We start from the raw sequence: 112675 nt of genomic DNA on the forward strand, positions 1-112675 counted from the left end.
GGGGGGGGCCCGGGGGGGGGGCCCCGGGGGGGGGGGGGCCCGGCCCCGCGGCGGCGCCGGGGTCTTCGTCAGCTCGCGGCGAAGCGGGGGGCGTAGAGGTCCAGGAGCCTGGTGCGGGTCTGGTGGAGCCGGATCGCGAGGACCCGGCCCACCCAGTGGCCCACGGCGGACCCGAAGGCCGGGTCGGCGTCCATGAGCACCCGTACGGTCGTGGCGTCGAACTCGTAGGCGCGGACCGGCGTCATCGCCTCGGCGCTCAGCTGCCAGACGTAGGGCGGGAACAGCCACGACCAGCCCACCAGCTCACCCGGGCCCAGGCTCTCGATGGGAGTCGGCCGACGGCCGGAACCCGGGATCTGGAGGGTCACCGTGCCGGAGCGCACGATCCAGAAGGAGTCCGCCCGGGTGCCTTCGTCGAAGATCCGCGCACCCTCGCGGATGTTGACCTCGCGGGCATGGGACATCAGGAGTCCACGATGTTCGGTGGACAGGACGGCAGCGATCCGGATGGGGGAAGGTGTGCTCACGACGGCCTCCGATCGGGACCCCCCGATCCCAGTGTCGCCGACGACGGCCCGAATCCGGGGTTTCGGTGGGGGGAGGATGAACCGATTTTCCGCGGAACAAACCCGTCCGGCCGGTGAGGGACTCCATAACCCGAGGTCGGAGGGGCGCGGGCGGCAGTCGCGAGCCCTGCGCCCTGCGTATCCCCGGGGGCTCCCCGCCGCCCCTCAGTCCTCCGCATCGGCCTCCAGGCAGGCCAGCTCCATCGTGTCGAGGACGGCCTCGTGACTGCGTCCGCTGAGCTCGGCGACGTTCTCGATCTGCGCCGTCGCCCAGGACGCCAGGGTCATCACGAGCACACGGAGCCCGTCGGTGCCGAACTCGGCGAGGATCTCGTCAGCGGTGATCATCGCCTCCTCGGGCACCTGCTCCGGAGGTTCGAGCCCGGTGAGGCCGCGCAGCAGGGCCAGGGTGCGGCGGGAGATCTCCGGCGTCATCCTCGCCAGCCGCAGATCTTCTTCGTCATCCATCCCGCTCCGCCCTCCGGTCGTCCCCACAGGGGAACGGTAGAGGGGCGCGGCCCCGAGCGGGGCGGCAATCGCCAGACCGGTCGCGCGGGGCGGACGCCGGCCGGCCGCCGCGGATGCCGCAGGCCGGCCGTGTGCCGCCGCCCGTGTGTCGCCGCCGGGAACGGAGCGATTTGGCATCCGATGCGTCAAGAGGGATGAACGGAACGAAGATTCCCCCTAAGGTGCGCCCGTGGTCGCGTCACGGACAGTCGTACGCCTGTTTTCGGCCACACCGCACTCGCGTACACGTACCGCACCATCGAACTGGGGGGTTCATGCGTAGATCCAGAGGGCTGGCGACCGCTCTCGCCCTGTCCCTGGCCGGCACCGGCACGGCCATGGGCCTCGGCCTCGTCCAAGAGGCGGCGGCCATCACCCCGCCGGTGGCCTTCACGGCCGACGCGCTGTCGACGTGGCAGCCCGACGGCATCGTCTGGGCCCTCGCCGAGGCGGGCGGCCAGGTCTTCGTCGGCGGCACCTTCTCCGCCGTGCGCCCGCCCGAGGGCGGCGCCGGGAGCGAACAGTCGGCGGTGAACTTCGCGACGCTCGACGCCGCGACCGGCGCCCCGACCTCCTGCAAACTGTCCTTCACCGTGGGCGCCGGCACCGCCACCGTCCGCGCCCTCACCCTCTCGCCGGACAAGCAGACCCTGTACGCGGGCGGCTACTTCGGCGCCGTCAACGGCACGCCGGTCTCCAGCCTCGCCGCCATCGACGTGGCGACCTGCACCGTGAAGACCGGCTTCCGCCCGGCCTTCGCGGCCACCGTCCGGGCCCTCGCGGTCACCGGCGACACGGTCTACGCGGGCGGGGACTTCCTCACCGTCGCGGGCCAGCAGCGGGAGCGCTTCGCCGCCGTGGACGCCGCCGACGGCACGCTGAAGCCCTTTACCGCCAACGCCGACGAGCCGGGCCGCGCCGTCGAGGTCACCCCGGACGGCGCCCACGTGGTCCTGGGCGGCGACTTCTTCACCGTGGGCGGCACCGCCAGCCACGCCCTCGCCGTCGTGGACGCGACGAGCGGCGCCCTCACCAAGGCCTACCCGGGGTTCATCGAGAGCAACTCGGTGGTCAAGGACGTGGCCGTCGACGCGACGGGCTTCTACACCGGCAACGAGGGGACGGGAGGCGGTGTCTTCGACGGCCGCATCGCCGTCAACCTCAGTGACTTCGGACAGCGTTGGCGCGACACCTGCCTCGGCGCCACCCAGGCCGTGCTCCCGTACCAGAACGTGCTCTACAGCGCCTCGCACGCGCACGCCTGCTCCAGCGTCGGCGAGTACCCGGACGGCCAGCGCCACCACCTGCTCGCCGAACCGACCAGCGGAACCAACAAGCTGGGCTGGGCGCCCGACACCAACGACGGCATCGGCGAGGGCATCGGCCCGCGCGTGATGACCGTCGGGTCCAAGGCCGGCGTCTCCTACCTCTGGGTCGGTGGAGAGTTCACCACCGTCAACGGATCGGCCCAGCAGAGCCTCACGCGTTTCGCGTCCACCGGGGACACCGGCGCGCCCACGGTCCCGGTGGCCAGCGCCGTGAGCTTCAAGGCGGGCGAGGCACAGGTGCGCTGGCGCACCAGCCTCGACCTGGACGACAGCAAGCTCACCTACAAGGTCTACCGCAACGGCGCCGCCGCGCCGATCGCGACGCTCGACGCCGACTCGCTGTTCTTCCGCCGCCCGCAGGCCTCGTGGACCGACACCACCGTCGTGGCGGGCCAGACGTACACCTACCGGGTGACGGCGACCGACGCGGCCGGCAACGCCAGCGCGCTGTCGGCGACGGCGAGCGTGACGGTGCCGACCTCGGTCGACGCCTACCCGAACGCGGTCCGCGCCGACGGCGCCCAGCTGTTCTGGCGCTACGACGAATCGGCCCTGCCCTTCGTCGCGGACTCCTCCGACGGCGGAAACCAGAGCGGCGTGCACCTGAACGCCCCCGCCCTGCGGCAGACGCCCGGCGCGGTCTCCGGCGCGAGCACGGCGATCGGCCTGAACGGCACGGACACCCAAGTGTACGGGGACGGCCGCCAGACGGTCGGCGCGGCGTACAGCATCGAGACCTGGTTCAAGACGGACACCACCCGGGGCGGCAAGCTGCTCGGGTTCGGCAACAACCAGTCGCGCACGAGCAACCAGTACGACAAACACCTCTACATGACCAATGACGGCCGGCTGGTCTACGGGGTCTACACGGGCGCGACCCGCACGGTCACGACGACCGGCGCCTACAACGACAACCAGTGGCACCACGTCGTCGGGACCCAGGGGGCCGGTGGCATGGTCCTGTACGTGGACGGCGTCCAGAAGGGCACGCTCAACGTCACCACGCACGAGAACTACGCCGGTTACTGGCACGTCGGCGGCGACAACCTCAACGGCTGGCCGGACCGCCCGGCCGGCGACTTCTGGGCCGGACGGCTCGACGAGACCGCCGTCTACCCGACCGTCCTGAGCGCGGCCCAGGTGCAGAACCACTACGCCCTGGCCACCGCCCCGGCCGACTCGGTGGTCCAGGTCACGGCCGCGGAGGACACCTACGCCAACGCGGGCGCCCCGGACGCCAATTACGGGGGCTCCAGCTCGCTCGCGGTGCGCGGGACCTCGTTCTACGCGAGCTACCTGCGCTTCAACTTGCCCGCGGCGCCGGCGGGCACGGTGCTCAAATCGGCCACGCTCAGCGTGAAGACCAGCACCATGAGCGGAGCCGGTACGACGGACTCGGTCTCGGTGGTTCCCGTCACCGGCGCGTGGACCGAGTCCGGGACCACGTACAACGGCCGCCCGGCGCTCGGCGGCCCCGCGCTCGGCGGTTTCGCGGGCGTGCCGGACGGTTCGGCGGTCCACACCACCGGGCTGGACACGGCCGCCGTGGCGGGGGCCCTGGGCACTGCGTACGGCCTGGCGCTGAGCAGCGCGGGCACGGACGCGCTGTGGCTGTGGTCCTCGGAGGCCCAGGCCAACGAGGGGACGCCACGGCTGACGCTGACCTTCGGCGCGCCGTAGGCGACGGCGGGGGGGGGTGAACGGGAGGGGCGCGGGCCGCGGTGCGGTCCGCGCCCCCTTCGTGTGCCGCGGCCCGCGCCGCTACGGGAGGTCGTACGCGAAGGTGTATTCCACCGAGGTGTCGCCGTGGCGGTAGACGAAGGAGCCGGAGCCGGCGAGACCGGTCAGGTCCGCCGTCGCCGATCCGGGGACGACCGAGAAGTCGCAGCGGGTGCCGGTGACGTCGAAACTGCCCTCCTCCTTCAGGACGAAGGTGCCCTTGCGGCCGTCGACGGTGCCGGAGACCAACTCCATGCCGGCGTAGGTGCCGACGTTGTCCCCCGTGTAGGCGATCGCGTAGTCGCAGGTCGTCTCGGGGGCGGTGACGGTCCCGGTGAAGGCGTTCGTGACCGTCGCGCGGGCCAGGCGGGGGAAGCCGTCCACCGGGCCGACCGGGTGCTCCTCCCAGTTCTTGAACGTGAACTGGCCGGCGGCGGGGGCGGGGTCGGGCGTGGGCATGGGAGCTCCAAAAGGGGTGCGGACCGTGCGGACCGTGCGGGTGGTGGGCGTGGTGCCCGTACGAGGTGCGGGCGGCCCCGAGGTCCGGACCGCTTCCACACGGCAACAGCCTGTCCGGCATACCTGACACCTCCTGTCAGGTATGCCGGACAATCGCTCCCATGCGCGCCGACCGGGTCCTCTCCCTCCTCCTGCTCCTCCAGAACCGCGGGCGGATGACCGCCCCGGAGCTCGCCGCCGAGCTGGAGGTCTCCGTCCGCACCGTCTACCGCGACGTCGAGGCGCTCGGCGCCTGCGGGGTACCCGTACACGCCGACCGGGGACCGGCCGGCGGCTTCCGGCTCATGGACGGCTACCGCACGCGGCTCACCGGACTGACCGACGCCCAGGCCGGTTCCCTCTTCCTCGCCGGGGTCCCCGGCCCCGCTCAGGACCTCGGCCTCGGAGCCGACCTCGCCGCGGCCCAGCTGAAGCTCCAGGCCGCCCTGCCCACCGGCCTCGCCGCCCGGGCCCGGCAGCTCCAGCAGTGCTTCCACCTCGACGCCACCGCCTGGTTCCGCGACGCCGACCCCGTCCCGTACCTCGCGCGGATCGCCCAGGCCGTGTGGGACCAGCGGATCCTGCGGGCCGACTACCGCCGCTGGGGCGGCCCGGTGCGGCGCGAGCTGTGGCCGCTCGGTCTCGTCCTCAAGGGGGGCATCTGGTACCTCGTGGCCCGGACCGCTCGATCCGCCGCGTCAGGGGAATCCGCCGGGTCCGCGGGGTCCGCGGGGTCCGTTCAGTCCGGCGGGTCCGCCGGGTCCGGCGGCTCCTCCGCGTCGGCCGGGTCCGCCGCCGGCGTGGTGCGCACCTACCGCGTCGGCCGGTTCCTCGGAGTCGACGCCCTCTCCGAGGGTTTCGAACGGCCCGAAGGGTTCGATCTCGCCGCCTACTGGCAGGAGTCCACCGGCCGGATGGACGCGGCCAGGTACCAGCATACCGCCGTCGTGCGGCTCTCCCCGCGCGCCCTGCGCCTCCTGCCGATGCAGTTCGGGGCGGCGGGCGCCCGCGCCCTGACCACCGCGGGGCCGCCCGACGCGGACGGCTGGGTACGGGCCGAACTCGCCGTCGAGTTCGCGTCCGTGGCCGTCGGCGACCTGCTCCGCCTCGGCACCGAATGCGAGGTGCTCGGGCCGCCCGAGCTGCGCCGGGCCCTCACGGCGACGGTGGCGGCGCTGGCCGATCGGTACTGCGGTACGGCTGAGCCGACGGGCCCGGCAGATCCCGAAGGGCCGGCTTAGCCGCCCGTCGGGTCCTCGCGGACCTTGGCGGACGCGCCGGGGCGGGGGACGTCGTCCACCGCCAGGCAGATGCCGAAGACCCGGTCGTGGCTCGTCCAGCCGTTGACGTGGCCACGGTTGTTCGAGATCTGGACCCGGCGGCGCGGGGGGTCCACCGCCGTCACCAGGTGCAGGTAGACCGTGCCCGAGACCCGGGCCAGGACGATGTCCCCGGCCTCCAGCAGGGCGGGGACGACCGGTGCGACACGGACCCGTTGGCGGCTGAGGACGAGCGGGACCATCGACGTGCCGGTGGGGCGGAACTCCACCGTCGCGCCCTCGCGGACGCGGTCCGCCTGTGCGTCGAGCATGCCCATCGGGCCAGTGTGCCCCGGCGTCACCGCCGGGGGGCAACGGGTTTTCCGGGGACCGTCACGAGGCCGCCGGGGCTTCGACCTCGAGGAAGCGCCGGCGGCGCGGGCCGCGGTACAGCAGACAGACCCAGCCGAGCGGTTCCAGCGCCGCCGCGCAGGCCGTCAGGCGTTCCTGCTCCTCCGCCGCCGCGCCGCCGCCCGGCGGCCCCAGCCAGGTCACCTCCACCCGCCCGTCCCCGGACGCGGCCAGCCGGTAGCCGGTCCGGGTGCGCAACCCCTCCGCGTCCTGCGCCGACGCGGGAAGACCCGACGCCTCCAGTACGAGGGCCACCGCGCGCGTCATCAGGCGCAGCTCCCAGGGTGCCGGAACCGCGGTCCCGGCCGGTCCGTTGACCAGGCGGCGGATCTGCAACAGACCCTCGTACGCGGTACGCAGCTGCGCCGCCCGTCCGGCCTCGGGCGGCGGCGGCCCGTCGCCGCTCGCCGGTTCGAACCCCTGTCCGGGCGTGGCCACCGCACCTGTCCCCTCGTCCACCGCACCTGTCCCCTCGTCCACCGCACCTGTCCCCTCGTCCACCGCGACGGTTCCTTCGTCCGGCGCGCCGGTCCGCCGGTCCGCCGGCGCACCCGTGCACCGGCCCCTCGTCCACCGGTCCACGTCTGAGTACGCCACAACCAACGGCCTGAGTATCCGCCCCGATTCCCCGCGGCGCTCCCGCTGATCAGATGGGGTCATGCCCTCCGACGCCGTCCTCGCCGACGCAGCCACCGCCGCCCAGCGGCCCGCGAACCGCCCGCGCGTGCAGCAGCACGTGACCACCGCGGGTGCGGCGCTGGCCGTGGCCCTGGTCCCGCTCGTGGTCGGCGTCCTGTTGGCCAAGGGGCTCGCCGCCGATCCGCACGCCCCCGTCAACGCCCTCATCGCGGGCGGCGGCCAGCGCGCCGGGCTTCCCTCGGCCGAGTGGCGCCGACGCGGCCACGACACGATGCGGCGGCTGCGTACGGCCCGCCGGGGCACGGTCCGCCGCACGGTACGGGGCTGCGCCTACGTCTGCGGCCGCCGCCCGGCCGGCCGCTGAGCCCGCAGCCAGGCCTCGGCGGCCAGCCCGAGCCGCCGTGCCGAGTGCGCTGCGGGCCGCAGGCCGGACGGTCAGACGCCGAGCGGTTCCTGGAGCTCGGTGACCCACTGGTCGCGGTCCTCCGGGCAGGCCAGGGTCAGCTCGCGGGCGTACCCGCTGGACCGCTCCCCGTTCGCGTCGATCCACTGGGCCAGGGCCTGAGCGGTCAGCAGTACGGAGTCCATCGAACCCCGGTGCACGACCGTCGCGGCCCGTTCGACGGCGGGCAGCAGGACAATCCGTACGCCGCCCCCGAGGTCCTCGGCCCGCACCGAGTCGGCCACCGGCAGTCCCGCGTGGACCAGGACGGCGCCCGGGCGCGCCGGATCCCCGGCGTCCTCGTAGTACGAGATGCCCGGAGCGGCCGGCGTCACACCGGCGGCCTCGATGCGGCGGCACAGGGCTTCGTACAGCGGTCCGATGACCGGAGTGATGTCCTGCGGCTCGTAACTGCCCGCGATCCCGCTCAGCTCGGCGAGCCGTACGGGGGGAAGGCTCTTGACGACGATGTCGATGGAAGACATGGTTCCCTCGCTCTCGATGATCCGGAGCCTCGTCTCGACCTGGGTCAGCCGGGCCGCCGCGGCGGCCATGGCAGACTCCAGTTCCGTCCGCCGCAGCCGCAGCATGCCGCGCAACTCCTCCGGGCCCACGAGCTCGTCGAGTATCGACCCCACCTGGTCCAGGCTGAAGCCGAGCTCCTTGAGCGCGATGACACGGTTGAGGCGGGCCAGCTGCCCGGCCTCGTAGAAACGGTAGCCGCTGGCGGGGTCGACACGGGCCGGGCGGAGCAGGCCGAGTGCGTCGTAGTGACGCAGCATGCGGACCGACACCCGGCCGTGCTTGGCGAAGTCTCCGATGGTGAACATGACGCCTTCCAGTGGATGCCCTGACACGGTGTGAGGGTCAAGCCCGACCAGAATATGCGGGTGTTCCGGCAGCTCAGCGGCCGTATTGGCGCAGGCAGAGGTCCACGATGGACGGCGGTACGGAACCGTCGGCCACCGCGCACAACTCGTCGAGGCGGGCCGGCGGAGCAGGCCGTCGGCCGGAGTGGGCGGAGGCGGCCTTGGGCGGGTGCGCGCGGCGCTGAGCGGCGGGCCTCGTGTGGCGCTCGGCGGCCGCCGCCCGGGGCGGCGAGGCGGAGCGGCGGGACTGGTCCTGCCCCGCCCCCGTTCCTGTTCCCGGTCGCGTTTCGACATCGGCCGGCGGCGGCGCCGGAGGCCCGGCGGGGAGCGCACCGAGGGGCAGTCCGTGGGCATCGGCGGTGTCGCCGGTGTCGGGCGCGCCGACAGGCGGTACGTACCCGCGCGGGGGTACGTCGGAGACCTGCGGGCCGACCGACACGCACGACACGCAGCCGGCGCTCGCGAGGAAGGCGAGGAGGGAGAGGGGCAGGACCCGGCGCAACTGCATCGGACCACCATGCCGCACGGGTTGCCCGGCCGTACCGCGCTGTCACGCGTGCGGGTGAGGGAGCGCGGTGCCGGGGGTGGGCCCGGCGCGGGCGGCGGACGCCCCGCGGGCGCTGCGGAATCGGTTCGGCAAGGTCACTCCGGTCGTTTCCGCCGGGACAGGAGGTTTCACCGGTCCGGGAGGGCGTGCGCGTGGACGGGGGTGGACCGGACGGGGAAGCCCGGACAGGGTGCGGGACGGGAACGGCGTCGCGGACCGGCGTTCCCCGCGACGGTTTCGCCCGAGACGTCGTGTGCGCACCGGACGGATGGGATGCATCGGACATCCGGCTTGACCCGGGGCATCCCCGGGGGAAAGAGTGCGCCCGTCGAGCACCACCGCCCGGACCGCGGACCGCGGACCGCGTCACGGTCCGCACCGCCGGGCGGCAAGCGCCACCGCATGGCCCGTACTTCGGAGACGTCCCACATGTTCATATCCGTCCGCCCGTCGCCCGCCTCGGCCGTCATCGGCGGTTCCCTCGCCGTGACGGCCCCCGGAGGCCGCCCCGCGGCGCCCGTGGGACCCGCGGCCTCCGCCGCCCCGTCCGGCGCCGGCCCGGCCGTGCCGCCGGCGATCGGTGGCGGGCTCGTGCCGGCCGCGGGCAGCGGTACGGTGCCGGTCGCCCGGCGGCGCAGGGCCTGACCGGCCGGGTGGGGGCCGCCGCGCCGGCCCCCGTACCCGCCGGGAGACAACCATGTCCCCTGACCTCGATGAGAGCGGCACCGTGCCCGACGACCGGCTGCTCGTACGCCCCTACGTCGCCCCCTCCGTCCAGCCGGAAGGGCCGACGGCGCTCGCCTGGCCGCAGACCGGCCCGGTCTCCGTGGCGGCCCAGCTCACGATCCCTTCCACCGGATCCGAGCCTCCGACCGCGACCGCGACCTCGACGCCGAGCCCGTCACCGCTCCAGCCGCCGCGGACCGCACCGCCGTTCGCGCCCGCCTCCGTCGCCCCGACCGGGTCACCGTCCCTGCCCCGGTCCGGTGCCGGCCGCCGCGCAGAGGGCGGCAGCCGGCTCCCGTTCGTGGCGCTCGCCCTGCTCGCGCTCACCGCCGCGGGAGTCCTGGCGTGGCTGCTCCACGAGCCGGACGGGGAGCCGCCGCGCGCCGTGGCTCCGCCCGGCCTGTCCGTACCCGTACTCCCGGCGCGCAGCCCGGGAGCGGGGGAGGAGCCCACGCCGGGCGCGGACCCGGCAGAGCCGACCCGGCCGACCGGGGCGGCATCGGCGCGGGCCACGACGGCCCCGACCCCTTCCGGTACGCCGGCGGACGCGAGCCGGGACGCCACGACGTCCGCCCCGTCCGGCGGCGCGCGGCCGTCCTCGGACGGCGCCGGAACCCTGCGCCCGGGGGACCGCGGGCCCGAGGTGCGCGCCCTCCAGGAACGGCTCTTCGGCCAGGGGTTCACGTACGTCGCCGTCACCGGGGTCTACGACGAGCAGACCCGGCGCGGTGTCACCCAGCTCCAGCAGAACCGCGGCATCAAGGGCGACCCGCCGGGCGTCTACGGTCCGGCGACCCGCGCCGCCTTCGGGAGCGGCTACTGAGGCGACGGGGCGGCCCGAGGGGTGACCGGGCCCGACGGGGCGGCCACGGACCGGCCGGGGCCGGATGGGCCGTCGGGCTCCGCTCAGCGCCCGCCCGAGACCCGCAGGACGGTCCCGGTCGTGTAGCCGGAGTCCGGGGACAGCAGCCAGGCGATGGCCGCGGCCACCTCCTCGGGCTGTCCGGCCCGCCCGAGCGGGATCTCGGCGGCAGCGAGCGCCGGGCGGTCCGGGTCTCCCATCGCGGCGTGCATACCGGTCTCGATGATGCCGGGCGCCACCGCGTTCACCCGGATCCCGTCAGGGCCGAGCTCCTTGGCCAGCCCCAGGGTCATGGTGTCGGTCGCGGCCTTGGTCGCCGCGTAGTGGACGTAGCGGCCGGGGCTCGCGAGAGTGGCGGCCGCGGAGGAGACGTTGACGATTGCTCCGCCGCCGGAAGCGGCCAGGCGCGCTCGGCGGTGGCCTCGGCGGCCGTGTCGTCGTGGAGGTAGCCGAGGACCACGTCGTGTCCGTCGGCGGCGAGCCGCACGCACGTGGCGGCGCCGATCCCGCGGCTTCCTCCGGTGACGACGGTGACCGGGCGACGTGACATATGAGCCTCCTGTGCAACGCAGTACCTCCGCCCCGCCTGCGCACCCTGCCCGACGGGGGGCCGCAGGCCAGTGCCGCGTCAGGCAACGTTCGCCCCGTCGCGACGCCCGGCACGCACTCCCGCCGCACCGGCCGAAAGCCTGAGTACGTCCCGTACGAAGGCTTCCGGCCGGCACGCCGAGAGCACGCACCGGACGCCGCTCCTCAACGGGCAAACGTTGCCTGACGCGGCACTAGCACCGGGAAATGTGATGGACCAGCGGAAATGGCAGGCCGCAGAGTGGCTGCTGCCGCAACCGGGAGCCGTCACCGTCGGCGGTGTTCCGCCCCCACCGCCACTCACCGACCGACCTCACCGACCGACACTCACCGACACCCCCGTGTCCCACACTCCGAGGAGCGCACCATGTCGACCTTGCGGGTCACCGCCGAAGAGCTCACCGTCCACCCGCACCCGAACGCCGACGCGTTGGAGCTGGCGCAGGTGGGGCTCTACCGAGCCGTAGTCGCCAAGGGCGCCTACCGCACGGGGGATCACGCGCTCTACATACCCGAACAGGCCGTGCTCCCCGCCGCCTTGATCGAGGAGCTCGGGCTGACCGGCCGCCTCGCGGGCGGAGAGGCGAACCGGGTCAAGGCCGTCCGGCTGCGCGGAGAGCTGTCCCAGGGCCTCGTCTGCCGGCCGAGTGCGCTGGCCGGCCTGGATCTCGCCCGGGCGGCCGAAGAGGGCGTGGACTTCGCGGAGTTGCTCGGCATCACCAAATGGGCCCCGCCCGTGCCGACGACCATGAACGGCGACGTCGAGGCCGCCGCCGAGCTGCTGCCATGGGTGGACATCGAGAACCTCCAGCGGTACCCGGGCATCCTGGAGCCCGGTGAGCCGGTCGTCCTGACCGAGAAACTGCACGGCACCGCCTGCCTGTTGACGTACCTCGCGCGGGACGGCCGGGTGCTGGTCTCCTCCAAGGGGTTCGGGTCCAAGGGGCTGGCGCTCAAGGAGGACGAGCGCAACGTCTACTGGCGGGCCGTACGCGGCCACGGCGTGCCCGAGGCCGCCGCCCGGCTCGCCGCGCGGCTCGGCGCGACCAGGGTCGGCCTCTTCGGCGAGGTCTACGGCAAGGGCGTCCAGGACCTGGCGTACGGAGTCGACGTGCGGACGGCCGACGAGGCACCCGGGTACGCCGTCTTCGACGTCTCCGCCGAGATCGACGGACACGTACGCTGGCTGGATCCGGCCGAAGTCCTCACGGACGGCGAACTCCCCTTGGTGCCAAGACTGTTCGAGGGCCCGTACGACCTCGACACGGTGCTGGACTGGGCGAGCGGCCGCGAAACCGTGTCCGGGCGCTCGCTGCACCTGCGCGAGGGCGTCGTCATCCGCCCGGTGGTGGAACGCTACAGCCCGGTCGTCGGCGGCCGCGCCATCGCGAAGGCGGTCAGCCCCGCCTACCTGACGCGCAAGGGCGGCACGGAGTACGAGTGAGCGCGCGAGCGGGCGTCCGGCCGGCCGGGCCGGACGCGCGAGACCACGGCCGGGCGTGACGCCGGGGTGTGGGCGGCGCGGTCGGTGAGCCGCTCACGGGTGAAGGGCGGCCGTCGCGATCTGGACGAAGGAGCGCAGGAGGGGGTTGGTGTCGCGCTGCCTCCAGGCCACGACCACACGGCTCGGCGGCATGTCGGTCAGCGCGACGACGGCGAGCCCCTCCCCGGGCTCGTGGTCCATGAGGGTCATGCCGACCGTGCCGTTCCAGAGGACGGCTTGCCGGCATTCCTGGACGGCGCGCACCACCGGGCCCTCGCGGGGTTCCCCGCCGTTCCAGTACGACTGCCAGGCCCGGTCCGTGCCCTCGGGGAAGAGGAACCAGCGGCGGTCGGCCAGGTCGGCGAGCTCCAAACCGTCGCGGCCGGCCAGCGGGTCGTCGGTCCGCAGCAGCGCTCCCACCGGGTCGGCGCGCAGCGCGTGCACGGTCAGGCCCGTCCCGTCGAACGGGCCGCGCGTCAGGGCGACATCGACCAGTCCGGCGCGCAACCCGCAGGTCGGGTCGGTCAGACCGGTCTCGCGGATGCGCACCTCGACGCGCGGGTGCCGGCTGCGGAAGGCGTCGGCCAGCCGCGTCACGCGCGCGTCGGAACTGTCGCCCAGGAGGCCGACGGTGAGGGTCGCGGCGCCGGCCGCGGCCGCCACGCGCACGCGTACCCGGTCGGCCCGGCCGAGCAGCACCGACCCCACCGCGGTGAGTGCGACACCCGTGGACGACCGGTCGAACAGGGTGGCGCCGAGCTCGGTCTCGAGCTGTTTGATCGCCCTGCTCAGCGGCGGCTGGCTCATGTGCAGCCGGGAGGCGGCCCGGCCGAAGTGGAGTTCCTCGGCGACCGCCACGAAGTAGCGCAGCGTCCGTAGATCCATGCGGCGACGATACCCGTACGGTATCGACTGCGCGCAACGGGTCTTGGACGGCCGCGGTGCTCCGGCGGTGGAATCGGGGCATGAACGTCGCGTACGGAATCCTCGCCGGCCTGCTCGCCCTCTTCTACCTCTACGGGGGCGGGGTGAAAGTGGTCCGGAGCCCTGAGCGGCTCAGGCCGATGATGGCCTGGGTGGACAGCACGCCCCTGCCCGCCGTCCGGGCCATCGGAGTGGCCGAGGTGCTCGGCGCCGTCGGGCTGGTCCTCCCACCGCTCACGGGCATCGCGCCCGGGTTGGCCCTGGCCGCGGCGATCGGCTTCGTGGTCCTGCAGATCGGCGCGACGAGGGTCCACCTGAGCCGGGGGGACCGCGAGCTCGGTCTCAACATCACGCTCCTGATCGCCGCGGCGGTGACCGCCTGGCTGGCGACGGTCTGGCTGTGACCTCGGGTGATCTCGGGTGACGTCGGTGTCGTCGGGTGTCGTCGGGTGACGTCGGGCAGGGCGGGCGCGATGACGCGCCGCCGGCCTACGTGCTCGCGGGGACGACCTCCACGCTGTAGATCAGGAACCGGTGGTCGGAGAGGTTCTTCGTCCCCTCCGCGGCCGCGGGTTCCACGATGCACCACCTGCCGGCCAGGTTGCTGAAGACGTAGTCGAGCTTGATGTGCGTGTCGTGCGTCTCGACCCCGGTGCGCGGTTTGACGGGCCCCGGGAACTTGGTCTGGTTGCACTCGTCGTAACCCGGCGCGTCCTCACCCGCCGCGTTCTTGCCCGTCGAGTACAGCTCGGAGGGCCACACCTTGGCGTTCGCCGGTCCCGAGTCGGGCGGAAGGGTGTTGAAGTCGCCGCCGAACACGACCTTGGGGTAGTCCTCGACGACGTCCCTGATGGCGAGCATGTGGTCGTCGCGGTAGTCCAGCGTGGGGAAGTCCTCGTCGGACTCCCGCCGCGGGTTGTGCACGTTGCACAGCCGGACCTCGAAGTAGGTGGCGGTCGCGCACTGGAACGGCGGGACCAGACCCGTGCTCGGCCGCACCATGGGGTACTGGACCGGATCCGACAGACCGGCCGCCACCACGATGGCCGTGCCCACGTCGTCGTTGGGGTCCTTCGGTTCGCTCGTGCCCGGTTTGGTCTCGCACGGGCTGACCGTCAGCGCGCCCTTCTGCGACCAGTGGTACGGGGTGAAGTTCACGCTCCACGCCGGGCCGAGCGAGGCCGTGAGCTCCTTGAGGGTGCTCTGGCAGACCTCCTGCAGGAGCATGGCCTGGACGTAGTTCTGCTGGACCTTCTGCTTCAGCAGTGCGACCTTCTGGGTGACCTGGCGTTCGGTGCAGCCGCCCCAGCGGGTGACGTCGCACATGTTCCAGCTCAGCACCTGGAGGTTCGTTCCCGCCTTCGGCTCGGCCGCCGCGACGCTCCCGCCCGGACCCGTGCCGAGCACGATCAACGCGGCGCCCGCCGCCATCCCCCAGAACTTGCGCACGTCTCTCCCCTGACCCGGCCGAGCCGGCCGATCTTGCCGATGAACGGATGTACTTTACGCAGCCCGGACGGGATCCCCGGCCGCGCACGGTCCCCGCGGGCTGCCCCGCCACCCGTTGACAGTCGATCCGGTGCGCCGGGATCATCGGCACACGACGTCTGGGAGAGCGCTCTCCGACGGGTGGTTCCGGGCGGCTCGCGCGAAGGTGTGGTGGACAGGTGGACCTGTACGGCGGTGACGCGGCACGACTGGCGGACAAGCTGGATCCCGTACGGCGGGTGCGGCTGCTGACCGGGGGCGACACCTGGCGGACCCGGCCCGAACCGGACATCGGGCTGGGGGAGATGGTCTTCTCCGACGGTCCGGCCGGGGTGCGCGGGCCCGGCTGGGACGAACGCTCCACCTCGGCCCTGCTGCCCTCGCCCACCGCCCTCGGCGCGCTCTGGGACGAGGAACGGGTCCGCCGGCTCGGCGAGCTCCTCGGGGACGAGGCCCGCCGCAAGGGGGTCCACGTCCTCCTCGCCCCCAACCTCAACCTGCACCGCAGTCCGCTCGCCGGGCGCCACTTCGAGTGCTTCGCCGAGGACCCGCTCCTCGCGGGGCGTACGGGGGCGGCCCTCATCCGGGGCATCCAGTCCCGGGGGGTGGCCGCGACCGCGAAGCACTACGTCGCCAACGACTCGGAGACCGAGCGGCTGACCCTCGACGTCCGGCTCGGTGAGCGGGTGCTGCGGGAGCTGTACCTCGCGCCCTTCGAGGCTGCCGTCCGTGCGGGGGTGTGGCTCGTGATGTCGGCGTACAACAAGGTCAACGGCACCACGATGAGTGAGAGTTCCCTGCTCGCCGAACCGCTGAAGGGGGAGTGGGGGTTCGACGGGGTGGTCGTCTCCGACTGGGGCGGCGTGCGCTCCACCGTAGCCTCGGCCGTCGCCGCCCAGGACCTCGCGATGCCGGGCCCCGGCGGCCCGTGGGGCGAGGCGCTGCTGACGGCGATGGCGAACGGCCGGGTCCCCGCGGGGGCGGTGGAGCCCAAGGTGCGCAGGCTGCTGCGCCTGGCCGCCCGGGTCGGCGCCCTCGCCGGGCCCGGGGCCGCCCCGGAGGCGCCTGCGGACACCGGCGGCGGCGCTGGTGCCGGTGCCGGTGCTGGTGCCGGTGCTGGTGCCGGTGCCGGTCCCACAGCCGGTCGTAGTGCCGAGGCCGGTTCCGGAGCTGGCGTCGGGAGAAGCGGCGGCACGGACGGCAGCCGCGACCGCGCAACCGACTCGATCACTCGGCCCGGCGCGGGGGCCGGCGCCGACGGTGGTACCGGCCTTGCCGGTGGCTCCGGTTCGGGGGGTGACGCGCGCTCGGGCCCGGACCTCGGGCCGGATGCGCCGCTCGGCCCCGGCCCGGGCGTCGGGGGCGGTACCGGCCCTGGCGGCTCCGGCCACCGGGACGGAGCGCGCCCAGGTCGGGGCCCCGGATCTGGCATCGACGGCACCGGCATGGACGGCACCGGCCTCGGAACGGACCCCGGCTTCGGAACGGAGCCCGGAACCGGCCCGGACTCAGGCTTCGGAGCGGGCTCCGGCCCTGGAAGGGGTATCCGTTCCGACATGGACGCCGGTGCTCGCTCCGCCCTGACTGCTGGCGGTGGTTCCGGGGCTCGCTCCGCCGCGGGTGCGGGCGGTAGCTCCGGCGCAAACCCCGGCCGCAGGGGCAGTGGCAGGGGCAGGGGCAGCGGTGCCGCCGCCATGAGGGGCTTCGGTTCCGGGGCCGCCCGTCGGGGTTCCGAGACCGACGGGATCTCCACCGGGCCCGTCGACCTGCGCCGGGAGTTGCGGGACGCGGCTGCCGCCGGCTTCGTGCTGCTGGAGAACCGGGACGTGTTGCCGCTGGATTCCGGCGGGCTGACGAGCGTCGCCGTGATCGGAGTGCACGCCGACGCCCCCCGCGTGCAGGGCGGCGGCAGCTCCGAGGTGTTCGCGCACCGGGTGGTCAGCCCGCTCGACGGGCTGCGGGAGGCCCTGTCGCCCCGGGTCCGGGTGGTGTACGAACCCGGTCCCGCGCCGGAGGGCGGAGGCAGCCCGGCGCCCCTGGGTGCGCGGCACGCGCGCGACCCCGAGAGCGGAACCCCGGGCGTGCGGCTGCGCGTGCTCGACGCCGCCGGCGCCGTGCTGGCCTCGGCGCACCAGCCCTCGGGCCGGGTCCTGGAACCCGCCCTGCCGTCCGGCGCCCACACCATCGAGCTCGCCGCCGTACTCCACCCGGACGTGACCGGTCCCTGGACCCTCGGGATCGGCGGATTCGGTGCACTTCGCCTCGTGGTGGACGAAACGGCCCTGCTCGAGGGTGAGTTCCCGGCCGAGACCGACGATCCGGCCGTCATCCATGTCCGCCCGCCCCAGCACACCGCCCGGATCCCGCTCACCGCCGGACGTCCCGTCCACGTCCTCGCCCGCCGTGAGCTCGCCCCCGGCACCGGCCGGGCCACCGTCCTCAGCGCCGCCCCGCCCGTCCCCGACCCGGCCGAGGCCCGCGCCGCGGCCGTGTCGGCCGCCCGGGACGCCGACGCCGCCGTGGTGGTCGTCGGCACCACCGAAGGCGGCGAGTCCGAGGGCTTCGACCGCGACTGTCTGCGCCTGCCGGCGCCACAAGACGAGTGGGTGGCGGCGGTCCTCCGCGCGAACCCCCGTACCGTCGTCGTCGTCAACGCGGGGGGTCCCGTCGAGCTGCCCTGGCGCGAGGACGCCGGAGCCGTGCTGCTCACGTGGTTCCCCGGCCAGGAAGCCGGGCACGCCCTCGCCGATGTCCTCCTCGGCCGCACCGAACCGGGCGGCCGCCTCCCCACCACCTGGCCCGTCACCCTCGCCCAGGCGCCCGTACGCACCACGCAACCCACCGACGGCCGGCTCCCCTACGAGGAAGGCCTGCACATCGGCCACCGGGCCTGGCTGCGCGCGGGCGCGGAGCCGGCCTACTGGTTCGGCCACGGACTCGGCTACACCACCTGGGAGTTCGAGCGCATCGGCCCACCCGAGTCGACGGGCGACGACGGCCGGGGCGGCGGCCAGGGTGGCAGCGGCCCTGCCGGCGGCGTCGGCGCCCGGAGCGGTAGGGGCGACGCCGGACGCGACCGCGGGGGATACGCGATCCCCGTGTCCCTCCGCAACACCGGCTCCCGGCGCGGCCGCCAGGTCGTGCAACTCCACCTGTCCAGGCCGGACTCGGCCGTCGAGCGTCCGGTGCGCTGGCTCGCGGGATGGGCGGCGGTGGAGGCGGATCCCGGGGAGCCGGTGACGGCGTACGTACGGATCCCCGCGCGCGCCCTGGAGCACTGGTCCACGGACTCCGGGGGCTGGGTCACGGAGCCGGGCCGCTTCGACGTCCTCGCCGGTCACAGCGCGGGCGACCTTCCGCTGCGGGGTGTGCTCGAGGTCTGATACCGGCGGCTACAGTGCCGCCATGGACGCAACGAGCACGGGGGCCGGGCCCGGTACGGGGGCGGCCCCGACCCTGGAGGACGTGGCGCGCGCGGCCGGGGTGTCCCGGGCCACGGTGTCCCGCGTGGTCAACGGCGTCCGCAACGTGGACCCGGCCCTCAAGCAGACGGTCCAGCGAGCCGTCGAGGCGACCGGATACGTGCCGAACCGGGCCGCCCGCTCGCTCGTGACCCGGCGTTCGGGCGCGATCGCGCTGGTGGTCTCGGGCGCGGGAGCCGCCGCGGACCGGGTGTTCCAGGATCCGTTCTTCGGACGGGTGGTGAGCGGGGTCGTACGGGCGCTGCGGCCGCGCGGGGTGCACCCGGTGCTGATGTTCGCCGACGGGGAGGCGGACCGTGCGCAGGTGCTCGCGCACCTCGCCCAGGGCGGCGCCGACGGCGCGCTGCTCGTCACCACCGACGGCAACGACCCCCTGCCCGGCCTGCTCGCGGCCGCGGGTCTGCCCGCGGTGCTCTTCGCGCGGCCCGTGCCGCCGGTACCGCTGGACTGGGTCGACCTGCGCCACCGCGAGGGCGGTGCGCTGGCCGCGCGGCACCTCCTCGCCGGGGGCCGCCGACGACTCGTCGCGATCGGCGGACCCGCGGACGTGCCGGCGAGCCGGGAGCGGGTGGCGGGCTTCCTGGAAGCGGTGCCGGGCGATGCTCCACCGGTGGCCGAGGCGGACTTCACGCTGGACGGGGGCGAACACGCGATGCGCGTGCTGCTGGCCGAACGGCCGCACCTGGACGGGGTCTTCGCCGCGAACGACCTGATGGCGCAGGGCGCCTGCCTGGTGCTCCGCGAGCACGGCCGCCGGATCCCCGAGGACGTGGCGGTGGTCGGTTTCGACGACTCCGCCGCGGCGGTGGCGGCCAGGCCCCGCCTGACGACGGTCCGCCAGCCGGTGGAGGACATGGCGTCCGACATGGTCCGCCTCCTCCTGGACCGCGTCACGGGCGCGGCCGCTCCCGAACCGGCCGGCGTCCTCTTCGATCCGGCACTCGTCATCCGCGACTCGGCCTGACCGCCGACGCGCCCGGCACCGGCGAGGGCCCGACGCCCGGCCTCACGCCCTTCCCGCACCGCCCCCGGCGCGCCTTCCCGCACCGCCCACGGCGTACCTTCCCGCACCGCCCCGGCGTACCTCGCCGCACCGCCCCCGGCCCGAACCGCGTCCCTGTCCCGCGTCCCCTCCGTCGACGTTCCAGCCCTAGCCCTGTCGCGTCGCCGCGGCCGACGCCCCGCGGACCTCCATGGCCGTCTGCCAGCCCGGGGCCTCCGACGGGGGCTCCGGTGGGGTGCGGCGGCCGCCCGTCGTGAAGAAGGCCGCCAGAGGGAGGGTGGCCGCGCCGACCGTGACGGCGTCGGGTCCGAGCTGGCCCATGTCGATGGTGACCCCCGCGGCGGGGTGGCGCAGGGAGTACCGCGTCGCGTGTTCCCGTACCGCCGGGAGGATGTACGGGCCGAGCATCAGGCCCGCCCAGCCGCCGATGAGGATCCGCTCGGGATGGAACAGGTTGATCACGTCCGACAGGCCCGCGCCCAGGTACTCCGCGGTCTCCTCGAGGACCTCCAGGGCGATCCGGTCGCCGCCGCGGGCCGCCGCGAGCAGCGCGGTCAGGGCGTCCTCCTCGTCCTCCGTGCCGGCGCCGGGGTCCCCGCCCCGCTCCGCCCAGCGAGCGAGCAGCGACTCCGCTCCCGTGTACGCCTCCAGGCACCCCAGCGCCCCGCACCGGCAGCGCCGGCCCCGGACCTGGACCGTCAGGTGGCCCCACTCCAGCGGGGCACCCTCGGTGGGGCCGCCGCCCGGGGAGCCGTCGGTGATCAGGCTCGCGCCGACGCCGGATCCGAAGAGCACGACCACCGCGTCGCGGGCCCCGCGTCCCGCGCCGAACCACATCTCCGCCTGGCCGAGCGTGCGCGCGCCGTTGTCGATGATGTAGGGCACCTCGTCGGGCACGGCCCGCGTCGCGCGCAGCAGCGCCTCCAGCGGGACCGCGTCCCAGCCGATGGTCTGGCCGTGCACCACGGTGCCGCCCGGGGCGTCGCGGTCCACGATGCCCGGTACGCCGATCCCCACCCCGAGGAGCCGGTCCGTGCCGACCCCGGCTTCCGCGAGTACGGTGGCGATCCCGGTCCGCACGTGGTCGACGATCGGGCCGACGTCGTAGCAGCCGCGCGGCTGCAACGGCATCTCGGCGCGCGCCAGTTCGGTGAGCGTGAGGTCGAACAGCTCGACCCTGACCCGGGTTTCGCCGACGTCGATGCCGATCATGTGCGCGCTGTCGGGCGCCACGCGCAGCAGCGTACGCGGGCGGCCGCCGTCCGAATCGACGATGCCGGCCTCCTCCAGCAGTCCGTCCGCGACGAGTTCGCCGACGACGTTGCTGACGGATCCCGAGCTCAGCCCGGTCTCGGGACCCAGCTCCTGCCGGCTCATCGGCCCGCCGAAGTACAACCGCTGCAGCACGGCGCTGCGGTTGCCCCTCCGCAGGTCCCGCACCGTACGTCCACTGCGCCCCGTGGTCATGTGGCTCCTTCCGCCCTGACATCGATCGCAACATACCCTTGCGCGACCCCTTGACGCGACCCTTTCACGAGGCTTAACTCACGTCCTAAATTAAGGCCTGGATCAAACGGAGCGGCCGAGTACCCGGTTGGGGCCTGGTAGTCGTGCCGTCCCGGGGGCCTTTCTTCCGAACCTTGCCGAAAGGGACCGAGCCGCATGCGCAGAACCCGAGCCGCCGCCGTCACCGCCGTCACCGTCTCCATGCTCGCAGCCGCCACCGCCTGCGGGGGCGGATCCGCGGACAACGGGGGCGGATCGAACACCGCCCCCAAGGAGCTCACCTACTGGGCCTCCAACCAGGGACCCGACATCGCGGCGGACCAGGCGACCCTCGGCCCCGAGCTGAAGAAGTTCGAAGAGCAGACCGGCATCAAGGTCAAGCTCGAAGTCGTCCCCTGGTCCGACCTGCTCAACCGCATCCTCGCGGCCACCGCCTCCGGACAGGGTCCCGACGTCCTCAACATCGGCAACACCTGGTCCTCCTCCCTCCAGGCCACCGGGGCCCTGCTGCCCTGGGACGCCAAGAACTTCGACGCCATCGGCGGCAAGGACCGCTTCGTCGCATCGGCCATCGGCTCGGCGGGCGCCGTCGGCAAGGACCCGGCCGCCGTCCCGCTGTACTCGATGTCGTACGCGCTCTACTACAACAAGAAGATGTTCCAGGAGGCGGGCATCGAGAAGCCCCCGGCCACCTGGGACGAGATGGTCACCATCGGCCAGAAGCTGTCCAAGGACGGCAAGTGGGCGCTCGGCGCGGAAGGTTCGAACCTCTCCAACAACATCCACCAGGTCTTCGTCTTCTCCCAGCAGCACGGCGCGAACTTCTTCGACGCCTCCGGCAAGCCCGCCTTCGACACCCCGGAGAACGTCGAGGCGGTCAAGCAGTACGTCGACCTGATGGCCAAGGACAAGATCATCGCTCCCGGCAACGCGGAGTACGACAAGAACCAGTCGCTCCAGGACTTCGCCAACGGCAAGACGGCCATGGTCCTCTGGCAGAGCGCCGCCAGCAGCTTCAAGACCCACGGGATGAAGGAGGGCGACTGGGGCGTCGCCCCCGTACCGGTCCCGGCCGGCGGCACCCCGGGCACCGGCAAGAACACCAACTCCATGGTCGCCGGCATCAACATGGCCGTCTTCAAGAACACCGACAACATCGACGGCGCCCTGAAGTTCGTGAAGTTCATGACCGGCGACGACGAACAGAAGCTCCTCAACAAGACCTACGGGTCCATCCCGCCGGTCAAGGCCGCCCAGACCGACCCCGCCTTCGCCGACGCCGACCTCACCGTGCTGCGCGACACGCTCTCCACCAGCGCCGCACCGCTCCCGCAGGTCCCCGAGGAGTCGCAGTTCGAGACCGCCGTCGGCACCGCCGTCAAGGAACTCTTCGCCGAGGCCGCCGCCGGCCGCGCGGTGACCACCGAATCGGTCAAGGCGCGGCTGACCAAGGCCCAGCAGCAGATGCAGAAGTGAGCACCGGTTCATGCCCGTCGCACCCGTCGCACCCGTAGCGGAAAAGCCGGTCGCCCCGGCGGGGAGGGCCAGGCGCACGACCGCACGCGTGCGCCGCCCCGGCCGCAGGCGCCGCGCCGCCCTGCCGTACCTCCTGCTCCTGCCCGCCCTCCTGCTCGAACTGCTCATCCACCTGATCCCGATGGTCATGGGCATCACGATGAGCTTCCGGCAGCTGACCCAGTTCTTCATCCGGAACTGGTCCAGCGCCCCCTGGACGGGCTTCGACAACTACGAACTCGCCGTCGACATCGACAAACCCGTCGGCGAGGCCCTGCTCCACTCCTTCTTCACGACCATCGGTTTCACCCTCCTCTCGGTGGGGCTGTGCTGGTTCCTCGGCACCGCCGCGGCCGTGTTCATGCAGGAGACCTTCCGAGGCCGCGGCATCCTGCGGGCGCTGTTCCTGATCCCCTACGCGCTCCCGGTCTACGCGGCCGTGATCACCTGGGCGTTCATGTTCCAGCGGGACAACGGCCTGGTGAACCACGTCCTCCACGACCAGCTGGGCATCGGCGGTGCCACCCACACCTTCTGGCTGCTGGGCGACAACAGTTTCTGGGCACTGCTGATCATTTCCGTGTGGAAGGGCTGGCCGTTCGCCTTCCTCATCGTCATGGCGGCGCTCCAGAACATCCCCAAGGACCTCTACGAGGCGGCCGCGCTGGACGGGGCCGGCATCTGGCAGCAGATCCGCCGGATCACCCTGCCCTCGGTCGGCGCCGTCAACCAGGTACTGATCCTGGTGCTGTTCCTGTGGACCTTCAACGACTTCGGCACGCCCTTCGTGCTGTTCGGCAAGTCCGCACCGGAGGCGGCCGACCTCGTCTCCATCCACATCTACCAATCCAGCTTCGCGACCTGGAACTTCGGCACCGGCTCGGCCATGTCCGTCCTCCTGCTGCTGTTCCTCCTCCTGGTCACCGCCGCCTACCTCGTCCTCACGACGCGGGGACGGAGGAACTCCGATGCCTGACCCCGTCCGCCGCCGCTCCCGCGGCCGCGCGCGGTCACCCCTGGACCCGCCGGCGTCCTTCAAGGTGATCCGGGCGGTCTTCCTCACCGTCCTCGCCGTCTTCGTCATGGTGCCCGTCTACGTGATGGTCACCAGCTCCCTCAAACCCCTCAAGGACGTGGCCGGCCAGTTCCGCTGGATCCCCAGCGGACTGACGATCCGCCCCTACATCGACATCTGGCACACGATCCCGCTCGCCAAGTACTTCGTGAACTCCCTCATCGTGGCGGGCGCGGCCACCGCCTGCTCCGTCGTGATCGCCGTCTTCGCGGCGTACGTGGTCAGCCGCTACCGCTTCCGCGGCAAGCGCCTGTTCACGGTGACGGTGCTCTCCACCCAGATGTTCCCCGGGATCCTCTTCCTCCTCCCGCTCTTCCTGATCTTCGTGAACATCGGCAACACCACCGGGATCGCCCTGTACGGATCCCGGGGCGGGCTGATCCTCACCTACCTCACCTTCTCCCTCCCCTTCTCCATCTGGATGCTCATCGGGTACTTCGACTCGGTACCCCGCGACCTCGACGAGGCCGCCACCGTGGACGGCTGCGGCCCCCTCGGCGCGCTCCTGCGCGTGGTGATCCCGGCCGCCGTACCCGGCATCGTCGCCGTCTCCGTCTACGCCTTCATGACCGCCTGGGGCGAGGTCCTCTTCGCCTCCGTCATGACGAACGACGCCACCCGCACCCTGGCCATCGGACTGCAGGGCTACTCCACGCAGAACGACGTCTACTGGAACCAGATCATGGCCGCCTCGCTCGTCGTCAGCATCCCCGTCGTCGCCGGATTCCTGCTGCTGCAGAAGTACTTGGTGGCCGGACTCACGGCAGGAGCCGTCAAATGACCCTTTCCGCAGAACGCCTCGACGCGGCACGCACCGGCACCGCCCGTACCGCCGCCGCGCCCGCCCCGATCGACCTCGGCGCCCTGCCCCGCGACTTCGTCTGGGGCACCGCGACCTCCGCCTACCAGATCGAGGGCGCCGTGGCCGAGGACGGCCGCGCCCCGTCCATCTGGGACACCTTCACCCGCGTCCCCGGCGCCATCGACGGCGGCCACGACGGCGACACCGCCTGCGACCACTACCACCGGTGGCAGGGCGACATCGACCTGATGCGGCAGCTCGGCACCAACGCCTACCGGCTCTCCGTCGCCTGGCCGCGCGTGCTGCCCGGCGGCGACGGCCCCGTCAACGACAAGGGCCTCGACTTCTACGACCGGCTGATCGACGGACTGCTCGCCGCGGGCATCGAACCGTCCGTCACCCTCTACCACTGGGACCTCCCCCAGGCGCTCCAGGACCGGGGCGGCTGGCCCGAGCGGGCCACCGCCGAGCACTTCGCCTCGTACGCCGGCCTCGTCGCGGAGCGCCTCGGCGACCGCGTCACCCAGTGGGCCACCCTCAACGAGCCGCTCTGTTCGGCTTGGATCGGCCACCTCGAAGGCAAGATGGCCCCCGGCGTCAGCGACCTCACCGCCGCCGTCCGCGCCTCCTACCACCTGCTGCTGGGCCACGGCCTGGCCGTCCAGGCCGTCCGCGCCGCGGCGCCCGGCGCGCAGATCGGCATCGTCAACAACCTCTCCACCGTGGAACCGGCCACCCACGGCGACGCCGACCGGGCCGCCGCCCGGCGGATGGACGGCCACGTCAACCGCTGGTGGCTCGACCCCGTCCACGGCCGCGGCTTCCCCGCGGACATGCGCGAGGTCTACGGCGTGGACCTGCCCGAACGCCCCGGCGACCTCGAGACCATCGCCGCCCCCCTCGACTGGACCGGCCTGAACTACTACTTCCCGCAGGTGGTCACCGCCGACCCGCACGGCGCCGCCCCCTACGCCCGGATGATCGACCGGCCCGGCGTCCCGCGCACCGGAATGGACTGGGAGGTGGACGCCGACGGCCTGGAGACCCTGATCATGCGCCTCACCGAGGAGTACGGGGCCCGGCGCATCCTCATCACCGAGAACGGCTCCTCCTACCCCGACACCGTCGCCCCCGACGGCAGCGTCCACGACCCGGAGCGCACCGCCTACCTGACGGCCCACCTGGCCGCCTGCGCCCGCGCGGCCCGCCGCGGCGCCCCCCTGGCCGGCTACTACGCCTGGTCCCTGCTCGACAACTTCGAATGGGCCTACGGCTACGACAAGCGCTTCGGGCTGGTCCACGTGGACTACGCGACGCAAGCGCGCACGGTCAAGACCAGCGGCAGGCACTACGCGGACGTGATCGCCGCCCACCGGGCCCTGTAACCGGTCCCACCCGCACGCCACGCACCTCCTCCCGCGCGCGGGCCGCCACACCCCGCGCGTACAGCCCGCCCGCACGACCCGGCCGAACCGCCGCGCCGCGCCCGCCCTTCCTCCCCGGGCGGGCGCGGCATTTCGTGGTGGGATGGGCGGGGGGCCACCTGACACGGAGAGGCGAGAGGTATGTCCGAGGACCAAGAAGGCACCATGCGGGCGATGACGTACAAGACGTACGGCGGGACGGAGGTGCTCTCCGAAACCCGGATCCCCGTCCCCAAGGTCGGCCCCGGCGAGGTCCTCGTCCGCGTCCGCTGCGCCTCCGTCAACCCGGTCGACTGGAAGATCATGGCGGGCGGGCTCGACGGTCTGATGGACGTCGTGTACCCGGTCGTACCCGGCTGGGACGTGGCCGGAACGGTCGAGTACGCGGGCATCGACACCCCCGAGTTCACGGCCGGCGACGAGGTCGTCGCCTACGCCCGCAAGGACTACGTGCACGGCGGCACCTTCGCCGAGTTCGTCACCGTGCCCGTACGGGCCCTCGCGCGCAAGCCCGTCAGCCTGAACTGGCAGCAGGCCGCGGGGCTCCCGCTGGCCGGCCTCACCGCGTACCAGCTGCTCACCCGCCTGAAGACCGGCAAGGACGACACCGTCCTCGTGCACGGCGCCGCGGGCGGCGTCGGCTCCTTCGGCGTGCAGATCGCCCGCGCGCTCGGCGCCCGAGTGATCGGCACCGCCTCCCCGCGCAACCACGACCGGCTGCGCGAACTGGGCTGTGAGCCCGTCGAGTACGGCGAGGGCCTCACCGACCGGGTCCGCGCGCTGGCGCCCGACGGGGTCACCGTCGTCGCCGACTTCGTCGGCGGGGTCCTCGACACCACCCTGGCGGTCCTGGCCGAAGGCGGCCGGCACGCGTCCATCGCCGACCACGACGTGCTCGGCGCGGGCGGCCAGTGGATGTGGGTACGGCCCGTCGGCGAGGACCTCGCCGAGCTGGGCAGGCTCGCCGACGCGGGACAGCTCGGCGTCACCGTCGCCGAGACCTTCCCGCTCTCCGACCTCGCCGCCGCCTTCGAGCTCAGCCAGGCCGGCCATACCGCGGGGAAGATCGTCGTAGAGATCTGAGCGGAGCCGGGCGGGGTCCGTCCGAAGGAGAGGGAGCCCGCGTCCCCGCCCCGGGACGCAGCCCCGTCCCCGCCCACTGGACGCGACCGCGCGCCGCCCGGGTCAGATCCGGACGGCGCGCGGGGTTGCGGGGGCGTCTTGCCGAGGATCAGGCGTAGACGCCGAAATGGAACAGGGAGTAGCCGTAGCCGGTTCCCCGCTGGGTCATGTCCAGGCGCACGTACCGGCCCGACGCGTTGATGTCGAAGTCGTCGATACCGCCGTCGCCGTTCGACGTGGCGTACGCGGTACGCCAGTTCTGGCCGTCGTCCGACACCTGGAGCGTGTACGCCTTCCCGTACGCGCTCTCCCACACCACCTGCGCGTGCTTGAGCTGCTTCACCGCACCCAGGTCCACCCGCAGCCACTGCGGGTCGGACCACGTGCTCGCCCAGCGGGTGGTGTCGTTCCCGTCCGTGGCCAGCTGGGGGCCGCACGGACAGCCGCCGTAGCCGTCGTTCTGGAACGTCGAGGAGGTCGTCGGCCGGTTCAGCGCCACGTTCGTCCCCGCCACGGGCGGCGGGACCACCTTCACGGAGCGCTGCTCGACGCCCACGTTGCCCCGGCCGTCCTTGACCTTGACGTAGAGCTTCCACACCCCGGTCCTGGCCGGGGCGGTGACCTTGAGCGTGCCGTTGCCCAGGTTCGTGAACGGCACGGACACCAGAGCGTTGCCGCCGTCCACGTACTTGCCGCCCCACAGCACCTCGTACGCGAGCTGGTCGCCCTCGGGGTCGGTCGCCGGAGCGCCGACCGTCACCTCCTTGCCCGCGGGGACGGCGCCCGGGTCGGGGACCGAGGGCACGGAGACGGTCGGCGGCAGGTTGTCGCCGGCCGTGTTGCCGCCGTACGCCCGCTTGACCGCGTAGTACATCGTGCGGCGCTCGCCGGCCGGGGTCAGGTTGAACCAGTGGCCGCCGAAGTCGTACTCGGTGCCGTAGTGGAAGACCGTCGCGCCCAGCGCCACCCCCCGGTGGCCCGTGACGCAGCTCCACGCGCGGGTGTACCCCTCGGCCTTCGCCCGGTCCCCCGGCTCCAGCGGGACGCCGTTCGCGTCGTCCGGGACCTCCCACTCACCCGCCGGGCCGGTCTCCGTGACGATGTACGGCTTGGAGTAACCACCCTGCTCCCACGCCTGCTTGATCCCGCAGGCCTCCTTGTAGGAGTTGACCGCGTAGAGGTCCAGATCCGGGGAGTTGCGCTTGTAGTACGTCCAGGCGCCCACCCACGCGTCGGTGGAGGTGACGGGGTGGTTGGCGTCGGTGCGGTGGATGGCCTTCGCCACGTCGTTCACGAACGTCGTGTACGCGTTGCGCTGGTTCTCCAGCTCCGTGCCGCTGTAGCAGTTCTGCAGACCGAGCACCGACTCGTTGCCGACGTTCCACATCAGCACGGCCGGGTTGTCGCGGTAGGCCTGCACCCACTTGGTGAACTCGGCCAGCATGTTGTTCTTGTACGTCGTGTCCGTGACGTAGTTCGTGCAGCCTCCGCTGCCCGGACCGCCGCCGGGCTGGAGCCAGAAGCCCGCCACGACCTTGATGTCGTTCGCGGCGGCGGCGTCGAACAGCTGCGCGCTGCTCGCGTCCGTGCCCCACGTGCGGATGGTGTTGGCGCCCAGCGACTTCACGTCGGGGAGCAGGCGCGCGGCGTCGGCGGGGGAGGGCCCCCAGGTGACGCCCTTGACGAGGTACGGAGAACCGTTCACGGTCAGCTGCCAGTTGCCCTGGGAGCCGGTCACCTTCACCACGCTGCCGACGGCTTGCGCCGGGCCCGCGGGAACGAAGGTGACGACGCCCGCGAGCAGGGCGGCGGTGGTGACGGTGCTGCGCATGCGGGAGAGCATGCAGGAACCTCCTTGAGGGGGAGTGGGGGAAGGGGGGCGTGCTACGGAAGCCGGCCGTCGGAGCCGAGGACGGTGCCGGCCTCCGGGTGGAACTGGTCGTAGCCGCGGTTGTTGCACTGGAGGCCGCCGTTGATGCAGTGGTCGACCATGGCCTTCAGGGTGCGCTCGTCCCACGCGTTGAAGAAGTCGTAGTGGAAGGAGTGGCCCGACCCGCTGGACAGCCTGACCTGTGACATGTCACCGCTGACGGGGAAGGCCATCTTGAACTCGACCATGGGGACCGCGACCGGGTGGCTGGGCGGGCAGACGTTGTCGTTGTTGCCGGGCTTCGTCACCGGGTAGGCCATGTGTGCCTTGTGGTCCGGGGTGTCGAGGTTCTTGCCGTCCCAGCAACTGGGCGACTGCATACGGATGTTGAGCTGGGTGCCGGCCGGGCAGCTGGCCGGGAACTCCGTGTTCTTGAAGCTGTCGCCGCACTCCCAGCCCTCGACCCAGCCCTTGTTGGCGCGGAACTCGGCCGCGGTCTGGGTCGGGCTGCCGACGAGGAAGCGCAGACCCTTGGGGAAGGGGCGCACGCTCGTGTAGTCGGTGACCCCGGTCTTGTAGTAGATGACCTGAGGGCCGGTGGGCAGGACCTTCCGGGTGCCGTCGAAGAGCGTCGGCATCCAGTAACCGGACAGGTCGCCGAGCGCGGTGCAGGCCGTGCCGCCGGCGCTCAGGGAGGCGGTGGTGCTGTCGGCGTTCGTGCCGGTGTTGCCCATGAAGGTGTGGTCGTGCGAGGCGCCGGGCCGGCCCGCGAACACGATCGGGTCGTCGGGCGCGGTCTTGGTGACCGCACAGTTGGCCTGGAACTCGTGGAAGTAGCGGTCCGGCGGGTTGTTCCAGGACGGGGTCACGCCGGTGACCTGCGGAACGGCCGGGATGTAGCCGTCGCCGTCGGGGTCGTCGCCCGTGGCGAGCGGGGCCACGGCGGCGTGGTTCATGTTCAGGTGGACGGCGGCGGTGCCGGGGGTGGCCTGCGCGGTGAGCGCGGTCGCGCCGAGACCGGCGGCCGCGGTCACGGCGACGGCTGCCGAGACCAGCAGGGCGGACAGGGCCCGCGGTCGGAGTTTCATTGCTGGGGCTCCTTCGGGGTGGTGGGGCGGTTCTGAAAGAGCTGGGAGAGCGCTCTCTCAGGGGGCCCGGAAAACGCGGGGCGGCCGGTGGCCGCCCCGCGAACCGGGGATCAGGGGTGGATCAGGGGAACGAGACGACGGTGGACGGGGTGGTCGACGTGCCCGAGGTCGGGGCGCCGGTGTTGTTGACGACGTGCTCGTACTGGCCGTTGCCGCCCAGCGAGACCACGAGGAGGTCGTGGAACTTCACCCCGGGCTTCACCGGGACCTCGAAGCCGTGGTCCTGACGGATCGTCGGATCGACGTTGAAGTAGCAGTAGCTGCCCAGTCCCCAGCCCTCGTGGGTGTTGACCGAGTCGGCCACCTTGTAGGCCGCGAAGCCCTTGACGGAGCCGTTCTGGACGGCGGCCTGGTTGGGGGCGTCGTACGCCTTCTCGTTCTGGAAGAAGACCGTGCGGCCGCGCTCGCCGTTCCACTCCACGTCGTACTTGTTGAAGTGCTCGACGAAGAGCCCGGTGGCCAGCACGTCGTCACCGTTCACACGGAACCCGTAGTCGGAGCGGTTGGTCTCCCAGCCCACCCCGTCCCCGTGGTCGGCGCGCCAGATCCAGGTGTGGTCGACGATCGTGTCGTGGTTGTTGATCACCATGCCGGCCGTGGCCTTGCCGGCGCCGGCGCCGCCGACCCGGATGAACACGTCCTGGACGGTGGTCGGGTTCGCACCGTGGTCCGTGGTGGTGCCGGCCGGGCCGACCTCCAGCAGGGTGGGGGAGTTGACGGTGCCCGCGTCGATCAGGAAGCCGGCGAGCTTGACGCCGTCCACGTCGGCGACCTTCATCGCCGTCACCCCGTTGTCCGGGATGATGGTGGCGAGGCCCAGGCCGAGGACGACCGTGTCGGCGCGGTTGACCTGGATGGTCCGGTCGACGTGGTAGACGCCCGGGGTGAAGAGCAGGTGCAGGCCCTGGGCCAGCGCCTGGTTCATCGTCGCGGCACTCGTGCCCGGCTTGACCACGTAGAACCGGCTCAGCGGGACCGAGGTGCCCTGCGGTGCGCCGTTGCCCCAGGACGTGCCGCGCGCGTTCACGCGCTTGGCCGGGACGAAGACCTTGTACTCGGATCCGTCCAGGTAGAGGAAGGGCTTCTCGCGGGAGACGGGGGTGGTGTCCAGGGTGGTGTAGCGCGGCTCCGGGAAGCTCTGGGCGGGCGCGCCCACGGTGCCGGAGAAGACCTGGTTCCAGACGCCGTTGGACCAGCCGCCGATCGAGCTGTCACGGGTGTACCACTGCTGCTGGGAGTAGTTGCCGATCTGACCGTCGATCTTCGAGTCGGCGATGTAGCCGCCCGAGGCCCAGCCGTAGCCGTCAGGGGCGAGGTTCAGACCGCCCTTGACGTGCATCCGGCGGAACGGCGCGGCCTGCGAGACGGCCCAGCGGTCGGTGCCGTTGACCGGGTTGAGGGCGAGGTTCTCGGCCGAGCGCCAGAAGTTCTGGGTGGCGTTGCCGCCGAACCAGCCGGCGTCGACGGTCACGTCGCCGTTGATGGTGGTGTCGTCGGGGTTCAGGCCGAGACCGGAGATCGAGGTGTAGAAGCCGATCTGGGCGTTGAGGCCGTTGTAGGTGCCCGGCTTGAACAGGAACTGGTAACGGCCGGAGCCGAACTGGGCCGACTCCTGCTGGGCGAAGACCTGGTCCAGCTTGGCCTGGATGTTCGGCGTGGAGGGATCGAAGACGATCACGTTGGGGCCGAGGTCGCCGCCGCCGGGGAGGGTCGGGCCGGTGCCGCCGGCGGTCCCGTAGACCTGGAACTCCCAGAGCGAGTAGCCGTATCCGGTGGTCCGCTGGGTGCCGTACACGCGGACGTAGCGGGCGGTGCCGGTGATGTCGTGGGTCTGGACGCCACCGGTGCCGTTGGCGGTCGAGTACGCGGTGGACCAGTTGGCGCCGTCGGTGGACAGCTCCACCCGGTACGCCTTGCCGGCGGCCGTCTCCCAGCGCAGGACGACCTGGCTCAGCTGGGCCGGGGCGCCGAGGTCGACCTGTATCCACTGGGGATCGGCGAACTGGCTGGACCAGCGGGTGCCGTTGTCACCGTCCACGGCGGCGGAAGCGGGTGTGCCGGCGCCCTCGGTGGAGGAGGCGGTGGCCGGCTTGCCCTGGGAGAGGAGAGTGGGCGCCGCGGTCGCGGCGGTGCTCGGGAGGAGCACGAGGAAGGCGGCGATCAGCGAGGCCGCGAGCGCGGCGACGGTCAGCCGCGAGGGGCCGCGCCGGGCTCGGAGGGATCGGCGTGGGGGGTGATCGGTGTGCAGGGGCATGCGGGGCAACTCCTGACGTCGAGGATCCGGGGAGGATCGAAGCGTGAGTGAACTGCCCTGCGCGAGGTGCCGTCAAGGGTTTGAGCGTTCATGAACTGAAGATCCAATGACGTGTCAATCACGCATCAGGCCTGTGAACTTGGGGTTTCTTCAATCCTTGTGAAAAGTATTGACGAAAAAACGTGCCAGGTCTCTACTGAGGCTCTGACCGCTCCGTCTCGTCCTGCCCGCGAGGGCGGGGCGGAGCCTCGGTCGAAAGCCCTCGACAGGTTCGGGGAGAGGAATCCGATGGGTGTTCAAGGGCAGCGCTGTGTTCGTTACTTGTCGTCACCGGGTGCAGTGACTGACTCCCGCACGGACTGCCGTGGCAGGGCTCCTTCGGTTCCTCAGGAGAGGTCGGGGACGGCCCCGCACTCCGCCCAGGTCACTTCCGTGCCGGGAAGCGTCGCCGACCACGAACCCGTGAGGCCGGCCAGGGCGGTCGCGTCCGGCGGCGTCGGGCCGAGGCCCACCGCGTACCGGGCCAGGACCGGCGTGCGCGCGAAGGGGCGTGGCCAGGCGTGGGCCTCCGCGAGGCCCGATGCCGTCAGGACGCCGAGCAGGGCGCGCATCCGCCCGCGCGTCCGGCCGAGGTTCTCCTCGAACTCGGCGGGCCGGGCCGCCGTCACCGTGACCACGGCCCAGGCGGCGTGCCGCCGGTGCGGGGACGTCGGGCCGGGCGCGGAGCGGCCCGCGGGTCCCGCGTCGAAGGCCTCCCAGGCGGCGTACAACTCCCGTACCAGCAGATCGCGCAGGCCGGGCCCCACCTGGGTGGTGCAGCTGCGGACCGGGGCGGAGGGGGTGAGGACGGTGAGCGCGGCGCCGTCGGCGATCGGCTCCGGACCCGCGCCATGGTCCGGGTCCGGGCGGGCGGTGGACCCGCCGACCTGGGCCGGGGTCGGTTGCGGAGCCGGAGACAGGGCCACCGGTACGCGCCAGTCCCAGGCGGCCCAGGTGGCGAAGAACGCGTGGAGCAGCGGACCGGGGGAGAGGTCCGGGGCGGTGTGCACCGTGCGGGCGGCGAGGACGGTCCAGGCCAGGCCGGGGAGACCACCGAACGGAGCCGAGTCGAGGCCGCGGGAACGGGCCCAGAGCTTCACCTCACGTGCCAGTCGGGCGAAGGCCGTGTGGTCCGGGCCCACGAAGGCCAGTACCGCCTCCGCGTCGCTCACCGCGCTCAGTGCCACCGCCTCCGCCCCGCCGAGCGTCGTCCGCCGGGCCACTGCCTCTTCGGGAGGCGTCGACCCGGCGGCGACGACCACCAGATCGACGTCCAGTGCTCTCGCGGTGGGCCCGGTCGTACCGGTCCGGGTCGTATCGGCCCGGGTCGTATCGGTCCGGGGCGTCGCGGACCAGGTCGTGTGCGGCCGGGTCGTGCCGCGCCCGGGCGGGGCGGACCTGCCGCCGGTCGGCCTGCCGCCGTCATGTCCGGTGGTGCCCGGTCCGGGCGCAGCGGGTCCGGCCACGTGGAAGCGCAGCCCCGGTACCCGGGAGCCCTTCACTTCGCGGAGCCGCTGCGCCTCCGGGAGCGCGGCGGCGATCCGCGCGCGCACGTCGACGCCGTCGACTGCCCCCGGCAGCACCGCCACGAGGTCGAGGTCGGCGCCCGCCGACGCGCAGCCCATCCGCCGCGAGCCGACCACGTGCACGACGCCCTCGGGCAGCGCCGCCGCGATCCGTCCGGCGATCCGTGATGCGCTGCCCGCCGCTGCCGCTGCCGCTGCCGCTGCCGCTGCCGCTGCCGCTGCCACGCTGTGCGCCGGCGTCCTCCCCCGGTCCGGCCCCCGGTCCTGCCCTCGGCCCCGGACGTCGCCCCGCACGTCGTCCCGCACGTCGTCTTGCGCGTGCTCCCGTGCCGCGCCCCGGTCCGCCGACGCTTCGGCCGCCCGGTCCGTCCACGGATCCGCGACGGCCGCGCGCGCCGGCTCCGTCGCCCACCGGACCTCACCGGTCCCGAGCTCCACCGTCGCCCGGACCTCCATCGGCCCGTCCCCGCGCCGTGACAGCACGGCGAGCGATCCGACCCGTGCCGTCCGGCCGCCCCCGAGCCGCGCGGCGAACTCCGCTTCCGCCCGCCGCGGGTCACGGCTGCGCCCCAGGGTCAGGTGCGGTGTGTAGCCCCCGCTTCCGCCCCGACCCCGCCCCCGGCATCCCGGGAACCGTTCGCCGAGTGCTCGCCGCAGCTCCTGCCACGGCTCGTCGCCGGCCGCGGCGGGGTCCAGCCACAGGGTCGGGCCGAAGGCGTACACGCCTTCCAGCCGCGCGGTGAACGCCCCCGTGCGCGCCGCGACGTCGGCCAGGAGCGGCAGCGCCTGCTCGAAGGAGGACTCCGGTACGAAGCCGAACAGCAGGTTCACGTGGGCCGGCCAGCGCTCCGCCTGCGGGTCGTGCTCCCGCCGCACCGCTTCCACCGCCGCGTCGTGCGGGGCCAGCCAGGCCACGGCCGTCCGCGGGGTCGGTCGTACGTCCAGCACCGCGGGGGGCCGTGTTCACCCGCGGCCCCGAACTCCAGCGTGGCCTCCACCCCGTAGTGGTCGGACAGGAACAAGCCGTCGGGAGCGGGGCGGTCGCCGCGCAGCGCGGCCTCCGTCACCCGGACGTCCGCCGACCGCAGCAGGATCCGGTCCAGTCGCGCGGCCCGACCCGACAGCGAGCCCACCGCGGCGAGCGGATTGGCGACCGGATCGAAGGTCGGCGTCCGGTCGTCGACGCCGTGTACCTCGTTCCACGCATCGCGCAGCCCCAGCACGGCCGCGGGCCCCTCGGCTCCCGAGCGCCCGTCGTTGAAGTCGCCCAGCAGCGCCACCGCGTCCGCATCGACCCCGGCCAACCCCTCGCGGAGCGAGGTCAGTTCGTCCGTGCGCCGGTCGGCTCCACGCTCCGTGTGGTCACTCGTCAGGTGCGTCGCGACGACGACGAGCGGCCCGCCCGCCGTGTCCACGGTGACCGCGACGGCCGCCTTGTGCGGACCGAGCACGTGCACGCCCGCCTCCCGGACGGGCAGTCGACTCAGGACCAGCAGCCCGCTCTCGGCCACGTCCCGCCCGCCGGGATCGGCCGCGACCGTGTAGCCGTCCCGCACCCACGGCTCGGCGAGCAGCATCGCGAGCAGCTCGCGTTCCACCTCCTGGAGTGCGATCACGTCGGCGTCGGCCGCGGCGAGGTCCGCCAGCAGCAGCGGCCTGCGCCGTGCGGTGGAGATGCGCGGGGCGTCGTACCGGTCCCAGAGCGTGTTCCACGTCAGCATCCGCACCCGGGCGTGATCCGTCGCGCGGGCCCCGTCCTCGGAGGCGGGCTGCCAGGAGCCGCCGCCCGCGGGGTCCCAGGCGTAGGGCGTCCGCGCCGTGAAGAAGGGCGCCCGCAGCAGCCTCGGTGCGCGGACCCGGCCGGCGGCCGTGCTGTCGACGACGTCCAGTCCCGTCGCCCGGTCCCATACCAGCTCGCCGTCCGCCTCGACGAACAGCACGCGGTGCCACGGGACGTCCCCGCCCGGCACGAAAGAGGGCAGCGGAACCCGCTTGGGCGCGGCCCCGCGCTGCAGCACCCCGAACGTGAACCGTGCCGGGTCGAACCGCGGATCCCAGCGGACCTGGTGGTAGAGCTCCTCGCTGGTACGCATCAGCCGTCCCCGCCCCCCGTCGTCACCGCCGGTGCCGGTGCCGTTGCCGTTGCCGTTGCACGAGCCGGCGTCGTGGCGGTCCCATCAGGGGCGATCGTCCCCGCCGTGTCCTCCACGGTTCCGCCCGCCCCGAGGTACCAGGTGCGGTGCGCCTCGCCGGGGTACGGCGGCGCGAACCGGTGCAACTGGGAGGTCAGCACGTGTGCCGGTACGGGGTGAGGCCGCGTGGAGTTGCGGCGCAGCAGCTCCGCCTCCCCGACCAGGACCACCGCGTGCGTGACCAGCGCGCCCCGCCGGCGCGCGACGGCGCCGGCCAGCCCGCGCTGCTGCCCGGTGAGCGAAGTGGCGTCCCAGACCACCGTCCCGCCGCGTGGCGCGGCGGCGGCCAGGGCCGAGTCCAGCCGCTCCAGGCCCTCGCGCAGCACGTCCGCGTTGTCCCGCTGGTCCGCACGCGAACCCCGCGCCGTGCGCAGATCGTCGAGGCTGATGCAGGTCTCCACTCCCGGCAGGGCGCGGGCGAACGTGCTCTTCCCGCTGCCCGAGGGCCCGCACAGCTGCACCAGCCGGGGGAAGGACCCGCCGTCCCGCCACCGCCAGGTCGCCGCGACGGCCTCCTCGGGGCCCGACACCTTGCCCTGTCCGTACGCGGTGCGGGCCTCGGCCCAGCAGCGGTCGGCCGCGTCGGTGTCGGTGATCCCGGCGGCGGCGAGCGCCTCGCGCAGCCCGGCCCGCAGCGGGTCCAGTGGCGCGGGCCCGAGCAGCCCCGCCTCCTCGGCGTGCAGCGCGGACCACTCGACGGCCTCCAAGGCCTCCCCGTCCCGGTATTGCCCGCGCTCCGTGGCGGACCGGGCGGTCTTCCCCTCGTCGTCCCGCCGAGGCACCGGCCCGGGGACCACCCCCGCCAGTGCGTGCAGTACGCCCAGATCCGCGGCTTCCGCCATGCGCACCAGCCCGGCCCGCCGCTCCTCGTCCGGGTGGGGGAACGGCCTGCGCAGGGCCGGGTACAGCCCGACCAGGTCCGCGACCCGCCGCGCCGTGTTCATCCCGAGCGGCCCCGCCGCGAGCCCGGCCGCGAGGCGGGCCCGGGGTACGCCGTGCAGCGCGGCCGCCAGGATGCCTGCCAGCCGGTCCTCCCCGGACCGGCGCACGCCCAACCCGTCGATGCGGTCGGCGACTTCGGCGGCGGCCTGTTCGACTTCGCAGGCGATTCCCCCGGCCTCGGCGAGGAGTCCCCCGCCCGCGGCCCCCGCCGCCGCGGCCTCGGCCGCCCCCGCAGCCGCCGCCCCGGCTGCCGGCACGGCCTCCGCCGTCCCGACCGCGCGCAGCAGCCCTGCCACATCGGGATCGGCTCCCGACCGCACGTCCCACAAGGCGGCGGCCGGGCCGAGCCCGTTCGCCACCACCGGCGCGTACATCCAGTGCGTGTCCGTCCGCACATGGCCGCCGCGCACCCATTTGGCCACGCGTCGCCCGAAGTCGGCCCGCTCGAAGCCCGCCGCCGTCCGGATGACGTACCCCTCCTGCCGTGCGGTGTCGAGCCGGAGCCTGCGCAGCGCGCGCTCGTCGAAGACCCCGCGCCAGAGCACGCGCGGTCCCGGCACGCCGAGGCCGCGCAGGAACCGCACCGTCCGGTCCCAGTCGAGGCAGCGCTCGCCGTCCCACACGGAGAACCCGTAGAACCACGCGTCGAGTTCCTCGTACGCCAGCGAGTGCCGGGCGTAGACGTTCTCCCCGCACACGCGCCAGCCCGCCGGGATCCCCGCGCCGATGCGGCTCTGCAGGCCCTTCACCCAGGCCCGCGAGGGGTGGTGGCCCGAGTCGAGCGAGCGTGCGTGCAGGCCGTCCGCGTAGAGGGTGGTGTTCTCCCCGTCGAGCTTCTCGGTGACCACCACCTCGCGCCCGGCCAGCCCGTCCACCCCGGTGGTGCGCACGTCGTCGGAGGTCGCGCCCGGCGACCACGGCAGATGCGGGGTCCGGGGGTAGTGGGTGCGCATGGTCCGCTCCTGCTCGACGACGGGGGTGCCCGGTCACTTTAGGTAGCCGGGCCGGCGTCGAACCAGTGAATATTGCGATCCCCTTCGCGCCCCGGGCCGTGTCCCCCGAGGGTCCGGACCGCCCCGGGTCAGTATCCGATCGTGAACCGCCGGCCCGCGTGCGCGTCGCGCTCGATCTCGTCGACCAGCGCGACGGCGTAGTCCTCCGTGGAGATGCGGCTGCGGCCGTCCTCGTCCACGACGAGGTCGTCGAGCCCCAGCCGGTACGTTCCCGTCCGCTCGCCCGGCTCGATCAGCGCGGCCGGGCTCAGGTTGGTCCAGTGGACCTCGTCCACCGGGACGGTCCGCAGGAAGTCGAGCGCCTCCCCGTGGGCGTGCATGACGGCGAGGACCGGCTCCGGGATCCCGGCGCCGTCCCACACCAGCGGCCCGCCCGGGGTGCGCAGCGAGCCCGCGCCGCCGACGGTGATCACGCGCGGCCGGGGCGGCGCTCCGTCGATGCCGAGCGCCTGCACACCGCCGATCAGGGATTTGACGGCGCTGAGGAGCGTGGTGGGATCCCCGGGGCCCGGTCCGAACGCGCTCACCACCACGTCCTGCCCGGCTGCCGCCTGGGTGACGGACGCGGGGTCGAGCACGTTGCCGCGTACGACCACGGGCGCTCCGGCCCTGCCGGCGGCGCCGGAGCCACCGGCACCGTCCCCGCCGAGCCGAGCCGGATCGCGTACGACGGCCGTGACCTGGTGCCCGCGCCCGAGTGCTTCCCGCAGCACCCGGGAACCGATCGTTCCGGTCGCGCCGAAGAGTGCGATCCTCGTCATGCCGACTCCTGGGGGTGGAGGCTGTGGGGACCCCGGCCGGGGCCCGCCCGGCCCATCCAAGCGAATCCCGGCCCCCGCGCCCGGCAGCGCCACGCGGTCGGCGACGGGGCGTCGACGACGGGTGGTCCGCGACCGGCGCGTGAGGACACGGACCGGTGCCCACGTGGCGGGTGACACAGGGTCACCCGCCACGCGGTCAATGACACGCGGTCAGTGACACAGCGCCACGATGGACGGGTCGACCGTCCCCCGCGCCGCCGCGCACAGCGGCGCCATGTCGTACGTACGGTTCGGCGCGGGCCGGGGCCTACGGGGCTGCGCGGCCGGCGGCCGTGCGGGCCTGGCGGCGTGCTCGACGGCGGGCCGTACGGCCCGTGCGGGCTTGGAGCGCCGCGTCCGCTCCGGCCGGTGCCGCGGTGGGCCGGGCCTCGCAGCGTGCCGCTCCCCGGCGACGGGCACGGGCACGGACGCGGGAGCAGGCGCGGCCGCCCCGGGATCGGGGGCGACGGCCGTGTCCGGCCCGGGAGCCGAAGGCTCCGCGCCGGCCTGCGGCAGCCGCCCCAACGGCGCCGCCTCCACGGTGGGTTGCGGCCCGGCCGTCCTCCGGTCGGCGGACACCGGCCGTGGCCCGCCCCCGGTTCCCGGTGGCCCCGGCTCTGCCGGCCGTACGGTCACGCACCCGGCCGTCATGGCCAGCGCGACAACGATCAGGGGCACCCACGGTCCCCGGCGCGACTGCATCCGTCCACCCTGCCGCACGGACCCCCGTATCCGGGCACGTCCTCACCCGCACGAGTGGTGCGGACCGGCGGGAGGGCCGGGCCCGCCCGGCCCGGGTCCCTGCGGCCGCGCCCGTTCAGCGCATCACCCGCACGTCACGCTGTCGCGCGGCGTGTAACGGGTGTTCAGCGTCTCCCGCTTGACCTCCTGCCCGCCCTTGACGAACACCCGGTCGACGGCGACGTCGAAGCCCTCCAGCGGGGACTGGGGCTCACACTTCGGCCCGGTGCCGTCGCGCGTGGCCGGCGGCTTGACGTTCGTACGGGGACCCTTGGAGGCGCGTATCTCGTCGTACCGCTTCGTCCCCAGGAAGGTGATGGTGACCGACGTGTCGGTGGCCTCGGCCTGGATGTAGAGGGCTTTGCCCGAATCGTTGGCGAAGCGCAGGTCGAGGCTGCCCCAGGCGACGGTGGCCTCGCGGCCCTCCGGGTAGCGCTCGATGTAGAAGGAGTGCGCCCCGTACTCCACGGGCTTGACCCCCGAGAAGAACATGGCGTTGAAGACGGTGGTGGCGACCGCCGACACCCCGCCCCCCGACGCCTTCTCGTACTGGCCGTTGTTGATGATCAGACCGTCGACGAAGCCGTTCGCCTTCGTGCGTTCCCCCACCCTGCGGTTGAAGCTCCACGTCTCGTCGGGCATAACGAGCGAGCCGTTGATGAGCTCTGCGGCCCGGCCTATGTTCGTGGTCCGGTAGGGGGCCTTCTCGAACTCGACCGTGAAGGAGGACACCTTCTCCTTGATGCCGAGCTGCTCGACCGTGTTCCGGGACAGCGCCGGCTGGACCGTCTCCGTGGCGACCTCGCCCGTACGCTCCGCCGCGCCGGTACGGGTCAGCAGGGGCAGCACGACCGCGCCGAGGCCCTGCTCGCTGATCCGGCGTCCGGCGCGGCCCTCCTGGGCGACGCCGATCCGGCCGGCGGAGTCCGTGCTCAGCCTGGCCTCGACGGGGCCGGGCGTGGCCCGGCGCACCGGACCGACCAGCTCGGGGTCGGCGAGCAGCGCCTTGGCGTCGAGGGCGGGGGCGAGGCGGCCCTGCCCGTCGTCTTCCAGGGCGAGGTGCCTGGCGAGGACGGCCGGCCCGACGGGTATGCGCCTGCCTTCCACGGTGAGGGTCACCGGCGCGGACATCGCGGGCTCGGCGAACTCCTTCACGGCCCGTTCCGTCTCCTGCAGGCCGATGCGCGGCTCCGTGCGCCGGACGGGAAGGTCGACGGGCTCGCCCGCCGAGTCCCGGGCACGGGGAGGGGAGGAGCGCAGGACGCCGACGGAGCCGTCGATGTCGAGAGCGGTGCCGGTGACCGGGGCCACCGCCTTGGGCTTGCCCTTCTCGAAGGCGACCGAGCCTTCCCTGGCCTCCTGCCGGGTCTTCGCCGCGATGTCCTCCAGGGCGGCGCGGGCCGCCTTCTCGTCCAGCCGGACCACGGGCTCGACGTCGGGATCGCCGGAGGAGAACAGCCGCCCGATCACGCTGACCGGGTCGGCGCCGGAGCGGGCCGCCCGGTCGGCGGTGGCGCCGGAATCCAGGGACAGGCCGAGCGTCGCCGGCAGCGCCTGCCCGGTGTGCTGCCCGATCCGCAGCGGCAGCGGGGCCGCTGAGGACGGGCCCAGTTCCCGGTCGAGGGTCTGCCGGGCCTCGGCGCGGCTCATGCCCCCGATGTCGATGCCGCGCACCTTCGTGCCGACGGCGACGTCCTCGCCGGCCAGCAGCAGGCCGGCGGCGTACAGCCCGCCGAAGCCGAGGACCGCGACGCCGCCTGCCACACCCGCGACGCCCGGGACCGACCGCCGCCTGCCGGGGGCCGCCCCATTGCCGCTTCGGGGTGCGCGTCGCATGTCGGGTCTCTCCTCGCTCCGGTGACGTGGTCGGGCCGACGGTTTTCAGGCCGGCAGCCCGCCCGGCGAACGTAGCAGGGGACGCGTAACCGACCCATAAGGAGGTATAGGGGTGGCAAAGGAGCCGGGGGTGATCTCCGTAACCCGGGGGCCGCCCGCACTGTTGCACAGCCGGCGGGCCCGCCCGCCTGGCCGCTCGCCCGCCCGCCCACCTACGCACGGTGAACGTCTTTGCCGGTGAATGGAGTTCGATGCCGCAGCTGACCGACGAGGCCGTGACCGAGGACCCGGGCGGTACCCCGGCCACGGAGCCGCCACCGGCCCCGGCCCCGCCACCGGCCCCGCCACAGGTCTCGGCCCCGCCGACGGCTGCGGCCCCCGCCCCGGCTGCGGGCCCGGCCGCCACGCCGCTCGCCGGTGCGGGTCCGCGCCGGGATCCGCACCGGGATCCGCACCCGGACCGGCCCCCGTCCCCGCAGCCGGGCACCTGGATGACCCCGGAGGCCTACGGGGCCTCGCGCGCCGCGCTCTGGACCGGAGCGGTCGTCCTCGTCACCGACACCGACGGCCGCGTCCTCGTCCAGAGCGTCGACTACCGCCCCGACCGGCTGCTGCCCGGCGGCGCGGTGGACGCGGGCGAGGCGCCGGCCGCGGCGGCCGCCCGCGAGATGTACGAGGAACTGGGCGTCGACGCCCGCTACCCGCGCGCTCTCGCCGTCGACTGGATCCCCGCCGACACGCCCGGATTCCCGCCCGAGATGCGCTTCCCCGGGGAGATCCTGCACGTCTTCGACGGCGGGACCTGGACGCGGGAGCGGATCGACTCCGTCCGGCTCCCCGCCCAGGAGATCACCGGAATCCACTTCGTCGAACCGGCCGAGCTGGCCGCCCTGATGGACGCGGGCGACGCCCGCCGCACGCTCTCCGCGCTGCGCGTGCGGATCAACGGAGGCGGCGCCGCCCTGCTCGAGGACGGCCGCCCCACGACGCCCACCGCCCTGGACCGGCTCGGCGTCCTGCGCAGCCGCCGCGTGCGGCAGCACGGCAGCTGGCACCCCGCCCCGGCTCCCGCTCCCGCGCACCTGCCGCTACGGGACTCCGCGGGCTGGCTCTTCGCCCCCGACGGGCGGGTCCTGCTGCTCGTCGCGCGTGCCACCGGCACGGCCCACCTCCCGTCCCCGACGGCCGGCCCCACCACGGGCGCCCGCCCGCTGGGCCACCGCCGAGCCGACCAGGGCGCCCACCCCCGCACCGCGGCCCGGCTCACGTCCCTGCCCCCGGCCCGGGACCCGGCGTACGCGCGCCTGCTGGCCACCCCCGAGCAGGTCCGCGAACTCAGCGACTGGGGCCCGGCGGGTCACGAGGAACTCGCCGCCGTCCATGCCGCCCGCAGCCACCTCGCCCTCCCGGCCCCGCCCCGCACCCCGCCGACGGAACTCCCCCCGGAGGGCTGCCGCTGGTGACCCCGGACCTCCACGCGTACGCGCTCCACGTGCGCGGGGGCGAGGCCGGGCCGGGTGGGGCTGTGCGCCTCAATCCCTCTTCCGCGGCCCGTGGTCCCGCAGCATGGGGGGATGAGCGAGACTGCGATCACCTACACCGTGTACGTCCAGGCCGACCCCGCACGCGTGTGGCAGGCCCTGACCGAGCCCGCGTTCACCCGCCGCTACTGGGGTCTCGACTTCGAGACCGACTGGGGGGTGGGATCGACGATGGACTGGGTGGAGCGCGGGACACGGACCAGCGATCCGGAGCAGGTGGTGCTGAAGTGCGTACCGAACCGGCTGCTCTCCTACACCTGGCACACCTTCACCCCGCAGTGGGCCGCCTCCGCGGGCATCGCCGAGGAGCTGCGGGCCGAGCTGGCGCGCGAGCGGCGCACGAAGGTGACGTACGAGATCGAGCCGGTCGGTGACACGCTCGCGCGACTGACCATCCTCCACGAGGACTTCGAGCCGGGCGGCACCCTCATCGGCATGTGCGCACGCGCCTGGCCGATGCTCGCCTCCAGCCTCAAGACCCTCTTGGAGACCGGCGCCCCCCTGCCCGAGCAGGGCCGCGCGGGCGAGCAGGGTTCGGGCGGCTACGAGTCCTACGCCTCCGAGGCCTGAGGCCCGCCCCCCCGGCGGCCGCCGGCCGCCCCGCCGTCCGCCGTCCGCTGTTCTCCGGTCCGGTCCGGTCCGGCCCGGTCTGATCCGTCCGGGGCGGGCCCGACTTCGAAGGGCATCCGGCTTCGCACCCGGATGCCCTCGCCGGTGGTGGTTCCTCCCGCGTGCTCCCCGGTGGACACCCGTGAAACCCACTCTGTGATCATGGCGGAGGTCGTCCACAGGAGCGCAGACATGTCCATCGAGCACGGCAGCGTCATCACGTCCGCACACGTCGAGCAGGTGTGAGCGTGAAACTCGCCGAGATCCTCGACGCCGCCGCCGTCGGCCGCTTCCCCGCACCCGACGGAACCACCACCGTCGTACCGCAGCCGAGCCCCCGCGACGCCGGGGTGCTGGCCTTCACCGCGCACTCCGTGATCTTCACCGACGAGGACCCCGCCTGGGTACGGGCCACCCTCGCCGCCGTCGACTGCGACAGCCTCGCCGCCAGCATGAACCCGCGGTTCCTCGCCGTGCTCCTCGACCGCAGCGGCCGGGCCCACGACACCACCGACCTGCTCACGGTCGCCGACGCGCTGCCCGGTGAACCCGACCTGGAACTGAGGGAGATCGACGATCCCGACCACCCCCGGGTCCGTCGGGCCCGCCTGCGGCGCGACGGTGTACGGGTCTGGTCGGCGCCCGCCGCCGGGGGAGTGCTCGTACTCGGCCGCGGGGTGGCGGGCCGCTGGGAGACCGCCATCGAGGTGGACGAGTCCGCCCGGCACCGGGGACTCGGACGGGAACTGGCCCGGGCCGCACGCCACTTGGTCCCCGACGGGGAGCCGCTCTGGTCCCAGCAGGCCGCGGGCAACGCGCGCAGCATCCGCGCCTTCCAGGCCGCCGGGTACCGGCCGGTCGGCTCGGAGGCCCTGATGCTGGCGCGCCCCTGACCGCACGGACCGGGGGAACGGCCGCGCCGGCGCCTGCGGACCACCCCTGGCCGTCGGCCGTTCACCGCGGTCGTGTGGAATGGCGGCATGGGGAGTAGCGAGTACCAGATACGCCAGGGGGGTGGCCCCGTGAACCAGGACGCGGGGAGGACCGGGGCCGCCGCGCCGCCGGAGCACTGGCGATACGCTCGTCACCTGGAGTCCCTGGCCGCAGTTTCCGGGCCCTCGGAGGCGGAGGCCGTGGCCACCGTCCTGCGTGACCCCGACCCGGTGATGGCCGAGAGCGCGGTCGTCACGCATCTGGACCGGCGGGCGTCCCGCCTGATGGCGGAGGAGGCCTTCCCCGCCTGGGCGCAGGCCGTGGGCGAAGCCATCGGAGGCCGCTCCTTCCCGGCCCGCCGGCTGCGGGAGTGGATCCTGCTGAGGGCCATCACCCGGGGCGAGACCTGGTCGCGGGCGGAGCTCCTCGCCGCCTCCGACTGGTGTCAGCGCACGGCAGCCCAGTCGCTGCACGCGGAGGAGGCCCTGCGGCTGCTCGCCACCGGGGCCCGTACCCGGCGGGTGCGCAACACGGCGGTCCAGCGGCTGCTACGGCGGGCCGCCTGAGCGCCTGAGCGCCTGAGCGCCTGAGCGCCTGAGCGCCTGAGCGCCTGAGCGCCTGCGCGGTGGTGCCGCGGAACGCATACCTGGCCGGCGACCGCGTCGGCCGCGGGCCGTGCGGGGGAAATGCCGTTGTGCTTACCGCGCGGCGGCGTTGAGGATGTCGGCATGCCTTCCTTCACCGCCCCGGACGGGACCACGCTCGCCTTCCACGTCTTCGGGGAGGGCGAGCCGCTGCTCTGTCTGCCCGGCGGCCCGATGTGCGCGTCCGCCTACCTGGGCGACCTGGGCGGACTGTCGGAGCACCGCGAGCTGGTCGTCCTCGACCTGCGCGGCACCGGCGAATCCGCGCTCCCGGCCGACCCCGCCACGTACCGCTGCGACCGCCAGGGCGAGGACGTCGAGGCACTGCGCCGTCACCTCGGCGCGGAGCGGATCGACCTGCTCGCGCACTCGGCCTCCGGCGACCTCGCCCTGCTCTACGCGGCCCGGTATCCCGAGCGGGTCCGCTCCCTCGTGCTGGTCGCGGCCCGCGCCCGGGCGCTGGGCATCGACTTCCCGATGGAGGGCCGCAAGGAGGCCGTGGAACTACGGGCCGCCGAGCCCTGGTTCGAGAGCACCCGCCGGGCCCGGGAGGCGGTCTGGGGCGGTACGGCCACCGAGGCCGACCTGGACGCCATGATCCCTTTCAGCTACGGCCGCTGGGACGCGACCGCGCGGCAGCACGTCGCCTCGTGCGCCGACGGGTACAACGACGAGGCCGGGCCGCTCTTCGCGGCCGAGGGGGCCTTCGACCCGGAGTCCGCGCGCGCCGCCCTCGCGGGTCTGGCGGCGCCCGTGCTGTTCGTGGCCGGAGACGTGGACCCCGGTCCGCGGCCCGAGACCGCTCGGGAGGCCGCCGCGTTCATTCCCCGCGCCGAGGTCGTCGTCCAGGCGGCCGCCGCACACTACCCCTGGCTCGACGACGCCGAGGCCTTCAGGCGGACCGTCCGGACCTTCCTGGACCGCGTCTGACCGGATGAACCGGCGTCGGGCACGGGCCCGCCGCGACGCGCGCGGTGCCGGCCCCCCGGACCCGGGAAGCCTGCACCGCGGCCGTCACGCCTGACGCGGCACTAGTTCGCGCCCCGCCGCACCCGGGCCGCCGCGCGGGCCTCCGCCGCCTGCCTGGCCTCGATGGTCCTGCGGGACTCCTTGCCCTTCCCGGGCCGTCCCGGCCGGGTCCCGATGCCGCGGAAGCCGAGGTCCGAGCCCGAGGGCCGGCCCTTGGCATCGGTCGCCGCGGCGCCCGCCAGCGGCACGCCGGACGGGGCCTTCGCCCCGGTGATCCGGCTCAGCGCGGCCTCGCCGGAGCGGACCTGGGTGATGGTCGGCCGGATCCTGGCGTCCGCCATCAGCCGGACCATGTCGCGCCGCTGGTTCGGGGTGACCAGGGTGACGACCTTGCCGGACTCGCCGGCCCGCGCCGTACGGCCGCCGCGGTGGAGGTAGTCCTTGCTGTCGGCGGGCGGGTCCACGTTGACGACGAGGTCGAGGTCCTCGATGTGGATGCCGCGGGCGGCGACGTTGGTCGCGACCAGGACGCTGAGCAGGCCGTCCTTGAACTGCCCGAGGGTCCGGGTGCGCTGCGGCTGGGACTTTCCGCTGTGCAGCCCCTCCGCCCGTACGCCCATGGCCCGCAGGTGCTTCACGAACTGGTCGACCCCGTGCTTGGTGTCCAGGAACATCAGCACGCGGCCCTCGCGCGCCGCGATCTCGGTCGCGGCCGAGACCTTGTCGGCGGCGTGGATGTGCAGCACGTGGTGGTCCATGGTGGACACCGAGGCCGACTGCGGGTCCACGGAGTGCCCGACCGGGTCCTTCAGGTACCGCTGGACCAGCTGGTCGACGTTGCGGTCCAGGGTGGCCGAGAACAGCATCCGCTGGCCGGCGTGGTGCACCTGGTCGAGGATCTCGGTGACCTGGGGCATGAACCCCATGTCGCACATCTGGTCGGCCTCGTCGAGCACGACGATCTTCACGCGCTCGAGGTGGACGTCGCGCCGCCCGATGAGGTCGCTGAGGCGCCCGGGGGTGGCCACCACGATCTCGGCCCCGGTGCGCAGCGCGCCCGTCTGCTTGCCGATCGACAGACCGCCGACGACCGTGGCCATGCGCAGCTTCAGGGCCTGCGCGTACGGGGTCAGCGCCTCGGTCACCTGCTGCGCCAGCTCGCGCGTCGGTACGAGGACCAGCGCGAGCGGCCGCTTCGGGTCCGCCTGCTGCCCGGCCGTGCGGGCGAGCAGGGCCAGGCCGAAGGCGAGGGTCTTGCCCGATCCGGTACGACCGCGGCCGAGGATGTCGCGGCCCGCGAGGGAGTTGGGGAGGGTGGCCGCCTGGATGGGGAACGGCGTCGCGACCCCCTGGTCGGCCATCGTCTTCACCAGCTCAGGGGGCAGGCCGAGCTCCGAGAAGGACTCCACCGGCGGCAGCGCCGGCGTGGTCGTACGGGGCATGGAGTATTCGCCCTGGGGGCCGAGGGTCCGCGGGGTCTTCCCGCCGCCCTTCGCACCGCCCTTCGGGCCTGCCTTGGCTCCGGCCTTGATGCCGAAGCGCCCATGAGCCGACGGGTTCTTCATGCAGAACCTTCCGTGAGACGTACGAAGACGAGACGTATGAGACGAGGTGGGGGCGGTCGGACGGCGTGTGGAACCGCGCCGTTCAGAGCCGCACGCGCCGGTCACGGCGCGAAAAGACACATTTTACCATCGGGGCTACCGCGCCGGAGGCCCGAGCTCCCCGGCCCGCACGCGGTCGAGATGGGCGGTGGCCTCGGCCGTCGCCCGGTCGAACCAGTCGGCGATGACGGCGATCTCGTCGGGGGAGTATTCCGCGAACACCGCGCCGAGCCGCGCGTAGAAGGGCTCGTACACGGCGAAGACCCGAGCGGCGGCCGCCGGGTCGGCGACCACCCGCACCCGGCGCCGGTCGGCGGGGTCGGGCCTGCGGCTCGCGTATCCGGCGCGCTCCAGGCGGTTGAGCACCCCGGTCACGGCCCCCGTGGTGAGGTTCGTGAGCTCGGCGAGGTCGCCCGCGCCGAGAGGGGTGTCGCCGGCGCCCAGGATGTGGCCGAGGCAGGTCAGGTCGGTGACGTTCAGCCCCAGCAGCTGCGCCACCTCCTGCTGGCCGATGATGCCCAGCGCGACGTACCGGTCCATGCGCGACAGCGCCTCCTGGACCGTGGCCGAGGGGCGGGACTTGCCCTGCACGCAGATACTCCTTAGCATCTAAGTAACTTAGCTCGTGAGATAAATGGCTTTCTCCGTAAGAGATCCCTCCGCGAGCCTACTGAAACGACCGAAGCAGGGGAGAACATGAGCGCTCACGGCGATGTCGACCTCGGCCACACCGTGGCCGGCTGGACCGGAACCGCCCTGGCCCTGCTGGGCTGTGCCGGAGCGGGCGCCGCCTTCTGCGCGGCCTGGACCCCGGGCGTCTGGCTGGGCCTCGGCGTCGTCGCCGCGGCGGGGATGGTCACCTGGCTCCTGCACCTCGCGGGCTGGGGCAAGCCCAGTGGTCCCCGCCCGCCCTCCCAATGGGACTGGCGCGTCCGGGACGCCGGCGCACACGGCGGCCACCCGGACTGCCTGGGCTGCCGGATCGGCGGGCCCCGGCGAGCGGTCGCGTCAGCCCCCGGGCCTCGATCCGCCGCGCCGTCGCCGGCCGCGGAGGGCGGGGCCTGAAGGTGTGCGGCGGGGCGCGCACGAGGGCGCTGACGCACCTGGTCGGACCCCCCCTCGACGAGCCCGTGCGCAGGCCTGATCCCTCGTTTCGCGGACGCGGTGGAGAAGAGTTCGAATAGCCGCATGCCCCCCGGTTGGCCGCGCCCGGCGTGTGCTCGGGCGCATCAGTGGGCAGGATCGGGACCGGCCGCATGTGCGGCCGGTGGAACGTCGTGAAGGATCAGCGCAGATGGCAACTGGCACCGTGAAGTGGTTCAACTCGGAGAAGGGCTTCGGCTTCATCCAGCAGGACGACGGCGGCCCCGACGTGTTCGTGCACTTCTCCTCCATCCAGACGACCGGCTTCAAGGAGCTGGCCGAGGGTGCGAAGGTCGAGTACGACGTCACCCAGGGCCCCAAGGGTCCGCAGGCGGAGCAGGTGGTCCCCCTCTAGCGCCGCTTCACGGGTCCGGCCCGTGAGGAGAGCCCCGCCGCACCGTGCGGCGGGGCTCCCGCACGTCCGGCCCGGAGCGGTAGCGTGGGCGGGATGATGACGGGCTCGCCGGACACCCGGCTGATCGTGCTGCGCGGCAACTCCGCCTCGGGCAAGTCCTCGCTGGCGGAGGGCATCCGCGACCGCCACGGCCGCGGCATCGCGCTCGTGGGCCAGGACAACCTCCGGCGTGTGGTCCTGCACGAGCGGGACGTCCCCGGCGGGGCGAACATCGGGCTCATCGGGAGCGTGGCGCGCTACGCGCTCGACCACGGCTTCCACGTGATCGTCGAGGGAATCCTCTACGCGGACCGCTACGGCCCCATGCTCGACGCCCTGCGCCGGGCGCACCGGGGGCGGACGCACTTCTACTACCTCGACGTTCCCTTCGAGGAGACCGTGCGGCGGCACGCGGGCAAGCCCTACGCCGCCGAGTACGGGGAGGAGCGGATGCGGGAGTGGTACCGGCCGCTCGACCTGCTGCCGGGCGACTGGGAGAGCGTCATCGGGGCCGCCGCGTCACTCGAGGACACCGTCGTCCGGGTCATGGACGAGACGGGCCTGGGCGCCCCCGCGGCCTGACCCGTCCGGCCGGCCGGACGGGACGCCGACGGCCTATCCGGCCCGGTGCAGGGCGACGAGCAGCGGCCAGATCCGCTCCGCCAGCTCGGCCGGGTCCGCCAGGTCCGCCGGGAACTCTCCGTGCAGCCAGTCCGCGAGGACGCCGGTGAAGGCGGCGGCCACGGCCGAGGCGACGAGATCGGGCCGCGGTGCGCCCACCGCCGCGCGCTCGGCCCGGCTGCGGGCGCGCAACTCCCGGTACAGGCGCTCGCCGAGCGGCCCGCCATCGCCCGGCAGGAGCAGGGTGCGGTAGAGGGGGGCCCGCTCCGCCGCGTGGGCGAGGAACCCGGCCAGCGCCGCCGGCGGCCGGACCGGCGGGAGCGCCGCCGGATCCGTCTGCCAGGCGTGCAGGGCGTCGACCGCGGCGTGGACGACATCGGCGCACGCGTCCACCGCGAGCGCGGTGAGGTCCTCGTAGTGCAGGTAGAACGTGGCCCGGCCGACGCCGGCCCGCCGGGCCACCGCCGAGACGCCGACCTCCGCGAGCGGCCGCTGCTCACACTCGGCGAAGAGGCTCTCGCGCAGCCGCGCCTTGGTACGCGCGGTGCGGGGGTCGGTGCGAGGGGCGGGGGCGGTACGCGGGTCGGTACGGGCGGCGGAGCGCCCGCCGGCGCCGGCCGAAGGCGCGGGCGCCCCATCCGGTCCGGGACCCGGCGCCCCATCCGGTCCGGGACCCGGCGCCCCATCCGGTCCGGGACCCGGCGTCGCGCCCGGCAGGGCGGACGTCACGCGGCGAGGAGCGCCGCGCCCAGGGCGAGGGCACCGGGCAGGGCCTGGGCGATCAGGATCCGCCGGTTGGCCGTCGCCGCCCCGTACACCCCGGCGACGATCACGCAGGCGAGGAAGAAGATCTGCGTGGCGAGCGAGTCGATGACGAGCGACCAGACCAGGCCCGCGGCGAGGAAGCCGTTGTAGAGGCCCTGGTTGGCGGCGAGCGGAGCGGTCAGGCGCGCGGTCTCGGCGTCGAAGCCGGACAGGGACCGGCCGGGCGGCCGCTGCCACAGGAACATCTCCAGAACCATGATGTACGCGTGCAGAGCGGCGACGAGGCCGATGAGGATCGATGCGACCGTGTCCACGGCCACCTCCCTGGGGGCGGGTCGGGCGAAGACCGGTCCATCCGACTTCCTGGACAACTGTACAGGAAGTGTGGTCGCGGTCCGCCGCCCCCGACGCGGATACCCTGACCGCATGACTGCGCTCGTATATGAAGACTTCGGCACCGGACGCCACCGCGAGGCCTCGCTGATCCGGCACGCGCTCGGCAGCGTGCACGACGAGGCGCTGGTCGCGGGCCTGGCCGGCGGGATCGGCTTCATGTACTTCGTCTTCGAGTACGCCGGCCACCCGCCGACGCCGACGATCGTCGCCCAGGCCCACCCCGACCCCTGGGTGCAGGTGGCCCTCGGCCGCCTGCACATCCCCTACGAGGCCACGCGCAGCGCCAAGCCCCGCTGGAACCGCGTGGAGGCCGCGCTCGACGCCGGCGCCCCCGTGTTCTGCACCGTCAACCGGTCCGGGCTGCCCTGGCACCCGCCCGCCGCGATGGCCGAACTGGCCTCCGCCGATCCGTACGTGGTGGTCGTCGTCGGCTACGAGGGCGACACCTTCTACGTCGAGGACGGGGCCGATACCCCGTACGCGATCGGCCGCGAGGAGTTCGGCGCCGCCTGGTCCGGGCACAAGGAGGGCCGCCACCAGATGGTGGTGACCACCGGGAAGCCGGCGGGCGAGCCGGACCTGGACGCGGCCATCGCCGCGACGGTCTCCCGCCTCACCGGGCCGGTGCTGGGGAACCGCTTCGACGTCAACTTCGGCTTCACCGGCATGGAGAAGCTCGCCGCGCAGCTGCGCGACACCCGTACCAGGACGGGCTGGGAACAGCGGTTCGCCACCCCCGAGACCTTCGCGGTCGGCGCGGGGCGCCTCTACTCCTGCCTCGAGGAGGAAGGGACGGCTCCGGGCGCCACCCGGCCCCTCTACGCGGACTTCCTCGACCTGGCCGGGTACGCCGAGGCGGCCGAGCTGTTCCGGGCTTCCGGGCGGCAGTGGTCGCAGCTCGCGGAGCTGGCCCGGACGACCGGCTCCGGGACGGACGCCGAGGGGCGGAGGGCGTTCTTCGACGCGTGCGCGGACCTGGTGGACGGGGCGCTGGCCCTGGAGCGGGACGCGGTCGCCCTGTTGCCCGCGGCCCGGTAGAGGCCGGACCGGCCGGGCGGGCCGGGCCCCGGGCGACTCGAAAAGCTCGGCTGCTGATCGCCTTCGTCGTCGCCGCAGCTGACCCTGCCCGCCGTCATCCGTTGGGTGAAGATCCCCGGTGACGACCCCGACCGCCTGCGCGAGGAGTACGAGCGGCTGCTCGCCGAGGCCGCCGCCGCGGGGCGGGGCGTACGGGAGGAGCCCGGGCTCGCGCAGGGCGACGGCCGCCCGTACGCGCCGGGCGTCATCGCCGAGGTCCGCGAGGACGCCCGGTCGGCCCCGGCTGGATCCCGCCGCCTCCGGCCGGGGCGGGCCGGAGGCGGAGGGGCTAAGAAGCCTCCTCGATGCTGATCGCCGACACCGGACACGCGCGGGCCGCCTCCCGCAGCAGCGGGCTGCCGCCGCCGTCCTCGCGGCCCGGCACGAGCGCGCCGAACCCGTCGTCGTCCTGCGTGAACACCCCGGGGGCGGTCAGGGCGCACTGGCCGGCGCCGATGCAGACGTCCGTGTCGATGGAGATGCCCAATGGCTTCATCGCGCCGCTCACCACGCCACCGGGAGCTCGACCATGCCCTGGATGGTGTCCCCGGGTTTGAAGGGGATCAGGTCCGGGACGGCCGCCAGCCGCAGCCCCGGCAGCCGCTCGAACAGGGTGCCGAGCGCGATCTCCATCTCGGCGCGGGCCAGGTTCTGGCCCCAGACACTGGTGGATGCCGAAACCGAAGGCCAGGTGATGCCGGGCGGGCCGGTGCCAGTCCAGGGAGTCGGGCCGCGCGAAGACGGCCTCGTCACGGTTGATGACGGAGGTGGAGAAGATCACCCCGTCGTCGGCGCGCACGGTCACCCCGCCGATCTCGATGTCCTGCGTGGCCACGCGCAGCATGAAGTCCGCGATCGACAGGAACCGCATCAGCTCCTCCACCGCCGTCGAGATCAGGGCCGGGTCGGCGCGCAGCTCGGCCAGTTGCTCGGGGTGGTTGAGCAGGGTGAACGCACCGAGTGAGATCATGTTGGCCGTGGTCTCGTGGCCGGCGATCAACAGGATCGCGGCCAGCGCGACCAGCTCCTCCACGTCGGTCTCACCGGTTTCCAGACGCTGGGCGACCAGTTCGTCCAGGAGGCCGTCGCCGGGGTGCTCGCGCTTGTGGGCGACGAGCTCGCGCAGATAACCGTTCAGCTGGTCGCGGGCGTCCTCCACGTCGGCGGGTCCGGGGCCGCGCAGCAGCCGCCGGGACTGGCCCTCGAAGAACTCGTGGTCCTCGTACGGGACTCCGAGCAGCGCGCAGATCACCGTCGAGGGCACGGGCAGGGCGAAGGCGCCGACCAGCTCCGCGGACGGACCGGCCGCCACCATCTCGTCGATCAGCCGGTCCACGGTCTCCTGGATCCGGGGCCGCAGGGCGGCGGTCCGCTTCAGCGAGAAGCTCGGGATGAGCATCCGGCGCTGGACGTTGTGCTCGGGGTCGTCGAGGCCGAGCAGGGCGGTGCGGCGGTCCTGAAGCCCCTTGAGCCGCGGGGTGGGGGTGGGGAACGCGGAGTTCTGGCGGTCGGCGGAGAGCCGGCCGTCGGAGAGGAGGGCGCGCGCCTCGGCGTGCCCGGAGACCACCCACACCGAGCGGCCGTCGAAGAGGGTGACCCGCGAGAGCGGGCGACCGGTCCGCAGCGGCTCGTACGCCGCCGGCGGGTGGTAGGGACAGGTCCGGTCCTGGGGGAAGGCAACGGTCTTCTCGGACATACAGCACCTCGCACGCGATGGTTCCGTCTTCGCCGACCTCTATTACATGCCTCAGGCACCTATCCGATCCATGTGACTTTCGGCCAGATTGCTTGCCTTCGCCTGAACGGCGTAGCGGCTGTCGGGGTCAGGCGTGCGCGTCCAGGAACGCCCGGAGCTCCGTCGTCGTCATCGGTCCGGCATGGGTGGCCACCGCCCGGCCGTCCTTGACGAGGACGGCGGTCGGGGCGCCGGTCACCTCGAAGCGCTTGGTCTGCCCGGGGCAGCGGGTGATGTCCGTGCGGACGGCCGTCAGCCGGGTCCCGTACTCCTGGGCCAGCTCGGCGACGACCGCGTCCATCGCACGACAGGCCGCGACCGCCTTCGGCCAGCTGCCGCAGAAGTACGCGAGCACCGGCCCGTCCGTCATGCCGAGGATGAAGTCGAACTCCTGGTCCTCCAGCGGCTGGTGTACCAGACGTGCCATGGATGGTGCTCCGCTCCGTGTGCCGTGCGATCCGGAAGGTGGCTCCCATCATCGCCGGTCGGTCGGGGTGGGTGCCCCCGCCGCCGTCCGGCCCGTGCGTTGTCAGTGCCGTCTGTGAAGCTGAGCGGTATGGACGACAGGATGCTCAGGCGCCGGGTCTACGGCGCCGATCACGAAGACCCCGACCCGGGTCCGCTCGCGGGGCACGACTACGGCGAGCTCGTCGGCGGCCCGCTCGACGGGCTGCTGCTCGACGTCACGGGCTGGAGCGGCGCGCAGCTCGCCGAGGAGGCGCGCCTCCCGACCGAGATAGGGCGCTACGGACCGGGCGGCCGGACCCACTACAGCCGCCGTGCGGACGATCCCGCCCACTGGGACTGGACGGGCGACAGCCGCTGACGTCAGCGGCCCGGCGCTCCCCGGCTCACGCTGCGGGCCCACAGCACCAGCGGGATGTGGAGCGGCAGCCTGCCGATCGTCGCCGCCCGCACGGCGGGGGAGCGGCGCCGGGCTTCGACGGCCATCTTCACGTTCGCGGGGAACACGCCGGCGAAGAAGGCCGCGGTGGCCAGCGGGTGCGTATGTGACCCCTCCGGTTGGCGGTCCCGGAAGATGTTCTGAAGAATTCCCGGGGAGCTGTCGATCCGGACGTCTCCCGTTCGACGCAGGGGTGAGAGGCGGAGAAAGCCCCCGCCCTCCCGACCGAGGAGTCACCATGCCGCGCTTCCTTTCGATGATCCGCATCGACGAGCAGGGCCTCACCCCCGACACCCCCTTCCCCGCCGACTTCGAACAGCGCATGGGCGCGCTGATGGAGGAGATCACCAAGGCGGGGGTCATGCTCGACACGGCCGGCCTGCTCCCCACCTCCGAGGGGACCAGGGTCACCTGGTCCGGCGGCAAGCTCAGCTACACCGACGGCCCCTTCACCGAGACCAAGGAGGTCGTCGGCGGCTACGCCCTCATGCAGTGCAAGGACAAGGACGAGGCGCTCGAGTGGACCAAGCGGTTCCTCGAGATCCACCCCGAGCAGTGGACGGTCGGCGCCGAGCTCCGCCAGATCGCCGAGAACTGAGCCCCGCACCCTCCCCGTTTGCCCTGCCCCGTCCCGGCTGCTCTGATGGGTGGCCGTGACGGCAGTGAGTACGACCCGAGCGGTCGAAGCGGTGTTCAGGATCGAGTCCGCGCGGATCATCGCGGGCGTGGCCCGGATCGTGCGTGACGTCGGCATCGCCGAGGAGCTCGCGCAGGACGCGCTGGTCGCCGCACTGGAACAGTGGCCGCAGTCGGGTGTCCCGGACAAGCCGGGCGCCTGGCTGATGGCCACCGCCAAGCACCGCGCCATCGACCTCGTCCGCCGCAAGGAGGTCTACGCGCGCAAGCTGGCGGAAGTCGGCCGCACCCTGGAGGACCAGGCGCCCCCCGCCGGGCCGGCCGAGCTCGCGGACCCCGAGGGCATCGACGACGACCTGCTCCGGCTGATCTTCACCGCCTGCCACCCCGTGCTCGCCACGGAGGCCCGGATCGCGCTCACCCTGCGCCTGGTGGGAGGGCTGACGACCCAGGAGATCGCCCGCGCCTTCCTCACCTCCGAGCCCACGACCGCCCAGCGCATCGTCCGCGCCAAGCGGGCCCTCGCCAAGGCGGCAGTGCCCTTCGAGGTCCCCTACGGAGCCGACCGGGAGCAGCGCCTCGCGTCCGTGCTGGAAGTCATCTACCTCGTCTTCAACGAGGGCTACTCCGCGACCGCCGGGGACGACCTCGTCCGTCCCGCCCTCTGTGAGGACGCCCTGCGCCTCGCCCGGGTCCTGGCCGCCCTGATGCCCAAGGAGCCCGAGGTGCACGGACTGGCGGCGCTGCTGGAGTTCCAGGCCTCCCGCACGGCCACCCGCACCGGCCCCGGGGGTGAGCCGGTGCTGCTCGCCGACCAGAACCGGTCCAAGTGGAACCGCCTCCTGATCCGGCGCGGTGTCGAGGCCCTGCACCGCGCGGGCACCGGCCCCTACTCCCTCCAGGCAGCCATCGCCGGCTGTCACGCCGACGCGCTCCGTTACGAGGACACCGACTGGCCGACCATCGCCGCGCTCTACAACCGTCTCGTCGTCCTCGTCCCGTCACCGGTGATCGAGCTCAACCGGGCCGTCGCCGTCTCCATGGCGCAGGGCCCGGCGGCGGCGCTCCCGCTGGTGGACGCCCTGGCGGCGGAACCGGCCCTGCGCGCCTACCACTTGCTGCCGAGCGTACGGGGCGACCTGCTGGAGCGGCTCGGCCGCCGGGCGGAAGCCCGCGCGGAGTTCGAACGCGCCGCCTCGCTCACCCGCAACGCCCGGGAGCAGGACCTGCTGCGCGATCGGGCGGCCCATCTGGACGGCTGACCGTGGCGGCCCCGGCGGCCCCGCAGGCCCTCGCCGTGGCCCGGCGCGACGGCTCGGGTGCGCCCGCTCAGCCGCGGCGGACGAACGCCGCCACGTCGAGCGGGGTGCGCGCCACCGGCCGGCGCGGCGGCGTCAGCGCGATGGGGCGGCGGAAGGAGCCGTGCCGGGCGATCTCCTGGACCGTCCCGCGCAGCGCCTCCAGGAAACCGTCCATGGTGCGGCGGGCGGCCGGGGTGTCCGAGTAGATCGAGTTCATGTGCAGCCCCTCCGTGTCCCGCTGGAACCAGGAGCAGGCCCCGTTGGCCCGGGCCGACCAGACGTGGGAGGTGGGCCGCCAGTCCTCGTGGCGCTCGGCGCCCGGGCACTTGCGCATGTCGATGTACGAGAAGAAGTTCACCGGGTAGGGCCAGGAGCGCGCGGCGAACTCCCGGGGTGCCAGCAGCTCCCAGGCCCGTACGAACGGCACGTCCACATGGCCGATCATCTCGGTGAAACCGGCCCGCACCGAGGCCATGACCTGCGCGAAGTCCCGGCCGGGCGAGGCGTCGAACTCGATGGGCATGGTGTTGACGAACCACCCCACCGAGTTCGTCCACGCCGTCCGGCCGCGTTCGCTCACCGGCATGAACCCCCGGTAGACGCCCGGCCCGCCGGCCTCGCGCAGGCAGACCGCGACGGCGGCGAGCACACCCATGAACGGCTTGCCGTCGACGGCCAGACAGGCCTTCTCGAAGACCTCGGCCTCCGCGGCGTCCAGCAGGGGAGAGGCTTCGTTGACGATCGAGTACATCCGGCCCGGCTCCACGCCCAGCTCGAGCGGGAAGCGCGGGAAGAACTCGCCACCGCGCGCGATGAACTCCTTCCAGTAGCCGAGCCGTTCGTCCTCGGCGTCGATGGAGAGGTAGGTGCGGCGCTGCTCCTCGGCGAAGTCGAGGTAGCTCGGCGCGGGCGCCGCCTCGGGCTGCTCGCCGCGGCGCAGGGCCTCGTACCCGCTCTGCACCTCCTGGACCACGATCGGCATCGACATGCCGTCGCACACGATGTGGTCGAAGGCGAGGTAGACCGTCGAGGACTCCTCGCGGAGCACGGCGCCCATCGTGAACAGTGGCCAGGACAGGGTGTCGATGCTCCGCTTGAACCGCTCGACGAGGAAGCGGGTCAGCTCCTCGGTACGGTCGAAGGAGGCCACCTCCACGGTGTCCAGGCGCAGTTCGTCGGCCGCGATCGGCGCGCACGCCAGCTCTCCGGCCAGGCGGCGGAACTCGCAGCGCAGCACCTCGTGGCGGCGTACGAAGGCGAGCAGCGAGCGGGTCAGGGCGTCCTCGTCCAGCACGCCTGCGACCTCGAAGGTCACGGCGATCCACGAAGCGGTGGGGTCGTCGGCCGCGCGGCTCTCCTCGGCGACGGTGAAGTGCTTGTCCTGGTTGAAGGAAGCCCTCCTGTCCGCCGCGCCGCCCAGGCCGTCGGCCTCCGCCGCCGTGGACCGCAACCGCCACTCGACGACCCGACCGGGTGCCATGTGGTGCATCTCCAGAGGAAACTGCCGCATTCCGTCATCCCTTCGCCCCCCGAGTCAACCCCCAGCCCCTAACGACACCCGGGCCACGGAAGTGACGCGCGCCAGGGGGTTCGCCGGTCGGCCCCCACGGTGCGGGACGGAGCGCGCGCCCGGTGCCCGGCTCGGGCCGAGGGGCCGCGCGGGGGCCGGGGACGGGTTCACCGCGGGCGGCGGTCAGCCCGCGGCGGCCTCCGGCGCCCTGTCGTCCGGGGTCGTGTCGTCCGGGGTCGCGGTGGACGCGCCGTCGGGGCGCAGTTCGATGTGGTCCGGGGCGAGGTCCACCGCCACCCGGTGCTCCATGCCCAGGGCTTCCAGGAACTTCTGGGGGAGCTGCACCCGGCCCGTACGGTCCAGCATCACGTACTCGCGCTCGCTCACCGATTCGGCACCGTGCTCGTCGGTCACCGTACGCCGCAGCACCTCGCTGCTCGTGCGCCCGTCGCGCATCGCCACCGTGCGGCGGACCTCGCCGGCGACGAGCGGGTCGTGGGTCACGATGACCACGGTGGCGCCGAGCTCCCGGTTGACGGTGCGGAAGGCTTCGAAGATCGCCCCGCCCGTCTCGGAGTCCAGCTCGCCGGTCGGCTCGTCGGCGAGCAGCACCGCCGGGTCGTTGGCCATCGCCACCGCGATGGCCACGCGCTGCTGCTGCCCGCCGGAGAGCTCGGCGGGACGGCGGCCCGCCAGCTCACCGATCTCCAGGGCCTCGAGGAGCTCCGCGGTGCGGACCGCGTGGCGCTTGGCGGCTCCGCGCCTGGTGCCCTTCAACTGCATCGGCAGTGCGATGTTCTGAGCCGCCGACAGGAAGGGGAGCAGGTTGCGGGCCGTCTGCTGCCAGACGAAGCCCACCGCCTCGCGCCGGTAGCGCAGCCGGTCCCGCGCCGACATCTCCAGCAGGTCGTAACCGCCCACACTGGCCGAACCGGCCGTGGGCACGTCCAGGCCCGCCAGGATGTTCAGCAACGTGGACTTCCCGCTACCGGACGCGCCGACCAGGGCCATCAAGTCGCCCTTGTCCACGGACAGTTCCAGGCCTTGCAGGGCCTGTACCTCCACGCCGTCCGCGCTGAAGATCCGCACCAGGCGGTCGCAGGAGATGGCCGTGTCCGCGCCGGTGCGGCGGGGCTCGGCGGCGGCCAGGGCCTGCTGCCGCAGCTCCTCGTAGGTGGGCTGGTCGCTGTGGGCCACTCGGTTCACCGCTGGTCTCCCGCTCTCAACTCGGTAGTGATCTGTCGCCTGCCGGATATCGCCGCCTCCGCGAGCACGGCCCCCGCGACCAGGACCGTCAGACCCAGCGCCTGGACCAGTACGGGCCGCGCGAGGAGCCGTATGCCGCTCGGCACCTTGGCGCCGACCAGGGTCGACATGTCCATGGCCGGCCCCAGGAGGGCGGCGGCGCCCGCCGCCGCCAGGGCCCCGCCGAGTGCGGCGGCCAGTGCCAGGGGCACCGACTCCGTGAGGATCAGCAGCACCGCCTGCCGGGGGCGCAGGCCCATGGTGCGCAGCCGGGCCAGCAGCGCCGCGCGGTCGGGGGCCGCCCGGACCAGGGTCAGCAGGACCGCCAGCACCGCGAAGCCGGCCGCGCCGGCCAGGGAGGCCCAGAACAGCTGCTCGGCCGAGCGCTGCAGCGGGTCGGAGCCCAGTGCGGCGGCCTCGGCGGAGCTGGTGCGGACACGGTAGAGCTCGGTGGTCGCCGTGGGGTCCGCGGCCCGCACGAGCTCCTCCAGCCGGTGCTGGTCGAAGGAGCCCAGCGCGTACCAGCGGTCGGGCGGCCCCAGCTTGGGCAGGGCGGCCGCGACCGGAGCGGCCGGCAGCACCACCGTGGTGGACTTGGCGCCCGGCCGGGCGGGCGTGCCGTCGATCACGCCCGCGACGCTCACCTGGACGTCGCCTGCGTCCAGGCGCAGCAGGTACGAGGAGATGTCCTCGGCGGCGAGGTCCCCGCTGACGAGCGCCGGTACCGGTGAGGCCGAGGTGCCCGAGGGCGCCGGGGCGCCCGGCGCGCCGCCCGTGAGCGCGGCCGGGTCGAACGGGCCGCGCCCGACGGCCCGGGCCAGCTCCGCGTACGCCACCGGGTCCGCGATCACGACACTGACCTGGGTGCTGCCGCGCTTGGTGCCGACCAGGAAGGCGTTGTCCTCGGTCCACGCCTTCGTCGACGCGCGTACGCCGGGCAGCGCGGCCGCGGCCGTCGTCAGGGATTCGGGGAGCGTGCTGCCGGGCGCGCTGATCTGCGCGTCGCCGCCGATGCCCTGACGGACCACCTCGAGCCGCGCGTCCCGGACCGCGGTCAGCACGGTGGCGCCGAAGCCGCCGGTGGTGACGGCCAGCAGCAGTGCCACCAGCGGGAGTACGGAAGGGCGTGACGTGCCCCCGGTGCCCCGCGCGGCACGCGCCAGCCCGAGGAAGCCGATCAGCCCCGGGCCCCGCCCGGCCGCCCGGGCCAGTGCCCCGACCAGGGCGGGCTGGACCCGGGCCAGCAGCAGGCCGCCGCAGAGCGCGAGCAGCAGCGGGGCGGCGACCAGCAGCGGGTCGACCCCGGAGCCGGCCGGGGCGATCCCGCGCGAGCGGACCTCGAACACGGCGGCCGCGGTGGCGGCGAGCACGAGCAGCTCGGCGACCAGACGACGCCGCGGGCCGGGCCCGCGCGGCGGTGACAGCAGTACGGCGGCCCGTACGGGGAAGGCCAGCAGGGTCACGAGCGTGGCGGCCGAGGCGGCGAGCGCGGTGGCCGTCACGCGGGGGGTCGGCAGCAGGACCACGGCGAGGGCCGTCGCCAGGGCGGCGGCCGGCAGGACCGTGACGGCGCTCTCCGCGAGCAGCCGGCGCACGATGCCGGCCCGGGAGCCGCCGCGCGCCAGCAGCAGCCGCAGCTCGGACTCCCGCCGGTCGCCGGTGAGCGCGGCCGCCAGGCAGAACACGACGAACGCGACCCCGGCCACTCCGGCCGGGCCCATCGCGGCGAGGGGCGCGGCCGCCCGCCGCCGGGCCTCGGCCTGTTTGAACAGTTCGGGCAGGCCGGAGGCGATGTCCAGATCGGACTTGCGGGCCTCCCCGCGCAGGCGGGACGCGGTCGGTCCGGCCAGGTAGGAGGCGATCTCCGCGGCCGTGTCGGGCAGCTGGTCGGCGCGCAGGTTCGTGGTGTCGACCGGGATCCGCCAGAAGTCCCGGGCCTTGCCCTCGCCCCATTCGCCGAGCCGGTCCAGAGACTCCGGGCCGATGAGGCCCGCGGTCTGCCAGTAGGTGAGCGGCGGTTTGGAGGGGGTGCGCGAGAGGCACGCGTCGGTCAGGCAGGCGAGATCGGTCCAGTAGACGTCGGCCTCGTCGTTCGCGGCGTAGAGCCCGACCACCTCGGCATGGAGCACTTCGGGCCCGGACGCGGTGGACTCCAGCACCATTCCGAGCCGGGCGCCGATGGACCGTGCGGCGCTCTGCGAGAGCGCGACGGGGATCGGCCCGCCGGGCTCGGGGGCCCCGGGCCAGCGGCCCTCCACGAGCCGGACGTGTCCGGCGGCCTCGCGCAGGTGATAGAGGGCGAGCTGCGGAGGTACGCCGTCGGGGGCGGCCAGTCCGCGGTTGACGAGCGGCCGCGCGTCCGCCGAGGAGCCGTGGACGGGGCCGCTGGGAGCGACGCGGAAGAGCGGACCGGTACCGGCGACCAGGGTGGCCAGCACCTCGTCCAGCTCCTTGGTGGACTGCTGCCCGAAGTGGAGGGGCGCGGTGGCCGTCAGGCTCGTCGGGCTCGGACCGCGCGACGTCAGGAAGGACCGCAGGGCCTGGTCGGAGCCCCGGTCCTCGGCCCGCGGCAGGGCGGCGGAGAGCAGGACGGCGACGAAGGCCAGGGCCGCCCCGAGCAGGGTGGCGAGCGGGGTCGCGCGCAGCCGGGTCCGCACCCAGGGCGCGGGCGGGGGCAGCGCACGTGGGGGGACCCCGTCCCGGGCGGTCCCGGGCGGCCGCGCGCCGTCCGGGGTGCGCCGCTCGGCGCTCGTCGCGGCCGGCCCGGTCATATCTCCTCCATGTGCCGCAGCCGGTCGGCTGTCTTCAAGGTGTTCCGGTCACGCAGGCCGCTGACGACCGCCGACAGCAGCGGCACCGCGGCGATGGCGGCGGCCAGCAGCAGGGTCCGCGCCGTGGGCAGGTCCACCAGCACCTCCGGCACCGGCCGCTCGGCGGCCGGCGTCAGCACCATCAGCGGCACCACGAGATGAACGATGACCGCGCCCAGCCCCAGCCCGACGACCGTGCCCAGGCCGACGAGCACGCAGCTCTCGGCCGTGGCCGTCCGGGCCAGGTCCCGCCGGCGTGCCCCCAGGGCCAGCAGCACCGAGGACTCCCGGGCCCGTTCGCGGGAAGCCGCCGCGGCCGAGGCCGCGAAGCCGATCGCCGCCAGCACCGCGCAGGCCACCGCGAGCGCGGCGAGCGCTCCCTGCGGCCCCGCGCTGAGCGGGTCGTCCAGCAGGGTCCGCGCCACCTCCTCGCGCAGCCGGACCTGCTGGACGCCCGCGGTGGAGCGCAGTTCGGCGGCGGCGCGGGCCGGCGCCGGGTCGTCGGCGGAGGCGGCCGGCATCCACCACTCGGCGGGCGCCGGAAGCTCCCGGCCGCCGGCCGCCAGTACCCGGCTCGCCGTGGCCAGGTCGACGGTGATCGCGGTGTCCCCGGCGACCGGCAGCGAGCCGACCGCCGCGGTGACGCGCACCGGGACGGTGGCGTCGCCCAGCTTGACGGGCACCACGTCACCCACGGCCCCACCGACCGCGGCCAGGTAGGCCCGGGTGGCGATCCCGGGGACCTCGGGCTCCGCGGCGGCCGCCGGGGCCAGGGTGACCAGTACGCCGCCGGCCTCGAAGGGGCCCGAGCGGTAGCGCAGCCGGGCGAGCGCCGGGGCGCCCGCGTCGGAAGAGGGGAGCGGCTCGGCGGCCGGGGCGCCGCTCCTGAGCGGCGGAGCCGTGAGTTTCCAGTCCGAGGCGGGGAGGGCGACCGCAACCGCCGCGCCGTCGCGGGTCTGTGAGACCGCGAGGCTCCGTACGGTCAGTTCGTCGAACGTCTTGTTCGGATCGACAGGGGTGTCCAGGCCGTCGACGCCGGGGCGCCAGCGCACCCGGTCGTACATGATCACGAGCCCGGTCATCTGCAGCGGCCCGGCGGCCGAGCCGAGCGGGGTGCCGACGAGAGGGCCGAGGTTCACCGACACGGTGGCCTCGCCGTCCTCGGGGAGCTGGGCCAGCGGACTCCGGTACGTGATGCCGAACCGGTCGCGCAGCATCAGGCCCAGCCCCGGCTGGCCGGCCGCGCCCACACCCCGTACGGCGACGGTGAGGTCGATGCGCTGCGGGACGTCGGGCAGCGGGATGCCGGAAGTGGCGGTCGCCCCGGCCGCCGACGCGGAGGCGAGCGGTGCGAACAGCTCGCGCAGGGAACGCCCGTCGCGCAGGTCGGACCGCAGCGGAACCCGTTCGGCGACGGCCGCCGCGTCCAGCGCCATCACCTGCGCGGTGCGCCCGCCGGGCAGCTCCTGCTTCGACCGCAGCACCGGGATCACCCGGTCACCGCCGGGCAGTGATCCGTAGCGGCCGCCCCGGCCCATCGGGGGCAGATCGCTGCCGGATATCAGCAGGCCTCCGGCGGTGGTGAAGTCGGCCTGGTCGCGCTGGGATCCGGACCAGGCGGTGTGCTGGCCGAGGGCGAGGACCCCGCTGGAGACGGCGAGGACGAGCAGCAGCACCGGCCCGGTGGCGCGGCGCGGATGCCGGGCGAGCTGCCAGCCGACGAGCGCCGGACCGAGGCCCCGGCCGCGGGAGGCGATCCGCGCGCCGAGGCGCGCCGCGAACGGCAGCAGCCGCAGGACCAGCAGGGTGCCCGCGCACAGCGCGAGCGTCGGGGCGGCGACCAGCACGGGGTCCACACCGAACAGCGCTCCGGACGGAGCGGCGGACGGGCCGGCGGAACTCGACGCCGGACCGGACCCGTCGGTGCCGTACCGGGAGAGCTGCTGATAGGCGAGTACGGCCAGCGCCACCAGCGCCAGGTCCAGCCCGGAGCGGGCGGCGCCGGCGACGAGCGCCTGGCGGCGGCCGGCCCGCCGCAGGGCGGCCGACGCGGCGCCGCGCAGGGCGACGGGCAGAGTGGTCAGGAGGACGCACCCGAGGGCGCAGCCCGCCGCGACCGGCCAGAGCGACGGGCTGAGGGTGACGCCGAAGGGGACGTGGGCCAGCGAGCCGTATCCGCGCAGGAGACGGAGCAACGGCAGGGCCAGCAGCGGTGCGAGGGCGGCGGCGGGCAGCGCGAGCAGCAGCGACTGGGCCGCCGTGAGGAGGGCGAGCCGGCGGCGGGAGGCGCCGCGGGCCGTGAGCAGGACGCGTTCGACCTCCTGGCGTTCCGTCAACAGGTGCGACACGAGCAGCAGCGCGGCTCCGGCCAGAACGGCGAGTTGCAGGGCGCCGACCAGCAGCGTGGACCGGGCCACGGTCAGGCCGGACTCCAACTCGCCGAGCAGTGCGGGGAGTTCGGTGTCCGGGTGCAGTCCGGTGGTGCGCTGGAACGCTTCGGCGGCCTTGGTGGCCCGTGCCCGGACCGCCTCGGTCCCCTCGACGTCGGCGGTGGCGAAGTCGGGGGTGAGGAGCACGGCGCGGCTGTCCTGCGCGAGCCCGCCGGCGGTGAACACCGAGTCGTCGGCGAGCAGCGGGCCGTACGTGGTGAAACTGCCGACCTGGAGGCCACGGCCGCCGAGCGGATCGAGTTTCCAGTACGGGGCGTCCGGATCGTCCGCCGCGTAGACGCCGGTCACCAGCACGGTCAGAGGCGACTGGGCGCCGTACCGGTCGTCGAGGCGCACCTCGGCCGGCAGCGCGTCCTCGGTCAGCCCGAGCCGGACCAGCTCCGCCTTCGGGACGGCCACGGGAACGCGGCTGCCCTGGCCGGAAACCGGCCCCGTCACGGGCTGCGGCCACGTACCCGCGAGCAGCCGCACGCGCTCCTTGGCGAAGGCCGCCAGCAGCGTCAGGTCGGCGTCCTTGCTCTGGGCGCGCAGCCCGGGCAGCCCGTACGAACGGCTGCGCGCCACGCTCTCGGTGGTGGACGGGAACGGTCCGAACAGCTTGCGCGCGAAGCCCCGTACGGCCTCGTCGTCCTTGGCCCGGTCGGCCGTCGCGTGACCGCCCGTGACGAGTACGGTGCTGCGCGCGTGGCCGGGTCCCTGGAGGGCCTGGCGCAGTCCGGCCTCGCCCACCCCGCGGGTGAACGCGAAGAGCGCGGTCAACACCGTGGTGGTGATCAGGACGGTGAGCAGTACGGCCGCTGCGAGGGGCAATCGCCCGCGCAGTCGGCGCACGACGAAGCCGAGCATGTGCCTGTTCCTCCCCCGCACCCGGACCTGTGATCCCGGATAGCGGACGATGTTGCCAGATTCGAACAGATAGCGGAAGGGACTTGCGTGAAAGGTGCATTGGATGAACAAATCGACGGGTGTGGGCGCGCAAGGGCGCCGTCTCGGACAACGCCCGGCGGCCGAACCGGGACCGGTGGCTGAAAATGATCCCAGGGGGAACCGCAGGATGACGCAGCAGCAGGAGTCGCCGGAGCCGCAGCCGCGCGAGGGGCAGTCGCCGGAGACGAGCCCGCGGCAGGACGCCGGCGCGCCGCCGCCGCCGATGGTGGTCGTGGACGGCGTACGGCGCAGCTTCGGCTCCGGACCGCAGGCCGTCCACGCGCTGCGCGGCGTGTCGTTCGAGGTCCGCCGGGGCGAACTCACCGCCCTCAAGGGGCGGTCGGGATCCGGCAAGACCACCCTGCTGAACCTGGTCGGCGGCCTCGACGCCCCGACCGGGGGCAGCATCACCCTCGACGGCACCGACCTGGCGGGCCTGGACGAGGAGGGCCGCCTCGCGCTGCGCCGCGACCGCATCGGGTTCGTCTTCCAGTCCTTCGGCCTGATCCCCGCCCTGACCGCCGCCGAGAACGTCGGGGTCCCGATGCGGCTGTGCAGGATTCCGGCCAAGCAGCGCGAGGAGCGCGCCCGGACCCTGCTCGCTCTCGTGGGGCTCTCGGACCACACCGGACAGCGGCCCGGCGAACTCTCCGGCGGGCAGCAGCAGCGGGTCGCCCTCGCCCGGGCCCTCGCGAACGAGCCCGACCTGATCATCGCGGACGAACCGACCGGGCAGCTCGACTCCGACACCGGACGCCAGATCATGCGGCTGCTGCGCGCGGTGGTGCGCAGCGAGGGGGTCACGGTGCTGGTGGCGACCCATGACCCGGCCCTGATGGAACTGGCAGACCGGGTGGTGGAACTGCGCGACGGCCGCATCGTGGAGGCGGAGGCGGAGGCGGACACGGATCCGGGCGCGGCGTCCGGGAGCTCGGAAGCCTGAGCGGCCCGGCACGCGGCCCCGGCGGACGACGGCCTGGCCTGCTGCATGATGACGAGTCGTCAGGGCGGGAGACCGGAGGTGGGCGGGCCGCAGGGCGTCACCACCGGGAGGTGGCCCGGGCCGGCCCACGAGAGCGGCCTGGCGACGCCGGGATCGCAGGCCTACGCCGTCGTCGCCGGGCGGGGCGGGGCGGACTCCGTCAGCAGGTGCAGGCGCAGGGCGAGCTGGAGTTCCAGGGCGCGGCCGGGGGAGTTCCAGTCCTCGCCCAGCAGTTGGCGGATCCGGTCCAGCCGCTGCACGACCGTGTTCACGTGGATGTGCAGGGCGTCCTTGGCCTTGGAGAGGCTCGCACCGTGCGTGTAGTAGGCCCGCAGGGTGCGGACCAGTTCGGTGCCGCGCTGGGCGTCGTAGTCGATGACCGGGCCGAGCACCCGGTGGACGTAACCGCCGACGTCGCCGTGGTCGCCGAGCAGCAGGCCCACGAAGCCCAGGTCGGGGAGGGCGGCGCCGTAGCCGGTGTGGCCCAGGGCGTGGAGGGCGTCCAGGCAGCGCACGGCCTCCGCGTACACGGCCGGCAGTCCGGCCGGTCGGCCGGCCGGACCGGCGGAGCCCACCGTGACGGGTGCGCCCAGGGCCTTGCCCGCCTCGGCGGCCAGCGACTGCGCGAGGTCCCCCGGGCTCCCGGCCGGGGCCAGGAGCACGACGTGGCCCTCGTGCAGTCCGGCCAGACCGTCCAGGGCGCGGGCGCGGCGGGCCGTCTCCGCCGCGAGCCGCGGCCGCAGGGCCGCGTCGCAGTGGAGCACCAGGACGGCGTGCGGGCGGGCGAGGTCGACGCCGAGTTTGCGGGCCCGGATCGTTTGGCTTCCGGAGTCGCGGGTCCGCCCCGGGCTCTCCGGCGTCAGCAGGTCGCTGAGCAGTTCGCCGCGGACGCGGTCCTCGGCGTGGGCCACCGACCGGCGCAGCAGCAGGAGGAGCGCGGTGACCAGGCTGGTGCGCTCGAAGAGCCGCCGGTCGGTGTCCGAGAGGTCCGGCCGCCCCGTCAGGGCGATGCTGCCGAGGAGTTCGGGCCCGGCCAGGACCGCGCAGACCCACACGCCGCCCACCGGAACGGCCCGGCCCCCGGACCGGGAGGCGGCCACCCCCTGGGCGGGCGGCCCGATCGGCTCGGTGGCGACCCGGGCCAGCTCGGCCCCGTCCGCGTCGTGCACGACCAGGCCGCCCCGCAGCAGCGCGGCCACCTCACGGGCCACGTCGGTGACGTCCCCGCCGCGCAGGACCAGGTCGGTGAGGCGGTCGTGGGTCTCGGTCGCCAGCCGCACGGCCTCGCTGTGGGCGCGCGCCGTCTCGGTGGCGGCGTTGAGCTCGACGAGGGCCGTGCGCGTCTCCTCCAGCAGCCGGGCGCCGTCGATGGCGACGGCGGCGTGGTCGGCGAGCGAGGAGAGCAGCGCGACCGCGTCGGGGGCGAAGTCGCGCACCGACCGGTCGGCCGCGTAGAGCACGCCGATGACCCGCGAGGCGACCCGCAGCGGGACGCCGAGGATGCCCCGCAGACCCTCCTCGCCCACCCCGGAGTCGATGGTGCTGGTGTGCCGGAAGCGGCCGTCGGCGCGGTAGTCGGCGCTGGCGTAGGGGCGGGCCGTCTGGGCGACCAGCCCGCCGAGCCCCTCGCCCATGCCGAGCCGCAGCTGCTGGAAGGCGGCGGACACGGAGCCGTCGGTGACCCGCATGAACGTATCGCCCACGACCGGGTCGTTGAGGGTGAGGTAGGCGACGTCCGTGCCCAGCAGGGTCCTGGCCCGCCGCACGATGGCCCGGAGCACCGCGTCGAGGTCGCGCAGTGCCGCGAGGTCCCCGGCCGTGTCGAAGAGGGCGGTCAGTTCGGCCTCGCGCCGGCGGTGCTGGTCGAGGGTCCGGCGGATGTCCAGGGCGACCCTGGTGGCCTCCTCGACGAGGGCCTGTTCCTCGTCCCCGGCCCCCGCGCGCCGGGCCCGCGCGCCGGGCCCGGCGAAGTCCTCGACGGGTGCGCCCTGGGCGAGCAGGTCCAGGAGGCGGCGCAGCGCGGTCACGGGCTCGGTGGGTTCGGTCACGGGAGCCATGCTGGCAGCCCTTCGGTGGGGAGGCACGGACGGGGTCCGCCCGCCCCCCGGTGCGTCACCGGATGCGGCGGGCGGACACGGGGCCGGGCGGACACGGGGCCGGGTCGGACACGGGGCCGGGTCGGACACGGGGGCCGGGCGGACCGGCTCAGGCAGGGTCGGAAGCCGCGCCGGGAGCCGTGGTCGAGGACCGGCCGGCGTACGCGCTCCCCGCGCCCACCGCCCCCACCTCGCTTACCGCGCCCGCGGCCGTCCTCGGCACCGACAGGTCCCGGCCCCGGGTCTCGCGGGCGACGGCGACGGTGAGGGTGGTGACGAGGGCGGCCGCGGAGAGGTACACGGAGACCGGTACGGAGGAGCCGTAGTCCTTCAGGAGTTCGACGGCGATGATCGGGGCCAGGGCGCCCGCGACGATCGAGGCGAGCTGGGAGCCCATCGAGGCACCCGAGTAGCGGACCTTGGTGTCGAACATCTCGGAGACGAAGGCGGCCTGCGGCCCGTACATGGCGCCGTGCAGGAGCAGACCGGCGGTGACGGCCGCGGTGATCACGGCGAACGACTTGGAATCGACCAGCGCGAAGAACGCGAACGCCCACAGGGCCATGCCCGCCGAACCGATCAGCGTCACCGGCCGGCGCCCGATCCGGTCCGAGAGCGCGCCCCAGGCGGGGATGGTGACGAAGTGGACGGCCGAGCCGATCAGGAGCGCGTTCAGCGCGGTGGTCTTGGGGAGCCCGAGGTGGGTGGTGACGTAGACGAGGAGGAAGGAGGTGAGGACGTAGTACGAGATGTTCTCGCCGAACCGGGTGCCGATGGCGGTCAGCACCTGCCGCCAGTCCTTGCGGAACACCTGCACGACGGGTGCCTTCTCCTCCACCGCGAGATCCTCGGCCTCGGCCCGCGCCGCGAGGAAGACGGGGGACTCGGACACGGAGAGCCGGATCCACAGCCCGACCACCACGAGGACGCCGGAGAGCAGGAAGGGGATGCGCCAGCCCCAGGCGAGGAACGTGGCGTCCGACTGCACGGCGGCCAGCAGCGCCAGGACGCCCGTGGCCAGCAGATTCCCCCCGGGCGCCCCCGACTGCGGCCAGGACGCCCAGAAGCCGCGGTGCTCGGCGCCGCCGTGCTCGGAGACGATCAGCACGGCCCCGCCCCACTCGCCACCGAGTGCGAACCCCTGCACCAGGCGCAGTGCGGTCAACAGGATGGGAGCGCCCACGCCGATGCTCGCGTGCGTGGGCAGCAGCCCCATCGCGAAAGTGGCCCCGCCCATCATGACCAGGCTGAGCACCAGCAGCTTCTTGCGGCCGACCTTGTCGCCGAAGTGCCCGAACACCACTCCGCCGAGCGGCCTGGCCAGGAACCCGATCGCATAGGTGAGGAAGGCGATCAGGGTGCCCGTGAGCGGATCGGCCGTGGGGAAGAACAGCTTGTTGAACACCAGGGCCGCGGCGGTCCCGTAGAGGAAGAAGTCGTACCACTCGATGGTGGTCCCGATGAGGCTGGCGGCGACGATCCGTCTGATGCCTGACGGGGCCTTCGGGGCGGTTGAGGGGGAGACCATGTGCACCACTTCCAGGGTGTCTGCGGGGACGTCGGGTGTGGGCACAACGTAGAAGTCCGCAGGTCACCGGTATATGTGGCCCACCATCACAATCAGGCCGCGCCTAGTGTGCCCGCACACCACTTGACCCGAGCACCTGCCCCGCAACCCTCGGTAACCGGGTTGGGGAAGCCCTGCCGGAATTGCAGAGCCACACCTGTTTCGGGCAGGCGGCGCCGGCTCCCGTGCTGGTTTGGTGCTGACCTGAAACCCCACGTCAGCACCCCTCGCAACCCACCCCGTGCTGGTTCGGAGTCCGCGAGCAAGGCGATGAGTGTGTTGCGGGCGTGGGCCGCGCGGGAGCGGACCGTGCTGATGGGGCGACGCCCAGACCGGGTCGGCCCGGATGGTCTTGAGGGTGCGCCGTGCCGGGCGCACCGCGCCCTTGACCGCCTCCACCAGGGTCCGTCGCCCCGATGGCGACGTCCGTACCGCTGCCCCTGGCGATGCAGAGGTCCGAGTCGGCGAGAGCGAAGGCGTCGTCGACACCGTCGCTGACGGCAACTCGTCGCGGCTTCGGAGGCGCCCGGTGCCTCCGTGAGGACCTCGGGGAGATCGTTGGCCGGCGGCGCATACGATTCCTTCCACTAGGCGGCATCCGTCGTGATCGAGCTCCTTCCCTCCCGTCTGCCCGCCCTCGCCCGCTGGTTCCCCGGCGGGGCCCCGGGCATCGCGGCGCTCCCCGAACACGTCATCGCCACTGGCGCCGGCAAGTGGTGGGCGGACAGGACCGTGGACCCGCGGGTCGTGGCGGTCTCCAGTGGAATCACGTCCTGCTGCGCGGGGACCCCGCTGCCCTGTCTCCTGAGGCCCTCGCTCCGTTCGCAGGCAACTACATCGAGGCCCCGGCCCGCTTCCTGCCCGCTCTCGGCGGCGCGTTCACCCGCATCGATCCCTGGGAGCGCATGGTCTACGTACACCAAGCACCCGCCATGGCCGCCCGTCCGGCACGCGGGATCACAGTTCGCCGACTGACCCCGCAGGACGCGTCGGCGCTCGTCGCTCTCGGCCCCAAGGCGGCCTGGATTCACCGGACCTGGGGCGACCCGGAGCAGCTCGCAGCCTCCGCCCTCGGCTGGGGCGCCTTTCACCGGGGCCGGGTCCTCTCGGTGGCCTGCACGTACTTCCTCGGCAGCGGCTACGAGGACGTCGCCGCGCTCGCGGACCCCCGGCCACCGGCGGCAGCACCTCGCGCTGGCCTGTGTCACCGCACTGTGCCAGGACATCGCCGCCCGCGGCCGCGCGCCCAGCTGGACCTGCTCCCGCGACAACCGCCCCAGCAGCCTCCTCGCCCGCCGATCCGGCAGGGGTTCCGCCGAGTCCCCCTTGATCCACCGCACCGTGACCAATGACGGTAATAGTGCTACCGTCATTAGCATCATGCTGCTGAGACTGGACACCACGGACAGCCGCCCGCTCCACGAGCAGGTCGCTGGGGCGATCCGGCGCGCCATCGCCGAGGGTGAATGCGCGCCCGGCGACCGACTCCCGCCGGCCCGCGACCTCTCCCAGGCGCTGGGCGTGAACGCCAACACGGTCCTACGGGGCTTGCGCGCCCTGCGGGACGAAGGGGTGCTGGAGTTCCGGCGCGGTCGCGGGGTCACCGTCGCCGAGGGCGCGGACCGGCGGGCGGAACTGCTCGTCAGAGCCCGCCGGCTGGTGGCCGATGCGGCACGTCTGGGGTACAGCAAGAGCGATCTCATTGACCTGATCAGGGGGCTGTCGTGACCGTCCGTACGAACGCGAAGCGGAGGAATGGCGCCCGGTGGGGCGTCGCGATCTGGGCGTTGGGCGTGCTTGCCGCGCTGGCCGCACTCCCGCCCGCCGCGAGCAGTCGGCTGCCGGAGCGCCTCGCCACGCACTGGGACAGCGCGTCCCCCGACGGCTCGATGCCCCTGTGGGCGGCGGCTCTGTTTCCCTCGCTGCTGTGGGCGGCCCTGGTGGCCTCCCTGCTGTTTGCGGGCCGACGTGGCGGCGCGCCCGCGCGGGCCTGGGCGGGCGCCGTACTGCTGTCGGGCGGGGTGTTCCTGGCCGGCGTACAGGCTTCGATAGTGCGCGCCAATCTGGACCGGCCCGACTGGCGGGACGCCGGGTCGGTGGGTGCCGGGGTCGCGATCACAGCCGTGGCCGCGGTGGCCGCGGGGCTGCTCGGATGGCTGGCCGGGCGGCGCGGGGCGCACGCCGTTGCGGCGAGCCGGGCCGCGGCCGGAAAGGCGATGGAGATCCCGGCGGGGGAACGTTTCGTCTGGCTCTCCCGTACCTCCAACCCCTGGCTCCACCTGACCGCCGCCCTCACGGGCCTGGTGGCCGCGGCCGGCGTACTGGCGGCCGCCTGCGGCATGATCGGCCTTCAGTGGACGCTGATCGCACCGTTCGCGATCGCCTCCGTCCTGGTGCTCTTCTGCTCCTCCGTGCAGGCGCGCGTGACGGACTCCGTCCTGGAGGTGGCCTTCGGGCCGCTCGGCTGGCCGCGACGGCGCTGGCCTGCGGGGGAGATCGACTCGGCCCGCATGGAGGTCCGCACCCCCGCGCAGGTGGGTGGATGGGGCTACCGCCTCAGCGGGCTGGGCACGACCGTCATGCTCCGTGCGGGCGAATGCCTGGTCATCCACCCCCGTAAAGGCGTGGAATTTGCGGTGAGCGTCGAAGACGCTGAACGAGGCGCCGCACTGCTCAACACCCTTTCCGCCAAGGAATCTGGCCGAAAATAGCCGGCGGATCACCGGAGCGTTCTGTTCCGGCCTGGCCGACTGTGAGCGCTGTCATATTCGATCGATTCATACGACAAGATCGAGAGGAGAGCCGGGCCGCGGTTGGCGGTGCGGTCCACCCACTGCTCGCTGGGGTCCAACTGCCTGGAACAGCGGGTCCATTACCCTTTCAGGGGGGAGGGTGCATGGCCGGGAGGGGGACCGGGTGAACTTCGCGGGAATGGTGATCGCCGACCGGTACCGGCTGGACGCACTGCTCGGGCGCGGGGGGATGGGTGAGGTCTGGAGGGCCTTCGATTCCCGATTTGAGCGCAGCGTTGCGATCAAGTTCCTGCCTGCGCAGATGGCGCGCGAGGACGAGCGGCTGAATTGACGTAGCCCCCTTCAGGCTGTCCGGGCCACGGTCTCGGGCACCTGCGGGACCGGAGCCGTGACCGGACCGGTGGTGGCCGTCGCCGCGGTGACCGCAGGAGCGGTGAGGGTCGGGTCCACGGTCAGCAGCGAGGCTCCAAGAGGTTCGGCCATCGCGCGGAGCGCGGTCTCCGAGAGCCGGATCGAGGGCTGCCCCACGCCGAGCGTGGCGGCCAGTCGCTCCGCGCTGGTGAAGCCGACGGCGGTACGGGCACCCAGCGGGGTGCGGAACAGACGCACCACCTGTGCGGCTCCCGGCCGGGCCGGTACGTACAGGGGCCCGGCCGGGACCCGTTCGTCAGGCTCCGGGTCGTCTTCGTACTGGAACAAGCACATGGGGACCTCCCAGAGGAACCACGAGTGGCAGTGGAGGCCCCGGATGCGGGGAGGCGGTCCGGGGCACGACACCGAAGCTATCCCGAGTTCTCACCGCAGTGGACACCCCATGACGGGACCTTGACGGCGACCGGCCGAGTCCATACGCATCACTGACAGGTGGCGCCGGGGGCCGTCAGAAACCCGTCATGGTTTCCCGTTCCCGCGTTAGAAGGCCATAAGTAACCACCCCGCGCGTTCGCAACGAGCCCTTTCATGGGATCCGGCCGACGGAGAGGCGAGGGAAGCAGCTGTGCGAAGAGTCGTGGCCGGTGTGAGCGGAACCCCGGGCAGCCTGGCCGTATTGCACCGCGCCGCCGGCGAGGCCCGGGTGCGGGACGCGGAACTGTGGGTCGTCATGGCCTGGCAGGCCCCCAGCGGCGAACTCGGAAGCCGCAGCTCGTGCAATGTGTCGGCGCTCGCGCAATGCCGTGCCACTGTCGTCGAGCGGCTGCGCGAGGTTCCGAACACGGCCTTCGACGCGGAGAAGCCCGGCGTCACCCCCGCAGGCCTGACCGTACGGGCGACACCCGGGGCGGCGCTCGTGGACACCGCCCGCGGCGCGGACGACCTCCTCGTGGTGGGTACCGGATCGCGCTCCGCCCTGAGCCGACTCATCAGGCCCTCGGTGGCCCGCTACTGCCTCGCGCACGCGGCCTGCCCGGTGCTGGCCGTCCCGCCGTCTCCGCTCGAGGCCGAGCTGGACGCCGTACACCGCCGCAACCTGTGGCACCTGCCGCTGGACACGAGCGAGCTGGCTCCGTGAGCCGCCACCTGGTGCCGGGGACAGCCAGTGGGCCGGCCCCCCAAGGTCTCGGCGTACCCCGGTCTGCTCACCGCCCGCGGACTGGTCCGCTCCCACCACGTCCACACCGACAGGCTCGTCTCGGTGGCCTGGCACGACGGGATCGCCCAGCGGCTGCTCCTCGAAGACATCGACGGCAACCGCGCCGAGGTCGACCCTCGCGTTTTCGCCGCCAACCCATCCTTGTGGCACTTCCTGGACCGGTACATCCGCACCAGCCTGAGCCGCGGAACCATGCGATGTGTTCTCTACAGAGCGTGACGGAGATAGGTTCGGATGTTCCAGGACGAGATGAGGTCGCGATGTCCGGGGGAGAAGGATGAGGGGCCCACCTCGGATCCCGTGCTGGTTCGGTGCTGGTTACGCTGCGTTGAGCACGACACGTTTGTGGTCGTGGTGGCGCGAAGCGGACGCGGCAGAGACAAGGTTTGGTTTCATCTGCGCTGAACACCAGGTGGTGCGGAGACATCACCTACGTAGCCGTCGGTGCGACGTGGCCGTATCTGAGAGGGGCGCCGAGTGCCACGCGGCGGCCTTCGCCGAGGTCTGCCGCCGGCACGGCATCCGCCGCAGTATGGGCCGGGTCGGCTCGAGCCACGACGATGCCCTCGCCGAGTCGTTCTTCCACGGCCTCAAGCGCGAGTTGCTCCACGGCCGCCGCTGGGCCTCGAAAGCGCAGACCCGGCTTGAGCTGTTCCACCGGCCGTCGTACTACAACCGGCGCCGTCCCCACTCCGCACCCGGCGCCCAGACCTTCGCCCCCAACTGACCCTGACCGGACGGGCCCTGCGCCGCGTCAACCGGTCGCGTGGGAAGGACCGTCGACATTGCGGAGGTGTGCGTCGAGCAGGGCGAACGTGGCCTCGGGCCGTTCGATGTGCGGCAGGTGGCCTGCCTCGGGAATGACGTGAAGTCGGGCGTTGGCGAAGGCGGCTGCGTAGGCGGCGCCGTAGGCCGGGGTGACGATCCGGTCCTCGGCTCCCCACAGCAGCAGGGCCGGGACGTGTGCATCAGCAAGGCGACGTAGCAGCTCGGGGTCGTGCATGTAGGGGTCGCCTGCGAAGGCGCGCAGGGCGGCCATGTCGGATCGCCGGGCGGCGAGTTGTGCGGCGGGCATGGTCGTGGGGTCGACGAAATACCGGTCCGGGTCGTGCCAGGCGTGGTCGGCGACGCCGCGGGCGTCGAGGCCGAAGAAGTCGACGATCGGTTCGTCTTCGACGTGCACGCCCACCGCATCGATCAGGACGAGTCCGGCGACGAGGCCGGCGGTGTCCCGCACGGCCATCTCGGCGGCGACCCAGCCCCCGAACGAGGAGCCGACGACCGTGATGTCGCGGAGCCCTTGCTCGTGGAGGTGGTGGAGGTAGGTGAGGGCGAGGTCGCCGACACCGGTGAGCCATTCGGGCCGCGGGGTGCCCTGCCAGCCGGGGTGTACGGGCGTGATGACCCGGGTGCTCCGGGCGAGGTGTTCGACGAGCCCGGCGACGGAGGCAGGACCTCCGCCGCCGTGCAGGACCAGGACGGGCCTGCCGTGGTCGCCGCCCGTCTCGGTCAGGGTGAGCGGCAGGTCCGGACGCAGGGTGACGGTGCGCGTGGAAGTCATGCCCCACACGGTAACTAAAGATATTGATATAAGCTAGCTTGGTTGCGGGTTAGGCTGAAGTCATGCACAACGAACTTCAAACTCTCGGTAGGGCGGTCAAGCAGGCCCAATACCGTCAGCACCGAGCTTTGGAAGGCGGGTTGGCGGCGATCGGCACCACGCTCGCCCAGTGGGACGCCCTTCGGGCGATCGGCAACGCACGCGCGGCCTCTGCCCGGGAGCTGGCCGCCGCCACGTTCCAGAGCGAGCAGGCCTTCGGCACACTTGCCTCCCGTCTGGTCGCGCAAGGCCTGGTCGTGCGCAGGCCTGGCCACGGCCGTCGCATCGAGCACCACCTCGCACCTGATGGTGAGCGTGTCCTGGAGGAAGGGCATCGCGTCGCCGATGAGGTGCTGGCCTCGTGCTTCTCGATGCTGTCCGCGGCCGACCGCAGCACCCTGCTCGGGCTGTTGCAGCGCCTCGCCCTCGCCGAGGAGGCGTAACCGGTTCGGCAATGCGAGCGGTGTGGCGCCCGCTGGCCACACGGTTCGGCGTGCGGCAGGCGTACGCCGTCGGCGGGCACGCCTGGCGGAGGAACACGCGACGAGGTCGGGAACACAGCCGGCGTCGCGCAGCCAGAGGCCGGCTGCCGGGGCGTCACGGCGGCCGCGCGGGGCGAGCGGCCGTTCGTGGTCGGCCAGCAACGGCCGGTCGGACTTGGCGTGCCGCAGGACGACCAGGCGCCGGGACTTGCCTGACGTCATGGCGTCGCCGGGTGCTGGTGCCCCACCTCCCGCGCGAGGTCCAGCCCGAGGATCCGGTCGAGAAAGGCGAACGTCTCGAATTTGGCACCGGGCGGTACGTCGGCGCGCCCGGCCACGCCGCGCAGCATGTCCAGGACGACAGGGACGCCGAGATTGTCGGCGAGCGCGGCCTGGGCCTGTCGCAGCACGTCGGCGGGGATCGGCCTGGAGGGCTCCTGCGCCCAGTCGGCCACCTGCTGCCGCCAGCGCCGCAGCGTCCGCCGGGCCTCGGTGAGCCCTGCGCCGGTGATCGTGACCGGCGTGCGGTGGGCGTGCCCGAGCAACAGCATCCTCACAGCCAGCGGATCGGTCCCCGCCGGGGCGAACTCGTCCAGAAGACCCGAGGGGAGGAGAAGTGCTCTGTCCGGGATAGCCCGTCCGGGGGGCGCCGGGCTGACCTGGCCCACGTCCACCCGGACCCCGCCGACCCCGCCATGAGTGGCAGCGCCGTATGCGAGAAGGTGCACGTCGGCAGCGGCGCACAGCGTCTCGGTCAGCTGGTGTGCGCCGACGGTGGCGGGCGGGTGGATGCCGAGAACGGCCATGGCGCGATCGAGCGCCTGGCCTTGCTCATGCGGCAGGTCCGGTGTGATGAGGACCGTGAGTGCCTGCAGACCACGCAGCTCCGCGGTGCGCGCCAGCACGTCACCGACCAGGGGCGCCCGCAGGTCCACCGCGCCGACCCGGGCGCCGATGGCCGGCAGGTGGACACAGATGCGCAGCAGGTGGCGGTGTCCGGAGGGAACCTCCGCGAAGCGGCCGGTCCGGGTGTCGGCAATGCTCAGCATGAGGCGAAGGCTAGTGCCGCGTCGGGCGACGTTCGCCCCGCCGCGTCGGGCAAACGTTGCCCGACGCGGCACTGGTCCTGAAAACCCGGGCCTCGACGCTTCGCCTCCTGCTGCCGCTGCGGCGACGTCCGGCGGACGAGGCTCACCACCAAGCGCCGGCGGACAGTGGGCCGACCGGGAGCCTGGCGAGGGAGCCGATGTCGGACAGGCGCGCCCCGCCTTCGCTCTCCCAGGCGTCTTCCCGGTTCCGGAGGTCGGGCCTTCGGCCGATGACGGCTTCGGCGGCGATCAGCGCGCGGGAGGTCAGGACGCTGCCGGGGACGGCGGCGGCAGCCATCAGCCGGGCCGCGGCGGCGGGTGCGGTCTGGGGCGGGACGACGAGGAGGTCCCAGCGGCCGACGGTGTAGGAGAGCAGGATCAGCTTGTCGGGGTCCTGTTCGGTGAACCAGCCCACATGCACGGCGTGCCCGGCCACGGGGACCTTGTGCGGGACGACGGGCCATCGGGTGGGGTTCACGGTGACGCGGGTGATGCGCCCCCAGGGCTCTGCCAAGGCGGCGACGAGAACGGGGAGTTCGGCTGCGAGGTCGCGGGAGCGTGGCCACCAGGCGCCGTCCAGCTGCCCGGCGAGGGTGGTCTTCGGCGTGAGCACGAGGCGAGCGGGGCGAGGGGGAGCGGCAGCGGGGTGTGCGGGTGACGTGGCAGGCGTGGTGCGTTCCAGGATGACGGTCATGGTGGAGACCTGTCCCCGGGCCGCCCGCAGTTCGACGGCCTGGCGTATTGATCGCCGGAAATGACACCTGAGCTGCATCCGATGCGCGAAATACTCCCGGTATCTCCACCCTACTCCGGTGTGGAGATCAAAAGGGGTTCTGACCAGGTATTTCCGTTGAAGCAGAGGGTTTATGCCCCGGCCGTCCGAGCGGCTGACGCGGTCAGGGCGCAGTTGACGTCCACCACGCCTTCCACGGCGCGTGCGAGACGTGCTGCCACCGGAATGAGCGATGCGTCGAGGATGCCGCCGGAGAGGGTCACCACGCCGTGGTGGACATCGACCCGCACCCTGTGCTGTGCGAGGGGGAACAGCCGGCCGACCACCTCGCGCCGTATCTCGTCCGCGAGTTCACCGTCCGGGCGCAGGAAGACCTTGAGCAGGTCGGCACGGCTGACGATGCCCTGGAGGGTGCCGTCCGGGTCGACGACCAGCAGTCGTTTGATGTGACGTTCCGCCATGAGCCGGGCCGCCCGGGACAGGGTGGTGTCGGGTCGAACGGTAACGGGGGGAGCCGTCATCAGATCCCTGGCCAGGATCGAGCCGGCCTTCGACGTGTCACCCAGCCGCCGCATCTGCTCGATGAGACCGGGGTCGTGATCGCGGAACTCCTCTTTCGGGAGCAGGTCGGCTTCCGAGACCACACCGATGACCCTGCCCGCGCCCGCGCCCTCGCCTTCGATGACCGGTACTGCCGTCACTCGCCACTGCTTCATGACGGCGACGATCTCCTTGAACTCGGCGAGGGGCGTGACGCTGACGACGATTCTCGTCATCACGTCGCGGACGAGACGTGGACTGGAGGTCATGGCGTGGTGGTCCTCGATGAGAAGGCGAAGGGTCCCGGGGCTGTCCCGGAGATCGGCGGCCGTCCCTCGGTGAAGGGGACCCCGCCACTCACCATCACACGTCCACGGCACGGTCCGGACGGGCCTGTCGGGCCCCGGTGCGGGACCGACCGGCCCTGTCCGGGAACCGAGCGGCGGGGACAGCCTGAGGTGACCTTTGCCGGAGCACGGGAGACATGGAGAGGTGGCGTCATGAAGGCACTCGTCTTCCAGGGACCGGGGAGGACCGCGTGGCAGGAGGTGCCGGAGCCGGGCATCAAGGATCCCGCCGACGTGATCGTGCGCGTCGATGCCGTGACCATCTGCGGTACGGACCTGCACATCGTCAAGGGTGACCTGCCGGAGGTGACTCCCGGCCGTGTGCTCGGGCACGAGGCCGTGGGCACGGTGGTGGAGTGCGGGGGTGACGTCCGCTCGGTGCGGCCCGGCGACCGGGTGCTGGTCTCCTGCATCTCCTCGTGCGGCCGGTGCCGGTTCTGCCGTGAGAGCCGCTACGGGCAGTGCCGCGGGGGCGGTGGATGGATACTCGGCCACACCATCGACGGAACTCAGGCCGAGTACGTCCGCGTGCCGTTCGCCGATCTCTCCGTGCACCCGCTGCCGAGTACGGTCGACAGCGCCGACGCCGTCCTGCTCGCGGACATCTTCCCCACCGCCTACGAGGTGGGAGTGCTGAACGGCACCGTGCGGCCCGGGGACACCGTCGTCGTGGTCGGCGCCGGACCCGTAGGACTCGCGGCCGTCGCCACGGCACGGTTGTACTCGCCGGCCCGCGTCATCGCCATCGATCTCGCGCCGTCCCGGCTGGCGACAGCGCGCGAGCTGGGGGCGGACGCGGTCGTGAACGCCGCCGAGGAACCGGAATTGCTCGTGGGCGACCTGACCGACGGTCTCGGCGCGGACGTCGTCATGGAGGCCGTCGGCGTGTCCGAGACCTTCGAGATGTGCACCCGCATGGTCCGCCCCGGCGGCCGGGTCGCGAACATCGGCGTCCACGGCAAGCCGGCGACCCTGCACCTCGAAGACCTGTGGATCAAGGATGTCACCATTACCACCGGGCTCGTGGACACCTGCTCCACGCCGATGCTGCTGCGCATGCTGGCGGCCGGCCGGCTGCCGACCTCGTCGCTGATCACCCATCGTTTCGAGCTGGGACGGATGGAAGAGGCGTACGAGGTGTTCTCCCGTGCCGGTGAGACGGGTGCGCTGAAGGTCGTGCTGGGCGGGCCGCGCCACGACGACCTGGCCGTATCGAACCCGTCGCGCGTCCAGAAGGCGTGAGGGGGCCCCGGTGCCGTCGCCGATGCTGACGCCGGGGCCGGTAGGCCCCCTCCTCCGTCCCTGCCGGCCTTGCCAAGCGAACGTCCCGCCGGGTGATTCTGAGTGCGGATCTGTTCCGGTTCCGCTCCCGAAGAGGTGATCCGCCATGCCTCGGATCCAGATCTCGGCACCCGGGCCACGGCCGCACCGCCCCCGGACCCTCGACCTGCGCACGCCATCGGGGCGCGTCCTGCCGACTGAGAACGCGGGAAGGGAGGCAGGCCCACGAGCGCAAGAAGTGGTCGTCGCGCCCGCCCAGGACATGGATGACGTCCGCGGTTACGACGGCGTGGTCCTGGGCGGTTCGCTGTATGCCGGCCGCTGGAACAACAGGGCCCGGCGCCACAACCCCCGGCCTGCTCGCAAGGATCCTGGTGCGCCAGGGCCGGGCCGGGGACTTCCGCGATCCTGAGCGAATCCGCGCCTGGGCCCGTCGGATCGGTGCCGAACTCGCCGCGACCCACTGAATGCGCCCCACAGCAGTCGGCGCCGCCGTACGGAGAACGTCCTCCGCACGGCGGCGCCGACTTTCGGTCACACGGTCTTGACCGCTCGCGCTCCGTTCGGCGGGGACGGGTTGGGGAGCGGCGTGGTGATCCCCGTCGCCCGCGGTGTCTGGAGCGTCGCGGCCGCGGACTCGCGGGCGAGGAAGGCTCCGAGTTCGCCGATGGTGCTCATGAGCGGTGCGGGGAAGACCACGGTGGTGTTCTTGTCGACGCCGATCTCCACGAGGCTTTGCAGGTTGCGCAGTTGCAGGGCGAGGGGGTGGGCCATCATGGTGTCGGAGGCGTCGCCGAGTGCGGCGGCGGCCATCGATTCGCCCTCCGCGTTGATGATCTTGGCCCTCTTCTCCCGTTCGGCCTCGGCCTGGCGGGCCATCGCGCGCTTCATGCTGTCGGGCAGCTGGATGTCCTTCAGTTCGACCAGGGTGACTTCGACGCCCCATTCGGCTGTGGTGACGTCGAGGATCTCGCGGATGCCGAGATTGATGCGGTCGGTCTCCGACAGGGTTTCGTCGAGGGTGTGCTGGCCGACGACCTTGCGCAGTGTGGTCTGGGCGATCTGGTCGATGGCCGCGCCCACGTTCTCGATCGCGATGACCGACTTCACGGCGTCCACGACGCGGAAGTAGGCGACCGCGGAGACGTCGACGCTGACGTTGTCCCGGGTGATGATGCCCTGAGACTGGATGGGCATGGTGACGATCCGCAGGGACACCCGGTGCAGGACGTCCGCGAACGGCACGATGACCCGCAGGCCCGGCGCGCGGGTCCCGGTGAGGCGGCCGAAGCGGAACAGCACGCCCTGCTCGTACTGCTTGACGATCTTCAGGGCCATCGGCAGCCCTATCAGGGCAACCACGGCTATGGCGATCAGCGCGAAGATCAGGACTTCCATGGAGATGCTCCTCACGAAGGGCGGTGGCGGAGCAAGGGGATGACCCGGGTCCGTCCGCAGGGCTCGGCACCGGTGTGACCGGGGGCGGCGAGCCTGCCTCGCTTCCATGGTCGCGCGGTGCGGGTGGGGCGAGCAGGGGCCGAACGGTCCACATCCCGCATTAGCGGGGAACGTCTTCGGTGCTGCGGTCCGGCGGAGCGGTGCGGGTACGGGTGTCGTTGGAGTGGGCCGTGAGCCGGTCGATGACCGCCACCACACCGTCCAACTGTCCGGCGAGCCGGAGAGCGACGGGAATCTGGCTGCTCCTGGCCAGTCGGCCGTCCAGGGTGACGACCCCGTCCACGACACCCACGCTGACGGCATCGGCACCGATACCCATCGTGTCCGCCAGGACCTCCTCGACCAGCACCCGGCGTATCTCGTGGTCCGGGCGCAGAAACACCCGGAGCAGGTCCCGTCGGGTCACGATGCCGACCAGACGGTCCTCCTCGTCGACGACCGGCAGCCGCGTCACCCCGCGTCGGGTAATGAGGCGGGCAGCCTCGGTGACGGTCTGTTCGGCGTGGACCGTGACGGCCGGCGCCGTCATCAAGTCTTGAGCGGTGAGGTGGCCTTGGGCGAGCAGATCGGTCCGCGAAATGACCCCGAGGACGCGCTCGTCCGCATCCAGGACCGGCACGCCGCTGATGTCGTGTTCGACGAGCAGCGCGGCCACATCCGCGGACGGAGTCCTCCCGACGACCGAGACGACCTCGTCGGTCATCAGGAAGCCGACCTTGGCGTGCTTCATCTGCGGCCCTCCTGTCGGCTTCGGCCGGTGAGCGCATCTTGCGGAGCGCCCTCACCAGCCACCATCCGCCGCGTCCGCCTGCGGTGCGAGGGCCGAACGGGTCCCGTGGCAGGACTGACCGGTCCCCGGCGGTGTGCGGTCGACGAGGCGATGCGGAGCGGGCAAGGGACCTCCGGTCCCTGGACTGATCCCTGCGGCCCATTCCTCGTGCGGGCCCGGGTGGCAGTGTGAAGGCACCCCCGACGCTGTTCGACGGAGGAGGGAGCCACGGAGGGCTCCGCCCAGCACCGTCCGGACCTCGGCCCGGTCGTCGTCGGTGTCGACGGACCGGACTCCGCGCTGACAGCGGCATTCTGGGCCGCCGCCGAGGCGCCCGACGCAACAGCAGCCTTCACATCTTCTCCGCGGGCGACACCGCTGCAGCGAGTGGGAGCGAAGTACGGCACCACTGTGGTCGGTCACCGCGGGCTGGGTGGCTTCGAGTCGCCGCGGCCGGGTTCGGTCGGTCCGAGGATCGCGGCAGCCGCCACGACCCCCGTCATCGTGGTGCGCGGCTGCGAGGGCCTTGCCGAGAGTGGCGTGGTGCTGGCCGCGGTGCGGGACGAGTACGAACTCGCATGCGCGCGACGTGCCGGTCGCGAAGCAGAGCTGCGCAGAGCAACGCTGCCCCTGCTGACCGTGTGGAACGTATTCCAGTACGCCGGAACCGTCGTCCCCCGAGCACGTCGTCGACGACACCGCGCAGCACAATGCCGAACGCCAGGCCGGCTCGGAGGCCGCACCGTGCCCACTGCCCTGTGATCACCGTCCCGGGCGGATGGACGGACATCGTTCCCGTGCCTTTGGGTATCGGCCTGACCGGATTCGCCGCGGTCCGGGCCTCTCCTGCCCGTCACCCATGGTTCCGACCGTGACCGGCCGGTCGGCGGAGGACTACGCTGAAGGCCGGGCGGGTGCCCGGAGCCCCTCGCCGCCGCCGGAGGTGTCCATGGTCGGGGACGATCGAGATGCGTCGGCGAGCCGGATTCCGCAGCCGAGGCTGGACGCGCTCCAGGCACAGATCGCCGACGCGCGCGATACCCGTGACCGGCTGACGGGCCTGCTGGAGGCGGTCATGTCGCTGGGGCAGGAACTGGACCTCGCCCAGGTGCTGCGCGGCATCGTGGAGGCCGCGGTCGTCCTCGTGGACGCGGAGTACGGTGCGCTGGGAGTGGTGGGGGACGACGAGAAACTCGCCGAGTTCCTCCCGGTGGGCATCAGCGACCAGCTCAGGGCGCGGATCGGGGCCCTGCCCACCGGACAGGGACTGCTGGGCGAGCTGATCAGGCACCCGCGGCCGCTGCGCCTGGGAGACCTCGCGGAGCACGAGGCCTCCGCCGGTTTTCCGGAGCACCACCCGCCGATGCGCTCCTTCCTCGGCGTGCCGATCCGGGTCCGGGACGAGGTGTTCGGCAACCTCTACCTGACGGAGAAGCGGGGCGGGAAGGGCTTCGACGCGGAGGACGAGGGGCTCTTGTCCACCCTCGCCGTTGCCGCGGGCGTCGCCGTGGACAACGCCCGTCTGTACGAGGAGGTCCGGCTCCGGGAGCGCTGGCTGGCGGCCAGTTCCGAGTTCACGAGCGCGCTGCTGTCCGGCTCGTCCGAGATCGAGGTGCTGGAGGGCATGCTGGAGCGGGCCCGGGACATCATCTCGGCCGAGATGTGCGTCTTCTACCAGGCGGGGCCCGGCGGCGAGCTGCGCGGCTCGCTCGCCTTGGGCGAGGGGGCCGAAGCGCACCGCGGGATCGTGCTGCCCGGCAGCGAGGGGATCCTGGCCGCGGTCGTCCTGGCGCGGGACGGACTGGTCACCTTGGCTGATGTGGCCACCGACGCCCGGGTCGCGGCGCAGCCGGACGTCTGGACGGGCTTCGGGCCGGCCGTGGCCGTCACGGTGGGTACCAAGGCGAAGCTGCGGGGGGTGCTGATGCTTGCGCGGCGTACCGGGCGGTCGGCGTTCGCCGCGGCCGAGGTCGCACCCCTGCCCGGCTTCGCGGGGCAGGCGTCCCTGGCGCTGGAGCTGGCCGACCGGCGCCGGGACACCGAGCAGGTGAGCCTGCTCGCGGACCGCGACCGGATCGCCCGCGACCTGCACGACCTGGCGATCCAGCGGCTCTTCGCGACGGGGATGACGCTGCAGAGCGCCCAGCGCTTCGTGGAGCATCCGGAGGCCTCCGAGCGGCTGGACCGTGCGATCGACGACCTGGACGAGACGATCAAGATCATCCGTACGACCATCTTCGGGCTCCGCGACCACGAGGTGGCGGGCGGTACCCCGAGACTACGGGTCCGCGCGGTGAGGGCCGTGGGTGAGGCGGCGGTGCTGCTCGGTTTCGCGCCCGCCCTGCGTATGGAGGGGCTGATCGACACAGATGTGCCGGTGGCGGTCGCCGACGATGTGGTGGCCGTGCTCGGAGAGGCCCTGACCAACGTGGCCCGGCACGCGCGGGCGGCGCGGGCGGAAGTCGCGATCGTCTTGGCGGACGGAGTGCTGGGCGTTACTGTGAGTGACGACGGTGTCGGTGTCGCGGAGGGCGGACGCCGGAGCGGGCTGCGTAACCTCGCGGAGCGCGCCGAGGCCTGCGGAGGCGGGCTGTCCGTCTCCACGCGACCCGACGGTGTCGGAACCCGACTGGACTGGCGGGTCCCGATGGGGCCTTCCCGGTGAGCTCGGGCCTCAGCGGCCGGTTTCGTCGTGCTCGCGCACCTCGGCGGCGATGACGGCGGCCTGCACGCGGCGTTCGACGCCCAGCTTGGCGAGCAGCCGCGAGATGTGGTTCTTGACCGTCTTCTCGGACAGGAAGAGCCGTTTGCCGATCTGACGGTTGGTGAGGCCCTCGCCGATCAGTTCGAGTACGGCCCGCTCGCGCTCGGAGAGCACCGTCAGCCGCTTGTCCCCGGGCGGCTTCCCGGCGGCCGGGTCCCGGAGCGAACTCATCAGGCGGGCGGTGGTCGCAGGGTCGAGCATCGACTGGCCCGTTGCCACCGTCCGGACCGCGGCGACCAGGTCGGAGCCCTTGATCTGCTTCAGTACGTACCCGGCCGCCCCGGCCATGATGGCGTCGAGGAGGGCCTCCTCGTCGTCGAAGGACGTCAGCATGAGGCAGGCGAGGCCCGGCATGCGCGAGCGCAGCTCACGGCAGACGGTAATGCCGTCGCTGTCGGGCAGCCGTACGTCGAGCACCGCTACGTCCGGCCGCAGCGCCGGCCCCCGGGCCAGGGCCTGCGCGGCCGTCGCCGCCTCACCCACCACCTCGATGTCCCGCTCGGAGTCCAGCAGGTCGTGCAGCCCGCGCCGGACGACCTCGTGGTCGTCGAGGAGGAACACCCGGATGGGCGCCGGTGCGGCAACTGGTGCATCGGACATCCACGCCACACCCTCGGGTCGGATACGTCTGGGAACAATTGTCTCAGATGCGGCTTCCGCTGCCGTGGGGTGCGTACAGGTCGAGCAGCCGGATCTCGGCGGAGATCAGCCGGTGGGCGAGCACCTGCCCCACCCACTGCCACATCGCGGAGGCGAGCGCGGGATCGCCGTCCATCAGCGCCCGCACGGCGGCGGCATCGAACTCGTCGGTGCGCACCGGCGTCATGGCCTCGGCGCCGAAGTGCCAGGTGTAGGGAGGGAACAGCCAGGACCAGCCGACGAGCTCGCCGGGGCCGACGGTCTCGACCACCGCGGCCTGCCTGCCGGGTACGTGCACGTCCATGCCCACGTTGCCCGACCGGAGGACCCAGAACCGGGCGGCGTGTCCGCCCTGGTTGAACAGGCGCGCGCCGACGGGGAAGTCCTCCTCGTGAGCCAGGGCCGACAGGCTGTCGCGGTGCTCCGGGGAGAAGGCGCGGGAGAAGACATTGGGGGAGGAGGTGAGCCGGTGGAAGGAAGAGGTGCTCATGGCGGTTCTCCGTTCGGGTCCGCCTCCACCCTCCGCCGCCGGCGGCCGGTCCGGGAAGGGGCCGTTCGGTACCTTCCCCGGCCCGGGCGGCCCACCCGTACCGCCCCGGGCGGGACGATCAGTAGGGCCAGGACCAGTCGGCGACCTCCGGCAGGTCGGTTCCGTGGGCGCGGATCCAGTCGTGGTGGCGGATCCGCTGGTCGCACATGCTCTGGCGCAGTCCCTCGGCGCGGCCGGCGAGGCCGGGTACGCGGTCGATGACGTCCATGACGAGCCGGTAGCGGTCGAGGTCGTTGCGTACGACCATGTCGAAGGGGGTGGTCGTGGTCCCGGACTCCTTGTAGCCGCGGACGTGCAGCTGGGCGTGGCCGGTCCGGCGGTAGGCTAGGCGGTGGATGAGCCAGGGGTAGCCGTGGTACGCGAAGACCACCGGCCGGTCGGTGGTGAAGAGGGCGTTGTACTCGGTGTCGGTCATGCCGTGCGGGTGCTCCTCGTGGGGCATCAGCCGGGCGATGTCCACGACGTTGACGACCCGGACGGCCAGCCCGGGGAGGTGCTCGCGGAGCAGGGCCGAGGCGGCCAGGACCTCCATGGTGGGTACGTCGCCGGCGCAGCCGAGCACGACGTCCGGCTCGCGGGAGCCGTGGTCGGTGCCCGCCCACTCCCAGGCGCCGACGCCGCGCGACACGTGCGCGCGGGCCTCTCCGATGGGCAGCCAGTCGAAGCAGGGCTGTTTGCCGGCGACGATCACGTTGACCTGGTCGCGGCTGCGCAGCACGTGGTCGGCCACGGCGAGGAGGGTGTTGGCGTCCGGCGGCAGGTAGACGCGTACGACATCGGGGCTCTTGTTGAGGACGTGGTCGACGAAGCCGGGGTCCTGATGGGAGAAGCCGTTGCTGTCCTGGCGCCAGACGTGCGAGGTGAGCAGGTAGTTGAGGGAGGCGACGGGCGCGCGCCAGCTCAGTTCGCGGGCGCTCTTGAGCCATTTGATGTGCTGGCCGACCATGGAGTCGACGATGTGGGCGAAGGCCTCGTACGTGGAGAACAGGCCGTGCCGGCCGGTCAGGAGGTACCCCTCCAGCCAGCCCTGGCACACGTGCTCGGAAAGGATCTCCATGACCCGGCCGTCGCGCGACAGGTTCTGGTCGGTGGGCTCCGTCATGCCCTGCCAGGCCTTGCCCGTCACGGCGTACAGGTCGTCGAGGCGGTTGCTCGCCGTCTCGTCCGGCCCCACGACCCGGAAGTCCCTCCGTCCGGCCGTGGCCCTCATGACCTGCGCGAGGTAGCGGCCCAGGACGCGGGTCGGCTCGTGCAGGGTGCTTCCGGGCTTCTCCACGGGGACGGCCCACGCGTCGAACTCGGGCAGGGGGAGCGCGCGCAGCAGCCGGCCGCCGTTGGCGTACGGGCTCGCGCCCAGGCGGCGCTCACCCTCCGGTACGCAGGCCAGCACGGCGGATACCGGACGGCCCTCGGGTTCGAAGAGCTCTTCGGGCCGGTAGGAACGCATCCAGCGTTCCAGCTGCCTCAGGTGGTCGGGGTTCTCGCGGACCCCTGGGAGTGGGACTTGGTGCGCGCGCCAGGTGCCCTCGACGGGTTGACCGTCGACGGTCGCGGGACCCGTCCAGCCCTTGGGTGTCCGTAGGACGATCATCGGCCAGCGCGCACGCTCGGCGCCCGGATCCGTCCCTGCGGCCCGCGCTTCCCGCTGGATGGCGTGGATGCGGTCGAGGGCCTGGTCCATGGCGCTGGCCATGGCCGGGTGGACGAGGGCGGGGTTGCTGCCGGAGACGTAGAGGGGCTCGTGCCCGTAGCCGCGCAGCAGTGCGTCGAGCTCTTGCTCCGGGATCCGCGAGAGCAGGGTGGGGTTGGCGATCTTGTATCCGTTGAGGTGCAGGATCGGCAGGACGGCGCCGTCGTGGACCGGGTCCAGGAACTTGTTGGAGTGCCAGGAGGCGGCGAGCGGCCCGGTCTCCGCCTCGCCGTCGCCGATGACGCATGCGACGAGCAGGCCGGGATGGTCGAAGGCGGCCCCGTACGCGTGGGCCAGCGAGTAGCCGAGCTCGCCGCCCTCGTGGACGGAGCCCGGGGTTTCCGGCGCGACGTGACTCGGCACGCCGCCGGGGAAGGAGAACTGGCGGAACAGCCTGCGCATCCCGTCCGTGTCACGGCCGATGTCCGGGTACGTCTCGCTGTACGTGCCCTCCAGCCAGGAGTTGGCGAGTACGGCCGCCCCTCCGTGGCCCGGTCCCCAGACGCACAAGGCCTCCAGCGAGCGCTCTTCGACCACCCGGTTCAGGTGGGTGTGGACGAGGTTCAGGCCGGGCGCGGTGCCCCAGTGGCCGAGCAGCCGCGGCTTGATGTGCTCGGGCCGCAGCGGCTCGGCGAGCAGCGGGTTGTCCATGAGGTAGATCTGGCCGACGGCCAGATAGTTCGCGGCACGCCAGTGCGCGTCCAGCTCCGCGATCCGGTACGTGGTGGTCATCAGTGCTCCTTCGAACCGCAGGTCGCGGCATGCGCCGGTTGAGCGGATGTTCGAACGGTGCTCCCGCGCGGCTGGAGGCGGGAAGGGCAGGACCGGCCCCGCACGGGGCCGGTCGGCCCCTCTGCAGAGCAGGCCCAGGAGTCACGGCGGCCGGGATCGGAGCTGCCTCGGGCATGGCAGGCCTTCGTGCGGCGGGGGGAGCGCTTCCACCGTCACACCCCGAGGAGAGGGCCGCACGGGACCGACAGGCCCCGGTAGGGGACCGTCCGGCCCTGTCCGTGCACCTGTGGCGGGTACAGCCTGAGGTTGGCGTCCCGTGCGTCGCCAAGTTCCTGTACCGGCTACGAACCGCAAGGGTGTGACCATCATGGGAGAGACCACAGCGGACCCGTCCCCGATCAAGGTTTCGGCTGCCCGTGGCGACCTCGGACGACGGGTGACCGCCCGCCGCGAAGAGCTGGGAATCACGCGTGAAGAACTCGGGGAGCGCTGCGGGGCGGCCGCGTCGTACATCGCCTACGTGGAAGAGCGGGCGGCGGCGCCCAGCATGGGCATGCTCGTGGGTCTCGCGGACGGGCTGGGGACCACCGTTGCCGAGCTGACCGGGAGAACGACCGACAGTCCCCCCGGCATGGGGACTGCGATGCGTGATTCCGCGTCGAGGGTGCTGAGCGAAGCAGAGTGCCTCCGCCTGCTCTCCACCCACGGCATCGGGCGGGTCGGGTTCTCCGACATGGAAGGATTGGCCGTCTTTCCCGTCAACTATGTCGTGGTAGGAAACGAGATCGCGTTCCGCACGGCGGCTGACTCGCGGCTCGCCGAGGCGTCCGGGACCGAGGTCGCCTTCGAGGTGGACCACATAGACGACGCGATGCGAGAAGGCTGGAGCGTCATGGCCGTCGGCGAGGTGTCCGGTGTCACGGACGGGGCACGAGTCAGCCACCTGTACTCCGTCGCCCGCTCGCTCCCTTGGGCCGGCGGACCCCGTACGCACTGGATGTCCGTGACCCCCACCCGGATCACCGGCCGCCGTGTGGGATCCGGGTGAGCGCCCCGCGTGCCGTCGTGTTCGACACCGGACGGCCTCGGCCGGCACTGCCTGGATGCGCCGAAGCCGCAGGTGCGATCGTTTCTGCGCCTGCGGCTCGCAGTGGGGCGCACGTCGGTGCGCCCGCGCGCCGGTCGGCAACCAGCCAGAAGCGGCCTGCTTGCGCCCCTCCGCCGACACGGGCACCGGTCTATGCTGCGAACAGAACGTCCCCGTTCCGTTCCAGACCCTGACGGCGCGTTGCCTGCCAGATCTCCGCGTCGCGGCCCGGACTCATGATCCGCCGGCCCGGCGCATCCGAGGGCGTGGTTCGTCCCCATCCTGGAACGCAGGTTGCCGGACCGGACTTGCCCGCCGCGCGCACATCCGCACCGGGAAGTGACCGGAGGAGCCGGGAGTACGGCTCCGACCGGTAGTGCCCGGCTGGTCCCGAACCGAGGCACCCCATCATGCGTGTCCCCGATCCGAACGCCCACAGGTACGACGAGAACGGCCGGGTGCTGATCGCTCCGGCCGGTGAGCTCGACATCTCCACCGTCCACTCGCTGCGCGCAGCACTGGCGCGAGACCTGCACGACGGCGTCCGCATCATCGACCTCACCCGTTCCGGTTTCCTGCTCGGCGACCGTCCCGCTCCCGCCTTCCCCGCCGTCCTGGGCGGTGTGCTGTGACGGACACGTCGCCGATGGGGCGTTCTCAGAGGGGCCGCCGCGGGGCTCCGTACGGTCCCGACGACATGACCGCGATCCGCCTGCGGCGGCTGAGCCGATGGCAGGCCGAGGGACTGAAAGAGGACGTGGCGGACCTGTACGTGGAGTCCTCCCACCTGTTGGCGGGTACGGCCCACAGCTGCCGGGAAGCCTTCCTGCACCGCCTCACCGACGATGTCCGGCGGCCCGGATTCGCCATGCTGGTCGCGGAGCGGGCCACCTTGCTCGGATGCGTCTTCGGCTTCCCTCTGCGGCGCGACGGCTCCTGGTGGAGGGGGTTCCTCGGACCCTTCCCCCGGGACATCGAACAACTCACCGCCTCCGGGCACGTCTTCGCCGTCACCGCAGTCGTGGTCGCCCCGCACCGACAGGCCCTCATACTCGGCCGACGGCTGCAGGAGCGGCTGCTGGACGACCATCGTGCGTCACTCGGCGCCACCCTGGTGCCCGAGTCCGACGTCAGGAGCCTGACGGCCTTCCGGTCCTGGGGATGGCGCGAGGTCGGCGAGGTCCACAGGCCGCCCGGCACAGCGCTGCACCGGGCGCTGGTGCTACCCCTCGGGAGGGCGCCGGCAGCCGCATCCGGCCCGGGGCTCCCTGCCGGCACGCGGCGGCCGGAGCTGTGACGGGTGGCCGAGCGGCCAGGATCCGGGTACTGGTGGCCGAGGAGGGCCCCGGTGGGGATGCGTCCGCCCGCGTGCCTGCGCCCACGTCCACGGACGGCGGCTCGCCGAGGTGGCGGCCGACGTGGTGGCCCGTCGGCTGAGGTTCACGGCGGATCCGGGCGAGGACCGGAGTGCCCCGACGATGCCTGGCAACAGAAGGTGTGCACGATGAATGAGCAGCTCCTCGCCAAGGTGTTCGTCGAACTTGCGGACAATTTGGTCGCGGACTTCGACCTGGTCGACTTCCTCCGCATGCTGACCGACAGATGTGTCGGCATGCTCGATGTGAACGCGGCCGGCGTACTCCTCGCGGACCACAATGGTGAACTCCGAGTGATGGCCGCCTCCGACGAGCAAGTCCGCCTGCTCGAACTGTTCCAGCTCCAGAACGACGAAGGCCCGTGCCTGGAGTGCTTCCACACCGGCGTACCCGTCAGCGTCCCGGACCTGAGCACGGGAGCCGCCCGATGGCCACGCTTCGCCGCGCAGGCCCGACACAGCGGGTATTCGGCGGTCCAGGCCCTGCCGATGCGCCTCCGGGACGAGGTCGTCGGAGCGCTGAACCTGTTCCGTGCCCTCCCCGGACCCTTCGATCCGGCTGCCACACCCATCGCCCAGGCCCTGGCCGATGTCGCCACCATCAGCCTCCTGCAACAGCGCTCCTCCCGGGAGAGCACGGTGCTCAACGAGCAGTTGCGGACCGCGCTGAAAAGCCGTGTGCTGATCGAGCAGGCCAAGGGCAAGCTCGCCGAACGCCAGGGCATCGACATGGACGAGGCCTTCAGCGCGCTGCGCGGCTACGCCCGCGCGCACAACCGGCGTCTGTCCGACCTGGCCGGCGCCTTCGTTGACGGAAGCGAACCCCTCGCCGACCTGGTCAACTGACCGTCAACGCGGTCAGTTGCGGTCACGGTCGCGGCGGTCCTCACGGTCCGGCGGCCATGGTGCCGTCGGACGCAGCGGCGGTCCCAGCGGTGCTGCTGGTCACGGTGATCCCGGTGATCGGCGCGGTCCCGGTGGTCGTCGTAGCCCCATCCTCGAATCGGCCTGAGCCGCATGCGGCCCTCGACGCCCTCTGCCCGGACACCAGGCGTGCAATGCGCTTGCCGCTTGCCGCTTGCCGCTTGCCGCTTGCCGCTTGCCGCCTGTCGTCGCGGAGCTCGGCGCCGACCTGCTCCAGAAGCCATGTCTCGGCCGTTCCTGGTCGGCAAAATGGCTTGAGCTCGGGCGGCGGCACCGACAGGATCGGGGAACACCGATGAGTTCTTCCCGGCGCCACGGTCTGTCAGTGTGACCTGCCCCCGTGCGGAGGACGCTCACATGACGGAAGGCACCATGCCCGCGCCACACGCAACGCCCACCCCCTCGCCCGCCCGCGTCACCGCCGTGCTGCGGATTCTCGTGCTGTCCACGTTCGTCGTCCTCCTCAACGAGACGATCATGGTCAACGCGATCCCGCGGCTCATGCGCGATTTCGAGGTCACCGCGGCAGCCGCAGGATGGCTGTCCACGGCCTTCATGCTCACCATGGCCGTCGTCATCCCGGTGACGGGGTGGTTCCTCCAGCGCGTGACGACTCGGACCGCCTTCGGCCTCGCCATGGCACTGTTCCTCGCCGGCACGGCTCTGGCCGCAGCCGCGCCCGCCTTCCCCGTACTGCTGGCGGCCCGCGTCATCCAGGCCAGCGGCACCGCCGTCATGATGCCGCTGCTCATGACGACGCTGATGACCCTCGTGCCCCCGCACGACCGCGGCCGTGTCATGGGCAACATCACCCTCGTCATCTCCGTCGCCCCCGCCCTCGGCCCCGCCGTTTCCGGTGTGCTGCTGCAGCTGGGGTCATGGCGCCTGCTGTTCCTGGCCGTGCTTCCCATCGCCGGAGCCATGGCCGTGTTCGGTCGGCGCGAACTGGTCAACATCGGCGAGCCGCAGGCCGGTCCGATCGACTGGTTGTCCGTCCCCCTGGCGGCAGCGGGCTTCGGCGCCCTGGTCTACGGCCTGAGCGGGCTCGGTGCCGGGAACGCGGCCCAGGCCCCCGTGCCCCCGGCGGCCACGGCCTTGGCCGGCGCCGTGCTGGTAGGCCTGTTCGTATGGCGACAGCTGGCATTGCAGCGCTCGTCCGCACCGCTGCTGGACCTGCGTGCCCTGACGTTTCGTCATTTCTCCGTGGCGCTCGGCCTGATGTGCCTGTCCTTCATGGCCCTCATGGGTGCGTTCATCCTGCTGCCGATCTATCTGCAGGAGGTGTGCGGCCTGACCTCGCTGCAGACCGGGCTGCTCCTCATCCCCGGCGGCGTGACCATGGGCCTGCTCGGACCACAGGTCGGCAAGCTCTACGACCGAGTCGGCGCACCACGCCTGGTCGTACCCGGAGCCGCACTCACAGCGCTGGCCCTCGCGCTGTTCGCCCTCACGGGCGAACAGACCTCGCCGTGGCTGGTGCTCGCCCTTCACGTGGCCCTGAGTGCGGGCATGGCGTTCGTCTTCACCCCCGTCTTCACCTCCGGCCTGTCCGTACTGCCGCCGCACCTCTACCCCCACGGCTCCGCCATCCTGGGCTCGCTCCAACAGGTCGCGGCCGCCGCCGGCACCGCCCTGGTCATCAGTGTCATGTCGGGACAGGCCGCCACGGCAGCAGCCGAGGGCGCCGACACCACCAGCGCCCTCGCCACCGGCATCCGTTGGGGATTCGGCATCGGCGCCGTGATCGGCGTACTGGCCGTGCTGGCCGCGTTGCTGGTCCGCACCCCGCCCGCTCCGCAACAGCCTTCTGCGTCGGAGGCTCAGGACGAAGATGGCACCGCGAAGAACGAAACCGCACACACACCCACCTGACGCCCTGGAGGGCCGGCCCGGTGTACGCCGCCACGAGGGGGGCACGGTTCGACCGCGGCCGATGGCCCCTCCGGTCGTACACGGCCGACCCGCAGCGCCGGATCCACCGGCGGCGGGCATGCGTGGACGACTCCGGCCGGGGTCGCGGCGGATGTCAATCGAGCGGTACGGCCGCGAGGCGGTCGACGGTCTGGGGGTAGAGCCGGTTGCCGCGCTGGACGATCATCGTCGGGCCGTCGGGCATGTTGACGGCGCCCGCGGCGAGCGTCCACGCGACGCGGCGGGCGGCGACGTCCACCGCGACGACCGCCTGACCGGCGCCGCCGACCGCCGCGTAGAGCTCCCCGCGGAAGGGGGCGGGAGCCGCCAGCATGGAGACGTACGCACCCGGGTCATGGGTCCACACCTTCTTCCCGGTCGACTCGTCGAAGGCCTGGAGCGTCCCGTCCGCGACGTACACCGTGCCCTTCACGCAGACGGGCGCGCTCAGCAGCTTCGTACCCTCCGGCTCCAGTTTCCAGGCCACGGCGCCCGTCACCAGGTCCACCGCGGTGATCCGCTCCTCGAAGTCGAAGACGTGGCGGTCCGACGCGACCGGGGGGTTGATGCCTCCCGACTGGTCGGGTGACGCCGCCTCCTGGTCGGTGCGGACCCGGCAGGCCCACAGCAGGCGGCCGTCGCGCACGTCGACGGCGAAGACGCGTGCGGGGTCCGAGCAGATCAGGCGGCCGCCGGAGAGGATCGCCGACATCATGAGCGAGCCGTTCGAGTCCAGGACGGCGCCCTCGACGCGCGTGCGCCAGCGCAGTTTCCGGGCGCCCAGATCGTAGGAGAGCAGCCAGGCCTCCTCCTGCTGTCGCTGGTCATCGGAGCGGAAGTACGCCTTGAGGTAGAGGCATTGGGCGTCCGCGGCGAGTAGCTGGGTGGTGTGGGCGAGGCCGCCCAGCACGGCCGGGTCGGCCGCGTCGGCGGGAAGGCGGCCGGTGCGCGGGTCCAGGTATCCCGCGCTCGCGTTGCCGTCGTCGTCGAAGACGAGGCCCACGAGGCGCTCTCCCGCCACGACGACATCGACCGTGGCGGTCTTGGTCTCCCACAGGATCCGGCCGTCGGCCGTCGAGATGCCGCGCAGGACGTCGCTCGTGTGGATCAGGACGTCGTCGGACGCGACGGCCGGGGCGGCGGAGAAGGGGGACGGGACCGACCACAGCGCGGCCGGCGGGGTGCCGGGCGGGCGGGAGGTGCGGCCGGGGCCGGGCGACGCCGTACGGTTCCCCGAGCCGGAGCCGGACCCCGGACCAGGTCCTGAGCCCGGGAGGTTCCCGGTGGCCCAGAGCGCCGAGGCGCCGCCCGCGACGGTGAGCGCGGCGGCCGCGGCGCCCGCGATCAGCGTGCGCCGGGAGAGAGTGCCGCGCGGGGCGGGGGCGCGCAGCGGGGCGGGGGCGACCGTGGCGACGTCCCTGATCCGGCGGGACAGGTCGGCGAGGAGCGCCTGCGGCAGCAGCTCGGCGAACTCCCCCGGGTCGAACGGACCCCACTCGTCCCGCAGTCGGCCGGGGGCGGGCCGGTCGCCGGGCTCCGGTGACAGGCAGGCGGTGAGCGTCCCGATCAGCCCGTCCGGGAGGCCCGTCAGGTCGGGGTCGGCGCCGTCCCGCAGCAGTTCGAGGGTGCTCTGGCGGCCGCGGGCGTCGTAGGGGCCGTGGCCGGTGGAGGCGAACACCAGGACCGCCGCGAGGGCGAACACGTCGCCTTCCGGGCCGGGCGGTCCCCCGCGCGCCTGCTCCGGTGACATGTACGCCGGTGTGCCCGCGAGTCCCCCGGCCTCCGTGAGGCGGGGGCTGCCAGGGGCCTGGGCGAGTCCGAAGTCGATGAGCCGGGGGCCCTGCGCGGTGACCAGTACGTTCGACGGCTTGACGTCCCGGTGGACGAACCCGGCACGGTGCAGGACGGCGAGGGCGCCGGCGAGCGCGGAGCCGAGTGCGCGGACGGCCGGTTCGGGCAGCGGCCCCCCGGCCGCCACCGCCTCGGTCAGCGAGGGCCCGATGAGGTACGCCGTGGCCAGCCAGGGCCGCGCCGTGTCGGGGTCGGCGCCGAGGAAAGCCGCGGTGTGCTCCGCTCCCAGCGCCCGCGCGGCCTCGGCCTCCAGGGTCAGCCGCTGACGGTAGCCGGGCTGGTCGCGCAGGTCGGACCGGACGGTCTTGACCGCGGCGAGCCGGCCACCGGCGGTGCGGGCCAGGAAGACGGTCCCCATGCCGCCGCCGCCCAGCCGGCCGAGGAGGGTGTACTCCCCGAGCCGTTCGGGATCGTCGGGCAGCAGGGGCAGGAGCGTGGACATGACCGGTGGACTCCTTCGGGGCGGCGGTCGAGCCCGTGCGTGCTTGCGTGCGCAGCCGGCGGGCGGGCGGGGGAGGGCGGGCGGGGGAGAGGGCGCGGGGTCAGTCCGCCGGGAGGGCGACGACGGCGGACGGCCGGGCGACGAGCAGGATGCCGGGGACCGCGGCGAGTTGGAACGGTTCCCGGGCCTCCACCCCCGCGAGCCCGGTCTGCCACAGCCGTTTGCCCGAGGGGAGGCCGGTCGCGGTGACCTGGTGCAGGGTCGCGAGGTAGAGGGTGCGTCCGGAGGTGCTCGCGGTCATGCTCCCGAGCATGTTCCACTCCAGGTTCTCGGTGAGCGTCTGCTCCCACAGCGTCCGGCCGTTGTCCGGGTCGACGGCCACGATGGGGCCCGTGCCGTCGTCGGCCAGGTACAGGGTGCCGCCGCTGAAGAAGGGCGGGGCGTTGGTCCCGGCGACCAGGGCCTGCGACTCCCACAGCCGGGTCCCGGTCTTCAGGTCGTAGGCGTGGGCGCGACCGCGGGAGAGCAGGAACAGCCGTCCGCCGCCCGCCGGGTCCACCACGGAGGCCGGGCCGCCGTGCGCGTCGGGGTAGGAGCGGTTCCAGAGCATGCGTCCGCTGCTCCGCTCGAAGCCCGCGATCGACAGGGTCCGGACGGCCGTGACGTCCCGGAACATCTGCTGGGGTGCCTGCACCTCCACGACGACCGTCTCGGGGCCGACGGTGGTGGCGAGTTGAGTCTTGCCGAATCCGCTCGGCAGCGGGGTGCGCCACAGCTCCTTGCGGTGGTCCAGGTCGAACGCCGCCAGTAGGTATCCGCCGGTCGGACTCCCGTCCCCCGTGAGCAGCCACGCGGTGGCGCCGTCGGCGGCGAGCACCCTGGCGAGCTGCTCGTTGCGCTGGAGCCACTGGGTACGGCCGTCGCGCATCGAGCAGAGCGACAACCCCTCGCGCGTGGCCGTCAGGAAGCGGTCGCCGGGCACTTGGACGGGTGGGGTGCTGCCGCCGTCGGGCAGCTGCCACACTTCCTTGCCGGTGCGCAGGTCGTGCCCGTAGAGCACGTCGCCGCGCGTCATCAGGCAACGGTCGGCGCTGCTCACCGGGAGGAGCCGGGTGCGGGCCGTCGGGTCGTCCAGGCGCCACAGGGCGGCCGGCGGCATGCCGGGCACGCGGGCGCTCGTACCGGAACCGCCGCCCGCCGCGGACGGCCCGGCGCGGCCGTCCGCGCGGGTCAGCGCGGACCGGGCGAGGGTCCCGCAGACCCCCAGGGCCGCGCCCGCCGTGCCGGCCAGCAGGCCGGACAGCACCCGGCGGCGGGTGGGCGGGGCGGTCGCGTCGGGGGTGGTCGTCGGGGCCGGAACCGGGCCGGGGGCCGGGGGCGCCGCCGCCTGGGTGGCGGGGTGCGGGGGCTCGTGCGCATCGGCGTCCGCCGGGGGCAGGTCGTCGGCATGCCCGTCCCCGTCCCCGTTCGCGTCCGCGACGGCATCAGCATCAGCATCGACGATCTCCCGGTCGGCGATGGCCTGCGTGCGTGCGGCCAGTGCGGCGACGACCCGGCCGGGCAGCGGGTCCGGCGTCCGCTCCGCGCCCTGCCCTCCGGGGGCCAGCGTCCGGCACAGCTCCGCGGCGGTGGGGCGGTCCGACGGGGAGGCGGCCAGCGCCGCGGCCACCACCTCGCCCAGCGCTGCCGGGAGTTCGGGCAGTTCGGGCCGGGCGTGGAGGGCGCGGTAGGCCAGCACGGGCGGCGGGCCGTCCCCGAAGGGGAGCCGCCCCGTGGCCGTGTGGAGCAGCAGCACCGCCAGGGAGTACACGTCGGCCTCGGTTGAGGAGGGCCGACCCGCGGCCACTTCCGGGGCCATGAAGGCGGCGGGCACGGTCGACACTCGGCTGTGCGGTTCGGGCCGCCCGGGCCCTGCGTCGGGTCCCGACCCCTGCCCCTGCCCCTGCCCCCGGCCCGGCTCGCGAGGCGGCACGGAGGGCATGCGGGAGGCGTGCAGGGCCATCAGCAGCGGGCGGGCCGTGGTGAGCCAGACCCCGTCGGGTGCCACCGCGCCGTAGCTGATGCCCCGGGCGTGCAGGGCGGCCAGGGTGTCGGCGATCTCCGCGGCGAGCCGCACCGACTGTTCCAGGGGCAGGATCCCGGACTCCGTCCCGGGCCGCCGCCCCACGTCGGAGAGGGACACCGCAGGGGTGTGTACGAGGGCCACCCACGCGGGCTCGGCCCCAATGTTCAGGTCCAGTACGGCCGGCACTCCCGGCACGTGCCCGCGGCTCAGCGTCTCGGCCGCCCGGTACGCGGCCGGGGGCAGCAGGCACACCACGGCGTGCCCGTGGTTCCGGTCGCGGCCGACGTACATGCCGCTCCGCGGCGGCACCGGCCGGGGGCCGGGCCAACGGGCCAGCAGCCGGTACGGCCCGGCCGACCGCGGGTCCTCGGGGCGCAAGCCCTCCTCAAGACGTCCGCCCCCCATGCGTTCCCCCCTCACCTCGTGGCCCCGCCCGGGGCCGGTCACATGCCTGGCAGGGCGCGGACCGCGCTGCCGCGCTGCCAGATGACGCTGCCCGCCGCGACCACTCCCCGCCAGGGAACGTCGGCCCGGCCTTCCCCGACCGGGGCCGGTGCGAAGACGTACTGTTCGGCCGCCCGCCCGCCGTGGACCACGAGAACGCCGAGCTCGGGCCTCCGCAGCGGCGCGAAGATTCCGGATCCCGCCACCAACGGACCCTGGTCCTGGGCCAGTTCCTCGGCGGCCAGCACGGTCCAGGCGGGGGCTCCCGTCCTCGCGTCGATGCTCCGGAGCTGGCGGCCGTCGGCGACGTACACGGTGTCGCCGGCCGGCGTGGGTACGCCGAAGCCCGCGCTGTCGTCCGCGGGCAGGGTCCACACCTGTTCGCCGGTCCCCCGGTCCAGGCAGGTCAGGGTCCGGTCCCCGGCCCCGCCCAGCAGCACTCCGCGCGGGGACAGGGCCGTCCGCGAGCCGTCGGTGCCGGCGGGCCGCCGCCACATCGGGCTGCCGTCGGCGGCGGACAGGGCCGCCCACCCGTCGACGGCGGAGGCCAGGAGCAGCCGCCCGTACCCTGCGGCCGCCGAGAGCACCGTGCCCGACACGGGGACGGGCACACGCCAGCGCACCGAGCCGTCCGCCCGCTCGAGCGCGGCCAGGCGGCCGTCGGCGTCGAGGACGTACACCTGGTCCTCGTCGGCGGCGAGCAGCCCGGTCACCCCGTCGCGCACGCGGTGGCGGACCGTACCGCTGCCGGGGTCCAGGAACAGCAGGGAGCCGTCCGGGTCCAGGGCGACGGGCCGGCGGCCGCCGACGAGGTCGCGCACCACCGGTCCGCGCCAGCGCCGTTCGCCCGAGACCGGATCGTGGAGGAGGAGCTCGCCGCCGCCGTCCGCGAAGCACACCCGGCCGTCGACGCCGACCGGCCCGAAGGCCGGCCGCGCCGCGGCTCCGTCGTACGACCACAGGGTCCCCGGCACCGTGCCGGGCGGCCCGCTCCAGCGGGGCGCGGGGGTGCGGCCGGGGTCCTCGTCCTCCTGGAGGGTGCGCAGGGCGGTGGCACCGGTCGCCGCGAGGAGCACGGCCGCTCCGGCCCCGGTAAGCACCCTGCGACGGGTGGGCAGCCGCGGGCCGGCGCCCAGGGCGGCTGCGGCCCGTGCGATCTCGGCGGCGTCGGCGAGCACGGCGGGTGGCAGCCAGCGGGTGGCGGCGCGCAGGGCGGCGCCCTGCGGGTCGAGTTCCGCTGCCACCTCCGCGGCGGCGGGCCGGTCTTCCGGCTGCTTCTCGAGGCAGCCGCGGATCACGGGCGTCAGCTCGGCCGGTACGTCGGTGAGGTCGGGGGCCTCGTAGGCGATGCGGAAGTCCGAGCGGACCGGGTCTCCGTCGTAGAAGGCGTGCCGGCCGGTCAGCGCGAAGACGAGCAGCGCACCGAGGCAGAAGACGTCGCTCGGCGGTCCGAGGGGACCCTTCACCACCTGTTCGGGCGACATGTAGCCGGGCGTTCCGGGGCGCTGCCCGGTCGCGGTCAAGGTGGCGTCGCCGGTCACCCGGGCGATGCCGAAGTCGACGACGCGGGGGCGGTCGGCGCCGAGGATGACGTTCGACGGCTTCAGATCGCGGTGTACGACCCCGGCCGCGCCCAGGGCCGTCAGGGCCCGGCCGAGCGCCCCGGCGAGGACCCGCACGGCGGGCGCGGGCAGGGGCCCCTGCCGCAGTACGGCGGCGGCGAGCGTCGCGCCCGGGACGAACTCGGCAGCGATCCACGGCACTTGGCCCGCGGTCGAGGAGCCGAGCACGTTGGCGACGAAGGGGCTGCGGACCGCTTCCGCGGCGGCGGCCTCGCGGGTGAACCGCTCGCGCAGGTCCGCGTCGCGGAAGAGTTCGGGCCGGATGGTCTTGAGCGCGACCGGACGCCCCCGGCGGCGGGCGAGGTACACCGTCCCCATGCCTCCGGCCCCGAGCACCCCGAGGATCCGGTGACCTCCGAGCTGCGCGGGCGTACCGCCCGGCAACGGGGCGATCACTGGTGTCATGCCGTTGATCGTATGCGTGTGGCCGTCAAGCATCCTTGGAATCAACAAAGTTGACGTATCCCCGGCTGGGCGGAGCGACCTCGGCTGCGCCGGGCGCGCGGCGCCGGGGAACCCTTGCGACGGACCCGGCTGCGGTGCGCGGAGTCGATCGGCGCCCTCGTGGCGTTCGCGCTCGGACGGGGCTCGGTTGCCCCGCAAGGGGGCGCCGCCCTCCGGAGTCGGGATGACTTTCTCCCCCGTCGAACCCGATCGGTGTCCCGGCTGCCGCCGCAGTCGTCGCCGCACCCGTACGACACCGATGGCGCAGGCCGGCGGGCATGGACGCCGCCCGCCTCGTAGGTTGGCGGGAACACCCGCGACCAGCGGAAGGACCGGCACGAGCGACGTGGTGACTCGGATCGATTACCAGCTGTTGTTCGCGGCGACGCCCAGCCCGTATCTCGTGCTCGATGCCGACTTGGTGATCGTCGACGTCAACGATGCCTACCTGGGGGCGACCGCGCGGAGCCGCCAGGAGCTGGTCGGGCGGTACCTGTTCGACGCCTTCCCGGACAATCCGGGGGACCCGCAAGCGGACGGGGTGCGGAACCTGGGGGCCTCGCTGCACCGGGTCCTGCGGTCCAAGGCTCCGGACACGATGGCGGTGCAGAAGTACGACATCCCCGTCGTGTCCCGGCCGGGGAGCTTCGAGGAACGCTGGTGGTCCCCGATCAACACCCCTGTGCTCGGGCCCGACGGGGAGGTGGCGTTGATCATCCACAGGGTGGAGGACGTGACCGAGTTCGTCCACTCCCGCCCCGGCCCCCCACGGAGCGGCGCGCTGGGGAAGCGGGAGGCGATGGAAGCCGAGCTGTACGCCCGGTCCCTGGAGCTGCAACGGCTGAACGAAGAACTCCGCCAGGCGCATGCCCGGGAACGCCAGGTCGCCCTGACGCTCCAGGAGGCGATGCTGCACTCGCCCGACCTGGACGCGCACAGGAACGTCGCGGTGCGCTATCTGCCCGCGGTCGGGTCGCTGAACGTGTGCGGCGACTGGTACGACGTGGTCGACCTGCCCGGTGACTGCTTCGGTGTCGCGGTCGGCGACGTCGTCGGCCACGGCCTGGAGGCCGCGACCGTCATGGGCATGCTCCGCAGCGCACTGTCGGCTGCCGTCCGGGCCCTCCACGAGCCCGCCAGGTCGCTCGAGGTCCTCGGTCTGTACGCCCGGTCGGTCGAAGGAGCGCTGGCCACCACCGCCGTCGAGGCCGTGATCGACACCCGCCACCGTCGGATCACCTACAGCAGCGCCGGCCACCCCCCGCCCCTCCTGGTGCATCTCGACGGCACGTGCGGCATCTTGGACCAGGCGACCGACCCGCCCCTCGGTGCCCGACCCGAACACGTCACCCGGCCCCAAGCCGCCCTGTCCTACACCCCCGGCGACACCCTCGTGCTGTACACCGACGGGCTGATCGAGCGCCGCGGCGAGGACATCGACGCGGGCCTGCACCGGTTGACCGAAGCCCTGGCCCGCGGCGTCCGTCTCGACCCCGACCACCTCGCCGACGCCCTGCTGGCCCGTCTCGAGGTGGCGCGGGGTGCTCACGACGACATCGCCCTGGTCGTCGTGCGCCTGTGACCGCGCCCGGCGCGGCCCCCTGCCCCTGAACCGCGCCGGTGTCACCCGTCGACCGCGGGGACCGCGGCCGCCGCGGGGGGCTCCTGCGCCGCGGGGGCCAGGGGGAACTCCGTCCAGACGGTCTTGCCGTCCCGGGTGTAGCGGGTGCCCCACCGCTCGGTGAGCTGGGCCACCAGGAAGAGACCGCGCCCGCCCTCGTCGGTCGTGCGCGCCCGCCGCAGGTGCGGAGCGGTGCTGCTGCTGTCGGAGACCTCGCAGATCAGACTGCGGTCGCGGATGAGCCGCAGGGTCAGCGGCTTGCCGCCGCCGTACCGGTAGGCGTTGGTGACCAGTTCGCTGACGACGATTTCGGCGGTGAAGGACAGCTCGTCCAGGCCCCACCCCGTCAGTGTGGCCTCCGTCAGCTGCCGTGCCCGGGCGGCGGCGGTCGGTTCCGCGGGCAGTTCCCAGGAGGCGACCTGCTCCGCGGCCAGCACGCGGGTGCGGGCGACGAGCAGGGCCACGTCATCGCGCGGGTGTTCGGGCAGCAGGGCGTCCTGCACTGCCGTACAGGTCTCCTCCAGCGAGCGGCTGGGCCGGGCCAGGGCTTCTCGCAAGCGCTCGAGACCCTCGTCGAGGTCGTGGCCGCGGGCCTCGACGAGGCCGTTCGTGAACAGCGCCAGCAGGCTTCCCTCGGCGAGTTCCCATTCGGCAGCCTCGAACGGGAGTCCGCCCAGACCCAGCGGGGGCCCCTCGGGAAGGTCGGGCAGGCTCACCGTGCCGTCGGGGGTCAGGACGGCGGGGGGCAGGTGGCCCGCGCGGGCCATGGTGCAGCGCCGGGAGACGGGATCGTAGACCGCGTAGAGGCACGTCGCGCCGACGATCTGGCGGCCCTGCGAGAGTGCGTGAGCGGGCTCCTGCTCGTCGGCCAGGCGGTTGACCAGGTCGTCGAGGTGGGAGAGGACCTCGTCCGGCGCGTAGTCGAGGCCGGCCAGCGTGTGCACGGCCGTGCGCAGGCGGCCCATGGTGGCCGCAGCGTGCAGACCGTGGCCGACGACGTCGCCGACGACGAGGGCGACGCGGGCTCCGGAGAGGGGGATGACGTCGAACCAGTCGCCGCCGACGCCGGTGGCGGGATCTGCCGGCAGATAGCGGTACGCGACCTCGACCGCGCTGTGGTCGGGCAGCTCCCGCGGCAACAGGCTGCGCTGCAATGTCAGGGCGGCCAGATGCTGCTGGGTGTAGCGGCGGGCGTTGTCGATGCAGAGGGCGGCGCGCGCGGCGAACTCCTCCGCGAGCGTGAGGTCGTCCTCCTCGAACGGTTCGGGCCGCCCGGACCGCCACAGGCTGAGCAGGCCGAGGAGCAGGCCGCGGGCCTTCAGCGGTACGACGATCAGTGAGTGAGCGCCCAGGCCGAAGGCGCGCCGGGTCCGCTCCGCATCCTGGAAGTACCAGCCGGGGCTGGTGTGGAGCTCCGGTTCGAGGATGGGCTGCTGTTCCGCGAGGCATCGGGCCTGCGGGGTACGGGGATCGAAGTGGAAGACCTCCCCGGCGGCGTGCATCACCTCCAGCGCCTCCGCCGCGACCGAGTGGACGGCCATCCGGCGGACCAGCCCGCTCGCCTCCCCCGTGGGCTCCTCCCCGCCGGCCACCGGCTCCAGCAGATCCACCGAGACGGCGTCGGCGAGATCGGGGACGGCGACATCGGCCAGCTCCCGGGTGGTCCGGCTCAGGTCCAGCGTGGTCCCGATGCGGGCGCTGGCCTGGTTGAGCAGGGCGAGCCGTCGCCGGGCCCGGTGGCGGTCGGTGACGTCCTCCACCAACTGGGTGACTCCGAGGATCCCGGCGGAGGGATCCTCCATCCGGAACGCCGACACCGACACCACCCGCTCGTGGCCCGGGTCGTTCCTCAGGCGACAGGCCTGCTCGGTGAAGATCAGGGGCTCGCCGGTCCGCAGTACCCGGCGCAGCCGGGTCTCGATGGTCTCCACGTCCGGACCGATGAGGAAGTCGCCGATGCCCCGGCCCCGGACCTCCGCCGCGGGCAGGTGCGTGAACCGGGCCAGCGCCCGGTTGATGCGCAGGATGCTCAGGTCGGGGGCGTGGACGGACAGGCCGATCGGTGAGCGCCGGAACAGGCCGTCCAGGACGGACCGGTCCGTCTCCCACTGGAGCACCTCCTCCGCCGGGGCGACCACGAGGAACCACTCGCGGGCCGAACCGGCGCGGATGACGGCGCGGGCGCGGAAGCCCAGCTCCACCCGCCGCCCGCTGCGGTGCAGCACGGGCAGGACACCGGACCAGCTCCGGTCGCGCCGGCACTCGGCCACGGCGTCCAGGACCGCGTCACGATCACGGACGTCGAACAAGAAGTCGATCGCCGCCCGGCCCAGCACCTCCTCGGCCGGGTAGCCCAGGTGCTCCTGTGCGCGCTCGCTCCAGCCGACCACCCCGCCGTGGTCGTCCAGTACCGCCGAGGCCGAGTTGTGCAGCGCGAACGGATCCTCTGGCCGCTCGCCCCGGCCCGGAGCTGGTGCGCCCATCGCTACCACCCTTCGACCTGCCGGACGGAACGCTGAACAGGTAGTCCCGCTGCGACTACCCGGGGTGATCGGAGGCCCAGGAGGGCCGAGCGGTCGGCTCAGGTTCAGTATCGCCGCACCACCGCACGTCGGCAGAGGGTCGTCCACGCCACCGGGGCGTCGGCGGCCTCGCCCGCGTGCCGTCCCGGACCGGACAGGAGGCCGGTCGCCCGGGCACACGCGGAGATCACGGACGGGTCCTCGAGCGGTCGGGGCTCCGGCGTCAGGCAGGGCGGGTTCCCACGGCCGGTTCGCACGGCCGGTTCGCACGGCGGGCTCGCACGACCGGTTCGGAAGAAGTCCCGACGGCGATGTCGAGAACCCGTGGCCCGCTCCGTCCCCGTTGTGAGAGCGACCGGAACGGGTCGCACGAGTACCGAGGAGAAGCGTCATGGCCAAGTACCTGCTGCTCAAGCACTACCGCGGCGCCCCGGCCCCCGTCAACGACGTCTGCATGGACCGGTGGACCCCGCAGGAGATCTCGGACCACGTGCAGTTCATGCACGACTTCGCGGCGCGGCTCGAGGGGACCGGGGAGTTCGTCGACGCCCAGGGGCTCGCTCCCGAGGGGACCTGGGTCCGCTACGACGGCGAGGGGCGGCCGCCGGTCACCGACGGCCCGTTCGCCGAGACCAAGGACCTCGTCGCCGGGTGGATGGTGATCGACGTCGACAGCCACGAGCGCGCCCTCGAGCTGGCCGGAGAGCTGTCGGCCGCCCCCGGGGCGGGCGGGAAGCCGATCCACGAATGGCTCGAGGTGCGCCCGTTCATGGCCGCGCCGCCCACCATCACGGAATGACCCGGGCGGAGGGCGAAGCCCCGCTCCGCCCCGCGCCGAGCGTGCTCGCCCGCCCTGTCCGCAGCGGACCGGGCGGGGCCTCCCGCCCGGTACCGGCGGTGCCCGGCGTCAGTCCGACGACAGTCGGGTGTGGAGGCGGACGGTGGTGCCCGCCTGCGGGGTGGATCGGATCTCGACCAGCTCGCACAGCTGGTGCACCAGCCACAGCCCGCGGCCGCCGGCGCCCTGGTGGGTGGGACGGATGCGGCCGGCGAGCGGATTCTCGATGTGCCCGGCGTCGCGGAACTCGCAGATGAAGGCGGAGTCCTGCGTCCAGGTGCGCAGGGTTCCGTGGCCTCCGCCGTGGCGGATGCTGTTGGTGGCGACCTCCGTGGCCGCGAGGAGGAGCCCGCTCAGCCGGGACCCGGTGAGGTTCGCCTCGGCGGCGCAGGTGGAGATCTTGTCGCGGACGGCCGCCAGGCCTCCGCGGGTGTAGGCCAGCTCGTCCAGGGGACCGCAGGGATCCGTGAGGTCCTCGAACGCGTAAGGGGTGTCCTGGTGGTAGTCCACGTTCGGTTCGGCGGACCCGCCGCGCCGGATCAGCGGATGGCAGCGGGTCAGTGCCTGGAGCGCGGCCGGGTCCTCGTCGGCCGTGTCGTAGGGGCACATCAGCCACCAAGCGGTGCTCTGCGCGAAGGCCAGGTTGAGGAGCCACTCGTGATAGCGCAGCTCGGCGGCTTCCGAGGGGGTCCGCGCCTGACGCCAGGCGGACTCGCCGATGCCGCGCAGCGGCCGTCCCTCGGCGGCGTGCCGGGCGATCTCGTCCTGCCATACGGCGAGGAGCCGGCCGGGGTTGCGCCCGGGAGTCGCCGCGTCCACGAACGTGACGGACTTGGAGTCCGGGAGCTCGGCGCGCAGCAGTGCCTCGCGGTCGCCGGGCACCGAGACGATGACCCCTTCCCGGGCGTCGAGTGCCTCCTGGATGAAGTCCAGGGCGCCACCCAGGAACGCGTCCTCGCCCAGGTAGGGGTAGAGCTCGTGCCGGAAACCTTCCTGCGGCCGTTCCGGCTGGACGAAGGTGGTCATCCGCGCACCTCCACCGGGATCTCGGATACGGCGTAGCCGGACAGCTCCCAGGTCAGTTTGACGATCTGGTTGGCGCCTTCGACGGTGACGGAGCGGTCGGGCAGGTGCAGTGCGGCGTCGACCAGGGCGCGCATCCCCGCGGCGTCCATCAGCTCGACGTCGTCGAAGCAGAGCCGGATCGAGGGGGTGTGGAGCGCCGCGGCCCGAAGGACGGACCCGAACGCGTGCGCCCCGTCCGAGTCGATCACGCCTGTCACCTTCCACCCCTCGCTTCCCGCGCGGAATATGTGAAATCCGGGCAGCTCCGGTCTGATGCCCAGCGTCTGCGGGTGTACGCACATGACCTGCTCCAGCTCCAGGGCGTCCCACGAACCGGGGAGGTAGGCACACACCACGGTGGCACCCCCGAGGGCGGCGACCTCGTCCAGGCCCAGCTCGCTCTCCAACAGCGCCGACGTGCTCGGCGGGGCGCCGCCTCCCGATTCGCGGCACGCGAGGACGCGGACGGAACGGAACCCTTCGCGGCTGGCCCGCTTGAGCTCCTGATCCACCGCGGCGACTATGGATCCGGCGGTCTCGAGGGGGTCGATCACCACGGCGGAGGAGGGGAAGGAACGCAGCTCGCGGACCGTCGCCAGCGGCCCGGGGGAGCCGACCAGCACGATCCGGTCCCCGAAGAGCGCTCCGTCCGCGACGAACGGGGCCGAGTGGGTGGACAGACCTCGGTCCTCGTCGATCATCCAGCAGACGTGATCTCCCACCTCGACCTCATCCAGCGTAGTCAGCGCTCGCGCCGCTCTCACTCATGCCTCCTCACCGCTTGCTGCAAGGATACGCCGCCCGCTGATCTTCAGAGGAGCTTGTCGGTGTCCCCGTACCGCCCCCCGGACGCACCGGATCACCGGATCAACCGGAGCACCGGAGGCCGCCGGTCGACGACGTGGCCGGCATCGGGGTGCCTCCCCCCGGGAACGGCGGGTCCTACCAGGGGAGGCGCGCGCAGACGATCTTGCCGCCGTCCGGTCCGGGCCGGACGCGGACGTGGCTGGCGAGGCGGTCGAGCAGGAACCATCCCCATCCGCCCGTTCCGTCGGTCCGGGGGGTCCGGGGTTCGGGGGGCCGGGGGCTGTGGTCGGCGACGCATACGTCGATGGAGTCGCCCAGGAGTTCCAGGCGCAGGGCGCAGGGGCCGTTGGTGTGCCGGATCGCGTTGGCGACGAGCTCGGCCACGACCAGGAGCACGTTGTCGGTGCTCGCGCTCTGGGCGGGCGCGCGCACGCGGGTCGCGCGGGCGAGGAAGGCACGCGTGGCCTCACGTGCTGACGCGCAGGGCCGGCCGGTACGGGACAGCGGCTGGTCCAGGACGGCTGTACTCACCTGTTCCTCCTTCTGTCGGGCGGGCCTGTCTGTCGCTTGCCCCGTTATGGGCGAGGAAACCGGGGTGCGGCCATGGGATCGCCGTCCCCGGGTGGGCCGGAACGCTCGACGCGCTCGAGCCACTCCGTGAGGAGGGCGCGCAGGAGCGCCGGCTGCTCGTGGGGAAGGGCGTGCCCGGCGTCGTCGACCACGGCGAGCGAGGCGTGGGGGTACTGGTCGAGGAGGTCGGCAGCGGCGGCGTACCCGACCGTCGAGTCCAGTCGTCCCGCCACGATCACGGTCGGACCCGCGTAGGGCGGCGCGTGACCGGGCGTCAGAGCCCACCGTTCGCCGATCCGCTCGAGCGCCGCCTCGTCGACGAGCGCCGCGGCCGGGGCGACGTGGTGCTCGTACCGTTCGAGCATCTCCGGGGTCTGGACCACGAAGTAGCTCCGGAAGACGTCGTCGCCGATCCCGCCTCCGGCGACGACGCGGTGCTGCGGCACGTCGCGCAGCCCCGGCAGCAGCGGGCACACGAGCGCCAGACCGGCGACCTCCGCCGGGCGCCGCGCGGCCATCGCCCGCGCGTAGTGCGCGCCCGCCGAGTGACCGATGAGCAGGTGCCCGGTCCCGCCGGTGACCTCGTCCGCGAAGGCGAGCAGCGTGTCGAGGACCTCGTCCGCGCCGCGCAGCGTTTCGGGGGCGGCGGTCCGGCCCGTGCCCGGCAGGTCGGGATAGATCCGCCGCAGCCCCGGGACACCGGCGAGAACCGGCTCGAAGCAGGCCTCGGCCTCGCGGTGGTCGACCCCCGCGCCGTGCAGGACCAGCACGGGGCGGCCCGTCCCGTGCTCCACGAAGTGGATCACCACCTGCCCCGCACGGATCTCCATCCGCGCATGCTAGTCGCGCGGGCGGCACGGAGACGCGATCCGGAGGAACGGGCAGGTCCGCGCACGGGCACCGGGTCCGCGGCGAAGACCGGGGTATCCGGCTCCCGGACCTCGCAGCGGGGATACGGTGGGGTCACCAGCCAGAGAGAGCCCAGGAGCCCCGGATGAGCCAGGAGTCGGCCACCGTGCCAGCGCTCGACCGTCAGCCCCGCGATGCCCCCGTAGGCCGCCTCGCCCACGGGCGGCCCCGTGTCGCCTGAGCGCGCCGCGCGCCGCTCGCGCGTCGTCATGGTGGAACCCGCGCTCACGCAGCTGGCCGAACTCACGGCGGACGAGACGCACCGCCTGGACCGCGCGATCGTCGCCGTCAGCGTCAACCCCGAGCTCGGCACCGAGGTGCCCGGCACCCTGCTGCGCGACTACGCGGACGAGATCGACGGGGTCCGGGTGATCTACTACGTCACCGCCTTACGGACCGTCACGATCGTGGCGTACGTCGAATCCTGAACCCGGGGCCCGGGGCCCGGGGTCGAGGTCCTCGCCGGCGCGTGCTCAGGGCGGGCCGTGGCGCTCGTCCAGCGCCGCCAGGCCGTCCCTCCAGCGGGCCCGGCGCTCCGCGTCGGTCTGTTCCCACCAGGGGGTGCCGCGTTCGCCGAGGGCGACCTTCGCCGTGTGCACGCGTTGCCTGGCTTCGCGCTCCGCCCCGTCGTCGTGCGCCCGCAGCGCGGCGCCGACGGCACGCCGGGCCGCCATCAGGTGCTTGCGCAGGCGCGCGTCCGCATCGGCGGGCAGGTCCGGGTCGGTGGCGCGCCAGCGCCTGCCGTCGACGAGGACGTGATGTCCGTCCGGGGTGTGCTCCGGCGGGGGCCTTCGCGTCATCGGGACGGCATGGGATCGGCTCCTGACGCCTGGGCGGGGTCGCACCCATCGTGGACGTGGAAGCCGCCGGTCGCATGCCGGGCGCGTCCTTCGGGGCGGTTCAGGCGTGACCGAGGACGCGTTGGCCCGAGCGGAGCTCGTCGAGGAGGCGTGCGGCGTCGGTGAGCAGGGTGCCCTGGAGCGTCGGGGCCGCGGACGGGCCTTCCGGGCGGGTCAGGGAGCCCTTCTCGACCTCGTCGAGCCGGGACGCCGCATCCTCGATCAGGTGGGCGAGGCGGTCGTCGTCGGTGTGCACCGCCTGCCCTATTTCCTCCATCGCGGCGGCCGAGGTCCTCAGCACGGAGGCGAAACCCCGGCGGAAGGACGGCGGCAGGTCCTCGATCTCCCGGCTCTCGACGGCGTGGTCCAGGGTGCGCGTGATGGAACGCAGGTGGTCCAGTGAGCGCTGGGCCACGGTGACCGACTCGCGGGTCCGGGGGAGGGCCCGGGCGGCTCCTTCGAAGCTGCGGCGGGGATTGAGGACGCCGTTCTCCTCCTCCGCCTCGATGTTCCGGTGGAGGGTGTCGCACGCGCGGGAGAGGCGGCGCCAGTCGTGGCGCCACTGCCGTACCCGGTCGCCGTCAGGGTCCGCCGCCTCGAAGGCGTCGGCCAGCGCGCGGATCCGTTCACCCACTTCCGCGTAGAGGCCGGCGGCCGCCGTCTGCCGGTGCCGGGCGTGGCGCGCGGGAGCCAGGACGAGGTGGGCGGCGAGGCCGCAGACGGCGCCGATCGCCACCGAAGCGGCCAGGTGGCCGATGTAGTCGATCCTCCCCTGACCGGAGGAGAAGGCGAAGAAGCCCACGATGGCGACCTGGGTGCCCTGCCGGCCCAGCCGCCGGACGCGGCCGATCCAGAGCGCTGCCAGGGTGAGGAGACCGAAGGTCCAGCTGTGGATGCCCGCGCCGGCCGCCAGGGCGGCGGCCAGCGTGGCGCCGACCGCCATGGCCAGCGCGTACTGGGCGCAGTCACGCAGGGAGCGGTACACGGTCGCCTGCAGGGCCACCATCGCCGTGTACGGCGCGAACGTCGCGACCGCCGGGGGCAGGACGTAGCGGGCCAGGGTCCACGCCACCATCGCCGCCACGACGGTCTTCGCCCCCAGGAGCAGGTCGTCCCGCTCACTGCCCGGCGTCCGTACACCCCGCCACGCGTACGCGGCGGCCCGCGCGGCCGCCGACGCCGCTCTTCCCGGTGCACTGGGCCACGTCGGCACGATGCATCACCTCCCCGCTGCCGTGTGCCCTCCTGACGCGCGACGACGCGCCGGCCCGGGTTGCGGCATGGCCCGGTCGGCGCGGGGCAGGTGCAGCGCAACGGACGGTCGATCGACAGGTGGCGACATGCGAAGCGTTGGGGTGGAAGAGGAACTGCTGCTCGTGGACGCGCGGACGGGTGCTCCGCTCGCGGTCTCGGGGGCGGTCCTGGCGGCGGCGGAGCGGTTCGCCTGGCGGCGCCCCGGCATCGGCGGGCGGCCGGACCACGAGTTCGAGAAGGAACTGCAGAGGGAGCAGGTGGAGTTCGCCACCAAGCCGGTCACGGAGATGGGCGAGCTCCAGGAGGAGATCGTCCGCATCCGCGGCCAGGCCGCCCGCCACGCGGCGAGCGCCGGCGCCGTGGTGGCGGCGCTCGCGACATCGCCGCTCCCGGTGCAGCCCTCCCTGAACGCCGGGCCGCGCTACCGGTGGATGGGCGAGCAGTTCGGACTGACGGCGCAGGAGCAGCTGACGTGCGGCTGCCACGTCCACGTGTCGGTCGCCTCGGACGAGGAGGGCGTCGCGATCCTGGACCGCATCAGGCCGTGGCTGGCCGTTCTGACGGCGATGAGCGCGAACTCCCCCTTCTGGCAGGGCGAGGACAGCGGGTACGGAAGCTACCGGAGCCGGGTGTGGAACCGGTGGCCCTCGGCCGGCCCCGTCGACCTCTTCGGCTCGGCCGACCGCTACCACGAGCAGGTCAGCGCCATGATCGAGACCGGGGTGCTGCGCGACGAGGGCATGGTCTACTTCGATGCGCGCTTGTCGGCCACCTACCCCACGGTGGAGGTCCGGGTCGCCGACGTCTGCCTCGACGCCTCCACACCCGTCCTGATCGCGGCCCTCGTCCGCGGCTTGGCCGAGACCGCGTCCCGGGCCTGGCAGGACGGGCAGCCTCCGGCCAGAACCGGTACGAGTCTGCTGCGACTGGCCTCCTGGCGGGCCGGACGCTCGGGTCTCGACGGACCTCTCCTGCACCCCGTCACCATGCGCCCCACGTCCGCCGAGGAGGCCGTCGAGGCCCTGTACCAGCACGTGCGCGAGGCACTGCGCGACCACGGCGA

At 73.4% G+C, this 112675-nt stretch carries 96 protein-coding genes and 5 pseudogenes (1 of these 101 cut by a window edge); 47 read left to right on the plus strand and 54 right to left on the minus strand.

The features are described 5' to 3' along the window. Nucleotides 1-68: 68 nt before the first annotated feature. Complete coding sequence (locus ABZY44_RS07270) at nucleotides 69-527, minus strand: cyclic nucleotide-binding domain-containing protein (protein ID WP_356650831.1); 459 nt, start codon at nucleotides 525-527, stop codon at nucleotides 69-71. Nucleotides 528-731: 204 nt separating this feature from the next. Then, on the minus strand, nucleotides 732-1034 hold the full coding sequence (locus ABZY44_RS07275; RefSeq protein ID WP_356650833.1) for a hypothetical protein: 303 nt from the start codon (nucleotides 1032-1034) through the stop codon (nucleotides 732-734). A 314-nt stretch (nucleotides 1035-1348) separates the two neighbouring features. Between ABZY44_RS07275 and ABZY44_RS07280 the strand changes: the two genes are divergently transcribed. Then, nucleotides 1349-4081 carry a DNRLRE domain-containing protein gene (locus ABZY44_RS07280; protein WP_356650835.1) on the plus strand — a complete coding sequence of 911 codons (2733 nt, stop codon included), beginning with the start codon at nucleotides 1349-1351 and terminating at the stop codon, nucleotides 4079-4081. 81 nt (nucleotides 4082-4162) lie between these two features. On the opposite strand, the gene ABZY44_RS07285 is transcribed toward ABZY44_RS07280, so the two are convergent. Further along, nucleotides 4163-4579 carry a DUF3224 domain-containing protein gene (locus ABZY44_RS07285; protein ID WP_356650837.1) on the minus strand — a complete coding sequence of 139 codons (417 nt, stop codon included), beginning with the start codon at nucleotides 4577-4579 and terminating at the stop codon, nucleotides 4163-4165. Between the two features lie 161 nt (nucleotides 4580-4740). Between ABZY44_RS07285 and ABZY44_RS07290 the strand changes: the two genes are divergently transcribed. Further along, nucleotides 4741-5859, plus strand: a complete 1119-nt coding sequence (locus tag ABZY44_RS07290; protein WP_356650839.1) for a WYL domain-containing protein — start codon at nucleotides 4741-4743, stop codon at nucleotides 5857-5859. On the opposite strand, the gene ABZY44_RS07295 is transcribed toward ABZY44_RS07290, so the two are convergent. Continuing rightward, the gene (locus ABZY44_RS07295) at nucleotides 5856-6215 is read right to left on the minus strand and encodes a S26 family signal peptidase (protein ID WP_356650841.1); all 360 of its coding nucleotides are present in this window, start codon (nucleotides 6213-6215) and stop codon (nucleotides 5856-5858) included. The genes ABZY44_RS07290 and ABZY44_RS07295 overlap by 4 nt on opposite strands. A gap of 55 nt (nucleotides 6216-6270) precedes the next feature. After that, nucleotides 6271-6726, minus strand: a complete 456-nt coding sequence (locus ABZY44_RS07300) for a hypothetical protein (protein WP_356651022.1) — start codon at nucleotides 6724-6726, stop codon at nucleotides 6271-6273. 220 nt (nucleotides 6727-6946) lie between these two features. Between ABZY44_RS07300 and ABZY44_RS07305 the strand changes: the two genes are divergently transcribed. Beyond that, nucleotides 6947-7291: a hypothetical protein gene (locus tag ABZY44_RS07305; protein ID WP_356650843.1), complete on the plus strand. Its 345-nt coding sequence runs from the start codon at nucleotides 6947-6949 to the stop codon at nucleotides 7289-7291. A gap of 71 nt (nucleotides 7292-7362) precedes the next feature. Here the strand turns inward: ABZY44_RS07305 and ABZY44_RS07310 are convergent, their stop codons facing one another. Together ABZY44_RS07310 and ABZY44_RS07315 are read right to left on the minus strand one after the other, a co-directional pair. Then, nucleotides 7363-8199, minus strand: coding sequence for a MerR family transcriptional regulator (locus tag ABZY44_RS07310; RefSeq protein WP_356651024.1), 837 nt, complete (start codon nucleotides 8197-8199; stop codon nucleotides 7363-7365). Nucleotides 8200-8272: 73 nt separating this feature from the next. Next, nucleotides 8273-8746, minus strand: a complete 474-nt coding sequence (locus ABZY44_RS07315) for a hypothetical protein (protein ID WP_356650845.1) — start codon at nucleotides 8744-8746, stop codon at nucleotides 8273-8275. A gap of 468 nt (nucleotides 8747-9214) precedes the next feature. Between ABZY44_RS07315 and ABZY44_RS07320 the strand changes: the two genes are divergently transcribed. Next, nucleotides 9215-9430 carry a hypothetical protein gene (locus tag ABZY44_RS07320; protein ID WP_356650847.1) on the plus strand — a complete coding sequence of 72 codons (216 nt, stop codon included), beginning with the start codon at nucleotides 9215-9217 and terminating at the stop codon, nucleotides 9428-9430. 52 nt (nucleotides 9431-9482) lie between these two features. Continuing rightward, nucleotides 9483-10334, plus strand: coding sequence for a peptidoglycan-binding protein (locus ABZY44_RS07325; protein WP_356650849.1), 852 nt, complete (start codon nucleotides 9483-9485; stop codon nucleotides 10332-10334). An 83-nt stretch (nucleotides 10335-10417) separates the two neighbouring features. Here ABZY44_RS07325 and ABZY44_RS07330 read toward each other — a convergent pair. After that, nucleotides 10418-10923 (minus strand): annotated as a pseudogene (locus ABZY44_RS07330) (SDR family oxidoreductase). Nucleotides 10924-11328: 405 nt separating this feature from the next. On the opposite strand from ABZY44_RS07330, the gene ABZY44_RS07335 reads away from it, so the two are divergent. Then, nucleotides 11329-12405: an RNA ligase (ATP) gene (locus tag ABZY44_RS07335; protein WP_356650851.1), complete on the plus strand. Its 1077-nt coding sequence runs from the start codon at nucleotides 11329-11331 to the stop codon at nucleotides 12403-12405. 93 nt (nucleotides 12406-12498) lie between these two features. Here the strand turns inward: ABZY44_RS07335 and ABZY44_RS07340 are convergent, their stop codons facing one another. Then, entirely contained in the window at nucleotides 12499-13329 is an 831-nt protein-coding gene (locus ABZY44_RS07340) for a LysR substrate-binding domain-containing protein (protein WP_356650853.1), read from the minus strand. Nucleotides 13330-13409: 80 nt separating this feature from the next. Between ABZY44_RS07340 and ABZY44_RS07345 the strand changes: the two genes are divergently transcribed. Beyond that, nucleotides 13410-13772 (plus strand): DoxX family protein, encoded by a 363-nt coding sequence (locus ABZY44_RS07345; protein ID WP_356650855.1) that lies wholly within the window; start codon nucleotides 13410-13412, stop codon nucleotides 13770-13772. Nucleotides 13773-13857: 85 nt separating this feature from the next. Here the strand turns inward: ABZY44_RS07345 and ABZY44_RS07350 are convergent, their stop codons facing one another. Further along, nucleotides 13858-14817 carry an endonuclease/exonuclease/phosphatase family protein gene (locus ABZY44_RS07350; protein ID WP_356650857.1) on the minus strand — a complete coding sequence of 320 codons (960 nt, stop codon included), beginning with the start codon at nucleotides 14815-14817 and terminating at the stop codon, nucleotides 13858-13860. Between the two features lie 224 nt (nucleotides 14818-15041). Here ABZY44_RS07350 and ABZY44_RS07355 point away from each other — a divergent pair, with 224 nt between their 5' ends. Together ABZY44_RS07355 and ABZY44_RS07360 are read left to right on the plus strand one after the other, a co-directional pair. Continuing rightward, nucleotides 15042-18239 carry a glycoside hydrolase family 3 C-terminal domain-containing protein gene (locus ABZY44_RS07355; RefSeq protein ID WP_356651026.1) on the plus strand — a complete coding sequence of 1066 codons (3198 nt, stop codon included), beginning with the start codon at nucleotides 15042-15044 and terminating at the stop codon, nucleotides 18237-18239. 22 nt (nucleotides 18240-18261) lie between these two features. Next, a complete protein-coding gene (locus tag ABZY44_RS07360; RefSeq protein ID WP_356650859.1) occupies nucleotides 18262-19302 on the plus strand; it encodes a LacI family DNA-binding transcriptional regulator in 1041 nt (346 codons plus the stop codon). A 186-nt stretch (nucleotides 19303-19488) separates the two neighbouring features. On the opposite strand, the gene ABZY44_RS07365 is transcribed toward ABZY44_RS07360, so the two are convergent. Beyond that, nucleotides 19489-20808 carry an ROK family transcriptional regulator gene (locus ABZY44_RS07365; RefSeq protein WP_356650861.1) on the minus strand — a complete coding sequence of 440 codons (1320 nt, stop codon included), beginning with the start codon at nucleotides 20806-20808 and terminating at the stop codon, nucleotides 19489-19491. A 195-nt stretch (nucleotides 20809-21003) separates the two neighbouring features. Between ABZY44_RS07365 and ABZY44_RS07370 the strand changes: the two genes are divergently transcribed. From ABZY44_RS07370 to ABZY44_RS07390, 5 genes are all read left to right on the plus strand, one after another. Next, nucleotides 21004-22323, plus strand: coding sequence for a sugar ABC transporter substrate-binding protein (locus ABZY44_RS07370; RefSeq protein ID WP_356650863.1), 1320 nt, complete (start codon nucleotides 21004-21006; stop codon nucleotides 22321-22323). A 10-nt stretch (nucleotides 22324-22333) separates the two neighbouring features. After that, nucleotides 22334-23338, plus strand: coding sequence for a sugar ABC transporter permease (locus ABZY44_RS07375; protein ID WP_356650865.1), 1005 nt, complete (start codon nucleotides 22334-22336; stop codon nucleotides 23336-23338). Continuing rightward, nucleotides 23331-24218 carry a carbohydrate ABC transporter permease gene (locus ABZY44_RS07380; protein WP_356650867.1) on the plus strand — a complete coding sequence of 296 codons (888 nt, stop codon included), beginning with the start codon at nucleotides 23331-23333 and terminating at the stop codon, nucleotides 24216-24218. Before ABZY44_RS07375 ends, ABZY44_RS07380 begins: the two co-directional genes overlap by 8 nt. Next, entirely contained in the window at nucleotides 24215-25624 is a 1410-nt protein-coding gene (locus ABZY44_RS07385) for a GH1 family beta-glucosidase (RefSeq protein ID WP_356650869.1), read from the plus strand. Before ABZY44_RS07380 ends, ABZY44_RS07385 begins: the two co-directional genes overlap by 4 nt. A 204-nt stretch (nucleotides 25625-25828) precedes the next feature. After that, nucleotides 25829-26746, plus strand: coding sequence for an NADP-dependent oxidoreductase (locus ABZY44_RS07390; protein WP_356651028.1), 918 nt, complete (start codon nucleotides 25829-25831; stop codon nucleotides 26744-26746). A gap of 148 nt (nucleotides 26747-26894) precedes the next feature. Here ABZY44_RS07390 and ABZY44_RS07395 read toward each other — a convergent pair whose 3' ends face one another. From ABZY44_RS07395 to ABZY44_RS07430, 8 genes and pseudogenes are all read right to left on the minus strand, one after another. Continuing rightward, the gene (locus ABZY44_RS07395; protein WP_356650871.1) at nucleotides 26895-28628 is read right to left on the minus strand and encodes a discoidin domain-containing protein; all 1734 of its coding nucleotides are present in this window, start codon (nucleotides 28626-28628) and stop codon (nucleotides 26895-26897) included. Between the two features lie 41 nt (nucleotides 28629-28669). Further along, a complete protein-coding gene (locus ABZY44_RS07400; RefSeq protein WP_356650873.1) occupies nucleotides 28670-29743 on the minus strand; it encodes a DUF1996 domain-containing protein in 1074 nt (357 codons plus the stop codon). Nucleotides 29744-29864: 121 nt separating this feature from the next. Beyond that, nucleotides 29865-32057, minus strand: coding sequence for a discoidin domain-containing protein (locus ABZY44_RS07405; RefSeq protein WP_356650875.1), 2193 nt, complete (start codon nucleotides 32055-32057; stop codon nucleotides 29865-29867). Nucleotides 32058-32443: 386 nt separating this feature from the next. Beyond that, nucleotides 32444-34570 (minus strand): poly(A) polymerase, encoded by a 2127-nt coding sequence (locus tag ABZY44_RS07410; protein ID WP_356650877.1) that lies wholly within the window; start codon nucleotides 34568-34570, stop codon nucleotides 32444-32446. Between the two features lie 116 nt (nucleotides 34571-34686). Continuing rightward, a pseudogene (locus tag ABZY44_RS07415) lies at nucleotides 34687-35715 on the minus strand (RNA repair domain-containing protein); the annotation flags it as partial. Further along, the gene (locus ABZY44_RS07420; RefSeq protein WP_356650879.1) at nucleotides 35715-37709 is read right to left on the minus strand and encodes an RNA ligase family protein; all 1995 of its coding nucleotides are present in this window, start codon (nucleotides 37707-37709) and stop codon (nucleotides 35715-35717) included. The gene ABZY44_RS07420 and the pseudogene ABZY44_RS07415, both read right to left, overlap by 1 nt. Nucleotides 37710-37837: 128 nt before the next feature. Continuing rightward, a complete protein-coding gene (locus ABZY44_RS07425; RefSeq protein WP_356650881.1) occupies nucleotides 37838-38530 on the minus strand; it encodes an NAD(P)H-binding protein in 693 nt (230 codons plus the stop codon). Nucleotides 38531-39394: 864 nt separating this feature from the next. After that, nucleotides 39395-41146, minus strand: a complete 1752-nt coding sequence (locus ABZY44_RS07430; protein WP_356650883.1) for a VanW family protein — start codon at nucleotides 41144-41146, stop codon at nucleotides 39395-39397. A gap of 251 nt (nucleotides 41147-41397) precedes the next feature. On the opposite strand from ABZY44_RS07430, the gene ABZY44_RS07435 reads away from it, so the two are divergent. The 5 genes from ABZY44_RS07435 to ABZY44_RS07455 all read left to right on the plus strand — a co-directional run bounded on the left by ABZY44_RS07435 (nucleotide 41398) and on the right by ABZY44_RS07455 (nucleotide 45803). Continuing rightward, a complete protein-coding gene (locus ABZY44_RS07435; protein WP_356650885.1) occupies nucleotides 41398-42609 on the plus strand; it encodes an NUDIX domain-containing protein in 1212 nt (403 codons plus the stop codon). A 111-nt stretch (nucleotides 42610-42720) separates the two neighbouring features. After that, entirely contained in the window at nucleotides 42721-43257 is a 537-nt protein-coding gene (locus ABZY44_RS07440) for an SRPBCC domain-containing protein (protein WP_356650887.1), read from the plus strand. Between the two features lie 281 nt (nucleotides 43258-43538). Next, a complete protein-coding gene (locus ABZY44_RS07445) occupies nucleotides 43539-44189 on the plus strand; it encodes a GNAT family N-acetyltransferase (protein ID WP_356650889.1) in 651 nt (216 codons plus the stop codon). 87 nt (nucleotides 44190-44276) lie between these two features. Next, complete coding sequence (locus tag ABZY44_RS07450) at nucleotides 44277-44795, plus strand: hypothetical protein (RefSeq protein ID WP_356650891.1); 519 nt, start codon at nucleotides 44277-44279, stop codon at nucleotides 44793-44795. Between the two features lie 162 nt (nucleotides 44796-44957). Next, nucleotides 44958-45803: an alpha/beta hydrolase gene (locus ABZY44_RS07455; RefSeq protein WP_356650893.1), complete on the plus strand. Its 846-nt coding sequence runs from the start codon at nucleotides 44958-44960 to the stop codon at nucleotides 45801-45803. 101 nt (nucleotides 45804-45904) lie between these two features. Here ABZY44_RS07455 and ABZY44_RS07460 read toward each other — a convergent pair whose 3' ends face one another. Both ABZY44_RS07460 and ABZY44_RS07465 read right to left on the minus strand, forming a co-directional pair. Next, entirely contained in the window at nucleotides 45905-47284 is a 1380-nt protein-coding gene (locus ABZY44_RS07460) for a DEAD/DEAH box helicase (RefSeq protein WP_356651030.1), read from the minus strand. A gap of 258 nt (nucleotides 47285-47542) precedes the next feature. Continuing rightward, a complete protein-coding gene (locus ABZY44_RS07465) occupies nucleotides 47543-48037 on the minus strand; it encodes a MarR family transcriptional regulator (RefSeq protein WP_356650895.1) in 495 nt (164 codons plus the stop codon). Nucleotides 48038-48142: 105 nt separating this feature from the next. Between ABZY44_RS07465 and ABZY44_RS07470 the strand changes: the two genes are divergently transcribed. The 3 genes from ABZY44_RS07470 to ABZY44_RS07480 all read left to right on the plus strand — a co-directional run bounded on the left by ABZY44_RS07470 (nucleotide 48143) and on the right by ABZY44_RS07480 (nucleotide 49565). Further along, on the plus strand, nucleotides 48143-48511 hold the full coding sequence (locus ABZY44_RS07470; protein WP_356650897.1) for an HGxxPAAW family protein: 369 nt from the start codon (nucleotides 48143-48145) through the stop codon (nucleotides 48509-48511). Nucleotides 48512-48740: 229 nt separating this feature from the next. Continuing rightward, complete coding sequence (locus ABZY44_RS07475) at nucleotides 48741-48944, plus strand: cold-shock protein (protein ID WP_356650899.1); 204 nt, start codon at nucleotides 48741-48743, stop codon at nucleotides 48942-48944. Between the two features lie 96 nt (nucleotides 48945-49040). After that, entirely contained in the window at nucleotides 49041-49565 is a 525-nt protein-coding gene (locus tag ABZY44_RS07480) for an AAA family ATPase (RefSeq protein WP_356651032.1), read from the plus strand. Nucleotides 49566-49598: 33 nt separating this feature from the next. Here ABZY44_RS07480 and ABZY44_RS07485 read toward each other — a convergent pair whose 3' ends face one another. Beyond that, nucleotides 49599-50129 (minus strand): TetR family transcriptional regulator, encoded by a 531-nt coding sequence (locus ABZY44_RS07485; protein WP_356651034.1) that lies wholly within the window; start codon nucleotides 50127-50129, stop codon nucleotides 49599-49601. 200 nt (nucleotides 50130-50329) lie between these two features. Then, on the minus strand, nucleotides 50330-50683 hold the full coding sequence (locus ABZY44_RS07490) for a DUF1304 domain-containing protein (RefSeq protein WP_356650901.1): 354 nt from the start codon (nucleotides 50681-50683) through the stop codon (nucleotides 50330-50332). Nucleotides 50684-50795: 112 nt separating this feature from the next. Here ABZY44_RS07490 and ABZY44_RS07495 point away from each other — a divergent pair, with 112 nt between their 5' ends. Together ABZY44_RS07495 and ABZY44_RS07500 are read left to right on the plus strand one after the other, a co-directional pair. Beyond that, nucleotides 50796-51803 carry a DUF4872 domain-containing protein gene (locus ABZY44_RS07495; RefSeq protein WP_356650903.1) on the plus strand — a complete coding sequence of 336 codons (1008 nt, stop codon included), beginning with the start codon at nucleotides 50796-50798 and terminating at the stop codon, nucleotides 51801-51803. Between the two features lie 105 nt (nucleotides 51804-51908). Further along, nucleotides 51909-52154 carry a hypothetical protein gene (locus ABZY44_RS07500; protein WP_356650905.1) on the plus strand — a complete coding sequence of 82 codons (246 nt, stop codon included), beginning with the start codon at nucleotides 51909-51911 and terminating at the stop codon, nucleotides 52152-52154. On the opposite strand, the gene ABZY44_RS07505 is transcribed toward ABZY44_RS07500, so the two are convergent. The 3 genes and pseudogenes from ABZY44_RS07505 to ABZY44_RS07515 form a co-directional block, all read right to left on the minus strand. Continuing rightward, nucleotides 52132-52338 carry a ferredoxin gene (locus ABZY44_RS07505; protein ID WP_356650907.1) on the minus strand — a complete coding sequence of 69 codons (207 nt, stop codon included), beginning with the start codon at nucleotides 52336-52338 and terminating at the stop codon, nucleotides 52132-52134. The two genes, ABZY44_RS07500 and ABZY44_RS07505, sit on opposite strands and share 23 nt — an antisense overlap. A gap of 8 nt (nucleotides 52339-52346) precedes the next feature. Continuing rightward, nucleotides 52347-53538: pseudogene (locus tag ABZY44_RS07510) on the minus strand (cytochrome P450). 127 nt (nucleotides 53539-53665) lie between these two features. Continuing rightward, nucleotides 53666-54004, minus strand: coding sequence for a thioredoxin domain-containing protein (locus tag ABZY44_RS07515; protein ID WP_356650909.1), 339 nt, complete (start codon nucleotides 54002-54004; stop codon nucleotides 53666-53668). A 129-nt stretch (nucleotides 54005-54133) separates the two neighbouring features. Here ABZY44_RS07515 and ABZY44_RS07520 point away from each other — a divergent pair, with 129 nt between their 5' ends. After that, a complete protein-coding gene (locus ABZY44_RS07520) occupies nucleotides 54134-54403 on the plus strand; it encodes a hypothetical protein (RefSeq protein ID WP_356650911.1) in 270 nt (89 codons plus the stop codon). Nucleotides 54404-54405: 2 nt separating this feature from the next. Here the strand turns inward: ABZY44_RS07520 and ABZY44_RS07525 are convergent, their stop codons facing one another. Continuing rightward, entirely contained in the window at nucleotides 54406-54549 is a 144-nt protein-coding gene (locus ABZY44_RS07525; protein ID WP_356650913.1) for a hypothetical protein, read from the minus strand. A 170-nt stretch (nucleotides 54550-54719) separates the two neighbouring features. Here ABZY44_RS07525 and ABZY44_RS07530 point away from each other — a divergent pair, with 170 nt between their 5' ends. Both ABZY44_RS07530 and ABZY44_RS07535 read left to right on the plus strand, forming a co-directional pair. Further along, the gene (locus ABZY44_RS07530) at nucleotides 54720-55079 is read left to right on the plus strand and encodes a YciI family protein (protein ID WP_356650915.1); all 360 of its coding nucleotides are present in this window, start codon (nucleotides 54720-54722) and stop codon (nucleotides 55077-55079) included. Nucleotides 55080-55143: 64 nt separating this feature from the next. Continuing rightward, nucleotides 55144-56379: an RNA polymerase sigma factor gene (locus ABZY44_RS07535; RefSeq protein ID WP_356650917.1), complete on the plus strand. Its 1236-nt coding sequence runs from the start codon at nucleotides 55144-55146 to the stop codon at nucleotides 56377-56379. 67 nt (nucleotides 56380-56446) lie between these two features. On the opposite strand, the gene ABZY44_RS07540 is transcribed toward ABZY44_RS07535, so the two are convergent. From ABZY44_RS07540 to ABZY44_RS07555, 4 genes are all read right to left on the minus strand, one after another. After that, nucleotides 56447-57928 carry a condensation domain-containing protein gene (locus ABZY44_RS07540; protein ID WP_356650919.1) on the minus strand — a complete coding sequence of 494 codons (1482 nt, stop codon included), beginning with the start codon at nucleotides 57926-57928 and terminating at the stop codon, nucleotides 56447-56449. 183 nt (nucleotides 57929-58111) lie between these two features. Continuing rightward, nucleotides 58112-59092 carry an ABC transporter ATP-binding protein gene (locus tag ABZY44_RS07545; protein ID WP_356651036.1) on the minus strand — a complete coding sequence of 327 codons (981 nt, stop codon included), beginning with the start codon at nucleotides 59090-59092 and terminating at the stop codon, nucleotides 58112-58114. A 38-nt stretch (nucleotides 59093-59130) separates the two neighbouring features. Beyond that, nucleotides 59131-61944 (minus strand): hypothetical protein, encoded by a 2814-nt coding sequence (locus ABZY44_RS07550; protein ID WP_356650921.1) that lies wholly within the window; start codon nucleotides 61942-61944, stop codon nucleotides 59131-59133. Next, nucleotides 61941-65279, minus strand: coding sequence for an FtsX-like permease family protein (locus ABZY44_RS07555; RefSeq protein ID WP_356650923.1), 3339 nt, complete (start codon nucleotides 65277-65279; stop codon nucleotides 61941-61943). Before ABZY44_RS07555 ends, ABZY44_RS07550 begins: the two co-directional genes overlap by 4 nt. A gap of 304 nt (nucleotides 65280-65583) precedes the next feature. Between ABZY44_RS07555 and ABZY44_RS07560 the strand changes: the two genes are divergently transcribed. After that, nucleotides 65584-66303 carry an ABC transporter ATP-binding protein gene (locus ABZY44_RS07560; protein WP_356651038.1) on the plus strand — a complete coding sequence of 240 codons (720 nt, stop codon included), beginning with the start codon at nucleotides 65584-65586 and terminating at the stop codon, nucleotides 66301-66303. 161 nt (nucleotides 66304-66464) lie between these two features. Here ABZY44_RS07560 and ABZY44_RS07565 read toward each other — a convergent pair whose 3' ends face one another. Then, nucleotides 66465-68399: a GAF domain-containing protein gene (locus ABZY44_RS07565; RefSeq protein WP_356650925.1), complete on the minus strand. Its 1935-nt coding sequence runs from the start codon at nucleotides 68397-68399 to the stop codon at nucleotides 66465-66467. Nucleotides 68400-68547: 148 nt separating this feature from the next. After that, nucleotides 68548-69966 carry an MFS transporter gene (locus ABZY44_RS07570; RefSeq protein ID WP_356651040.1) on the minus strand — a complete coding sequence of 473 codons (1419 nt, stop codon included), beginning with the start codon at nucleotides 69964-69966 and terminating at the stop codon, nucleotides 68548-68550. A gap of 752 nt (nucleotides 69967-70718) precedes the next feature. Between ABZY44_RS07570 and ABZY44_RS07575 the strand changes: the two genes are divergently transcribed. The 4 genes from ABZY44_RS07575 (at nucleotide 70719) to ABZY44_RS07590 (ending at nucleotide 73089) form a co-directional block, all read left to right on the plus strand. Next, nucleotides 70719-71357 carry a hypothetical protein gene (locus ABZY44_RS07575; protein ID WP_356650927.1) on the plus strand — a complete coding sequence of 213 codons (639 nt, stop codon included), beginning with the start codon at nucleotides 70719-70721 and terminating at the stop codon, nucleotides 71355-71357. A 28-nt stretch (nucleotides 71358-71385) separates the two neighbouring features. Continuing rightward, nucleotides 71386-71733: a GntR family transcriptional regulator gene (locus ABZY44_RS07580; RefSeq protein ID WP_356650929.1), complete on the plus strand. Its 348-nt coding sequence runs from the start codon at nucleotides 71386-71388 to the stop codon at nucleotides 71731-71733. Next, nucleotides 71730-72716 carry a DUF1648 domain-containing protein gene (locus ABZY44_RS07585; RefSeq protein ID WP_356650931.1) on the plus strand — a complete coding sequence of 329 codons (987 nt, stop codon included), beginning with the start codon at nucleotides 71730-71732 and terminating at the stop codon, nucleotides 72714-72716. Before ABZY44_RS07580 ends, ABZY44_RS07585 begins: the two co-directional genes overlap by 4 nt. Nucleotides 72717-72921: 205 nt before the next feature. Continuing rightward, nucleotides 72922-73089, plus strand: a complete 168-nt coding sequence (locus ABZY44_RS07590; RefSeq protein ID WP_356650933.1) for a hypothetical protein — start codon at nucleotides 72922-72924, stop codon at nucleotides 73087-73089. 11 nt (nucleotides 73090-73100) lie between these two features. Here ABZY44_RS07590 and ABZY44_RS07595 read toward each other — a convergent pair whose 3' ends face one another. Then, complete coding sequence (locus tag ABZY44_RS07595) at nucleotides 73101-73463, minus strand: SAV_915 family protein (RefSeq protein ID WP_356650935.1); 363 nt, start codon at nucleotides 73461-73463, stop codon at nucleotides 73101-73103. A 292-nt stretch (nucleotides 73464-73755) separates the two neighbouring features. Between ABZY44_RS07595 and ABZY44_RS07600 the strand changes: the two genes are divergently transcribed. The 3 genes and pseudogenes from ABZY44_RS07600 to ABZY44_RS07610 all read left to right on the plus strand — a co-directional run. Beyond that, on the plus strand, nucleotides 73756-74268 hold the full coding sequence (locus ABZY44_RS07600; protein WP_356650937.1) for a universal stress protein: 513 nt from the start codon (nucleotides 73756-73758) through the stop codon (nucleotides 74266-74268). Nucleotides 74269-74295: 27 nt separating this feature from the next. Continuing rightward, nucleotides 74296-74568: a hypothetical protein gene (locus ABZY44_RS07605; protein ID WP_356650939.1), complete on the plus strand. Its 273-nt coding sequence runs from the start codon at nucleotides 74296-74298 to the stop codon at nucleotides 74566-74568. Between the two features lie 173 nt (nucleotides 74569-74741). Further along, nucleotides 74742-75052, plus strand: a pseudogene (locus ABZY44_RS07610) (integrase core domain-containing protein); the annotation flags it as partial. Between the two features lie 51 nt (nucleotides 75053-75103). Here the strand turns inward: ABZY44_RS07610 and ABZY44_RS07615 are convergent. Next, nucleotides 75104-75910 (minus strand): alpha/beta fold hydrolase, encoded by an 807-nt coding sequence (locus ABZY44_RS07615; RefSeq protein ID WP_356650941.1) that lies wholly within the window; start codon nucleotides 75908-75910, stop codon nucleotides 75104-75106. 62 nt (nucleotides 75911-75972) lie between these two features. On the opposite strand from ABZY44_RS07615, the gene ABZY44_RS07620 reads away from it, so the two are divergent. Next, on the plus strand, nucleotides 75973-76392 hold the full coding sequence (locus ABZY44_RS07620; RefSeq protein WP_356650943.1) for a MarR family winged helix-turn-helix transcriptional regulator: 420 nt from the start codon (nucleotides 75973-75975) through the stop codon (nucleotides 76390-76392). Nucleotides 76393-76461: 69 nt separating this feature from the next. On the opposite strand, the pseudogene ABZY44_RS07625 reads toward ABZY44_RS07620, so the two are convergent. The 4 genes and pseudogenes from ABZY44_RS07625 to ABZY44_RS07640 all read right to left on the minus strand — a co-directional run. Further along, nucleotides 76462-76653, minus strand: a pseudogene (locus tag ABZY44_RS07625) (histidine phosphatase family protein); the annotation flags it as partial. Then, nucleotides 76650-77480, minus strand: coding sequence for a hypothetical protein (locus tag ABZY44_RS07630; protein ID WP_356650944.1), 831 nt, complete (start codon nucleotides 77478-77480; stop codon nucleotides 76650-76652). The pseudogene ABZY44_RS07625 and the gene ABZY44_RS07630, both read right to left, overlap by 4 nt. Before the next feature lie 142 nt (nucleotides 77481-77622). Further along, nucleotides 77623-78213, minus strand: a complete 591-nt coding sequence (locus ABZY44_RS07635) for a DUF5994 family protein (RefSeq protein ID WP_356650946.1) — start codon at nucleotides 78211-78213, stop codon at nucleotides 77623-77625. Nucleotides 78214-78383: 170 nt separating this feature from the next. Next, entirely contained in the window at nucleotides 78384-79061 is a 678-nt protein-coding gene (locus tag ABZY44_RS07640; protein ID WP_356650948.1) for a CBS domain-containing protein, read from the minus strand. A gap of 231 nt (nucleotides 79062-79292) precedes the next feature. Between ABZY44_RS07640 and ABZY44_RS07645 the strand changes: the two genes are divergently transcribed. Further along, nucleotides 79293-80381 carry an alcohol dehydrogenase catalytic domain-containing protein gene (locus tag ABZY44_RS07645; protein WP_356650949.1) on the plus strand — a complete coding sequence of 363 codons (1089 nt, stop codon included), beginning with the start codon at nucleotides 79293-79295 and terminating at the stop codon, nucleotides 80379-80381. Nucleotides 80382-80954: 573 nt separating this feature from the next. On the opposite strand, the gene ABZY44_RS07650 is transcribed toward ABZY44_RS07645, so the two are convergent. Together ABZY44_RS07650 and ABZY44_RS07655 are read right to left on the minus strand one after the other, a co-directional pair. After that, entirely contained in the window at nucleotides 80955-81818 is an 864-nt protein-coding gene (locus ABZY44_RS07650) for a slipin family protein (protein WP_356650951.1), read from the minus strand. Between the two features lie 160 nt (nucleotides 81819-81978). Then, on the minus strand, nucleotides 81979-82608 hold the full coding sequence (locus ABZY44_RS07655) for a CBS domain-containing protein (protein WP_356650953.1): 630 nt from the start codon (nucleotides 82606-82608) through the stop codon (nucleotides 81979-81981). A gap of 988 nt (nucleotides 82609-83596) precedes the next feature. On the opposite strand from ABZY44_RS07655, the gene ABZY44_RS07660 reads away from it, so the two are divergent. Further along, a complete protein-coding gene (locus ABZY44_RS07660) occupies nucleotides 83597-85312 on the plus strand; it encodes a GAF domain-containing protein (protein WP_356650955.1) in 1716 nt (571 codons plus the stop codon). A gap of 9 nt (nucleotides 85313-85321) precedes the next feature. On the opposite strand, the gene ABZY44_RS07665 is transcribed toward ABZY44_RS07660, so the two are convergent. The 3 genes from ABZY44_RS07665 to ABZY44_RS07675 form a co-directional block, all read right to left on the minus strand. Beyond that, a complete protein-coding gene (locus ABZY44_RS07665) occupies nucleotides 85322-86011 on the minus strand; it encodes a response regulator transcription factor (protein ID WP_356650957.1) in 690 nt (229 codons plus the stop codon). A 43-nt stretch (nucleotides 86012-86054) separates the two neighbouring features. Then, complete coding sequence (locus ABZY44_RS07670) at nucleotides 86055-86540, minus strand: cyclic nucleotide-binding domain-containing protein (RefSeq protein WP_356650959.1); 486 nt, start codon at nucleotides 86538-86540, stop codon at nucleotides 86055-86057. A 118-nt stretch (nucleotides 86541-86658) separates the two neighbouring features. Beyond that, nucleotides 86659-89022, minus strand: a complete 2364-nt coding sequence (locus ABZY44_RS07675; RefSeq protein WP_356650961.1) for a phosphoketolase family protein — start codon at nucleotides 89020-89022, stop codon at nucleotides 86659-86661. 367 nt (nucleotides 89023-89389) lie between these two features. On the opposite strand from ABZY44_RS07675, the gene ABZY44_RS07680 reads away from it, so the two are divergent. The 5 genes from ABZY44_RS07680 (at nucleotide 89390) to ABZY44_RS07700 (ending at nucleotide 94280) form a co-directional block, all read left to right on the plus strand. Then, a complete protein-coding gene (locus tag ABZY44_RS07680) occupies nucleotides 89390-90070 on the plus strand; it encodes a pyridoxamine 5'-phosphate oxidase family protein (RefSeq protein WP_356650963.1) in 681 nt (226 codons plus the stop codon). Between the two features lie 449 nt (nucleotides 90071-90519). Continuing rightward, nucleotides 90520-90741: a hypothetical protein gene (locus ABZY44_RS07685; RefSeq protein WP_356650965.1), complete on the plus strand. Its 222-nt coding sequence runs from the start codon at nucleotides 90520-90522 to the stop codon at nucleotides 90739-90741. 65 nt (nucleotides 90742-90806) lie between these two features. Beyond that, entirely contained in the window at nucleotides 90807-91406 is a 600-nt protein-coding gene (locus tag ABZY44_RS07690; protein WP_356650967.1) for a hypothetical protein, read from the plus strand. Nucleotides 91407-91613: 207 nt separating this feature from the next. Next, entirely contained in the window at nucleotides 91614-92330 is a 717-nt protein-coding gene (locus ABZY44_RS07695) for a GAF and ANTAR domain-containing protein (protein ID WP_356650969.1), read from the plus strand. A gap of 435 nt (nucleotides 92331-92765) precedes the next feature. Next, entirely contained in the window at nucleotides 92766-94280 is a 1515-nt protein-coding gene (locus ABZY44_RS07700) for a DHA2 family efflux MFS transporter permease subunit (protein WP_356650971.1), read from the plus strand. Nucleotides 94281-94434: 154 nt separating this feature from the next. On the opposite strand, the gene ABZY44_RS07705 is transcribed toward ABZY44_RS07700, so the two are convergent. From ABZY44_RS07705 to ABZY44_RS07715, 3 genes are all read right to left on the minus strand, one after another. Continuing rightward, nucleotides 94435-96612 (minus strand): serine/threonine-protein kinase, encoded by a 2178-nt coding sequence (locus tag ABZY44_RS07705; RefSeq protein WP_356650973.1) that lies wholly within the window; start codon nucleotides 96610-96612, stop codon nucleotides 94435-94437. A gap of 100 nt (nucleotides 96613-96712) precedes the next feature. Next, nucleotides 96713-99082, minus strand: a complete 2370-nt coding sequence (locus ABZY44_RS07710; protein ID WP_356650975.1) for a PQQ-binding-like beta-propeller repeat protein — start codon at nucleotides 99080-99082, stop codon at nucleotides 96713-96715. Nucleotides 99083-99120: 38 nt separating this feature from the next. Beyond that, entirely contained in the window at nucleotides 99121-101148 is a 2028-nt protein-coding gene (locus ABZY44_RS07715; RefSeq protein WP_356650977.1) for a serine/threonine-protein kinase, read from the minus strand. A 385-nt stretch (nucleotides 101149-101533) separates the two neighbouring features. On the opposite strand from ABZY44_RS07715, the gene ABZY44_RS07720 reads away from it, so the two are divergent. Next, nucleotides 101534-102769 carry a SpoIIE family protein phosphatase gene (locus ABZY44_RS07720; protein WP_356650979.1) on the plus strand — a complete coding sequence of 412 codons (1236 nt, stop codon included), beginning with the start codon at nucleotides 101534-101536 and terminating at the stop codon, nucleotides 102767-102769. Between the two features lie 41 nt (nucleotides 102770-102810). On the opposite strand, the gene ABZY44_RS07725 is transcribed toward ABZY44_RS07720, so the two are convergent. Continuing rightward, on the minus strand, nucleotides 102811-105291 hold the full coding sequence (locus tag ABZY44_RS07725; protein WP_356650980.1) for a SpoIIE family protein phosphatase: 2481 nt from the start codon (nucleotides 105289-105291) through the stop codon (nucleotides 102811-102813). A 430-nt stretch (nucleotides 105292-105721) separates the two neighbouring features. Here ABZY44_RS07725 and ABZY44_RS07730 point away from each other — a divergent pair, with 430 nt between their 5' ends. Beyond that, nucleotides 105722-106129 carry a YciI family protein gene (locus tag ABZY44_RS07730; RefSeq protein ID WP_356650982.1) on the plus strand — a complete coding sequence of 136 codons (408 nt, stop codon included), beginning with the start codon at nucleotides 105722-105724 and terminating at the stop codon, nucleotides 106127-106129. Between the two features lie 108 nt (nucleotides 106130-106237). Here ABZY44_RS07730 and ABZY44_RS07735 read toward each other — a convergent pair whose 3' ends face one another. The 4 genes from ABZY44_RS07735 to ABZY44_RS07750 all read right to left on the minus strand — a co-directional run bounded on the left by ABZY44_RS07735 (nucleotide 106238) and on the right by ABZY44_RS07750 (nucleotide 109440). After that, nucleotides 106238-107194: a sensor histidine kinase gene (locus ABZY44_RS07735; RefSeq protein ID WP_356650984.1), complete on the minus strand. Its 957-nt coding sequence runs from the start codon at nucleotides 107192-107194 to the stop codon at nucleotides 106238-106240. Continuing rightward, nucleotides 107191-107955, minus strand: a complete 765-nt coding sequence (locus ABZY44_RS07740) for an MEDS domain-containing protein (RefSeq protein WP_356650986.1) — start codon at nucleotides 107953-107955, stop codon at nucleotides 107191-107193. The genes ABZY44_RS07735 and ABZY44_RS07740 overlap by 4 nt, the downstream gene beginning before the upstream one ends. Before the next feature lie 220 nt (nucleotides 107956-108175). Next, a complete protein-coding gene (locus ABZY44_RS07745) occupies nucleotides 108176-108571 on the minus strand; it encodes an ATP-binding protein (RefSeq protein ID WP_356650988.1) in 396 nt (131 codons plus the stop codon). 44 nt (nucleotides 108572-108615) lie between these two features. Continuing rightward, entirely contained in the window at nucleotides 108616-109440 is an 825-nt protein-coding gene (locus ABZY44_RS07750) for an alpha/beta hydrolase (RefSeq protein ID WP_356650990.1), read from the minus strand. Nucleotides 109441-109689: 249 nt separating this feature from the next. On the opposite strand from ABZY44_RS07750, the gene ABZY44_RS07755 reads away from it, so the two are divergent. Further along, the gene (locus ABZY44_RS07755; RefSeq protein ID WP_356650992.1) at nucleotides 109690-109947 is read left to right on the plus strand and encodes a hypothetical protein; all 258 of its coding nucleotides are present in this window, start codon (nucleotides 109690-109692) and stop codon (nucleotides 109945-109947) included. Nucleotides 109948-109992: 45 nt separating this feature from the next. Here the strand turns inward: ABZY44_RS07755 and ABZY44_RS07760 are convergent, their stop codons facing one another. Next, the gene (locus ABZY44_RS07760) at nucleotides 109993-110319 is read right to left on the minus strand and encodes a hypothetical protein (RefSeq protein ID WP_356650994.1); all 327 of its coding nucleotides are present in this window, start codon (nucleotides 110317-110319) and stop codon (nucleotides 109993-109995) included. A 100-nt stretch (nucleotides 110320-110419) separates the two neighbouring features. Continuing rightward, entirely contained in the window at nucleotides 110420-111571 is a 1152-nt protein-coding gene (locus ABZY44_RS07765) for an aromatic acid exporter family protein (protein WP_356650996.1), read from the minus strand. A 127-nt stretch (nucleotides 111572-111698) separates the two neighbouring features. On the opposite strand from ABZY44_RS07765, the gene ABZY44_RS07770 reads away from it, so the two are divergent. After that, nucleotides 111699-112675, plus strand: partial view of a glutamate--cysteine ligase gene (locus ABZY44_RS07770; protein ID WP_356650998.1) — the 5' portion only. The gene runs 139 nt beyond the window's last position; only the first 977 of its 1116 coding nucleotides appear in the window; it begins with the start codon at nucleotides 111699-111701; its stop codon lies beyond the right edge, outside the window.

This window comes from Streptomyces sp. NPDC006544 (genome assembly GCF_040611715.1).
Lineage (GTDB): Bacteria > Actinomycetota > Actinomycetes > Streptomycetales > Streptomycetaceae > Streptomyces.

What these genes read in the sequence shown, in the direction of transcription:
- ABZY44_RS07405 (WP_356650875.1), bottom strand. Translation starts at nt 32,057, where the DNA reads ATGCCCCTGCACACCGATCACCCCCCACGCCGATCCCTCCGAGCCCGG.
- ABZY44_RS07690 (WP_356650967.1), top strand. Translation starts at nt 90,807, where the DNA reads ATGACCGCGATCCGCCTGCGGCGGCTGAGCCGATGGCAGGCCGAGGGA.
- ABZY44_RS07420 (WP_356650879.1), bottom strand. Translation starts at nt 37,709, where the DNA reads ATGCGCACCCACTACCCCCGGACCCCGCATCTGCCGTGGTCGCCGGGC.
- ABZY44_RS07730 (WP_356650982.1), top strand. Translation starts at nt 105,722, where the DNA reads ATGGCCAAGTACCTGCTGCTCAAGCACTACCGCGGCGCCCCGGCCCCC.
- ABZY44_RS07555 (WP_356650923.1), bottom strand. Translation starts at nt 65,279, where the DNA reads ATGCTCGGCTTCGTCGTGCGCCGACTGCGCGGGCGATTGCCCCTCGCA.
- ABZY44_RS07750 (WP_356650990.1), bottom strand. Translation starts at nt 109,440, where the DNA reads ATGGAGATCCGTGCGGGGCAGGTGGTGATCCACTTCGTGGAGCACGGG.
- ABZY44_RS07700 (WP_356650971.1), top strand. Translation starts at nt 92,766, where the DNA reads ATGACGGAAGGCACCATGCCCGCGCCACACGCAACGCCCACCCCCTCG.
- ABZY44_RS07660 (WP_356650955.1), top strand. Translation starts at nt 83,597, where the DNA reads ATGGTCGGGGACGATCGAGATGCGTCGGCGAGCCGGATTCCGCAGCCG.
- ABZY44_RS07305 (WP_356650843.1), top strand. Translation starts at nt 6,947, where the DNA reads ATGCCCTCCGACGCCGTCCTCGCCGACGCAGCCACCGCCGCCCAGCGG.
- ABZY44_RS07710 (WP_356650975.1), bottom strand. Translation starts at nt 99,082, where the DNA reads ATGGGGGGCGGACGTCTTGAGGAGGGCTTGCGCCCCGAGGACCCGCGG.
- ABZY44_RS07705 (WP_356650973.1), bottom strand. Translation starts at nt 96,612, where the DNA reads ATGTCCACGCTCCTGCCCCTGCTGCCCGACGATCCCGAACGGCTCGGG.
- ABZY44_RS07325 (WP_356650849.1), top strand. Translation starts at nt 9,483, where the DNA reads ATGTCCCCTGACCTCGATGAGAGCGGCACCGTGCCCGACGACCGGCTG.
- ABZY44_RS07670 (WP_356650959.1), bottom strand. Translation starts at nt 86,540, where the DNA reads ATGAGCACCTCTTCCTTCCACCGGCTCACCTCCTCCCCCAATGTCTTC.
- ABZY44_RS07550 (WP_356650921.1), bottom strand. Translation starts at nt 61,944, where the DNA reads ATGACCGGGCCGGCCGCGACGAGCGCCGAGCGGCGCACCCCGGACGGC.
- ABZY44_RS07275 (WP_356650833.1), bottom strand. Translation starts at nt 1,034, where the DNA reads ATGGATGACGAAGAAGATCTGCGGCTGGCGAGGATGACGCCGGAGATC.
- ABZY44_RS07320 (WP_356650847.1), top strand. Translation starts at nt 9,215, where the DNA reads ATGTTCATATCCGTCCGCCCGTCGCCCGCCTCGGCCGTCATCGGCGGT.
- ABZY44_RS07680 (WP_356650963.1), top strand. Translation starts at nt 89,390, where the DNA reads ATGGGAGAGACCACAGCGGACCCGTCCCCGATCAAGGTTTCGGCTGCC.
- ABZY44_RS07345 (WP_356650855.1), top strand. Translation starts at nt 13,410, where the DNA reads ATGAACGTCGCGTACGGAATCCTCGCCGGCCTGCTCGCCCTCTTCTAC.
- ABZY44_RS07310 (WP_356651024.1), bottom strand. Translation starts at nt 8,199, where the DNA reads ATGTTCACCATCGGAGACTTCGCCAAGCACGGCCGGGTGTCGGTCCGC.
- ABZY44_RS07335 (WP_356650851.1), top strand. Translation starts at nt 11,329, where the DNA reads ATGTCGACCTTGCGGGTCACCGCCGAAGAGCTCACCGTCCACCCGCAC.
- ABZY44_RS07665 (WP_356650957.1), bottom strand. Translation starts at nt 86,011, where the DNA reads ATGTCCGATGCACCAGTTGCCGCACCGGCGCCCATCCGGGTGTTCCTC.
- ABZY44_RS07760 (WP_356650994.1), bottom strand. Translation starts at nt 110,319, where the DNA reads ATGACGCGAAGGCCCCCGCCGGAGCACACCCCGGACGGACATCACGTC.
- ABZY44_RS07340 (WP_356650853.1), bottom strand. Translation starts at nt 13,329, where the DNA reads ATGGATCTACGGACGCTGCGCTACTTCGTGGCGGTCGCCGAGGAACTC.
- ABZY44_RS07615 (WP_356650941.1), bottom strand. Translation starts at nt 75,910, where the DNA reads ATGACTTCCACGCGCACCGTCACCCTGCGTCCGGACCTGCCGCTCACC.
- ABZY44_RS07365 (WP_356650861.1), bottom strand. Translation starts at nt 20,808, where the DNA reads ATGACCACGGGGCGCAGTGGACGTACGGTGCGGGACCTGCGGAGGGGC.
- ABZY44_RS07580 (WP_356650929.1), top strand. Translation starts at nt 71,386, where the DNA reads ATGCTGCTGAGACTGGACACCACGGACAGCCGCCCGCTCCACGAGCAG.
- ABZY44_RS07285 (WP_356650837.1), bottom strand. Translation starts at nt 4,579, where the DNA reads ATGCCCACGCCCGACCCCGCCCCCGCCGCCGGCCAGTTCACGTTCAAG.
- ABZY44_RS07620 (WP_356650943.1), top strand. Translation starts at nt 75,973, where the DNA reads ATGCACAACGAACTTCAAACTCTCGGTAGGGCGGTCAAGCAGGCCCAA.
- ABZY44_RS07565 (WP_356650925.1), bottom strand. Translation starts at nt 68,399, where the DNA reads ATGGCTCCCGTGACCGAACCCACCGAGCCCGTGACCGCGCTGCGCCGC.
- ABZY44_RS07430 (WP_356650883.1), bottom strand. Translation starts at nt 41,146, where the DNA reads ATGCGACGCGCACCCCGAAGCGGCAATGGGGCGGCCCCCGGCAGGCGG.
- ABZY44_RS07370 (WP_356650863.1), top strand. Translation starts at nt 21,004, where the DNA reads ATGCGCAGAACCCGAGCCGCCGCCGTCACCGCCGTCACCGTCTCCATG.
- ABZY44_RS07395 (WP_356650871.1), bottom strand. Translation starts at nt 28,628, where the DNA reads ATGCTCTCCCGCATGCGCAGCACCGTCACCACCGCCGCCCTGCTCGCG.
- ABZY44_RS07695 (WP_356650969.1), top strand. Translation starts at nt 91,614, where the DNA reads ATGAATGAGCAGCTCCTCGCCAAGGTGTTCGTCGAACTTGCGGACAAT.
- ABZY44_RS07715 (WP_356650977.1), bottom strand. Translation starts at nt 101,148, where the DNA reads ATGACACCAGTGATCGCCCCGTTGCCGGGCGGTACGCCCGCGCAGCTC.
- ABZY44_RS07400 (WP_356650873.1), bottom strand. Translation starts at nt 29,743, where the DNA reads ATGAAACTCCGACCGCGGGCCCTGTCCGCCCTGCTGGTCTCGGCAGCC.
- ABZY44_RS07685 (WP_356650965.1), top strand. Translation starts at nt 90,520, where the DNA reads ATGCGTGTCCCCGATCCGAACGCCCACAGGTACGACGAGAACGGCCGG.
- ABZY44_RS07470 (WP_356650897.1), top strand. Translation starts at nt 48,143, where the DNA reads ATGAGCGCTCACGGCGATGTCGACCTCGGCCACACCGTGGCCGGCTGG.
- ABZY44_RS07375 (WP_356650865.1), top strand. Translation starts at nt 22,334, where the DNA reads ATGCCCGTCGCACCCGTCGCACCCGTAGCGGAAAAGCCGGTCGCCCCG.
- ABZY44_RS07540 (WP_356650919.1), bottom strand. Translation starts at nt 57,928, where the DNA reads ATGCGGCAGTTTCCTCTGGAGATGCACCACATGGCACCCGGTCGGGTC.
- ABZY44_RS07530 (WP_356650915.1), top strand. Translation starts at nt 54,720, where the DNA reads ATGCCGCGCTTCCTTTCGATGATCCGCATCGACGAGCAGGGCCTCACC.
- ABZY44_RS07725 (WP_356650980.1), bottom strand. Translation starts at nt 105,291, where the DNA reads ATGGGCGCACCAGCTCCGGGCCGGGGCGAGCGGCCAGAGGATCCGTTC.
- ABZY44_RS07460 (WP_356651030.1), bottom strand. Translation starts at nt 47,284, where the DNA reads ATGCCCCGTACGACCACGCCGGCGCTGCCGCCGGTGGAGTCCTTCTCG.
- ABZY44_RS07475 (WP_356650899.1), top strand. Translation starts at nt 48,741, where the DNA reads ATGGCAACTGGCACCGTGAAGTGGTTCAACTCGGAGAAGGGCTTCGGC.
- ABZY44_RS07570 (WP_356651040.1), bottom strand. Translation starts at nt 69,966, where the DNA reads ATGGTCTCCCCCTCAACCGCCCCGAAGGCCCCGTCAGGCATCAGACGG.
- ABZY44_RS07645 (WP_356650949.1), top strand. Translation starts at nt 79,293, where the DNA reads ATGAAGGCACTCGTCTTCCAGGGACCGGGGAGGACCGCGTGGCAGGAG.
- ABZY44_RS07495 (WP_356650903.1), top strand. Translation starts at nt 50,796, where the DNA reads ATGACTGCGCTCGTATATGAAGACTTCGGCACCGGACGCCACCGCGAG.
- ABZY44_RS07440 (WP_356650887.1), top strand. Translation starts at nt 42,721, where the DNA reads ATGAGCGAGACTGCGATCACCTACACCGTGTACGTCCAGGCCGACCCC.
- ABZY44_RS07480 (WP_356651032.1), top strand. Translation starts at nt 49,041, where the DNA reads ATGACGGGCTCGCCGGACACCCGGCTGATCGTGCTGCGCGGCAACTCC.
- ABZY44_RS07295 (WP_356650841.1), bottom strand. Translation starts at nt 6,215, where the DNA reads ATGGGCATGCTCGACGCACAGGCGGACCGCGTCCGCGAGGGCGCGACG.
- ABZY44_RS07425 (WP_356650881.1), bottom strand. Translation starts at nt 38,530, where the DNA reads ATGACGAGGATCGCACTCTTCGGCGCGACCGGAACGATCGGTTCCCGG.
- ABZY44_RS07380 (WP_356650867.1), top strand. Translation starts at nt 23,331, where the DNA reads ATGCCTGACCCCGTCCGCCGCCGCTCCCGCGGCCGCGCGCGGTCACCC.
- ABZY44_RS07360 (WP_356650859.1), top strand. Translation starts at nt 18,262, where the DNA reads ATGGACGCAACGAGCACGGGGGCCGGGCCCGGTACGGGGGCGGCCCCG.
- ABZY44_RS07450 (WP_356650891.1), top strand. Translation starts at nt 44,277, where the DNA reads ATGGGGAGTAGCGAGTACCAGATACGCCAGGGGGGTGGCCCCGTGAAC.
- ABZY44_RS07735 (WP_356650984.1), bottom strand. Translation starts at nt 107,194, where the DNA reads ATGACCACCTTCGTCCAGCCGGAACGGCCGCAGGAAGGTTTCCGGCAC.
- ABZY44_RS07315 (WP_356650845.1), bottom strand. Translation starts at nt 8,746, where the DNA reads ATGCAGTTGCGCCGGGTCCTGCCCCTCTCCCTCCTCGCCTTCCTCGCG.
- ABZY44_RS07655 (WP_356650953.1), bottom strand. Translation starts at nt 82,608, where the DNA reads ATGAAGCACGCCAAGGTCGGCTTCCTGATGACCGACGAGGTCGTCTCG.
- ABZY44_RS07390 (WP_356651028.1), top strand. Translation starts at nt 25,829, where the DNA reads ATGCGGGCGATGACGTACAAGACGTACGGCGGGACGGAGGTGCTCTCC.
- ABZY44_RS07675 (WP_356650961.1), bottom strand. Translation starts at nt 89,022, where the DNA reads ATGACCACCACGTACCGGATCGCGGAGCTGGACGCGCACTGGCGTGCC.
- ABZY44_RS07520 (WP_356650911.1), top strand. Translation starts at nt 54,134, where the DNA reads ATGGACGACAGGATGCTCAGGCGCCGGGTCTACGGCGCCGATCACGAA.
- ABZY44_RS07640 (WP_356650948.1), bottom strand. Translation starts at nt 79,061, where the DNA reads ATGACCTCCAGTCCACGTCTCGTCCGCGACGTGATGACGAGAATCGTC.
- ABZY44_RS07595 (WP_356650935.1), bottom strand. Translation starts at nt 73,463, where the DNA reads ATGTGCTTGTTCCAGTACGAAGACGACCCGGAGCCTGACGAACGGGTC.
- ABZY44_RS07290 (WP_356650839.1), top strand. Translation starts at nt 4,741, where the DNA reads ATGCGCGCCGACCGGGTCCTCTCCCTCCTCCTGCTCCTCCAGAACCGC.
- ABZY44_RS07455 (WP_356650893.1), top strand. Translation starts at nt 44,958, where the DNA reads ATGCCTTCCTTCACCGCCCCGGACGGGACCACGCTCGCCTTCCACGTC.
- ABZY44_RS07635 (WP_356650946.1), bottom strand. Translation starts at nt 78,213, where the DNA reads ATGACCGTCATCCTGGAACGCACCACGCCTGCCACGTCACCCGCACAC.
- ABZY44_RS07650 (WP_356650951.1), bottom strand. Translation starts at nt 81,818, where the DNA reads ATGGAAGTCCTGATCTTCGCGCTGATCGCCATAGCCGTGGTTGCCCTG.
- ABZY44_RS07435 (WP_356650885.1), top strand. Translation starts at nt 41,398, where the DNA reads ATGCCGCAGCTGACCGACGAGGCCGTGACCGAGGACCCGGGCGGTACC.
- ABZY44_RS07560 (WP_356651038.1), top strand. Translation starts at nt 65,584, where the DNA reads ATGGTGGTCGTGGACGGCGTACGGCGCAGCTTCGGCTCCGGACCGCAG.
- ABZY44_RS07385 (WP_356650869.1), top strand. Translation starts at nt 24,215, where the DNA reads ATGACCCTTTCCGCAGAACGCCTCGACGCGGCACGCACCGGCACCGCC.
- ABZY44_RS07505 (WP_356650907.1), bottom strand. Translation starts at nt 52,338, where the DNA reads ATGAAGCCATTGGGCATCTCCATCGACACGGACGTCTGCATCGGCGCC.
- ABZY44_RS07630 (WP_356650944.1), bottom strand. Translation starts at nt 77,480, where the DNA reads ATGCTGAGCATTGCCGACACCCGGACCGGCCGCTTCGCGGAGGTTCCC.
- ABZY44_RS07515 (WP_356650909.1), bottom strand. Translation starts at nt 54,004, where the DNA reads ATGGCACGTCTGGTACACCAGCCGCTGGAGGACCAGGAGTTCGACTTC.
- ABZY44_RS07280 (WP_356650835.1), top strand. Translation starts at nt 1,349, where the DNA reads ATGCGTAGATCCAGAGGGCTGGCGACCGCTCTCGCCCTGTCCCTGGCC.